Origin of the sequence: Saccharomonospora sp. NPDC046836 (assembly GCF_040645195.1) — a bacterium.
In the GTDB taxonomy this organism is placed as follows: Bacteria; Actinomycetota; Actinomycetes; order Mycobacteriales; family Pseudonocardiaceae; genus Prauserella_A.
In genome coordinates this window covers 1-92,997 of record NZ_JBEYXW010000025.1, presented here as the reverse complement: position 1 = coordinate 92,997, position 92,997 = coordinate 1, and the positions used below count along the sequence as shown (strand labels likewise).

The window sequence follows — 92,997 nt, the reverse complement described above, 5'->3', positions numbered from 1 at the left end:
TGCTCCGCGATATCGCCGATGACGACACCGGCCCCGTCGAACGGGTGGCCGGGGCCGGACAGGCCCCACAGCCGAACCGCCAGCCGGAGCCGCGGCCGGCCTTGATGCGGGTGCTCAGCTCGGGCCAGGAGGTCTTCTCGGACGGGTAGAGGCGGGCCTCGGGGAGTTCGGCGAGGAAGCGGCGCAGGGTGGTGTTGCCGGGGGCGGCGGTGAGGGTGTCGGAGGCGGTGTGAGTGACGGGGAGCAGGTCGTGGGCGCGGGTGAGGGCGAGGACGTTCTTCTCGCTGTACACGTGGTCGAGGAAGGCACCGGCCTCCTCGGGGTGGCCCGCCTGCCGGAACCCGATCATCCAGTCGGTGACGCCGAGGGTGGCCCCGGCGTCCTCGGTCCGCCCGGGGACGGGGACGACGCCGTAGCGCACACCGGAGCGTTCGGCGGCGCGCATCAGCGAGGGGTGGCCGTTGACCATGCCGACCCGCCCCTTGGCGAAGGCGGCGTAGGCGTCGGCACGGTCCAGCTCACCCGGCGGCGTGGGCCCGGTCAGCCCCTCCCCCACCAGCTCCTTCTTCAGCCAGCCGACCGTCTCCACGTTCTTTGGCGAGTCGAGCGTGTACGAGCCGAGGTCGTCGGTGTAGCCAGAGCCGCCCGACAGCAGCCAGTTGAGCGTCTCGGCCTGCGCCTCCTCGGGCCCGAGCGGCAGCGCGTACGGGTAGGGCACGTCCCGCTTCTTCAGCGCCTCGGCGGCGGTACGCACCCCGTCCCAGGTCTTCGGCGGGGTGAGGCCGGCCTCCTCGAAGAGGTCGCGGTTGTAGAAGAGCAGCCGGGTGGAGGCGGCGAACGGCATGCCGTACTGCACCCGCTGGATCTCCCCGGCGCGCGCGAGCGGCGGCAGGAAGTCGGCCTGGGTGCCGATGGAGAGCAGGTCGTCGGCGCGGTGGAGCTCGCCGTCGGCGGCGTACGAGGCGTAGGTGCCGCTGACCGCGAGGTCGGGGGCGTTGCCGGTGGCGACCTGGCGGGCGAGGACCTTGTCGACGGTGCGCCAGGGGTGCACCTCCACGTCGACGGTGGTCCCGGGATGGCCCTTCTCGAAGCTGGCCACGACCCGCTTCCAGTACCCCTTGCTGCTCGTCTTGGCCGAGTCGCCGTACTCGGGGGCGACCAGGCGCAGGGCGACCTCCTCGTCCGCTCCCTCGACGGCGTCGCCCGAACCGCAGCCGCCGACGGTGGCCGCCAGAGCCAGGACGACCGCGAGCACGGTGGCCGTCCGCGCCGCTCCCCGGCCGCGCCGGTCGCCTCGTCCCTCGCCCCGTCCCTCGTGGTGTCGCCGCACGCCGTGCTCCTCGCCCTGATCCGCCGGGTCCGGGGCACTCCCGGACGTCCCGGAAGGTGTACACCGCCGAAGGGCCTGGCCAGGACCACGTCCGGTGGCCGTTGCCCCGGCTTGTCCGGGACTGCTATGCACTTCCGTGCCGAGGTCACATCGACCTTGCACACCGCGTCCACCGCACGTCACGAGGACCGCACGCGGCCTCCTGCGGGTCCGCACAGCAGGACGGGAACCGCAGGAGGGCCGACGTACCGTCAGACCTCGGAGGGCGCCACCGGCCCGCACCGGCCGGAACGCACCACCGGCCCACGGCCGGCCGGAACGTACGAGAGCACAGCCCCGCCGGGGGCGGCCGCACCGGAGCCGCCCGGGCGGACCACCGTGAGGGGTAGCCGCGCATGTCCCGTACCGCAGCAGAGATCACCACCCAGCCCGCCTGCTGGCGCCGCGCCGCCGAGGAGGCGGCCCGCTTCACCGCCGCGCCCCGGCCCGGGGAGCGGATCGCCGTCGTCGGCTGCGGCACCTCGTGGTTCATGGCCCAGTCCTACGCGGCCCTGCGCGAGGGCGCGGGCCAGGGCACCACCGACGCCTTCGCCGCCTCGGAGTTCCCCCGCGCCCGGGCCGTCGGCGCCTACGACCGGGTCGTCGCCCTGACCCGCTCGGGCACCACCACGGAGGTCCTGGAGCTGCTCACCCTGGTCCGCGCGGCCGGCACCGCCACCGTGGCCCTGACCGCCGACCCGGCGACCCCCGTGATGACCGCCGCCGACGAGGTGGCCGTCCTGGACTGGGCCGACGAGGAGTCCGTGGTCCAGACCCGCTTCGCCACCACCGCCCTCGCCTTCCTCCGCGCCACCCTCGGCGACCTGCCCGGCCTCGTCTCCGTCCCCCGCGCCGCCGACGACGCCGAACACGCCGTCACCGAGCCCCTCCCCCGCCCCCTGCTCACCGCCGAGCAGTGGACCTTCCTCGGCCGCGGCTGGGCCTACGGCCTCGCCCAGGAAGCGGCCCTGAAGATGCGCGAGGCCGCAGGCGCCTGGACCGAGTCCTACCCGGCCATGGAGTACCGCCACGGCCCCATCGCCGTCACCGCCCCCGGCCGCGTCACCTGGCTCTTCGGCGAGACCCCGGCCGGCCTCGCCGACGACGTCCACCGGGTCGGCGGCCACTTCGAACACCACCCCACCACCGACCCCCTCGCCGACCTCGTCCGCGCCCAACGCCTCGCGGTCGCCCTCGCGGAGACCCAGGGCCACAACCCGGACCGCCCACGGAACCTGACGCGGAGTGTGGTGCTGGCGTCCGGCGGCGGGCAGGACTGACCCGTACCGCCGGCCCACGCCGACCCTCCCGGCACGCCGCGGCCGCCCGGCACGTGGCAGTGGTACGACCAGGCGCCACTGCCACACCGCCGGAAGGAACCCGCGCGACCAAAGACACCCGGGGCTGCTCCCCGTGCCCTGTTCGTTCCTCCTGCGACCAGCCGTCGCCTGAGGCCATCCTGAACCGGCACGCGAAACCGGACCCGGCCCAGACGACAGCCCGGCCGGCACTCGGGGCCACCCCGCCCCGACGCCCCGTCGCGGCACAGGGAAGCCCAGCCGGGAGCACCTCCACCCGGTGAGCGGGCCGCAGGCGATTTCCTCACTGGACTAGACCTCTCCCGCCCCACCGGTCAGACTGTCCGGGTGAGACATGTGATCGCGCTCGATGTGGGCGGCACGGGAATGAAGGCCGCTCTGGTCGGCCCGGACGGCGAGCTGCTGCACGAGGCGCGCCGTGACACGGGCCGCGACCGGGGCCCGGACGCCGTCGTGGCCTCGATCCTCGACTTCGCCGACGCCCTGCGCGCCCACGGCCTGGCCGAGTTCGGCGAGGAGGCCGCGGCGGCGGGCGTCGCCGTGCCCGGCATCGTGGACACCGAGAAGGGCGTCGCGGTCTACGCGGCCAACCTCGGCTGGTCGGACGTCCCCTTGCGGGACATGCTCACCGCCCGCCTCGGCGGCATCCCGGTCGCCCTGGGCCACGACGTCCGTACCGGCGGCCTCGCCGAAGGCCGCATCGGGGCGGGCCGGGGCGCCGACCGGTTCCTGTTCATGCCGCTGGGCACGGGCATCGCCGGTGCCATCGGCATCAACGGCGTCATCGAGCCGGGCGCCCACGGCTCCGCCGGGGAGATCGGCCACGTCGTGATCCGGCCCGGCGGCATCCCGTGCGGCTGCGCCCGGTGTTAGATGTCAGGCGTCTGTTCGTCTCATCTCTCAGCTCTGCGAGGTTCGCGTGACGGTTCCGCCCTTTCCAGGACAGCCGGGGCCCGGTCAGCCGAATCCCTACGGCCCGCCGCCGTCGGGTCAGCCGGCGTACGGCCAGCAGCCACCGGCGGGACAGCCGAACCCCTTCGCGACGCCGTCGCCCGCCCAGCCGGGCGCCTACGGCCAGCAGCCGCTTCCGCTCGGCCAGCCCGGCCCGTACGGCCAGCAGCCGCCCCCACTCGGCCAGCCCGGCCCGTACGGCCAGCCTGTGCCCTTCGGCGTGCCGCCCAAGAAGAAGAAGCCGCTCGCGCTGCGAATCGGCCTGGCGGTCGTGCTCGCTGTGGCCGTCGGCCTGGTGGCGTTCAGCGTCCTGCGGACGTTCGGGGATGCGGGCTGGGCGGCGCAGCAGGGCGACTGTCTCGATGTCGCCGAGTTCTCCGACAACGCGCGAGACCAACCCACCCAGGTCGACTGCGGTGACGCCAAGGCCACCGTCAAGGTGGCAGTGGTGCTCGACGAGGAGAACGACAGCTGCCCCGACGGTGACTACGACGAGATCTTCTACGAGAACGGCAAGAAGTTCTGCCTGATGCTCAACGTCGTCGAGGGTGACTGCGTTGCCAATGTCACCTCGATGACCGAGGGCTACGAGCACGTGGAGTGTTCGGACCCCAGCGCCGAGATCGCCGTGCTCAAGATCGTCGAAGGGCAGACGGACATCGACACCGCTTGCGGGGACACCGAGGCGTTCGCCGCGCTGCGTTACACCGAGCCCGCCCTCGTCATGTGCCTGACCGAGCCGAAGACCGTGTGAGCAGTGCGGGAGTGCCGGGTTCACGTCCCGTCACTCCCGCAGTCGATGTCAGCTGAGGCGTTCGAGCACCATGGCCATGCCCTGGCCGCCGCCGACGCACATGGTCTCGAGGCCGAACTGCTTGTCGTGGTGCTGCAACGAGTTGATCAGCGTCGAGGTGATCCGGGCACCGGTCATGCCGAACGGGTGGCCCACCGCGATGGCGCCACCGTTGATGTTGAGCCGCTCGATGTCGATGCCGAGGTCGCGGTAGGACGGGATCACCTGCGCGGCGAAGGCCTCATTGATCTCCACGAGATCGATGTCGCCGATCGACATCCCGGCCCTGGCCAACGCCTGGCGGCTTGCCTCGACGGGCCCATATCCCATGATCTCCGGTGACAGCCCGGACACGCCGGTGGAGACGATGCGGGCCAGCGGCGTGATACCGAGCTCGCGGGCCTTCGTGTCACTCATGATCACGAGCGCCGCGGCGCCGTCGTTGAGGGGGCAGCAGTTGCCCGCCGTGACCCGGCCGTCGGGCCGGAAGACCGGCTTGAGCGAGGACACGCCCGCCAAGGTCACGCCGGGACGCGGACCGTCGTCCGTGGACACCACCGTCCCATCGGGACGGGTCACCGGGGTGATGTCCTTGGCCCAGAATCCGTCTGCGATCGCCTTCTCGGTCAGGTTCTGCGAGCGCACACCGAACTCGTCCATCTCCTCGCGCGAGATTCCCTTCAGCCGCGCCAGGTTTTCGGCGGTCTGACCCATCGCGATGTAGACGTCGGGCAGGTTGCCGCTCTGCCGCGGGTCGGTCCAGTCCGCCGCGCCCTGCTCGGCGACCTTCGCGGTGCGGGCCTCCGCGTCGGCGAAGATCGGGTTGTGGGTATCCGGCCAGGAGTCGGAGCTGCCCTTGCCGAACCGCGACACGGTCTCGACGCCGGCCGAGATGAACACATCACCCTCGCCTGCCTTGATCGCGTGCAGCGCCATCCTGGTGGTCTGCAGGCTCGACGAGCAGTAGCGGGCGATCGTGCAGCCGGGGAGGTGGTCGTAGCCGAGCTCCACGGCCACCACACGGCCCAGGTTGAAGCCGGACTCCCCGCCAGGCAGCCCGCAGCCCAGCATCAGATCGTCGATCTCGGTGGGCTCGAGCTGGGGCACCTTGTCGAGTGCGGCACGCACCATCTGCGCGGTCAGGTCATCGGGCCGCAGGTCCACCAGCGATCCCTTGTTCGCCCTGCCGATGGGCGAACGAGCCGCTGAGACGATCACAGCTTCTGGCATGGGGGAAGCTCCTTCAAGTCCGCTCTAAGCGTTCGCTTACCCATATCCTGCACCGGAAAAGCAGTGAGGGCCACCCTGCCTGGAAACACAGGCAGGGTGGCCCTCACCGCACAGCGTGCCTACTACAGCGCGACGATCCGGCCACTGCCGTTCGTCGGGTACTGCGCCGCGGTCACCTCGCCGCCGAGGCCGTCGGTCAGGTAGTCCTGCAGCGCCTGCTGGTAGGTGGTGCCGACCGGGGTCAACGGCAGGTTCGCGAACGGGTACCCGTCGCCGCCACGCGCCGAGAAGTCGTTGGTGGCCACCGAGATCGGCGCTCCGTCCACCACGACACCGTTGGACACGATCACGGTGCCGTCGTCCAGCACCACGTCGCGCACTCGCTCGCCGGGCGTCACGATCGTGCTCGTGCCCTCGGCGACCACCTGCGCGGTGCGGCTGACGTCGTAGGTGAACGACACACCGGACACCTGCATGAAGGCGCCGGCCGCGCTCGGAGCGGCCGCGATACCGCGTTCCAGCAGCTGACGGAACACGTCACGAGGCACGTCCGGAACCACCGAGACGAAGTTGGCGAACGGCGCGACCTCGTAGGTGTTCAGCGCGGTGATGTCGCCGGCAGGAAGCGTGGAGTCGTTCCGGATGCCGCCGCCGTTCTGGATGCCGACCTGCGGCGGCGTCACGCCGTACTCGGCGGCCCGCTGCGTGCCTGCCCAGCGCAGGCTGTCGGCCACCAGGTTGCCGAGGTTGGTCTCGCCGGAGCGCACGGAGTTGCGGACACCGTTCAGCGGCACCTCGGAGGTGGCCACGACGGACTCGGTGAGGCCCTCCAGGTACTCGGCGACCGGCTTCTCGACCTCGGCGCGCACGGTGGGATCACCCGCGACGGCGTCGGAGCCGACACCGGACACCCGCACCGGGCCGGTCTGCTGCTCGTCGACGCTGATCACCTGGCCGCGCCAGTTGAAGTTCAGCACCAGCCTGCCGATGTACTTGTAGTTGCCGGTGGTGGTGACCACGGGCACCGACGCACCCGTCGAGTCCTTGGCGTACAGCGGGAAGCCGCGCTCGGCGACGTCACCGGGGATCAGCCGGTCCTGCGGGTCGGCGAGGATCTCGCCGCCGCCCCCGCCGATCACCGCGTCGACGCCGGACAGCTGCGGCACCAGCGCGAGCTCGTTGTCGATGTCCTGCAGGTGGCTCACGAGGATGACCTTGTTGACTCCGCGCTTGGCGAAGTCACGGGCCAGCCCGTTCGTGATCTTGGCGAGCTCGCCGCTCACGGTCACGTTGCGAGGGCTGGAGATGGCGGGCAGTTCCGGCGTCGTCAGGCCGATGATCCCGATTCGCTGACCGGCGGAGCGGACCACGTCGCTGCGGACGATGGTGCCGTCCTTGGCCTGCGCGCGGAGTGCGGGCTCGCCGGAGACGTCGATGTTGGCGCTGACGAAGGTCAGGGAACCGCCGACACCGTCAACGAACTCGGCGAACACGTCGGGTCCGAAGTCGAACTCGTGGTTGCCGATCGTGCTGACGTCGTAACCGATCTCGTTGACGGCGATCGCGTCGTAGAACGGCGCGCCATCCGCCATGCTCGCGGACAGCTCGGGCCCCGCGAGGTAGTTGTCGCCCGCGGACAGCGTCACCTCACCGCGCTTGGCGGCCTGACCCCGCCGTGGCTTGCCGGTCGTGGCGTCCTTGCGGAGCTCGTCCATGAGGGTCGCGACCCGCGAGGGGCTGCCGTAGGGGTTGGCGCCGCCGTCGAGGATCGGTCCCTCGTCAGTGCTGTTACCGGCGACACCGAGTAGTGCCGACTCCATGTCGTTCGTGAAGAGCACGCTGAGCGTGAAGTTGGGGGACTTGGTTGGGCCTGCGGTCGCCGGTACGGCGCTCGCGGTCAGGACCAGTGCACCGGCGAGTGCGGTGGTAACCACAGCCCGCACGCGGGGTTGCCGGAGGGATCTCAAGGGTGCTCCTCGAATGTTCACTCGAACGTGGACGACGAGAGCTAATCACAGGGGTCCAAATCGGACCATGTGAGCACACCGAGTCGGCGGCGGATGGACCGGCAATGTTTACGCTGATGTCATGAAGTACGCCGAACACGTTATGGACCTTGTGGGCAACACCCCGCTGGTCAAGCTCAACTCCGTCACCAAGGGGCTGCGCCCGCTGGTGCTGGCCAAGGTCGAGTACCTCAACCCGGGCGGGAGCGTGAAGGACCGCATCGCGCTGCGCATGGTGGAGGCAGCCGAGGCCGGCGGGGAGCTCCGTCCAGGGGGCACCATCGTCGAGCCGACCTCGGGCAACACCGGTGTCGGGCTGGCGATGGTCGCCCAGCGCAAGGGGTACAAGTGCGTGTTCGTGTGCCCGGACAAGGTCAGCGAGGACAAGCGCAACGTCCTCAAGGCCTACGGCGCCGAGGTCGTGGTGTGCCCGACCGCCGTGCCGCCCGAGCACCCCGAGTCCTACTACAACGTCTCGGACCGGCTGGCCCGCGAGATCGAGGGCGCCTGGAAACCCAACCAGTACGCCAATGCGCACAACCCGGAAAGCCACTACCACTCGACCGGACCGGAGATCTGGCAGCAGACCGACGGCCGGATCACCCACTTCGTCGCCGGTGTCGGCACCGGCGGGACGATCTCCGGCACCGGGCGTTACCTCAAGGACGCCTCGCAGGGCCGCGTGCGAGTGGTCGGCGCCGACCCCGAGGGTTCGGTGTACTCGGGTGGGACCGGACGGCCGTACCTGGTCGAGGGCGTCGGTGAGGACTTCTGGCCGCAGACCTACGACCGGGACATCGCCGACGAGATCATCGCGGTCTCCGACGCCGACTCCTTCCACACCACGCGCCGCCTCGCCCGCGAGGAGGGGCTGCTGGTCGGTGGCTCGTGCGGGATGGCGGTGGCCGCCGCGTTGCGGCTCGCGAAGCAGTGCGGCCCCGACGACGTCATCGTCGTGCTCCTGCCCGACAGTGGACGCGGCTACCTGGGCAAGGTCTTCAACGACGCCTGGATGTCGTCCTACGGCTTCCTGCCGCCCGACTCCTCGGGCGCGACTGTCGGTGACGTACTGCGCCGCAAGGACGGCACCCTGCCCGACCTCGTGCACACGCATCCGAACGAGACGGTCGCCGAGGCCGTGGCGATCCTGCGCGAGTTCGGCGTCAGCCAGATGCCGGTCGTCAGCGCCGAGCCGCCGGTGATGGCGGCCGAGGTGGTGGGCGCGGTCAACGAGCGTGATCTGCTCGATGCGCTGTTCACCGGCAAGGCGGCGCTGGCCGATCGGCTGGAGCGGCACATGTCGCCGCCGCTGCCGACGATCGGTGCCGGGGAGGCCGTGAGTGCCGCAATGACCGCGCTGACCTCGGCAGACGGTGCCCTGGTGCTCGAAGGTGGCAAGCCAGCCGGCGTGGTTACCAGGCAAGATCTGCTCGCGTTCCTGTCCGGGCACGCGTAGGCGGTCTGTGCACATCGCTGCGACTGGCTGGGGCGTTACGAGCGATCCCCGGTGGCATCCGCTAGCGTGTGCGCGAGCGAAAATCATCAGGTCCGCGTCAAGGGGGTTCAAGACCCACATGAGTGCTCCGCAGCCACCGAACCAGCCCTGGGGTGGCGGGCAGCAGCCGCCCCAGGGCCCTGCTGGTGGCCCTCAAGCGCAGCAAGACAGTCCGTTCGGTTCCTCGGAGCCGACTCAGGTGGTGCAGCCACAGCACCTTGGGGAACAGCAGTTCGGCGATGGCCCGGAACCCACGCAGGTCGTGCAGCCGGGCCAGCCGGGGCAGGCAGACGGGCCGGGCGCTGAGTCGACCCAGCTCGTTCCGCCCGGGTCGCAGCCGCCGCCCGCCATCCCGTACGCGCCCCCGCCGAGCGCGGCCGACAACCCCGCGGCGATGAGCCCGCAGGGCGGCTTCGGTCAGCCGCAGCAGCCTGCTCCCTTCGGCCAGCAGCCGGGTGGGTTCGGGCAGCCGCCGCAGCAGCCCGGCGGTTTCGGCGGTCCGCCGCCGGGGCAGCCCGGTGGGTTCGACCCGCAGGCGCAGGGTGGTTTCGGTGGCCCGCCGCCGGGCCCCTTCGGCGCTCCGCCGCCCGGTTTCGGTGGCGTGCCCGCCGGTGGCGGCGGCAACCCGATGTTCGGCTGGATCGCCGGCGGTGTCGCGGCGCTCGTCAGCCTCATCGGGTTGCTCTTCGCGTTCATCGACATGGGCGACATCAGCGAGTTCGCGGATGTCATGGACTCCGCGCCGGACAGCGTCGATGTCGACGCCATTCTGGCGGAGGCGGGTATCGCCTCGCCCGGCACGCTGATGTTCTACATCATCTTCATCCTGATCGGTGCCGCCGTTGGACTCGCGGGCGGCGTGCTGCTCGCGCTGGCGGGCAGGCTCGGCGCGACCGTCAAGAAGCTCGCGCCCATCGTGCTCGCGGCCGGTGGTGCGGTGCTGCTCGTGTTCGCGATCCTGCTGATCAGCGGCACGACGGTGTCCGATGAGATGGCGTCGCAGATGGGCGGCCAGTCCCTTGGTACGCCCACCCTCTACCTGATCTTCGGCATCCTCGTCGTGGCGATCGGTGTACTCGGCCTGATTCCGGCGACGAAGCAGTACGTCGGTCTCGGTGGTGGGCCCAGCGCCCCGGGTGGCTTCGGTCAGCCCGGTGGGTTCGGCCCGCCGCCCGGTGGCTTCGGCCCGCCGAGCCAGCCGGGTGGGTTCGCCCAGCCGGGGCAACCTGGTGCCTTCGGTCAGCCCGGTGGCCCCAACCCGTCCAGCGGCGGGTTCCCGCAGCCGGGCCAGCCCGGTGGCTTTGGTCAGCCGGGTCAACCGCCGCAGCAGCCGGGCGGCTTCGGCGGTCCGCCGCCGGGCCAGCCTGGTGGGTTCGGTCAGCCCGGTGGTTACGGGCAACCCGGCCAGCCGCCGCAGCAGTGGTGACCAGCTGAGCTGACGTCATGCCCCCGGTCCGCGGACCGGGGGCATGACTGTTTTCGGGCCAGGCATGCCCTGGCTCGCTGATCGCGGGCCCGGCCGTAGGCTGGGGCCATGGTTCACGATCCCGCCAGTCTCGGTTTCGAGACGCGCGCCATCCATGCCGGCCAGGAGCCGGACCCGCGAACCGGCTCGGTCATCGTGCCGATCTATCAGACGTCGACCTATGCGCAGGACGGCGTCGGCGGTACCCGCGACGGCGACTACGAGTACTCGCGCACCGCCAACCCGACGCGCACCGCGCTCGAGCAGGCGCTCGCCGCGCTGGAGGGCGGCCGGCATGCACTCGCGTTCGGCTCGGGGATGGCGGCCACCGATGCCGTGCTGCGTACGATGCTGCGCCCCGGCGACCACCTGGTGCTCGGCAACGACGTCTACGGCGGCACGTTCCGCCTGATCGACAAGGTGCTCGCCCACTGGGGCGTCAGCTACAGCGTCGCGCATCTGTCCAATGTGGATGAAGTCAGGGCGGCGCTGCGGCCGGAGACCAAGCTCGTCTGGTGCGAGTCGCCGACCAACCCGCTGCTCGGTATCGCCGACATCGCCGTGCTCGCCGAGGTCGCCCACGTGGGCGGTGCCCGCCTGGTGGTGGACAACACCTTTGCGACGCCGTACCTGCAGACACCGCTCGAACTCGGTGCGGATGTCGTGGTGCATTCGACGACGAAGTACCTCGGTGGGCACTCCGACGTCGTCGGCGGTGCCGTGGTGACCAACTCCGGTGAGCTGCGCGAGGAGCTGTTCTTCCTGCGTAACTCGGCCGGCGCTGTGCCGGGTGCCTTCGACGCCTGGCTCACCCTGCGAGGGCTGAAGACGCTGGCGGTCCGGATGGAGCGCCACTGCGACAACGCCGAGCGGATCGCGCAGGCGCTACTGGGGCACCCGAAGGTCAGCCGCGTGTACTACCCCGGCCTCGGCGAGCACCCCGGCCACGACGTCGCGGCGAAGCAGATGCGCCGCTTCGGCGGCATGGTCTCGTTCACCCACGCCGAAGGCGAGCAGGCGGCACTCGACATGGCGGCGCGCACGGAGCTGTTCATCCTCGCCGAGTCGCTCGGTGGCGTCGAGTCGCTGATCGAGCACCCCGGCCGCATGACGCACGCCAGCGTTGCCGGTTCGCTGCTGCAGGTTCCCGCCGAGCTGGTGCGGCTGTCGGTGGGCATCGAGGACGCGAGCGACCTGGTGGCGGACCTGACCCGCGCGCTGCGCTGAGTGCAGGTGCGCGCTACTGCTGGTAGTTGCTGCTCGGTCCGGTGCCGCTTGCCGCGGAGGGGTTCTGACCAGTGCCCTTCTGCGGCAGGTGGTTCCCGTCGACGCAGCCGCCGACGAGTTCGATGTGGTTGTCGTGCCTGACGTACTGGCCCGGCTCGACACAGCCGGCCTGGCCGACGGTGTAGACCGCGGCGCCGGTGAGCGCAAGCGCCGACGTGATGCCCGCGAGCAGTGGCAGGACACCGGTGGAGCGTGCGCTCCGCGATGCCGTCCCCCGTGCCATGCTGTCTCCACTCTGTGGTGCCGATACGGGCACCAGACTACCCAATGGTGACGAACGGCATGCACGTAACCGTACGGTGATGTCATTCGAAGGGAACGATCTGCGGCTATGCAACTGGTGAGCCTGGAACGGATCCAGCAGGCGCGCACCCTGCTCGAGGGTGTGGTGCGCAGGACGCCGATGGAGCATGCCCGCGATCTGGAGCGGCTACACGGCGGTCCCGTTCACCTCAAATGCGAGAACCTGCAGCGGACGGGTTCGTTCAAGATTCGCGGTGCCTACACGCGGATTCACGGGCTCAGCGAGGCCGAGCGCGCGCGAGGCGTGGTCGCGGCGAGTGCAGGCAACCATGCGCAGGGTGTTGCTCTGGCCGCCGCACTGCTGGGGATCAAGTCCACTGTGTTCATGCCGGAGCGGGCGCCGCTGCCGAAACTCGCCGCCACCCGTGGGTACGGCGCCGAGGTGCACCTGCACGGTGCGACGCTCGAGGAGGCGCTGGCCGAGGCGATCGCGTTCGCCGAGCGGACGGGGGCGGTGTTCATCCACCCCTTCGATCACGAGGACATCATCGCCGGCCAGGGCACGGTGGGCCTCGAGATCCTGGAACAGGTGCCCGACGTGGCGACCGTGCTGGTGTCGACGGGCGGTGGTGGTCTCGTCGGCGGGGTCGCGAGCGCCATCAAGGCGGTCAAGCCCGGGGTGCAGCTGGTCGGCGTGCAGGCCGAGGCGGCGGCCGCCTTCCCGGCCTCGCTCGCCGCGGGGAAGCCGGTGCGGCTGGCCAGCACACAGACGATGGCCGACGGTATCGCGGTGGGTCAGCCGGGTCCGCTCACGCTCGCCCATGTGTCGTCACTCGTGGATGAGGTGGTGACCGTGAGCGAGGAAGGGCTGTCCCGTGCCGTACTGCTCTGCCTGGAGCGGCGCAAGCTCGTGGTGGAGCCCGCCGGAGCGGCGACGGTGGCGGCGTTGCTGGAGCAGCAGGGGAGGTTCCCCACGCCGATCGTGGCGGTGTTGTCCGGTGGCAACGTCGATCCGCTGCTCCTGATGCAGATCATCCAGCACGGTATGACTGCGGCCGGGCGTTACCTGTACCTGCGGTTGTGCGTGCCCGACCAGCCGGGCTCGCTGGCCGGGGTGCTCACACGGGTGAGTGAACTCGGCGCGAACGTCATCGACATCGAGCATTCGCGGATCGCGGGCAGGCTGGCGATCGGCGAGGTGGAGATCGCACTGAAGTTGGAAACCCGCGGCCCAGCACACTGCGCCGAGGTGGCCGCCGAACTGGAACGCGCCGGCTACACAGTCATGTCGTAACGCCCCCAAGGCCACCATAGTTGCGCCCACCCGTCTCCCACCACCGCCCAAACGGAGACGCTTCGCGTCGCAGTGTTTGACAGCTGCAACCAAGGTGGCCTTGGGGGAGGTCTCTCACAGGTTGCCGCGGCGCGCCTGTTCCCGCTCGATGGCTTCGAAGAGGGCCTTGAAGTTGCCCTTCCCGAAGCCCAGTGAACCGTGCCGCTCGATGAGCTCGTAGAACACCGTGGGCCGGTCGCCGATCGGCTTGGTGAAGATCTGCAGTAGGTAGCCGTCCTCGTCGCGGTCGACGAGAATCCGGTGCTCCTTGAGCGTTTCGATCGGCACGCGCACCTGGCCGATCCGCGCCCGCAGCTCGGGATCGTCGTAGTACGAGTGCGGCGTGTCGAGGAACTCGACGCCCGCGGCGCGCATGGCCGACACCGTGGCGATGATGTCGTTCGTGGCGAGTGCGATGTGCTGGCAGCCGGCGCCGGCGTAGAACTCCAGGTATTCGTCGATCTGCGACTTCTTCTTCGCGATCGCAGGTTCGTTGAGCGGGAACTTCACCCGGTGGTTGCCGTTCGAGACGACCTTGCTCATCAGCGCCGAGTAGTCGGTGGCGATGTCGTCGCCGACGAACTCCGCCATGTTCACGAAGCCCATTACGCGGTGGTACCAGTCGACCCAGTAGTCCATCCTGCCGAGCTCGACGTTGCCAACGCAGTGGTCGATCGCCTGGAACAACCGCTTGGGCGCGCCGTTCTGGCGGTGGACGGTGCTCTCGCGCACCACGTAACCAGGCAGGTACGGGCCGGTGTATGCGGAGCGGTCGACCAGGGTGTGCCGCGTCTCGCCGTAGGTGGCGATGGCGGCGCGCCGCACGCTGCCGTGCTCGTCGGACACGTCGTGCGGCTCATCGAGGATCGTCGCGCCCTGCGCGCGGGCATGCGCAACGCATTTGTCCACATCGGACACTTCGAGTGCCAGGTCGGTCACGCCGTCGCCGTGCCGGCGGTGGTGGTCGAGCAGCGGCGAACCCGGCCGCACCCCGCCGTTGATCACGAACCGGGCGGAGCCGGACTTCAGCACGAACGATTTGTGATCGGCGTTGCCGGTCTCCGGGCCCGAGTAGGCGACGAGCTGCATGCCGAAGGCGTGCTGATAGAACCACGCCGTCTGCGTAGCATTTCCCGCCACGAACACGACCGCGTCCATCGCCTTGACCGGGAAGGGATCGGCCGAGGCGTCGTGGTCGACAAGACCGACCAACTGGCGCAGCTGGTCATAACTTACGTCGTCGAGCGCGGGATTCGTCATGCCCGAAGAATGCGCTGACCAGACATACTGGGCAAGAGACTCCATTTCTGCTGGACAATCTGTCTAGTTAAATGCAGTGTTAGCTGATCAAACTGGGCAATATGCGCAGGAAGGGTTGAGTTATGGCGGGAGACATGCTGGACGCACTCGACGCGCGGCTGTTGCTGCTGCTCACCGACACGCCGCGGCTGGGCGTGCTGGAATGCGCCCGCCGGCTCGGGGTCGCGCGCGGCACCGTGCAGGCGCGGCTCGACAGGCTGGCCGCCAATGGAGTGCTCACCGGATTCCCGCCAGAGCTCGACCTCGCCGCGATGGGGTACGGGCTGACCGCGTTCGCGGTGCTGGAGATCGCGCAGGGCAGGCGCGCGGAGGTGGCTGCCGCGCTGGCGGCGATCGATGAGGTGTGTGAGGTACATGCGACGACCGGTCAGGGTGACCTTTTCGTGCGCATGGTCGCCCGGTCGAACGACGACCTGCAGCACGTGATCGACGAGGTGGTCGGCGTGCCGGGGGTCCGCCGCACCTCCACCTCGATCGCCCTGTCTACCCCGGTCCCACAACGAGTCCGCCCACTACTGGAACGCCTGGCCCGCAGCTAGCCCGCGAGTCCCCCGCTCAGGTGCGCGAGTCTCCCGCTCGGGCCCGCGAGTTGCCCGCTCCAGCCCGCGAGTTGCTCGTTCAGGCGACTTGGCCGAGGTACCGCGCGACCGAGCGCCGCACGATCGCCCCACCGCCGCCCCGAATGACGGCACCCCACCAGGCGCCGTAGATGTCGTCGAAGGCCAACCGTTCCAGCACCTCACCGGCGTGCCGGACGACGGCCGGACGTTCGGGAATGTAGTTCGGGTAGCTGTACATGAAGGCTACGAGCGCGCGGTTGGGCACCACCTGGACGATGTCGCCGCTGAACAGCGCGCCCTTGCCGTCGGCGCCGTCGCGCCAGTGCAGCACGGTGCCGCCGTCGAAGTGCACGCCGAGGTTGACCAGCGTGACGCCGTCGGCGAGCTCATGGGTCTGCCCGCTCCACAACCGGATCCGCTCGTGTGGCCTGCCGATCCACTGCTGGTCCTTCTCGTGCAGGTAGATCGGTACGTCGAAGGCTTCAGCCCACTCGACCATCGTCGTGTAGTAGTGCGGGTGGCTGATCGCGATGGCGGTCAGCCCACCGAGCTCGGTGACCCGGCGGACCAGATCGGCGTCGAGGTAGGGAACGCAGTCCCACAGGATGTTTCCCGACTCGGCGGGAACGAGGAGCGCCCGCTGGCCGATGCCGATCGCGGGCTCCGAACCGATGCCCAGCACACCGGGTCCCTGCTCCTCGATGCGGATGGAGTAGTCGCCGGCGCGCAGCTCGGCGAGACTCGTCCAGCGCTGCCCTGAGGGCGGTACGTACTGGCGCTCGTCCTCACAGATGGGGCAGTCCGGCCTGGCTGCCGAGTACTGCATGGCGCACGTGGCGCAAACGGGAAGATCGGCGGTCATTTCGCCACCATAGGTGTGTATGCGTGCCCAGTGGTGTTCCACGAACAGGGCCCCAGCCGGGCACGCATACCCGTACGGCCTCAGCCGCTGTACGGCACCGCCTTGACAAGCGTCACCTTCTGCGAGTTGCCGTTGGGCAGGCTGTACTCGCGGGTCTCGCCTTCCTTCGCGCCGAGCAGGGCCCTGCCCAGCGGCGAGTCAGGGGAGTAGGTCTCGAGCGGTCCCTCGCCGCCCTCCTCGCGCGTGGCGAGCAGGAAGTTCTCTTCGTCGTCGTCACCGTCGTACCGGACGGTCAGCACCATGCCGGGTTCGGCGATCCCGTCGTCTGCGGGTGCCTCGCCGACCTTCGCGGTGCGCAGCAACTCCTGCAGATGCCGGATGCGGGCCTCCTGCTGGCCCTGTTCCTCGCGGGCGGCGTGGTAGCCACCGTTCTCCTTGAGGTCGCCCTCTTCCCGGCTGTCGTTGATCTTCGCTGCGATGACCGGACGATTCTCGATCAGCTCGTCGAGCTCGTTCTTGAGCCTGTCATAGGCATCCTGGGTCAGCCAGGTCACCTTGCTGCCGCTCACGGTCACCATCTCCTCCTGGGGCCTGCCGAACTTGGGTATACAAGCCGGCCGCCACGTGTGTGTGGCTGGAATAAAGGAAAAACACGGCCCGCCTGGGGCCGTGCCGGTAGACGAGGGTAACACGTTAGGGCCGGTGAGTGCTGCTCACGTCCGCGCGAAGCGGACATTCGGCGCGCTATTCACCCCGTTGGCCGCTAGGCCCTTGACAAGTATTCAGGGACATTATACGAGCAGCCGTACACATCTGCGGTAACGGGCTCGGTGATACTGCGAACCACGGTCGAGAGTCGCTGCGCGCCAGGTGCGATGTATATCTCTTTGCGGCCGCTTTCAGCGCCCGAGATGTCACGCACGCGTACGATGCACACCCCTGGTCGCTGCGCGTCATCGCGCAGAACGTCGATCGTGACCTCCATGGCGTTGCCCGGCTGCTCGGCGAACCCGACCCGTTGCGCCTCGATGGGCGCACTGCCGAAGTTGCTGTACCCGACATAGGCCACGACCCCACCCGCGACCAGCGCCAACGCACCGACGATCCACATCCGCGCCTTACCCGGCCTGCGTGGACTCGGGCGGGCCGAGCCGTAGCGGCCGGCCGGCAGCGGCTTGCGGCCGGTGCCCGCCTGCGGCGCGTACTGTCCGGTGCTCAAACCGGGCCTCCCGATCGGTCTTGTCGGTGCGGTGAGGAAGATGGACCACGTGCTCCGCGTTATGAGTATCCGCGGAGTCCGACTCATCAGGACAACGGGGTCCGCGAGACAGCGTAGGTGGCGAGAGGGGCCTAGTCGGTCATGGTGGGATCTGACGGAGCAACGGTGACCGGGCAAGGCGGGGCACTCCGGCTGATGGCGGTGCACGCCCACCCCGACGACGAGTCGAGCAAGGGTGCCGCGACGATGGCGCGTTACGTGGCCGAGGGCTACGACGTCATGGTCGTCACCTGCACCGGCGGCGAGGCGGGCAGCGTGCTCAACCCGGCGATGGACCGGCCGGAGGTGCACGCCAACATGACCGAGCTGCGCCGGGAGGAGATGGCTCGCGCCGCCAAGATTCTCGGCGTGCAGCATCGCTGGCTCGGTTTCATCGACTCGGGCCTGCCCGAGGGCGAGCCGATGCCGCCGTTGCCGGAGGGATGCTTCGCGACGGTACCGATCGAGCAGCCCACCGAGGCGCTCGTGCGGGTCATCCGCGAGTTCAAACCGCACGTCGTCATCACCTATGACGAGAACGGTGGGTACCCGCACCCCGACCACATCCGCTGCCACGAGATCTCGGTCGCTGCCTACGATGCCGCGCCGGACCCGCAGCGCTGGCCGGATGCCGGCGAGCCATGGCAGCCGCTGAAGCTGTACTACTCGCACGGCTTCTCGCGGGCCAAGATCACCGCGTTCCACGAGGCGCTCGTCGCGCGTGGCCTCGACTCCCCGTACGACGAGTGGCTCGATCGATGGGACCCGGACAAGGCGGATGTCATCGAGCGGGTCACGACGCGGGTCCGTTGCGACGACTACTTCGAGGTCCGTGACGAGGCGCTCAAGGCGCACGCCACCCAGATCGACCCGGAAAGCCGGTGGTTCGCTCTCCCGCTGGACCTTCAGCGGGAGGTGTGGCCGACCGAGGAGTACGAGCTCGTACGCTCGATTGTGGACAGCACGCTTCCGGAGGACGATCTGTTCGCAGGGGTGCGAGAGAAGGTGACCACATGACGCTTCCGGCCTTCGCGGCCGTGCCGATGATGACCGGTGCCGCCTTCCTGGCGCAACAGCCGGGCACCGGTGACAACGGCGGCCAGGGCGAGGACTTCGGCAAGTCCTCCCCGGTCGGCTTCCTGCTCCTGCTGCTCTTCTTCATCGCTGTCGTCTTCCTGATTCGCTCGATGACCAAGCACCTCAAGCGGGTACCGGCGACCTTCGACGAAACCGAGCAGCCAGAGCAGCAGGAGACCTCGGCGGACGACGAGTCCGCGGGCAAGGTCGACGCGACCGCGAGTGAGTCGACGAGGACCGAGCGCACCTGAGCCCGGCGTGCGACCCTGGAGGCATGTCCAACCGTCTGGCGACAGCGACAAGCCCCTACCTGCTGCAGCACGCCGACAACCCGGTGGACTGGTGGCCGTGGTGTGCCGAGGCGCTCGCCGAGGCGAAACGGCGCGACGTGCCCGTTCTGCTCTCGATCGGCTACGCGGCATGCCACTGGTGTCACGTGATGGCGCACGAGTCGTTCGAGCACGACGAGACCGCCTCGCTGATGAACGCCAACTTCGTCAACATCAAGGTGGACCGCGAGGAGCGGCCTGACATCGACGCCGTCTACATGACGGCGACGCAGGCGATGACCGGCCACGGCGGATGGCCGATGACGTGCTTCCTCACCCCGGACGGCGAGCCTTTCCACTGCGGCACCTACTACCCGCCTGTGCCCGGTCACGGGATGCCCTCGTTCACGCAGCTGCTCACCGCTGTGACGCAGGCCTGGGCGGAGCGCCCGGACGAGCTGAAGGACGGCGCGAGCAAGATCGTCAGTCATATCGCGCAGCAGACCGCGCCACTGCGGGAACATGCGGTGGACGAGCAGACGATCAGGGTGGCGGTGTCCACGCTGCGGCACGACATGGACCCGGGGCACGGTGGTTTCGGCGGCGCGCCCAAGTTCCCGCCGTCAATGGTGCTGGAGTTCCTGTTGCGCCATTACGAGCGCACCGGCTCGCCGGAAGCTCTGTCCATTGTGGAGCTTACGGCGGAGGGAATGGCGCGAGGTGGCATCTACGATCAGCTCGCGGGTGGCTTCGCACGGTATTCGGTGGATGCGGCCTGGGTGGTGCCACACTTCGAAAAGATGCTCTACGACAACGCGTTGCTCTTGCGGTGCTACGCGCACCTGGCGCGACGCACGGGATCGGCGCTGGCCGCCCGTGTCGCCGGGGAGACCGCGGACTTCCTGCTGCGGGACCTGCGCACGCCGGAGGGCGGCTTCGCGGCCTCGCTCGACGCCGACACCGACGGTGTCGAGGGGCTGACCTATGTGTGGACGCCGCAGCAACTGACCGAGGTGTTCGGTGCCGAGGAAGGGCAGTGGGCCGCCGAGCTGTTCCAGGTGACGGCGGAGGGCACGTTCGAGCACGGCATGTCGACCTTGCAGCTACCGCGTGACCCTGACGATGAGGCCCGGTGGGCTCGGGTGCGCTCGGCGCTGTTGGCGGCGCGGGCGGAACGCCCGCAGCCCACACGCGATGACAAGGTGATCGCGGCGTGGAACGGGCTCGCCATCACCGCGCTCGCCGAGGCCGGCGTCGCGCTGGAGTGCCCGGAGTGGGTCGAGGCAGCCGTGGCGGCGGCGAACCTGTTGCTGGACAAGCACTTCATCGAGGGCAGGTTGCGCCGTAGCTCGCGCGGCGGCGTGGTGGGCGAGGCGGCAGGCGTACTCGAGGATTACGCCTGCCTTGCCGACGGGCTGCTCGCGCTGCACCAGGCGACCGGCGAGCCGGCATGGCTGGCGGAAGCCGGCGCGCTCCTCGACGTCGCTCTCGAACGGTTCGCCGCTGAAGCCCCCGGAGCTTTCCACGACACCGCCGATGATGCCGAGGCGTTGGTGCACAGGCCATCGGACCCCACCGACAACGCGACCCCGGCGGGTGCCTCCGCGCTGGCGAGCGCACTGCTGACGGCGTCGGCGCTGGCCGGCCACGAACAGGCGAGCAGGTACCGCTCAGCGTGCGAACAAGCTGTGCGCCGCGCCGGCGCGCTCGCAGCGCAGGCGCCTCGGTTCGCCGGCAACTGGTTGACCGTAGCCGAGGCGCTGCTGGCAGGTCCGGTACAGGTCGCCGTGGTCGGGCAGGACGCGGCGGCTCGTGCGGAGCTGCTGGTGGAGGCGGCGCGGCAGGTGCACGGCGGCGGCGTCGTACTAGGCGGGCCGCCCGAGGCCAAAGGGGTTCCGTTGCTGGCGGACCGCCCGCTGGTCGATGATGCTCCGGCCGCCTATGTCTGCCGTGGTTACGTGTGTGAGCGCCCGGTCACGACGGTGGACGACCTCGCACTGGTGCTGGCCGCGGACTGACTTTCCGCCCTTGGTGAACACCCCATATCGCATTGGTCTTTCGGCGTACCTTCTGTAGTGATGTAATCGTGTAATCAAGCCGAGGAGGCACCGATGCGACAAGGATGGCGCGGTCGGGGCGGTTGGCAGCAGGCCGAGGTTCCCGATACAAGCGACGCGGCGGCCTGGTTCAGTGGGCGGCTGCCCGAGGACTGGTTCGCCGGGGAGCCCGAGATCACGGTCGACCGCGAGGAGATCATCGTCGTCGGCGAGTTGCCACCGTTGACCGCCGAATACTCTGACGACGCCGCCAAGGCGGCCGCGGAGTCGGGCCGGATCAGCCGCTTCCGCGAGGACACCAGGGACAACCGCATCGAGATCGCGCGGCAGGCCGAGCACCGGTACCGCCGCAAGGTCGCGTGGGGAGCGCGGATCGGTGATACGCGCGAGCTGTTCACCACGATCTCGGTACCCGTGATGACCAGGCTGCGGCAGCCGGAACGGCGCGTACTCGACACGCTGGTGGACGCAGGCGTGGCCCGCTCGCGCTCGGAAGCCCTTGCCTGGGCGGTGAAACTGGTAGGCGAGCACGCGGACTCGTGGCTAGCCGAACTGCGCACGGCGATGTCTACAGTGGACGACCTGCGGGCGCAAGGCCCCAACCTGGCCTGACGTTGAGCCGCGTGGACAGGTGACGGAGTTGATCGCCTCGCCGAAGAGCGCTCAGGCGTACATGACCAGCCAGATCGCGATGTAGTGCGAGATCGCGGGATCTTGATGACTGGCGCTTTCGTATCAAGAGGTCCTCTGAGCTGTGAGTTTGATGCTCGACAGTTCTCGGGGCTCTCGCTGCTGTCTGACGTGTTACGGCCTGCTGTTTTGCCATCGTTTTGCGGGGAAAAGCGTTGAGATGATCTTGTCTCGAACCGGGAGTGATCTCCTCGTAATGACGGTTTCTTACTGACCAGTATCGACCAGGCAGACTGCCCTCGCGTGCCACGGTGATCCGCCACAGGATGTATGCTTTGTTCGGAACAAACCGAACACGCAGAGCTTCATTCGAGAGGGTAGCCATGGTCACCAAACCGCTGGTCGTCGCGATCACTGGGGCCAACTCGGGTATCGGACTACGCGCCGCCGAACGGCTTGCCGTCGAGGGACACCAGGTCTATGCGATCTGTCGGTCGCCTGACAGGGGCCAAGCCGCTCTAGCCCGCATCAACAGCCGCGCTCGGACACCGGCACGGCTCGTGCTCGCCGACCTGAGCGAGGCCGCTTCGATCGAGTCGGCCGTGACCTGCATCCGCGGCGAAACGGACCACCTTGACGTCCTGATTAACAACGCCGCCGTGTTCGACCAGACGGTGCGTACCCCCCAGTTCACCTCCGCCGGGCACGAGCTGTTCTGGGCCACCAACCACCTGGGGCCGTTCCAGGTCACGGCCGGGCTAAGTCACCTGCTTGCGAGCGCGCCACGGCCCAGGCTCATCTCTGTGGCCAGCAAAGGCTTGGTCTCCATGCCGCGGATCAAGATCCGTTTCGACGCACTTGACAGTGCGAGCTGGTACAGCGCGACCAAGGCCTACTACCACGCCAAACTCGCCCAGATCATGATGAGCTACCACCTTGCGTTACGTGCCATCGGAAAACTCGACGTCGCCTGCATCCGGGTACCTGCCGTCCGGTTGGATGCCGACCGCGTCGACGCGCTGCCCCGATTGCTGCGCCTGGTGTACGCCCCGAAGAACCGGCTGGCGGCACCACCCGAGCGGCTGGCCGACACCTATGTCTCCATCGCCACAAGGGAGACCACCTGGACCGAACACGTGACCGCGGCAGGCGACCCGCGCGTCGAACTCCGAGGCATCTACGTTGACGAGAATGAACACCCCGTTACCGCGCCGGCGTTCGCCTACGACGCGCAAGCCCGCGCGCGCCTGTGGGGCCTCTCACAACAAGCCACCGGCAATCCGGATTGGCCCTGGTGAACGACGATGAACACCATGGCCGCCCGGCAACAGTTCATCGAAGACGCCGGGATGTTCTTCGAGCGGCTCGGCCTGAGTCGGACCTCGGGTCGAGTGCTCGGCTGGCTGCTCATCAGCCCGGATGGCTCAGCCGACGCGCCCGACCTCTGCACCGAACTCGCCACCGCCAAGAGCAGCATGAGCGTGGCATTACGGCAACTGGACGCCGCCGGACTGATCGAGCGCTACCGGCTGCCTCGCCAACGCCGGGAGCGCTACAGGCTGACTGACGACGTCTTCGGCCGCGCCTTCCGCGCCAAAATGGCCGAACTCGACGCTTTCAACGACTTGGTGAATCAGGCGCTGCGCGTGGTCGGCAACGACGTCGCGCCCCGAGAACGACTTCGAGTTATGTCCGAGATGTACGGATTCATGGCACGCGAGTTCCCTAAACTGCTGGACCGCTGGGACCAGGAGAAACGGGCCCGATTGTCGCCCGGTCCCTAGCAAAACGCACTGCTGGACACCTGCGCGCGGCGCTGGGGGGATCGATCCCACACGGAGTCATCCGGCAGGTCACGGACGCGACTTTGCGCCAAGGTTGGTGGCCCAACCATGACCAGCTCATCTACGGCGGCGACCACCTCCCGGTCTGGGACAGCGATCCTTTGTGGACCTCGACACCCGGAAACTGCTGACCGAGTGGGGTGAGGCAGTGGAGGCGGTCGACCGACCCGCGCACGTGGTGGCCTTTGGGCGGCAGGTCCACTCCAAAGGCATCCTCGGAGGCTCCGAGGAAGCCGGGCGTTGCACCGGTGTTCGTCGACAGTGAAGAGTCGATCAAGGCGCTGTCCTGCTACCTCGGGCACTCCGACCCCGGCTTCTCGCTGCGGGTCATAAACACCTGCTGCCGAGTAGCCACGAGTGGACATGGAGCGCGGTCGACGCGTTCTTCGAGCGGGCTCGCGACGTGCAGGAAGGGCCAGGCTGTGACCAAGCAGTATGACGGCCTGGGCAAGATTCAGAAAAGGTAAACGCCTGCTAGGCGTACATGACCAGCCAGATTGCGATGTAGTGCGAGATCGCGGCCAGCACCGTGCACGCGTGGAAGAACTCGTGGTACCCGAAGGTGCGGGGCCAGAAGTCCGGCCAGCGGGTGGCGTAGAAGATCGAGCCCACCGTGTAGAAGAAGCCGCCGACGAGCAGCAGCACCAGCGCCGCGACCCCGCCCGTGTTCGCCAGCTCGGGCAGGACGAAGACGGCCACCCAGCCGAGAGCGATGTAGATCGGCACGCCCAGCCAGCGTGGTGCCTGCGGCCAGAGCATCTTCAGCGCGACGCCGGCTAGCGCGCCGGTCCACACGACCGCGAGCACGATGTAGCCCGTGGGCTGCGTCATCGCGAGCAGGGTGAACGGCGTGTAGGTGCCCGCGATGAACAGGAAGATCATCGAGTGGTCCGCACGTTTCATCCACGCGTAGGCACGCGGGCTCCAGATACGGCGGTGGTAGAGGGCGCTGACGCCGAAGACGCCGAGCACGGTAGCGCCGTACACCGACGTCGCGGACGCCGCGACGCCGGAGACCGTCGAGGCGGCCAGCGCGATCAGGGTGGCGCCGGCCGCGATCGCGCCGAAGAAGCTCCAGAAATGGATGTGCCCCCGCAGCCGGGGACGGTTGAGCGCGGCTGACGGGTCGTGGCGGTTCTCGGTCCCAAGGCTCACGGAAGCCAGGTTACGGAACCGTAGGTTTGCTCGCATCCGTCAGCCGGGGAGCGCTGCGAACATCACGTCGCCCCACGGCGTACGCTGCTCTGACGTGAGTCTTCGCTCGTTCCTCTCCGACGTCGTCTACAGCGTCTACGCCTGGCGCCTGATCCAGCAGGCAGGCGGGCGGCATCCACGTCACATCGGGGTGATCCTCGACGGTAACCGGCGCTGGGCCCGCGAAGCGGGGTTCACCGACGTCAACGGCGGGCACCGAGTGGGGGCCAAGAAGATCGCCGACTTCCTCGGTTGGTGCCGCGAAGCCGAGGTCGAGGTGGTCACCCTCTGGCTACTGTCAACGGAGAACCTTCGCAGCCGGTCCAACGACGAGGTCGCGGCACTGCTGGAGATCATTCCGGATGTCGTCGACGAGCTCGCCCGGCCGGGTAACCCATGGCGGCTGTCCATTGTCGGTGCGCTCGACATGCTGCCGACCGACGTCGCCGCCCGCCTCACCGCCGCTACGCAGCGTACTGCCGGCCGTCATGGCATGGTCGTCAATGTGGCCGTTGGCTACGGCGGCAGGCAGGAGATCGCCGACGCGGTCCGCAAGCTGCTGAAACAGCAGGCCGACGAGGGGACCACAATCCATGAGCTGGCCAAGATCCTGGACGTGGATCATATTTCGGAGCATTTGTACACGTCGGGCCAGCCCGATCCGGACCTGATTATTCGCACTTCCGGTGAGCAGCGCTTGTCCGGTTTTCTGCTGTGGCAATCGGCGCATTCCGAATTCTGGTTCACCGAAGCCTACTGGCCGGCATTTCGCCGGGTCGACTTCCTGCGCGCGCTCCGCGACTACGCCGTCCGGCACCGCCGCTACGGCGCCTGACCCCGAACACGACTGTGGCCCGCGAGCAGTGCTCGCGGGCCACAGTCATACGCTGTCGTGCGATCAGTCGCCAGTCGGGCTGAGGATCAGCGCCGGGGTGCGAGCAATACCCGCGTAGGCGCCCGCGACCAGCGAGGCGGCGCCGTAGCCGAGAGCCGCACCACCCTCGATGAACGTGTAGTACGCGTCGGAGAACGTGATGCCGTCGACGGCCGACACGGGGGCCTCGGAGGCAGCAGGGGCAGCGAACGCGGTGCCGCCGACCATCAGCAACGCCGCAGTGGTGGCGGTCACAAAACCAGCCTTCTTCAGCACTTCGCACACACTCCTAGTTCGAATTTCGAAGCTGGACTCACCGCATACACCGGGTGCGTCCGGGGAAGAATTTACGTCACCCGGCCTAGTTCCGTTACTCCATTTACACCATTGTGTGAGTTCCACCTGTGGGTGAACCACTCGTTGGCATGGGAAATCTGAAGTCTGACTTGCGGGGGAATTCGCCTTGCTATAGAGCGGAGCGTGTTCGTCATGCGTGAGGAAAACGGTGCACGTTATGGTGAAACACCAGTCTTACGAGCTGTTTACCGGGCATGAAGGCGCTACCGAGAGTAGTCTTTCGCGGCATTGTGTGACGGGCCACCGACGGTGAGATGACGAATCGGCGAATCACCTGGCTGGCTGCCTGCATCACGTCGCTCACGCAGGTAGCTTCCGAAGTGACGGTCCGCGAACCGATGTGGATCGTCGCGGGAGGCCCTGGTCGTGGCAGTGCTGAAGTGGACGGCGAAGCCGTTCGGGAACGCACGAGGGGGCCGGCACCGGGCCCTCATGGCCGCATGAGCTGACGCCTCGGCGTCAGGGAGAGCGACCAGCCAGGGCAGTGCCCGGCCCAGCGAGTGCGGGCGTGGTGTCAACGCCCACGAGGGAGATGCCGTCGTGACTGCGCAGCGTTTGCCCCGGAAGGCCTCCGGCCACTCAACGACCAGTGCTTTCGGCACTGAGGGATTCTCCGGTTCACCCGGTTCACAGCGCCGCACCTACGTGCTCGACACGTCCGTGCTGCTGTCCGATCCCTGGGCGATCACCAGGTTCGCCGAGCATTCGGTGGTCCTGCCGCTCGTCGTCATCAGTGAGCTGGAAGCAAAACGGCACCACCCGGAACTCGGCTGGTTCGCGAGAGAGGCTCTTCGCCTGCTCGACGATCTGCGGCGTGCGCATGGCCGCCTCGACGCCCCCGTGCCGATCGGTGACGAGGGCGGAACCGTGCACGTCGAGCTCAACCATTCGGACCCGACAGTGCTGCCGCCAGGGTTCCGCACCGACTCCAATGATCACCGGATCCTCGCCTGTGCCCTCAACCTGGCCACCGAGCTCACGGCGGTGACGCTGGTGACCAAGGACATCCCGCTCCGGGTGAAGGCCGGCGCGGTGGGTCTGGACGCCGACGAGTACCGGGCGCAGGACGTGACACCGTCCGGCTGGACCGGCACGGCGGACCTGGACGTGCCCCAGGAAGCCATCGATGCGCTGTTCTCCGAGAACGTGGTCGACCTGGGTGACTACGGTGTTCCCGAGGCCGCCGAGCTGCCGTGCCACACCGGGTTGCGCCTGCTCGCCGGCACCACAAGCGCACTCGCCAGGGTCACACCCGACAAGCAGGTGCGGCTCGTGCGGGGTGACCGGGAGGCCTTCGGCCTGCACGGGCGTTCCGCCGAGCAGCGGGTCGCACTCGACCTGCTGCTCGATCCCGACATCGGGATCGTGTCACTGGGCGGCAGGGCCGGCACTGGCAAGTCCGCGCTCGCCCTGTGCGCAGGCCTCGAATCGGTGATGGAACGGCGCCTGCACCGCAAGGTCGTTGTCTTCCGCCCGGTGTACGCGGTCGGTGGCCAGGACCTCGGCTACCTGCCCGGCTCCGAGAGCGAGAAGATGCAGCCATGGGCGCAGGCCGTGTTCGACACCCTCGGTGCGCTGGTCAGCCAGGAGGTGCTCGACGAGGTCTTCGACCGCGGCATGCTCGAGGTCATGCCCCTGACGCACATCCGTGGCCGCTCGCTGCACGACGCCTTCGTCATCGTGGACGAGGCGCAGTCGCTCGAGCGCAACGTGCTGCTGACGGTGTTGTCCCGGCTCGGCACCGCGTCGCGGGTCGTGCTGACCCATGACGTGGCGCAGCGGGACAACCTGCGGGTCGGCAGGCATGACGGCGTCTCGGCGGTGATCGAGAAGCTCAAGGGGCACCCGCTGTTCGCGCACGTGACGCTCACGCGTTCCGAGCGCTCGCCGATCGCGGCACTGGTCACCGAGATGCTGGAGCACCACGGCTGAGCGAGTCGCCGGGGGCCGTCACCAGCCGGCAGGCAGGGGGCGGCCCTCGGCGAAGCCGGCGGCCGACTGCACACCGAGCACCGCCCGCTCATGGAACTCCGCAAGGCTGCTCGCACCCGCGTAGGTGCACGCCGAGCGCACGCCCGCGGTGATCGAGTCGAGCAGGTCCTCCACACCGGGACGGGCCGGGTCGAGCGCCATGCGCGAGGAGGAGATGCCCTCCTCGAACAGTGCCTTACGAGCGCGCTCGTACCCGTTGTCGGTACGTGTCCTGGCGCCGACGGCCCGCTTGGACGCCATGCCGAAGGACTCCTTGTACGGCCTGCCGTGCTCGTCGTAACGCAGGTCGCCGGGTGATTCGTGGGTGCCGGCGAACCACGAGCCGACCATCGCCGCCGACGCGCCGGCCGCCAGCGCGAGCGCGACGTCCCGCGGGTGCCGGACACCGCCGTCGGCCCAGACATGCTTGCCGAGTGCACGCGCGGCCTCGGCGCAGTCGAGTACCGCCGAGAACTGCGGACGGCCGACGCCGGTCATCATCCGCGTCGTGCACATGGCGCCAGGGCCGACACCGACCTTCACCACATCGGCACCGGCCTCGATGAGGTCGCGGGTACCCGCCGCCGTCACCACGTTGCCCGCCACGACCGGCACCCCCGGCGACACCGACCGCACGGCCTTGAGCGCGGTCAGCATCTTCTCCTGGTGCCCGTGTGCGGTGTCGACGACCAGCACGTCGACGCCCGCGGCCAGCACGGCCTCCGCCTTGGCCGCGACGTCACCGTTCACCCCGATGGCCGCGGCCACCCGCAGCCTGCCCTGCGCGTCGGTGGCCGGGCGGTAGATGCCCGCCCTCAGCGCGCCGACCTGCGTCAGCACGCCCGCGAGCCGGCCATTGCCGTCGATCCCCAGCGCCAGCCGCCCGCCGTGGTCGTGCAGCTGCTCGAACACCTGGCGTGGCGGCGTGTCCAGCGGGCAGGTGAGCACGGCGTTGTCGACCACCTCGCCGAGCCGGGCGAACCGGTCCACGCCGCTGCAGGCGACCTCGTCGACGATTCCGACCGGGCGGCCATCGACGTCGACCACCACCACGGCGCCGTGCGCGCGCTTGCCGACCAGGTTGAGCGCGTCGGCGACGGCGTCACCGGGGGTGAGCACGAGCGGGGTGTCCCACACCGTGTGCCGTTGCTTGACCCAGGTGGTGATGTCTGCGACGGCGGCCGGGTCGACGTCCTGGGGCAACACGACGAGCCCGCCGCGGCGGGCCACGGTCTCCGCCATCCGCCTGCCCGCGACGGCGGTCATGTTGGCGACGACGACCGGAATGGTGGTACCGGTGCCGTCCACGGTCGACAGGTCGACGTCGAAGCGCGACTCGACCGCTGAACGGTTCGGGAGCAGGAAGACGTCGTCGTAGGTCAGGTCGTGAGCGGGCCGGTGGCCATCCAGAAACTGCACGAGACCTCAGCCTACGTGCTCAGTGCCTGCAACGCCGAGCAGGCCGGAGACCTCAGGGCTTTTCCCAGCCCTGCGAGCCCGCCTTCTCGGCGCCGATCGTCGTGTGCTCCCCATGGCCGGTGTGCACGACGGTCTCGGCGGGCAGCGCGAAGAGCCGCTCGGTGATGGAGCCCACGATCGTCGGGTAGTCCGAGTACGAGCGGCCGGTGGCGCCGGGACCGCCGTGGAACAGCGTGTCGCCGGTGAACACCACGCCCAGGTCGGGGGCGTAGAGGCAGACCGCGCCCGGCGCGTGGCCAGGGGTGTGCATGACCTGCAGGTCCGTGCCGGCGACCGTGAGCCTCTGGCCGTCGGCCAGCTCCCGGTCAGGGGTCCGGTCGGGGTGGGTCAGGCCCCACAGCACGCGGTCGTCGGGGTGCAGCAGGATCGGCGCGCCGGTCAGCCGGGCCAGCTCGGGGGCCGCGTTGACGTGGTCGTTGTGCGCATGTGTGCACACAATCGCCTTGACCGTGCGCCCGCCGACCGCCTCGGCGATCCGGGTCGCGTCGTGCGCCGCGTCGATGACGATCACCTCGGAGTCGTCGCCGACGATCCAGACGTTGTTGTCGACGTCCCAGCTACCGCCGTCCAGCTGGAACACCCCGGAGGTCACCACGTTCTGCACAGTCGCTGCCATAACTGGAAACCCTAGCCGTTCACGGGGCGCAACATGGCGCGCACCGCGTCGATGCTGTCGGCATCAGCCGGCTCCTTGTCCGGGCGGTAGCGCAGCACACGTGCGAACCGCAATGCCACACCACCGGGGTAGCGCGGGCTGGTCTGCACGCCGTCGAGCTCGATCTCGACGACGAGCTCCGGCCGCACATATACCGTCCAGTCGTCACGGCGGGTCGCGAGCTGCGGCAGGTGCTCGGTCTGCCAGGCCAGCAGTGTGTCGGTCAGACCCTTGAACGTCTTGCCGACCATGATCGGCGGCCCGCCGTCCGGATCGCGTGCGCCGAGGTGCAGGTTCGACAGGAAGCCGGTGCGCCTGCCGTGCCCCCATTCGGCCGCGAGCACCACCAGGTCGAGCGTGTGCGCGGGTTTCACCTTCAGCCATGACCGGCCCCGCCGTCCCGCCGCGTAGGGCGAGTCGAGGTCCTTGATCATTACGCCTTCGTGCCCGGCGGCGAGTGAGCCGGCCAGCAGTGCGGCGGGGTCGGCCGGCTCGCTCTCGCCGGGGATCATGTGCTCGCCCGCGACCTCGCGTAGCGCGGCGTTGCGCTCCCGCAGCGGGGCATCGAGCAGGTCGGTGCCGTTCAGATGCAGGCAGTCGAAGAAGTACGGCCGCAGCAGCAGCGCCCGCACCTGCTCCTCGCGGGTGCTGCCGAAGCGCGACATGGTCTCCTGGAAGGGCCGCGGCCTGCCGTCGTCAGTGAGCGCGAGCGTTTCCCCGTCGAGCACGACCGACTCACACGGCAGCGAGCGCACCAGCTGCGCCAGCTCACCGACGTGCGCGGTGATCTCACGCAATGTCCTTGTGTAGACACGGATATCGTCGCCGTCGCGATGCACCTGAATCCGTGCACCGTCCAACTTGTACTCGACGACCACCGAACCGAGCTCGGCCAGTGCGTCGTCGAGCGTCTCGGCGGGCGAGGCCAGCATGGGCCGGACGGGCCTGCCCAGTTCGAGCCGGAACTCCGCGAGCGCCGAGCTGCCGCCCACCATTGCCGCTCCTGCTGTCTCGGGCAACCTGCCGGACAGCATGAACGCGCGACGGACCACCTCGCCGGGCACATCGGCGGCGGTCGCGATCGCGTCCACCATCACGCCTTCCAGCGCCCCGTGCCGCAGCTCGCCGGTGAGCAGGCGGAACAGGAAATCCTGTTCGGCCTCGGTCGCTTTCGCGAACAGCGCGCCGAGCACCGCTGCGCGGCGCTTCGCGGACCCGCTGCCACTGACCGCCGCGACTTCGCTCAGCACGGCGTCGACGGCGGCGACCGTGACTGTCGGGACCGGTGCGGGTGTGGTGCGGAGGTCGGCGAGCGTTCGCCAGCCGGTGCCGATCCGTCCCTGCCGGGGCTGACCGGTCAGGAACCCGACCGCGGGTGCCAGTTCCTCGCGCGGAGCCGCGGTCAGCAGCTCGGCCAGTGTCGCGATCTTGGCCTTGCGGGACCGGGTGGCCGCGAGCGCCGCGGACGCCCGGACGACGTCGTCGAGCAACATGTCGACATCATCTCGCCAGGCACCGACATTTCGCCCGGTGAGCGCAGCACGAGCCACACCCCGCCGCCGCAGACGGCGAGCCCCAGCAGGCCGTAGGCGCTGAGCTCCTCGCCGAACATCAGGTGGGCGAGCAACATCGTGGTGGGCGGCGTCAGGTACAGCAACGTCGAGGTCCGGGTCAGTGAGCCGCGCCGTACGAGACCCCAGTAGGAGCCGTAGCCGCCGATCGTGGAGAGCACCACGACCCAGGCGACGGCGAGCCAGAACTGACCGTCCGTCGGCACGGTGAGGGTGCCTGTCGCCGCGGCGACCCCGGTGAACAACACCGCGCTCACCGAGCACTGGATCAGCAGCGAGTCGGCCAGCGGCAGTGCGGTGGGCATGCGGCGGTCGGTGAACGTCGCGGCAACCAGGCCGCCCATCGCGAGAAACGGCAGTGCGTACGCAACAGCCGGCGCGGCCTCCGGCGTCGTGAGGTCCGCGCCGACGACGAGTGCCACGCCGCCCAGCCCGAGCAGCAGGCCGAACCACTGCCGGCCGCGGGTGCGTTCGCCGAGCAGCGGGCCGGCCAGTACGGCTACGACGATCGGCTGCAGTGCGGTGACGAGGGCCGCGGTCCCGGCGGGGACCCCGTATTCGGCGGACCACACCACGCCGGACAGGTACACGCCCTGGGAGAGCAGGCCGATGAACGCGTGCAGGGCGATATCGCGGACGGAGATCCGGCGCCTGCGCCGCATCGCCCACCAGACTCCGAACAGCACAGCCACGACCACGAACCGCCACGTCAAGAGGGTCGCCGCAGGAGCGACAGCGGTACCGAGGACGGCGCCGATGAAGCCAGAGCTCCACATCAGAACGAAACCTGCTGCCAGCCAGGCGTCTGTCGGGATAGGACGCATGCAACCCTCCTGAGTATACCGACCGGTGTGGTTACTAGACGTACTAAACCGATCGGTATACCGTCAAGGTGTGACGGAAGGACTGACGCTGACCCCGGCTGCTGAGCGGGTGCTCGAGGTGGCCGGACGACTGTTCTACGACAACGGAATTCACGCTGTCGGTGTCGAGTCGATCGCGAGTGAGGCCGGGGTAACGAAGAAGACGTTGTACGACCGGTTCGGTTCGAAGGACGTGCTGATTGGTCAGTACCTCCGCCGCCGGGACGAGCGCTGGCGGGAGCATCTGCTAAGCGTGGTCGAGCAGCGAGGCCGGATCACGCCGGCGCGGCGGGTGCTGCTGGTGTTCGACGCGCTGGAGGAGTGGATCGCGACGGAGAACCCGCGCGGTTGCGCCTTCCTCAACGCTCAGGCCGAGCTGCCCGATGCCTCGCATCCCGGTCGCGAGGTGATCCGTGAGCAGAAGCAGTGGCTGCTCGAGTACCTGCGCACCCTCGCCAGAGAGGCGGGTGTTCGCAACCCGCGCAAGCTCGCGACCTCACTCCTCGTGCTGTTGGAGGGTGCCACCGTGACCGCGTCACTCGGCATCGTTCCTGGCGCCATCGGCAACGCCAAGGACGTCGCCAAGCAGCTCATCGAGACGAGCTAGCAGGCTGCTCCCCGGTATCGCTGAGCGCTCTCGTGAGGTCGTCGCGGGCGCGGAAGACGCGCGAGCGGATGGGTGCCGACCGCGCACCCGCACACCTCGGCGGCCTCGGCATGGGATCTTCCCGACCTGACTGAGCGTGCCCTCGCCGGGTTCCGGCCATCCCGGCGTGCGCGGCGACGGATGTGGCTCCGCGTGGCGGTCGCGGTGGCCGGGCTGTGCCAGCTCGGTGTGGTACTCGGCCAGTTCCTCGCCGTCAAGCCGGCGCATGCGACCGGTCACCTGCTGCACGAGACGGCGGCGTTCAACCTGGCTGTCGGCGTGGCGTTGCTGTGGGCCGCAGCGCGCCCCGGCCGGGCGCGCAGCCAGTTGCCGGTGCTGGTCACCGTGTCGGTCTTCCTGGTGCTCCTGTCGGTACTCGACGTGGTGTGGGCCCACGTCAGCTGGGCCAGGCTCGGCACTCATCTGCCGTTGCTGGCGGGTGCGCTGCTCACCGTCCTGCTCGGCAGGATCGACCACGGTGCCCCGACGCCGGGCCGCCGTGCCGAGCGCACGGGCCCGCTGGTTCGCGCGCGATGAGCCGGAGGCGGAGCGTGCCGAGCAGAGCGCGCCTTCGCGTGAGCAGTACCTGCCGCCTGCGGCTCGAAGGGCGGCGCGAACCGGCGGTTCAGCGGCCCCCGCGGGCCATCCGCAGGACGTCGAGGGCCTCGTCGAGCTGCTCCTCGGTGAGCTTGCCGCTGGCGACATGGCCACGTTCGATGACGACCTCGCGGATCGTCTTCAGTTCCTTGAGTGCCTGCTTCGCCACCGCCGCGGCCTCCTCGTAGCCGAGGTAGGCGTTCAGCGGTGTCACGATCGAGGGCGAGCCCTCGGCATAGGCGCGGGTGCGCTCGGTGTTCACGGTCAGCCCGGCGAAGACCGTGTCCGCCAGCAGCCGGGACACCGCCGCCAGCAGCCGCGCGGACTCCAGCACGTTGCGTGCGATCACCGGGAGGTTGACGTTGAGCTGGAAGTTGCCCTGCGCGCCCGCGAACGCCACCGCCGCATCGTTGCCGATTACCTGGGCCACCACCTGCAGCGTCGCTTCCGGGATGACCGGGTTGACCTTGCCCGGCATGATCGACGAACCCGGCTGCAGGTCCGGCAGCGCGAGCTCGGCCAGCCCGGTCCGCGGGCCGGAGCCCAGCCAGCGCAGGTCGTTGGCGATCTTGTTCAGCGACACCGCGACCGTGCGCAGGTTGCCGGACGTCTCCACCACGCTGTCCTGCGCGGCCTGCGCCTCGAAGTGGTCCCGCGCCTCCGACAGCGGCAGGCCCGTCGCCGCCGCCAGCTCGGCGGCCACTGCGGAGCCGAACCCCACGGGCGCGTTCAGGCCGGAGCCGACGGCAGTGCCGCCGATGGCCAGCTCTCCGAGCCGGGGCAGGCCGCTGCGCAGCCGCTCGATGCCGAAACGCACCTGCGCAGCCCAGGCGCCCGCCTCCTGGCCGAGCGTGATGGGCACCGCGTCCATCAGGTGTGTCCGGCCGGACTTGACGACGTCCCGCCAGTCGGCTGCCCGCGTTTCGATCACGGTCGCCAGGTGCTCCAGAGCCGGGATGACGTCGGTGAGCACCGCCTCGGTCGCGGCGACGCGGATCGTGGTCGGGAACGTGTCGTTGGACGACTGCGAGGCGTTGACGTGGTCGTTCGGGTGAATGTCCCGGCCGAGTGCCCGCGTGGCGAGCGTGGCGATCACCTCGTTGGCGTTCATGTTGGACGAGGTACCCGAGCCGGTCTGGAACACATCGATCGGGAAGTGCTCGTCGTATTTGCCATCGGCGACGTCGTCGGCAGCAGCGGCGATCGCCGCCGCGACGTCGGCGTCCAGCACGCCGAGCCGGGCGTTCACCCTGGCGGCGGCGGCTTTGAGCAGGCCGAGCGCGCGGATCTGCGTGCGCTCGAGACCGCGGCCGGAGATCGGGAAGTTCTCGACGGCACGCTGCGTCTGCGCGCGGTAAAGGGCGTTGGCGGGGACTTTCACCTCGCCCATCGTGTCGTGCTCGATCCGGTATTCCTGTTCAGCCATGACGCCAGTTTGGCGCAGCAAGATCCCGCCCGCCCGGTGTCGTTGGGCACTAAGATCGCACTCGGAGACTGCCACCCACCACTGGCGGAAGGGCGGTGGGCCAATGGGCTCGCCAACGGAGTTGTCCGTCGACGTCCTCATCGTCGGCGCCGGACCTACCGGGCTGTTCGCCGCGTACTACGCGGGTTTCCGCGGCCTGTCGATGGCGATCGTGGATTCGTTGCCGGAGGCAGGCGGCCAGGTCACCGCCATGTACCCGGAGAAGATGATCTATGACGTCGGTGGTTTTCCCGCCGTGCGCGGCCGGGACCTGATCAAGGGACTGGTCGAGCAGGCCGGCCAGTGGAACCCCAGCTACCTGCTCGGGCGCAAGGCGGAGACGCTGACCAGCACGGACTCCGGCTTGACGATGACACTCGACGGCGGCGAGGTGGTGCATGCCGGCGCGGTACTCGTCACCGCGGGGATCGGCGAGTTCACCCCGCGTCCGCTGCCGGCCGGCGATGGCTGGCTCGGCCGTGGCCTCGTGCATTTCGTGCCCGCGCTCGACGTACATGCCGGCCAGGACGTGGTCGTGGTCGGCGGCGGCGACTCCGCGTTCGACTGGGTGCTGGCTCTGCAGCCGATCGCGTCGAGCGTGGCACTCGTGCACCGCAGGGCGAAGTTCCGCGCGGCCGAGTCGATCGTGCGCCAGGCCAGTGAAGGTGGCGCGCGCATCATCACCGATGCCGAGGTCACCGCGTTACGCAGCGGCGACGACGACCGGCTGGCCGAGGTCGAGCTGCAGCTCAAGGGAGGCGAGCAGGTGGTGCTGCCCGCGCAGGCCGTTGTGGCGGCCCTCGGGTTCACGGCCGACCTCGGGCCCATCGAGAACTGGGGCCTCGAGATCGACCACCGGGCCATCGCGGTTGACTCCACCATGGCGACCGCGCGGGATCGGGTCTACGCCGCGGGCGATGTCGCCGCGTATCCAGGCAAGGTGAAGCTGATCGCCACCGGGTTCGGTGAGGCCGCGACAGCGATCAACAACATCGCTGTCGCGCTCGATCCGAAGGCGCACCTCTTCCCAGGCCACTCCAGCAACGCCGAGTGACCCGCTAAGCCGGCGACGCCTCTACGTGTTCGTTGATCCAGTCCGTGTACGCGACCGCGGAGGTGTAGATCGTTGGTCCCGTCGCGCAGGTCGTGTCCTGGTTCCCCGGCCGGCTGGTGATGCCCAGCAGGCGCCAGCGGCCGTCGACCGGTGTGATCTGCGGTCCGCCCGAATCGCCGTAGCAGGCGCCCTGGTTCCCACCCGGATTGTTCGTGCACAGCTCCACCGAGGGGTTGAACGCCGCTGTGCACCTGGCCGCGGCCAGGATCGTGGTCTGCAGCTGTCGGAGCATGACAGGTGCGGTGCCACAGCCCGGCGTCGGGCAGGTCTGCCCCCAGCCGAGTAGCCGGGTTTGAGTGCCGACGGACGTCTCCGTGCCCAGCTCGATCGGTGTCGCGTCCACAGGCGTGGAAAGCCGCACGAGCGCGATGTCAGCGCCCGCGGCAGCCGGGTTGTAGTCGGGGTGCACGATGAACTGGGCCGGCCGTACGACCTCCCCACCCTGCGTGCGGTCGCTGCTGCCGATCCGCGCGGTGAGTGTGTTCGTTGCGCGCCCCTGCACGCAGTGCGCTGCGGTGACGATCCAGGTCGGCGCGATCAGCGAGCCACCGCACAGGTGCTGACCCGAGGGGGTCAGCTGCAACGACGCCATGAACGGATAGTCCTCGTCGGCGCCGGTGCCTCCAATGATGAACCGTTGTGCCGCGAATGCGGGCTGTATCCCCAGAGCGAGCAGCAGGAGCGCAATGGGGACCGCCGCGATGCGGCTCCACATCGCGCGTCTCATGGGATCGGTGGAATGACGTCGTCGTCTGCGGCACCGTCGAAGTCGACGGAGGAGTACGCGCGCAGCTTGGTCAGCCGGTGGTAGCCGTCGATCATCCGGACAGTGCCGGACTTCGAGCGCATCACGATCGACTGGGTGGTCGCGCCCCCTGCCCGGTAGTGCGCGCCCCGCAGCAGATCGCCATCGGTGACCCCGGTGGCGCAGAAGAACACGTTGTCGCCACGCACCAGGTCGTCCGTCATCAGCACCTGGTCGAGGTCGTGCCCGGCGGCCTGCGCCTTCTCGCGCTCGACGTCGTCCTTCGGCCACAGCCTGCCCTGCAGCTCCCCGCCGAGGCACTTCATCGCGCAGGCGGCGATGATCCCCTCGGGGGTGCCGCCGATGCCCAGCAGCATGTCCACGCCGGTGGTGGGGCGAGCCGCCGCGATCGCTCCCGCGACGTCGCCGTCACTGATGAACCGGATACGGGCTCCCGCCTCCCGGACCTCCTTGACGAGGTTCTCGTGCCGGGGCCGGTCGAGGATGCACACGGTGACGTCGGAAACACCACTGTTCTTCGCCTTGGCGACCCGGCGGATGTTCTCCGAGACGGGCGCGGCCAGGTCCACGGCACCGGCGGCCTCGGGGCCCACGGCGAGCTTCTCCATGTAGAACACCGCGGACGGGTCGAACATCGCGCCACGCTCGGTCACGGCGAGCACGGCCAGCGCGTTCGGCATGCCCTTGGACATCAGCGTCGTGCCGTCGATCGGGTCGACCGCGACGTCGCAGTCCGGCCCGTCGCCGTTGCCGACCTTCTCGCCGTTGTACAGCATGGGCGCTTCGTCCTTCTCGCCCTCGCCGATCACGACGACACCACGCATCGAGACCGTCCCGATGAGCTGGCGCATGGCGTCGACGGCTGCGCCGTCGCCGCCGTTCTTGTCACCCCGGCCGACCCACCGGCCCGCAGCCATGGCGGCGGCCTCGGTGACCCGGACGAGCTCCATCGCGAGGTTGCGATCCGGTGCCTCAGCCCGTCTCGGAGAGCTGGAGAACTTGCTGGCGGCGTTCATGAGTGCCTCCCAGGTGCGGTGTCGACGCGGCGTCAACCTGTATTACGGTCCGTGGAAGCAACCGCCCCCACAATTGTCGCGGACGTCACTCCGAGTCGCTGTTGGTGTTACGGCCCGCAGCATTCCCGGCGTTCTCGTCATCCCGCGCGTTCTCTACCGTAGCCAGCGCAGCCTCGATTCGCTCGCGTGCGCCCTCGAGATGTTTTTCGCACAACCGCGCGAGCTGTTCGCCTTTCTCCCACAGCGCAAGTGATTCCTCGAGGGACAAACCCCCCGCCTCGAGGCCGCGGACGACCTCGATGAGCTGGTCACGCGCTTGTTCGTAGCCGAGTCCGGCCAGCTCGCCGTCTGGTTCACTCACGGTGTTCGTCTCACGCTCTCCGAGTTTCGCGGGGCACTGCGGGTGCTGCTCTGCGCGCACATTACCGCGCTGGCCATGGCGTGGTCGTAGCCGACGAACGCACGGGCGAACTCACCGCCGTCACCGTCTGCGATCGCGTCCTCCAAACTGGTCTGTGCGCTGGCCACGCGGCGGCGATGCACCGAGCCCTCCGCGAACCACCAGTGGCTCCCCGCGTAGAGCGAGGTCGCCTCGGCGAGCCGGCGCAGGCGCGGGCTCAGCTCCCAGCGGCCAGCCGAATCGCACCCGGCGAGCAACGCCGTCCAGCACTGCGCGGCCGCCGTCTCGGCCTCGGCGGCGCGATGTCGCACGACCGTTGCCCTCGTGCGGGCCTCACCGGTTGTGCCGGCACAGGCGCGGACAGCAGCGTCGGTGGTCAAGGGAAGGAACGCGCAGTGGTTCATGCCGTTATTCCTCTGGTGCGCGGGTGGTCGCTCTGATCGCGCCGTCGGCCACCCGAACACGCAGCGGGCTGCCCTCGGCAACTTCAGAGACCGAGCGGAGCACCCGGAGGTTGCCTGCCTCGTCCCAGAACTGCACGACCGCGTACCCGCGCTCGAGCGTTGCCGACGGACCGAGCGCGCTCAGCCGCGCACGTGCCGAGGCGAGTGCGCTCTGCTCGTGCGACAGCGTGGTGAGGATCGCGCGTCTTGCTCGTTCGGTGTGCAGCTGAATGTCCGCGGCACGCTGCTCGATCGGCCCCAGCGGGTCGGCCAGCGACGGCCGGCTACGCAGCTGGTCCAGCAGTCGGCACTGGGTGTCGACCCAGCCGTGCAGCGCCCGGCGGGCGCGGTCACGCAGCTGGTGCACGCGTGCCGTTTCCTCGCGCACGTCCGGAACCACCCGCTTGCCGGCGTCCGTCGGCGTCGAGCAGCGCAGGTCGGCGACGTGGTCGAGCAGCGGGGAGTCCGGCTCGTGCCCGATGGCGCTCACCACGGGCGTGCCCGCCGCGGCGACGGCGCGGCACAGCGTCTCGTCGGAGAACGGCAGGAGGTCTTCCACACTGCCGCCGCCGCGCGCGATGACGATGACGTCGACGTCCGGATTGGCATCCAATGTAGACAGTGCGCGCATGATCTGCGGGACGGCGTTCACGCCCTGCACCGCGGTGTTGACGACGTGGAACTTCACCGCTGGCCAGCGTGCCTGTGCGTTCACCAGCACGTCGTGCTCGGCAGCTGAGGCACGGCCGGTGATCAGGCCCACCCCCTTGGGCAGGAACGGCAGCCTGCGCTTGCGTTCCAGGGCGAACAGCCCTTCCGCGGCGAGCAACCGGCGCAGCCGCTCGACCCGTGCGAGCAGCTCCCCGATGCCGACCGCGCGGATCTCGTTGGCGCGCAGGCTGAGCGTGCCACGGCCGAGGAAGAAGGTCGGCTTGGCATGGATGACGACGCTAGCGCCATCGCGCAGCGGCGGATCGATGTCGCGCAGAAGCCGCATCGGAGAGGTCACCGACATCGAGACGTCAGCAGCCGGATCGCGCAGGGTGAGAAACGCCGTCTGGGTTCCCGGCCGCGCGGAGATCTGGGTGACCTGGCCCTCGACCCACACCGCGCCGAGGCGGTGGATCCAGTCGGCGATCTTGCGTGCGACCGTGCGGACCGGCCAGGGATGCTCGGCGCTGGATGCCTGGCTCGACGGTCGGGTGGCCGGTTCGGTCCCGCTGCTCACCGTTCGGTCAAGTCCTCGGCGTCGTTTTCGTCGAGGGTGGCTCGCACGTTGCCGATACGGCGGGTCAGCATGCCGGTGAAGGACGGCCGGTTGGCGTGCTCACGCTCGTAGGCGAGCAGCTCCTCGAGCTGGGACAGGGACAGACGGCGCAGGCGTGCGCGCAGCTGGGGGAGGGTGAGGTCGTCGTAGTCGGTGAGGCCGCCAGGCGCGCTGGTCGGCGCGCCGGGGCTGTCGAACTCGCCGTCGGTGTGGTCCTCGGCGAGTGCCCGCTCCTCGGCCACCCACGGGTCGTCGAAGGCGGCGCTCTCGCGCCTGCCGTTCGGGGCCGGGTCACCGGGAGCCGGCTCGACCTCCTCGTCGAAGGTCGCCCAGCTCGGCCGCTCCTCGACAGGGCGCAGGGTGGACAGCGCGTCGTCTCCCTTGATGGCCAGCTCCGTGACGTGCTGCTGGACCCGCATCGAGGCCTGCAGGACCTGGCTGGCGACCGTCACCGGCAGCTCGGTCAGATGCTTGGGGAGTTCGCGAACCCGCTCGGCGGTCGTCACGGCGATCCCTGCGGCTAGCCGTAGCGGGAACGGGAGGTGCTTCATGCCCCTAAGCCTGCCGCACAGAATCGATCCTGCCCAGCCAAACGAGTTGATGCGTGTCGGGCAGTCCATGAAGTCCTCTCGCGTCCTGCGATACCCGCCAGCCCGTACCCTGTTGGCATGAGTGCAGCGAGTCCCGGAACAGAGCCTGCCACCAGCGTAGCGATCGAGGGGCGCGGTGGCGCCCACGAGAGCGGTGGCAAGCGCGTGCTGCTGGCGAAGCCGCGTGGGTACTGCGCCGGGGTCGACCGTGCCGTGATCACGGTCGAGAAGGCACTGGAGCTCCACGGCCCGCCGGTCTACGTGCGCAAGGAGATCGTGCACAACCGTCATGTTGTCGACACGCTGCGCGAGCGAGGGGTCATCTTCGTCGACGAGACCTCCGAGGTGCCCGAAGGTGCCCTCGTGGTGTTCTCCGCCCACGGTGTTTCGCCGGCCGTGCGTGCCGAGGCCGAGGAACGCAACCTGCGCACCATCGACGCCACCTGCCCGCTGGTGACGAAGGTGCACAAGGAGGTCAACCGGTTCGCGCGCGACGACTACGACATCATGCTGATCGGGCACGCCGGGCACGAGGAGGTCGAGGGCACCTCCGGCGAGGCACCCGAGCACGTGCAGCTGGTGGACACCCCGGAGGACGTCGAGACGGTCCAGGTCCGCGACCCTGCCAAGGTCGTGTGGCTGTCGCAGACCACGCTGAGCGTGGACGAGACGATGGAGCGCGTCGAGCAGCTTCGGGAACGTTTCCCGGAGATCTCCGACCCGCCCAGTGACGACATCTGCTACGCCACCTCGAACCGGCAGGTGGCGGTGAAGGCCATGGCCGCCGAGTGTGACCTCGTGCTGGTCGTCGGCTCGGGGAACTCCTCGAACTCGCAGCGGCTCGTCGAGGTCGCGCTGCAGGCGGGTGCCCGTGATGCCCACCTGGTCGACTTCGCCCGCGAGGTCGACGAAACCTGGCTGGACGGTGTGGAGACCGTCGGCGTGACCAGCGGCGCCTCCGTGCCGGACATTCTGGTGATGGAACTGCTGGAATGGCTTGCCGATCGTGGCTGGGGCGAGGTCCAGGAGGTCACGACCGCCAACGAGAAGATCTCCTTCGCGCTGCCGAGGGAACTGCGCTCCGGGGCGGGCGCGGCACGCAGCAGCGTGCGCTAGGGAGTTGCTCGACTGGGTCGCCAGGGCCCAGCAACCGCAACCAGGGCCACCCCGGGTTCAGCAAGTCAAGGGGCCCGCCCGGCCTGGGCCCAATGCGGTCTCTCATGCAGGCATGGCGGCCGCACTGCGCCGACGACGTCGGGGTAATGCGGGGTTGCTCCCGGAGGCGCGGGGCCGCACGTATCGACGGCGGCGTGGCCGGACCGCGATTGCGGGGTCGAACGTGGTCCCTTTCATGCAGGCAGGGTCGCGCTTACGCCAACAACGTCGCCGTGGCCGGGGCGATCGGCGAGGCGGTGTTGTGCGCACGGGATCGCGGGTACGAGGCCGCGCGTGTTGATGGTGTAGCCGGGCGGGGTCTCAGCTGGGGCTGTCGTCCCACGGCCTGCCGCGCCGCGGCGGACGTGGTCCCTGGTCGGGACGCGGCATGCCCGGCCTGCCGGGGGGCGGTTCCTCGCCCGGGGGTGGCGTTCGGCGGGGGCGTTTCGGCCCCGGGATCGAGTCCGGCCAGTCCCGGACGCGGCGGCGCCGGTCGTCGTCGGGTCCCGGTCCGCCCGGCGACCGGGGTTGGCGGCCTGCCTGCTCGCGAGGAGGGTTGCCGCCGGACTGTCCCGCGTCGCGGTCGGCCGGTCGTTCCCGTCCGCGGCGTGGTGGCTCGTCCGGACGCTGTCGCCGCCCCGACCCCTCGCGTCCCGCACCTGAAACAGGCGTACCTGGTCCGGCGGCGCTGGAGCTCCGGCGTGCCGGGTCGCCTCGGCCCTCGGGCGGGCGGGCCTTCGCCGGTCGTTCTTGCCGTGTCTCGTTGGCCGCTGGCGCGCCTTTGCCCTTGCCGGTGGAACGCTCCCCGGCGCGGGGCTGGTCCTCCGTGCGAGTGCCCTTGGCCCGGACCTTCCCCTGCGCGTCCGGGTCCCGTTCGCGGTACATCCGGAAGATCCCGAAGGCAACGGTCAGGCCGGTGGTGATCGCCATGAACGGGAATGCGTTGATGAGCGGCGTTCCGATGGCGAGAGCCCTGCTGAGCATGTCGCTGCTGGCCGGCAGCCCGGAGCCGATCAACACCACGGCCGGGACCGTGACAGCCAGGATCAGTGGCGGCTGCACCATCGGGCCGAACAGGTTGCGCCTGCGGACCGCGCCGACAGCCGCGACCGAGCCGACCAGGTAAATGCCCTGGAAAAGCACCCCCAGCGCGTCCGACACCTGGTAGTCCACGATGGCGCCCAGCGCTGCCAGTCCGAAGGCGAGCAGTACCGCTCCCCACCATGGCACACCGCGCCGGGCACCGAGGACGGCGCGCTCATCCCAAGGGATCAGCGCCTCATCAGCTTCGGCGTCAGGATCGCTCCGGCGATCGCGTGTGGCGGTCACGAGGCAACACCGTATCCCGTTTACCCCAGAATCTCGCTACCACTCCTCAACGTCCGGATACGCAATACCCGTCAGCGTGAGATCCGGCACAGCGGACCCCTGCGGCACGTACTGGTTTGTACCAGTGGAATGTCAACTTGCTGCCAGTTCGTCCCCCTTTCTGACCGCGGGCACCGGGGCCGGGCTGGCAGCGGCCTCGGTGAGCGGGGCCACGCTCGCGCGGAAGCTCTCCAGCGCTTCCAGCTCCCGCCGCCGGGCCGACAGGAACCGTTGCAGGTGAGTGCTGGAGAGGTTGAGGGCGTCCACCGCGTTGCCGGCCGACCGGTGTGCCGAGGCGGCGTGGGCACGCACCCGTTCCACGTCCTCGACCAGCGTGCGTTCCGTCGCCGCGAACATGGCCGCCGAGGCCACGACGGCGAACCCTGTTGGTCCGCACAGGAACACCCGCCGGTCCAGCAGCCAACGCAGGAGCTCCGGATCGGTGTCCAGTGCCGCCACGACGGCGGCGTCGGACGGTACGAACATCACTGTTCCGTAGATCGCGTCGGCCCAGCGCTGATATCCCTTCGCCGCGAGTTCGGCAGCACGCGACCGCAGGTTGCGGACATGGACCCGCAGCGCGTCGAGCCGTTCCCCGGGGTCGTCGGTTTCCACGGCCTCGGCCCAGCAGGCCATGCTCGCCTTCGCATCGACTGGCACGGTGCGGTCGCCGCCGACCCGCAGCACCATGTCCGGTTTCGCGCCGCCACCTCCTGCCAGGTCCGTCTGCAGGGTGAAGTGGAGGCCCTCGCGCAGCCCCAGTGCCCGAGCCGTTTCGGCGAGCACCTGCTCGCCCAGCTCACCGCGACCGCTGATCGACGCGAAGGCCACTTCGTACCTGCGCAGCGCTGCCTGTTGCTCGTCCACCCGTGCCCGCTCGGCGTCGACCTGTCGCGCGGCGGCGTCGGCTCTGCGCATGCCGTCCTGGTACAGCCGCCAGAGCAGCGCGACCGCTCCCGCCAGCAGCAACGCAACCACCACGGCTGCTGTGGCGAGCACTGTCGAACCCACGGGTACCTTCCCCTCTCGCTGTGTCACCGGTCGCATGCATCATGGCGTACTCCACCGACAAAAAGACCCATCGCGGCTATCGAACACACGTTCGAGTGAAGTCAGGGCCGGTCCCGGTATGCGGTGCCCAATGGAGCATGGTGGGCGGCAAGGTGATCCTCGAACGTGATCGTGCCCACCGCGTCTTCGGCGGCGAGATGCCCATCGGCTCGGTAGGCGCGGAAAGTGTTGCCTGGTAAGCGAATCGGCAGCACTGGACGTTGGCGTGCTGTCGCGCGGAGGAATATCCGGGCGAGTTCGCCGGCGTGCTGGACACGCGGTCCCCCGATGTCCGGCACGCGGCCGGCCGGTTCACCGGTGGTTATGTCGGCGAGCCGATCGGCCACCTCGCCGGAGTCGATCGGCTGGAGCCGGATGTCGGGTACCGGCATCACCGGTAGCCGCACCAGCCTGGCGAAGATGGCACGCAGCATGTCGTGAAACTGGGTGGCCCGCAGGATGGTGTAGGGCAGGCCGGATCGCTCGATCAGCTGCTCCGCCGCCAGTTTCCCCTGGTAGTAACCCAAGGGCACGCGGTCGACGCCGACAATGGAGATGTACACCAGGTGCGGCCGACCGGTGCGCCGGGCCGCGTCCACCACGGTGCGGGCGAGCTGGGTTTCGGCCTGCCTGCCGAACCCGGTCGCGCAATGGACGACCACGTCGGCTCCCGCGAGCGCATCCCGCACGCCCTGCCCGGTCCGCAGGTCCGCCACGGCCCAGTCCCGGCTGCCCGCCGGCCGGGGACGGCGGCTGATCACCCGCGCCTCGGCCCCCTGGGTGGCCAGCCGCTCGACCACGAGGGCCCCGAGTAGACCGGTACCTCCGGTCACCGCGATTCGACTACTCACTATTCGCTCCTTCCGGTTCGTCTCTCCTCAGGACCCGGCGAGACCTCCAGAATGTGACAGACCGCCGACCTGCCGCCCCGGAAACCGGAGCTTGGCCGGATTCACCACGATCCGCAGCACGCGGATCCGCTCGCCCACGCTCTCCAGTACCGAGCAGTCGGTAGGCCAGGCCGAACGGTCGAGGACGCCGCTCCTCGAAGGCGAGGAGGTTTCGACGGACATGCTTGCAGGTATGCGGCGAACCTGGAGCATTCGAACACACGTTCGGGTGACACGCCGGTCCATGGTCCACTGTTCTGTCGGTGGACCGCCCTAGCTTTGATCACGTGCGATTGCTGCATACCTCGGACTGGCACGTGGGACGGACGTTCCACGACGCCGACCTGCTTGCTGAACAGGAGGCGGTGCTCGACCATCTCGCCGACCTGGTGGTGAAAGAAGCGGTCGACGTCGTGCTCGTGGCCGGTGACGTCTATGACCGCGCGGTGCCATCCGCGGAGGCGGTACGGGTCGCGACCGCGGCTATGGGGCGCCTTCGTGAGGCGGGCGCGCAGCTGGTCATCACGCCCGGCAACCACGACTCGGCGGCACGGCTCGGTGCGTTCGCGGACTTCGCGTCGGCGGGCGGCCTGCACTTGCGGACGACGATCGCGAGCTTGCACGAACCCGTGCTGATCGACGACGAGCACGGACCCGTCGCGCTGTACGGCATCCCTTATCTGGAACCGGAACCCGCGAGGGTCGCGCTCGGGGTGCCGGGAGCGCGCGGCCACACCGGGGTGCTCACCGAGGCGATGCGCCGTATCCGTGACGACCTCGCCGGCAGGTCGCGCGGGACGCGGTCGGTGGTCCTCGCACATGCCTTCGTCACCGGTGGGGTCGGCTGCGATTCCGAGCGCACGATCTCCGTCGGCGGCGTCGAGCAGGTACCGGGCTCGGTGTTCGACGGTGTGGACTACGTCGCGCTCGGCCATCTGCACGGTGCGCAGACCCTTGCCGAGCACCTGCGCTACTCCGGCAGCCCGCTCGCGTACTCGTTCTCCGAGGCCTCCCAACGTAAATCGGTCTGGCTCGTCGATCTGGACGCGCACGGCCTGGCGGGGGTCGAACGGCGGGAACTGCCCGTTCCGCGTCGACTGGCGACCATGACGGGTGTGCTGGCCGACCTGCTGGAAGCCCCGGAGTACACCGCGCTCACCGACTGTTTCGTCTCCGCGACCCTGACCGACCGTGTCCGGCCGCTGGAGGCCATGCGCAAGCTACGTGAGCGGTTCCCCCATGCCGTGCACGTGGACTGGGAGCCCGCGGGGGGTGGTGCGACGGTGCTGCGCTACGCCGAAGCCGTGCGCGGCCGTACGGACACCGAGATCGCGCGTACCTTCCTCGACGACTGCCGGGGTGCGCCACCGAACGAACGCGAGAACGCCCTGCTGGTCGGGGCGCTGGAGACGGCAGGCAAGCACGATCCGGAGCAGGACGGTGATGCGCGGTGAGACTGCACCGGCTGGAGGTCGCCGCGTTCGGGCCGTACGCGGGTCGCGAGGTCGTGGACTTCGACGCCCTCGGCGCGGACGGGCTGTTCCTGCTGCACGGCGACACAGGGGCGGGGAAGACGACCCTGCTCGACGCGGTCGCCTTCGCGCTCTTCGGCACCGTGCCCGGCGCTCGCGGGCAGGTGAAGCGCTTGCGCTGTGACCTCGCCGCCGAGGACACGGTCACCGAGGTGGTGCTGGAGCTCAGCGTGCAGGGGCATCGTCTGCGGCTCGTGCGCAGCCCCGAGTACCAGCGGCCGAAACGCCGTGGCGACGGCTACACCACCCAGCAGGCCAAGGCGTCGCTGACCTGGGTCGGTGAGGTGCCGCACGGCTTGCCCGTCGAGGGGGTGACCCGCATCGACGAGGTCGCCCGCACGGTGCAACGGCTGCTCGGTATGAGTGCGGAACAGTTCTTCCAGGTGGTGCTGCTGCCGCAGGGGGAGTTCGCGCGTTTCCTGCGTGCCGACACCACCGAACGGGAGCAGCTGCTCGAGCGTCTCTTCGGCACTCAGCGCTTCGCGGAGGTCGAGCGGTGGTTCCGCGAGTTGCGTACACAGCGGGGCCGGGAACTCGACCAGCGGCGCCATGCCGTGCGGGAATGGGTTGCCCGGCTGGCGCAGGCCGCGGGGGAGGAGCCACCCGAGGACGCGGGCCAGGACTGGGCGAGCGGCCTGCGGCGCCGCGCGGCCGCCGTGGCCGAGGCCACCGAGCGGGAGGCCGGCGAGGCCGGTGCAGTGCGGGACCGTGCCGACGTGTTGCTACACGAGCGCAGGGTCGCCGCCGAGCGCGTGCGCCGGGTGCGCGCCGCGCTCGCCAGCCTCGCGGCGCTGGAACGGCAGTCGGCCGAACGAGCCGAGTGGGCCGATGAGCTCGACAGGGCACGGCGCGCCGGTACCGTCACCGGTCTCGCCATCGAGGCGGACCGCCAGCACACGCGGTTCGAACATGCTGAGGCTGCCGAGGTCACTGCCAGGGAAGCGCTGCTGGTCACGGGGTTCGCCGAACCGGACGCCAACGGTACGGTGCTGCGGGAACGGGCGGGTGCACTGCGCGAGGAAGCCGGGACGCTGGCGGGCCTCGTCGCCGAAGCCGAACAGCAGCGCCGCGATCTGGACCGCGTCCGTGACCTCGCCGAGACGGCGACGTATGCCGCCGCGCAGGCGACAGCCCTCAGCGAGAAGCTGGAGGGGCTGCCTGAGCGGATCAAGGAGCTACGGGTGCGGCGGGACCGCGCCGCCGAAGCCGAGGTGAAGCTCGACGGTCTGCGCACCAGGGAAGCCGAGCTGGCCGCGGCGCACACCGATGCCGCGTGGATTCCCGAACTCGAGAGCGCGGCTGCGCGCGCGCTCGACGTCGAGCGCGCCGCGACCGATGCTCACCAAGCCGCCCGGGCAACGCTGCTCGACATGCGGGACCGGCGCCTCGCCGGCATGGCTGCCGAGCTCGCAGCGGGGCTGCACCCCGGCCAGCCGTGCCCCGTGTGCGGGGCCGGCGAGCACCCGGCACCCGCCACCGACGCCGCGGCGATCGGCGAGGCCGACGAGCGGGGTGCGGCAGAGCGGGAACGCGTTGCCGAGCAGCGACGGCACACAGCCGTAGCCGCCCGGCACGAGGCCGAGCAGGCGCTCGCTGCCGTGCGGGAGCGGGTTCGCGGGCAGACCGCCGAAGAGCTGTCGGGTCAGCTGACGCAGGTACGCACCGAACTGACCCGGTTACGCGACCTCGCGGCGGGCAGGACACGGCTCGACGCGTCGGTGCGGGCGGCCGAAGGTGAGCAGGAGGCGCTGTCGGCCGAACGCGCCGCGGCAGAGCGCGCGGTCGGCACGGCGGAAGCGCAACAGCACGCGCTGGCCGAGCAGATCGAGCAGCGGCAGCAGCGCCTCGATGCCGCACGCGGTGAGTTCGCCGATGTCACCAGCCGCCGTGCGCATCTGGTGACCACGGTGGATGCGCTGAACGGCCTGGCCGATGCGAGAACGGCCGTCGCGGCCGCATTCGAACGCCTGGGCGAGCAGCGCGCCGCCGTGCAGGCGGCCGCTGAGCGTGCCGGCTTCGACTCGGTCGCCACCGCACGGGCCGCCGCCAGGCCGGATGCCCGGATGGTCGAACTCGAGCGCGCGCTCGCCGAAGCCGAGGCCGCCGGGGCGGCGGCGAGCGCGGTGCTGACGGAACCGGAACTCGCCGGTGTCGAGCCCGATGAGCCGGTCGACGTCGAGCCGGCCCAGCGCGCCGCGCAGGAGTCTCGTGTCAGGGCGGAGGCCGCTGTCGCCGCCCAACGCGCGGCTACGCAACGCGTGCGGGAACTCGACACGCTCGCCGCGCGCTTCGGCTCGGCGCTGGCCGAGCTGGCTCCTGCCCAGGAGGAGTTCGCCGAGCTGGACGCGCTCACCGACGTGGTCAACGGGCGTGGGCAGAACGCACGGCGGATGTCGCTGCGCTCCTATGTCCTCGCGGCCAGGCTCGAGGAGGTCGCCGTCGCCGCGACAGCGCGGCTGCGGACGATGAGCCAGGGCCGCTACTCCTTCGTGCACTCTGATGCCGCGGGCTCGCGCGGCACGCGCGGAGGCCTCGGTCTCGACGTGCTCGACGACTACTCGGGGACCGTGCGACCGGCGAAGACGTTGTCCGGTGGGGAGTCGTTCCTGGCCTCGCTGTCGCTTGCGCTCGGCCTCGCCGACGTGGTTGCCGCGGAGACCGGTGGCGCGCTACTCGACACGCTCTTCGTCGACGAGGGTTTCGGCACCCTCGACGCCGAGACGCTCGACGTGGTCATGAACGTGCTCGACGAGCTGCGCGCGGGCGGCAGGGTCGTCGGCCTCGTGTCCCACGTCGAGGAGCTGCGCCACCGCATCCCGACCCGGTTGCGGGTGCGCAAGGCACGGACCGGGTCGAGATTGCAGCTGGAGGGGGTGATGCCCGCCGCCTGACGGATTTCAGTGCAGACCCGCCTCGTGATCGAGCAGCCACTGCTTGACCGGCAGGCCCCAGCGGAACCCGCCGAGCGCGCCACCGACGCGCAGCACGCGATGGCACGGTACGAACAGAGCGGCGGCGTTGCGCGCGCAGGCGGATGCGGCAGCACGGATCGCAGGGGGACGGCCGGCGAGTGCCGCGAAGTCGCGGTAGGTCACCTGCTTGCCCGCGGGCACCGTGCGCAGGACGTCCCAGGCGTGCTGCAGGAACGCGCCGGAGCGCTGGCGCACCGGGATGAGGTCGATCGCGTCGAACTCCCCCGCGTGGTAACGGTGTACCGCGATGGTCACCTCGCCGAGGTCGCGTACCTTCCGCAAACCGGTGGGCCGCAGAGCCGTGGAGACGACCGCGGTCAGCTCCGCCGGGTCGGCGGTCCAGCCCGAGGCGAGCACGGCACCGTCGTCCGCGACGATCGCGGTGAACGGTCCTGCCGGAGTGTCTACTGTGGACCATTGGGCGTTGCTCATGAGTTTCCTCCCGTTGTGGTGGCGGCGTTCGCTCGCCAGAGATACATGCCGGCATAGGAACGCCACGGGCGCCATGCCTGTGCGCGTTCCGTCAGGCCGTTCGACGTGTCGTCCAGGCCGAGGGCTGCAGCACCCTTGCGCAGGGCCAGGTCGCCGTCGAGCAGCACATCCGGCTGGCCGAGTACGCGCATGAGCACGTAATCGGCGGTCCAGGGACCGATGCCGGGCGCGCCGAGCAGTTCGGCGCGCAGCTCGGGGCCGTCGCGTCCGACGTGAACGTCGAGGTCGCCCACTGCCAGTGCGGCGGCGACCTCGCGCATCGCGTCGATGCGCCGCTGGGGTCCGCGGAGCACCTCGCCGCCGTGCTCTGCGACCGCGGCCGCCGTGGGGAACAGCAGTCGCGGCTCGCCGTCGGCGGCTGGCACCGGTTCGCCCAGCTCAGCCGCGAGCCGGCCCGCGGCCGTGCGGGCAGCAGGCACGGACACCTGCTGCCCCAGCATGGCGCGCAGCACGAGTTCGGCTCCATCGACGGCGCCGGGAACCCGGATGCCCGGCGTGGCAGCCACCAGTGGCGCCAACGCCCGATCCCGACCGAGGACCTGCCTCACGGCGTGTGGATCCGCGTCGAGGTCGAGCAGCCTGCGGATGCGAGCGACGGCGTTGCCGAGGTCGCGGACATCGGTCAGGCGCAGCTCGCACTCGACGTGGGCGCCGGCTGGTGTGAGCCGCACGAGCGCGCTGCCGTGGGGCAGGCGCAGGGTGCGCCGGTAACCACCGGCTGTGTCCTCCACGCCGGGCACCGCTCGGTCTGCGAGGAACGTGAGCAGCCCCGCGGCGTCGAACGGTTCGCGGAACGGCAGCCGCAGTGTCAGTCGTGCCCCGGCAGTCGGCGGCTCGTCCTGCGAGCTGACGGGCTTACGCCTGCTGTTGGCGGCGGCCCGCAGCTGGGACGGCGTCGCGGCGAACACCTCCTGGATGGTGGTGTTGAACTGGCGCACGCTGGCGAATCCGGCGGCGAACGCGACATCGGTGAGGGGGAGTTCGGACAGCTCGATGAGCAGCCGGGCCGAATGTGCTCGATGGGCGCGTGCCAGCGCGAGCGGTCCCGCGCCGAGTTCGGCGGTGAGCACGCGGCCGAGCTGGCGCTCCGAGTAACCGAGCCGCCGGGCCAGCCCTGGCACGCCCTCCCGCTCCACCGTGCCGTCGGCGATCAGCCGCATGGCTCGTGCGGCGAGGTCCGCGCGCACGTTCCACTCGGGCGAGCCGGGAACGGCATCGGGCAGGCAACGCCGGCATGCGCGGTAGCCGTGTGACTGCGCGGCTGCCGATGTGGGGAAGAACTCCACGTTGCGTGCCTTCGGGGTCATCGCGGGGCAGGACGGCCGGCAGTAGATTCCGGTCGTCCTGACAGCCACGATGAACTGGCCGTCGAAGCGCGCGTCTCGCGACATCACCGCGCGGTAGCAGCGCTCGGTGTCCTGCCAGACGCGCTGGTTCGGCGTCGTTGCGGGTGTGGCGAGCTGTGTCATGGCATCGATACTGCCACCTGGTCAGGGGCTCGACTGGCGGAAATCAGACATTGCGGCCGCGGTGGCGGCAGGGCCGCGGAGGTCTGCGGCGGCGACCCGTAAACTGGGAGCCCGTGAGCCTTACCCTCGGCATCGTCGGGCTGCCCAACGTCGGCAAGTCCACCCTGTTCAACGCGCTGACGCGCAACGACGTGCTCGCCGCGAACTACCCGTTCGCGACGATCGAGCCCAACGTCGGCGTCGTCCCACTGCCTGACCGGCGCCTTGACAAGCTGGCCGAGGTGTTCGGCTCCGCGAAGACTGTGCCCGCCACGGTGTCCTTTGTGGACATCGCCGGCATCGTGAAGGGTGCATCCGAGGGCGCAGGGCTCGGCAACAAGTTCCTCGCCAACATCCGTGAGGCCAACGCGATCTGTCAGGTGATCCGGGTGTTCGACGACCCGGACGTCGTCCACGTCGACGGCACGGTCGATCCCCTCTCCGACATCGAGACGATCAATACCGAGCTGATCCTCGCCGACCTGCAGACGCTGGAGAAGGCGCTGCCGCGGCTGGAGAAGGAAGCGCGTACCAAGAAGGAGGCGCGGCCCGCGTTCGAGAACGCGCAACGGGCCAAGGAGATCCTGGACTCCGGGCGCACCCTGTTCACCGCGCAGAACGAGGTCGACCTGCCGGGGCTGCGCGAGCTGAGCCTGCTCACCGGGAAGCCCTTCCTGTACGTGTTCAACGCTGATGAGACCGTGCTGGCCGACCAGACCAGGCGGAAGGAGCTGGCCAAGCTCGTCGCCCCTGGTGACGCGGTGTTCCTCGACGCCAAGGTGGAGGCCGAGCTGCTCGAACTGGACGACGAGGAGGCAGTGCGCGAACTGCTGGAGTCGGTCGGCCAGGACGAGCCGGGCCTGTATGCGCTCGCTCGCGCCGGTTTCCACACGCTTGGCCTGCAGACCTACCTCACAGCGGGTCCCAAGGAGGCGCGCGCGTGGACGGTCCCGCAGGGGGCCACGGCGCCCCAGGCGGCAGGCGTCATCCACACCGACTTCGAGCGCGGCTTCATCAAGGCGGAGGTCGTCTCCTTCGATGACCTCGTCGAAGCGGGTTCCATGGCGGCGGCCAAGGCGGCTGGCAAGGTCCGCATGGAGGGCAAGGACTACGTGATGGCCGACGGCGACGTGGTCGAGTTCCGAAGCGGATTAACCTCTGGCGGCAAGAAGTAGGAGGTCGCCGGATGGCTGACGTCACCTTTCTGAGTCAGGCTGAGCCCGTCGACGAGTACGGGCGTGCACTTTACGCAGTGTCGCGATCAGTGCTGAGGGCTCATTTCGACGAGTTGTCGCATGCGGACCTCGAAGACCTTAACTGTGACCGGGTGGACGTTACCTTCCGACAGCTTTGCAAGGTTGCTCGCCTGCACCGTGACAAGGGAGCACGCGGAGATGGTTTTGAGTGGGCTGTGCACGAAGCGATTGTCGGTGGTGAGCCTCGAGTTGTCGATCTCGTCAGCGATGCGCTCAGGAAGGTAAGTCCTAAGTCTTTTGCAGATCTGGACTTGCCGACTTCCCTGATGTTCGGTCACGAGCGTGCACGGCACCTTGGATTCACTGATGCGGTCGTTAGTAATGCGAGTGGTGACGCGGTTTTGCTGCCTGATGGGTCAGGTCGACCTTTCGCATTTGACTCCTGGATACCGATTGCGGCTCGCGGTGTCGCTGGCGAGCCGTACCTTCGAGAGCGGATCAAGAAGGTGTGGAAGACTGACTTGTTCCTAAGTAGTTCCAGTAAGACAAGGTTTGCCGCCGCAACTATCAAGAGCAACTGGCATCACCTCGAAGACGGCAAGGGGCTCCGAGTGGCGATCGTTCCCCAGGCGGTAGATCTCCAGCCGGGGTATCAGAGGTGGAAGTCTCTCCATCTTGTCGCGCTGCCAGATCCGGATGGCTTCATGGGCTTGTTTAACGATGCATATGAGGCAGTCGCCGAGGCAATTTTGACGGTGGGCAGGCACGACCGCGCACCGTATTACTACAAGCCGAGCGCTAAGGCGCAAAAAATCCAGAAGCAGCTGGAGAAGTTCGAGAAGGTCAAGGTCATCGACATCCTGGACGCCCTAAACGATGCTGCGCAGCAAAACCTAATCGCTGTTGATAAGAAGCTCATGTCCGTGGAAGCACCTGCGTGGCTCAGCATCAACGAAAAACGGACGCCTGTCGTCGCCCCGAGACCGTCGTTCGTGAAGCTGGACTGACGCTGCGGATGCCCAGCGTCCACGGTTTCGACACCACGTGGTGGAATTCCGCTTCAACGTCTGATGCAGGCCCTGTCGGTCAGGCGATCAATACCCCTCCGGATTCACCAGTGGGGTGTCGCAGCGGTCCACAACGTTCGCAAGCAAAACCTGGGCAGATGCGAACTGCTAAACCGTGTGTGCGGCTGGCGTTGTTGGCCCCGCGTGCCAGTCGCCGGCAGGCGATCGGATGACCACTGAGCTGAGCAAGCTTCAGGTTGGTGGGGTGCATCGTTGGATGTTGCGCACGACGCTCCAACGTAGGTTGCGGGTCGGCTAGCAACTTCCAAGTTGGTGGGGTGCATCGTTGGATGTTGCGCACGACGCTCCAACGTAGGTTGCGGGTCGGCTAGCAACTTCCAAGTTGGTGAGGTGAACCGTTGGATGTTGCGCACACGGGCTAGCCGACGATCTGGTAAATCTCTTCGGCAAGCCAGAAGGCCCGACCACCCCGCCCAATGCTACCAATTTTCCTAAGAAGCCCTTTTTCTTCTATTGAAGTGATCAGATTCCTTGCGCCCTGATTTGTGACGCCTAATGCGGTTTCGACCCGCTTGACTGTAACGAAGGGGTTCGAAAATAGAAGATCGACAACTTCTGCTGCTCGACTCTTAGTGCCTGCAAATGTCAAGCGATATGACTCTCGAAGCTCAACTAGCCTACCTCCACGTTCTTCGGCGTCGGTCGCTTGGCGATATACGGCGGTCAGGAAGAACTGGAGCCATTCCTGGATTTCCCCCCGCTCTCGGACGGCCTGCAGTCGACTGTAGTACTCTTGTCGGTTGTCCTCCATGTACGCGCTGACGTACAAAAGCGGTAATTCAAGTACCTTCTTCTCCATTAGAAGAAGTGTTATGAGAAGTCGGCCGATTCGACCGTTTCCGTCTAGGAATGGGTGAATCGTCTCGAACTGGTAGTGCATCAGCGCGCACCTGATCAGTACGGGAAGCTTGTTCTCTTCGTGGACGAAGTTCTCCCAGTCTCTTAGTCGATCTCCGAGCAACTCTGGCAACGGCGGCACGAAGATTGCGGTGTCAGGTGAATCGGTGGGTGATCCAATCCATACTGGGCTGGTCCGCAGTTCGCCCGGTCGTTTTTCTCGGCCGCGGACGCCGGAGAGCAGTACGGCATGAACCTGCCGTATCAAGCGGGTGGATATCGGCAAAGATTCTAGGAGCTTAATGCCTTCATTTAGCGCTTTCTGGTAGTTGAAAATCTCAGCAATGTCGTCGCTCGCGGTGGGCTCTACTGCCGCTTCAGCCTGAAGCACGTCCGACAAAGAGGCTTCCGTTCCTTCAATCCTCGAGCTCGCTACCGCCTCGCGCCGTTGATAGGGTTGGACCAGAATCCCGGGGTTGCTCAACAGTCGACCTACCCCAGAAAGTCGCCCCAGGGCTGTGTCAGCCTGCGACAGTGCCAGGACAGTGTCGAGAGTCAGGTCGAGGTGGCGCTGTCGAGGCGCCACTCTGGACAACTTCGCGAGTCTCGCCGTCGCCGAGCCCGCAACGTAGGTGCAGGCACCACGGCTGCTCAGCGTCCCGTTCTCGCCGCAGCCGGCGTTCGGCCTGCTCACCGAGCGAATGACCGAGTTCTGGCCTGCCGAGCATTCGATCTACGCCCCGACAACGCGGATGTCGTTGTCGAACCACGGGTCGGCGGACGCTGGTTCGAACGCGGCGTCGATGGCACCGAATGCAACTGAAGCCGGGTGACGCTGTGGGAGCCGCCCACCCGCCTGGTGCTGTTGTGGCAGATCGGCGCGGACTGGCGTTTCCGTCCGTGGCAGCCTGTCTGCGGTCATGGTCAGTACCTGTATGAAAGAACTGACGACATTCCACGCTTGCTCGAGCGCGCCTACGACGTCACGGCGGCGACGATCGGTGCATCCCGCCGGAGCGCTACTCTGCCGCGAGCCCGTGTTCCGGGTGGAGGGCGAGGTGGTCGACTTCACCGCACTCGGTGAGCGCAGCCACGCCGATCTGAGTGCCGACTTCACGGCCGCCGCGCGACGGGCATTGGCGGCCTTCGCGGCCCCGGGTGCCCTGGAGCGTGAGTTCCCGTTCGCGTTCGGCCCCGCGCCGGGCCTGCTGATCGCGCAGATCAGCCTGTCCGAGACGCTTGCGCACGGCTGGGACCTGGCGCGTGGTGCTGGCGTGCCCTACCGGCCCGACGACCGCGTTGTGGACGCGGTCGCGCGCTGGCACGCTGCGGGCAGCGCCGAGGACCGGCAACGGTCCGGCATGTTCGGACCACCGGTTGTAGGCGCGGCCGACGCCTCGCCGTTCGAGAAGCTGCTGGCGCTGCTCGGCCGCGAAGCTTAGCCAGCCGCGGCGAGCAGGATGACGAACAGCAGAGTGACCGCCGTCGCGAATGCGGTCACCGTGGCCTGCTGGCCGGGGGTCAGAACGGGGGCGCGGTTCATGGGTGTGCTCCCCAGAAGGCTCGTGGTCGGTGAGTCACCCTTGACAGCGCCCTGACCGCGCTCGCCGTTAGCCGCCGCGGCCGCATGTGTCATAGATCACAAGTCGGAGCGGCGCTGCCTGGTTCTCGCGGTGTAAAACAGCACCCCGCCCGCCACGGCGATGATCATCGCGAACGCAATCCCACCGACGACGAATGCCTGGGTGATGGCGCTCCCCGGTACCGCGGCCGCCTGCTGGGTGTCGTGCGTTGCCGCGGCGACCGGCAGTACCCCACCACCCAGCGCCATCAGGACCAGCAAGCCGAGCGCCGACAGTAGGCGCAGCCGGCGACGGGAATGCGAATCGGCTCGCGATCCGTTGCGGGCAAAGCTGAAACGGCTCATCGCGCACTCCCTTCCCCATGCTGGCTACCCGGGGAACGCGCGATGACACCACCGAGGTTTCGCGGCCGGCGCACATCACAGAGCCTCGATCACCCCGTCGATCTCGCTCGCCAGCGAGACATCCCGCTCGGTGATCCCACCCTCCGAATGCGTAGTAAGCCGGAAAGTCAGCGTGCGCCAACGGATGTCGATGTCGGGATGGTGGTTGGCGCTCTCCGCGATCTCGGCGACCCGGTTGACCACCTGGATCGCCTGCGGGAAGCTCGCCAGCTCCGCATCGCGCTCAATCGCGTCGCCCGCGCGCCGCCATTGGGACAGGTGACCGAGTGCCTCGTCGATGCGCTCGTCGCTCAGTAGCTCTGCCATGCGTCCATGGTCGTACCGCGGCGGGTACGCTGCACGTTTGCCACGGGAGTCCGGCACACGCCGGGCTGAGAGGTGGGCGTGAGCCCACGACCGTTCGCACCTGATCCGGATCATGCCGGCGCAGGGAGGCAGCTGCTCTCCTTGCTGGCGAGGACGCCGGTCACGACTAGGAGGGTGGATGAGATTCCTTCGCACTGCGGCAGTGGTGTCCGTCGCTGGTGTACTGACCGCGAGCTGCACGGTGCTCAGCGGGGACGGCGGCGAACCTGAGGGCCCGACCACCGTCACCCTGGTGACGCACGACTCGTGGGCGGCGCCGCAGGAGGTCCTGGACGCGTTCGAACGCCAGTCCGGCATCCGCATCCGCGTGCTCAAGGAGGGCGATGCGGGGGAGCTGACCAACAAGCTGGTCCTCACCAAGGCCAACCCCATCGCCGATGTCGCCTACGGTGTCGACTCCACGTTCGCCTCCCGCGCACTGGCGGAGGAGGTGTTCGAGCCGTATACCAGCCCCGAGGCCAACCGCGGCCCCCAGCGTTACTCCATCGACCCGCAGCACAGGCTCTCCGCCGTCGACGTCGGCGACGTGTGCGTGAACATCGACACCGGCTGGTTCACCGACAACGATGTGCCGGAGCCGAAGACCTTCGACGATCTCGCCGACCCGCGCTACCGCGGTCTGCTGGTGGTGCCCAACCCCGCGACGTCCTCGCCGGGGCTGGCCTTCCTGCTCGCGACGGTCGCCCGCTACGGCGAGCAGGGCTGGCGTGACTATTGGTCCCGGCTCGAGGGCAACGACGTTCAGGTCGTCAGCGGCTGGACGGAGGCCTACACACAGGAGTTCTCCGGCTCGTCCGGTAACGGACCGAAACCGATGGTGTTGTCCTACGCATCCTCGCCAGCCGCGGAGATCGGCGAGGACGGGCAGCCGCGTACCAAGGCACTTCTCGACACGTGTTACCGGCAGGTCGAGTACGCCGGTGTGCTGGCAGGCACCCGCCAGGCCGACAACGCCGGCAAGGTCGTCGACTTCCTGCTCTCCCAGCAGTTCCAGTCGACCGTCGCCGAGAACATGTACGTCTACCCGGCGCGCGAGGGCGTGGCGTTGCCGTCCGGCTGGGCGCAGGCCGCGCCGCTGCCACAGAACCCGGCTTCGCTGCCTAGTGAACAGGTGCAGGCGGGGCGGGAGCAGTGGATCGAACAGTGGCGCGGGCTGCTGGAGGGGTAGCGGGGCTCGCGGGAGCGACGGCACTCGCCGTCCTCCCGATCGGGTTTCTCGCCGTCTTCTTCGCCTGGCCCGTGGTGGCGATCCTGCGGCTCGGCCTCGCGGACGGCGAGGTGGCCACCACGCTGTTCGAGGCGCAGACCTGGCAGCTCGCCCGGTTCACGGTCGCGCAGGCGGCCGCCTCGACCGTGGTCGCGGTCGTCGCCGGCCTGCCGGTGGCCTATCTGCTGGCCCGGGTGCGGCTGCGCGGTGTCGGGGCCGTGCGCACGTTCATCCTCGTACCGTTCGTGCTGCCGACCGTCGTGGTCGGCCTGGCGTTCCGCGCGCTGTGGCCGGAGGGCGGCGTGTTCACGATCGTGTTGGCCAATGCCTTCTTCAACGTCGCCGTCGTGGCACGCACCGTAGGCGGGCTGTGGGCGCATCTGGACCGGCGCGCGGAGGACGCCGCACGGTCACTCGGCGCCTCGCCGTGGCAGGCGTTCCGCACGGTCACGTTGCCCGCCATCGCACCGGCCGTCGCGTCGTCGGCGGCTGTGGCGTTCCTGTTCTGCGCGACGAGCTTCGGCGTCGTGCTCATGCTCGGCGGCTCGCGCTACCGCACGCTGGAGACCGAGATCTACCTGCGCACGGTGAACCTGCTCGACCTGTCCGGCGCGGCGGCCCTTTCGCTGGTACAGCTCGGCGCTGTGCTCGCGGCCCTGCTGATCGGCGCGGCGGCTCGCCGTCGAAAGGAGACGGCGGCGCGGCTGCGGGCAGCGGCGGACACGGCGCGCCGCCCCGAGGGGCGCGAGTGGTGGGTCGTCGCCGCCGGGTTCGCGGTGCTCGGGCTACTGGTCACGCCGATCATCGCGTTGCTGCTGCGCTCGGTGTCCACACGCGACGGTTGGAGTCTCGAAGGGTACCGGGCGCTTTCCGGTGTCGGCGAGTACGGCGCCCTCAACGTGACCGGTTGGGACGCGGCGATGAACTCGCTGCGCACGGCATCGGACGCGACGCTGCTCGCCATGATCGTCGGCGTGCTCGCCGCCGTCGCGCTGGTGGCCCTGCGCCGCTCACCGGAGCGCGGTGCGCGGGCGGCCGGCGAGGCAATGGACACCGCGCTGATGCTCCCGCTCGGGGTGTCGGCGGTGACCGTGGGCTTCGGGTACCTGCTCACACTCGGCGAGCTGCCGTGGGATCTGCGGACCTCACCGCTGTTGGTGCCGTTCGCGCAGGCGCTGGTCATCGTCCCGCTGGTCATTCGCATAGTGCTGCCGGTGTTGCGTTCGGTGGACCAGCGGCTGCGGCAGGCCGCGGCGACGCTGGGCGCGAGCCCGGCGCGCGTGTGGCGGGAGATCGACCTGCCGCTGGCCCTGCGCTCGCTGGCGGCCGCGGCCGCATTCGGTTACGTGGTGGCGCTGGGTGAGTTCGGTGCGACGAGCTTCCTGGCTCGCCCTGATGCGCCGACGCTGCCCGTGGCGATCAACGCGCTGGTGAGCAGGCCGGGAGAGCTCAACAGCCAGATGGCCTACGCGGCCTGCGCGCTGCTGATGCTGGTGACGGCGCTCGTGGCCGCGGTGATCGACCGCCTGCGGGCCCCGCAGGCGCAGGTAGGGGAGTTCTGATGCTGATAGTGGACGGGCTGACCACGCGGTACGGATCGTTCACGGCGGTGCGTGACGTGCGGCTGGAGATCGCCGACGGCGAGGTGGTCGCCCTGCTCGGCCCGTCCGGTTCCGGTAAGTCGACGCTGTTGCGTTCCATCGCCGGGCTCGAGCCGGCGGCGACGGGGCCGGTGCGCTGGGATGGTGTGGATCTCGCGCCGGTGCCGGTGCACCGGCGTGGCTTCGGGCTGGTGTTCCAGGACGGTCAGCTGTTTCCGCATCGTGACGTCGCCGCCAACATCGCGTTCGGTCTGCGGATGCGTCGTGTGCCGAAGGCCGAGCAGGCCCAGCGGGTGGGTGAGTTGCTGGAGCTCGTCGGTTTGTCCGGGTACGACCGCCGCAAGGTCACCGAGCTGTCCGGTGGTGAGGCGCAGCGGGTCGCGCTCGCCCGCGCGCTTGCCCCGCGGCCCCGGTTGCTGCTGCTGGACGAGCCGCTGTCCGGGCTCGACGCCGAGCTGCGCGAGCAGCTGGCCCTCGAACTCGCCGATGTGCTGCGGCAGGCCAAGATCAGCACGTTGCTCGTCACGCATGATCAGGAGGAAGCGGTCACACTCGCGGACCGGATTGCGGTGCTGGATGCCGGAGAGATCCAGCAGGCCGGCACCGTGCTCGATGTCTGGCGGCGGCCGGTCGACGAGCGGGTGGCCCGGTTCCTCGGGGTGACTACGGTGCTGGCCGGTGAGGCATCCGGCGGGCTGGTGACCTCGGTGCTCGGTACGGTCCCGGTGCCGTGGGCGACTGACGGCGCTGTGTCGCTCGGACTGCGGCCGAACGCGGTGCGGGTCGCCGATGCCGGGGTGGCGGCGGAGGTGCTTGGCCGGGTGCACCGGCGCGAGCACGTGCGGCTGGCGGTCCGGCCGGAGCGCGGACCTGCCCGCGTTGACGCCGTCGCGCCCATGGCCGCCGCCCTGCAACCGGGCGACCGGGTACACCTCGCCCTCGACCCGGATGGGATCGCGCTCATCGGCAGCGACTGAGCGGGCAACTCGCGTGTCTGAGCGGGCAACTCGCGTGTCTGAGCGGGGGACTCGCGTGCGGGAGCGGGGGACTCGCGAGTGGTTAGGGCTTCGGCTTTGCTGGGGGGACCGTTTGTGCCCACTCAGCCCAGTCGGCGAGCGCGTCGTAGAGCCGGACCGCCGCTTCGATGGTGACGCGCATTGCCCGCGTCTGCGGGCTGTCGCCGAAATCGCCGCGATCCTTCGCGGCGGCGGAGCCGCGGTACAGCTCCGCCTTCTCCCGGTAGAACCGCGCCTCCTTGTCCAGGTGCGCCTTGAGTTCCTGCGGTTCCATCAGCCAGAAGAACAATGAACGCAGTAGCGGGTCGAGCCGCATGGTGTGGTCGACCTCGACGTCGACGAGCCAGCGGCGTAGCTCGGTCATCCCCGCGTCGGTGATGCGGTACTCCTTGCGGCGCCGCGGCCCCTCGGCCTCGGCCTCGATGAGGCCCTCGGCGGCCAGCCGGGTCAGCTCGCTGTAGATCTGCGGATGCTTCGCGGGCCAGATCGAGCCGAGCGTTTCCTCGAATCGGCGCGTGAGGTCGTAGCCGCTTCCGGGTTCGCCGGCGAGCAGCCCGAGCAACCCATGACGCAACGACATCCACTCACCCTCTCCTGAGCTCCCGCCGGCTGGAGCGTACCTGTGCCCGGGTCCCGCTTGACACCCAGTGTAAGTACTAATAGACATGTAAGAACAAACATGTTGAGTCGATCATGTTGGAGTTGTCATGTCTGACCGGGGTTTCACCAAGGCTGTTCTGATCACTGGGGCGGGCGGAGGAATCGGAGTGCGCACCGTCGCGGCGTTCGCCGAGCGGGGGTACCGCGTCTACGCTGGCGTGCGCAGCACCGCGGGCATCCCGCAGCTCGACCGCACGGGCGTCACGCAAGTGGAGCTCGACGTGACCGATCCGGCGACCATTCGCCGCGCACTCGAATCGATCGCTGCCGAGCGAGGTTCCGCCGGGCTGCAGGTGCTGGTCAACAACGCGGGCGTGATCGTGCAGGGACCGCTCGAACTCGTACCCGACGAGGAGCTGCACCGCCAGTTCGACATCAACGTCTACGGCCCGCAGCGCGTACTCAAGGCCGCTCTTCCGTTGCTGCGCAACGGACACGGCCGGGTGATCAACATCAGCGCTGCCACCGCGCAGCTGGCGATGCCCTACCTGGGGCCGATCTCGGCGAGCAAGGCGGCACTGGAGTCCCTGTCGCACGCCGCACGCGTCGAGCTCGCACCGTGGGGCATTCCGGTCGTGATCGTCGAACCCGGTGCGGCCGAAACCCCGATCTTCGCCAAAGCCGAAGCGGAGGCGCGCAAGGCGCTCGCGCTGGCCGATCCGAGTCGGGTCGCGCTCTACCGCAACCAGCTCGCCGCGGTCGAGGGCGCAATGGCCAAACAGAAGCCGGGTCCGGTCGACAGGGTGGTCAAGGCGATTCTGCGGGCTGCGGAGGCTCGCGCGCCAAAGGCCTGCTACGTCGCGAGCCGGGACGCCCGACTGCTCCGTGTGCTTTCGCGACTGCCACTGCGGATGCGTGATCGGCTACTGGCCGGCTCGCTCGGCCTGGCCAAGGTGGAGCCCGCCGTCGGAGCGCCGCGATGAGCGCCGTCGTCCTCGCCGGCGCGACCTCCGGGCTGGGCAGGCAGGCCGCGCTGCAGCTCGCGAAGGACGGACACGAGCTGACGTTCATCGGCCGCAACCGTGAACGTGGCGAACGGCTCGCGCGTGAGACCGGTGGCCGGTTCATCCGGGCTGATCTGTCCACACTGGAGGGTGTCGAGCACGTCGCCGCCACCGTCTCGCAGGTGGACGTGCTGATCAACAACGCGGGCGTGATGACGCGTCGCCGTGAGGTGACGGCCGAAGGGTTCGAGCTGAACCTCGCGGTCCACCACCTCGCACCCTTCTCACTGACCAGCCGGTTGCTGCCGTTGCTGCGGCGGGGCGAAGGCCGCGTCGTGAACGTCAACTCCGAAGGACACCGTGCGCCGATGCGGGGCAGTGGGCCCGTGCTCATCAACTTCGACGACCTGCAGAGCGAGCGGTCCTTCGATCCGTTCCTCACCTACAGCCGTACCAAGCTCGCCAACCTGTTGTTCACCTACGAGCTGCACCGCCGCCATCCGGAGCTGACGGTGGCAGCTGTCCATCCCGGTGTCGTGCGGACCGATCTCGGCCGCCAGTTCCCGCGCGCGCTCGTGGCGTTGTTCCACATCACGGCACTGTCGGCGCGGCAGGGTGCCGCGCCCGTGGTCGAGCTCGCCACGTCGCCGGACATCGCCAACGGCGCCTACTACAGCCGCTTCACCAACACACGGAGCTCGCCCGCCTCCTACGACGTGGGAACCGCGCGACGGCTGTGGGAGGTCACAGAGGAACTCCGTGGTCCGTTCGCCGTCACCGGCCAGCTGAGGGGACCGTCATGACCGGCAAGTAGTTGTCTCGCCGCAGCGCGTTGGAGGCCACCGTAGCGAGCACGGCCGGTATCGCGACTGTGTCCACTGTAGACGCTGGGAGTGTCGAGGCGCCCGGGGTGGCTGGCGGGGCTGCACGACGACAACCACCACCAGTACCACCCCGACGTAGCCAAGATCGGCAATCTTCGGCCGTGAGCTCAGCCGTCCTTCGTGCTGAGCCGTGCGTAGGCAAGGGAAAGTGCGATCGCGATGTAGCAGACAGCCCGCACCGCACCCTCGCCCAGTGCCCCGGTCGGCATCGGATCGCGCAGTACGTCCACCAACGACGTCCATGAGCTGTTCAGCAGGTAGGGATGCAGCCAGGACAGCGCGTCGAGTGCCTGCAGGACGGAGAACACGATCACGCCGCCCAGCACGGATGCCAGCACGACCATCGGATGCTCTGTCCACGCGGAGATGGCCAGCGCGACCGCGCCGACAGCCCAGAGCTGCAGGGCCACCCAGCCCACCGCGATGGCCACCTTCACCAGTGCGCCCGGTAGCGACAGGGTCGTCCCGGACAGAGTGACCAGCGCACTGGACCCGTTGATCACCAACCCGGTGAGTACACCGGTCAGCGCCATCACCACCGCGGCCGTGACCGTGAACGTCGCGACGCCGGCGGCCTTGACGAACAGCATCCGCCCGCGGCTGACCGGTGCGAGCAGCCAGCCGCGCAGCGTGCCGTGTGCTGCCTCGCCGGCGAGCGCATCGGCACCGGACATCGCCGCGCTCAGCGGCAGCAGCAGGCTCAGCGCCATGAACAGCGTCGCGATCGGCAGCACGAGCGCGTTGCCTGCCACCCCGCTGGCGAGCAGTGGCCCGTCCCCGCCGTTGTTGCCGGGTGGTCCTGGCGAGTCGACCAGCGTCAGCGCGATACCGACGATCACCGGGATCACAGCCAGCACGCCGAGCACAGCCAGGGTGCGCGGCCTGCGGAAGATCCAGCGCAGCTCGGCGCGGAACAGCCGGGCCAGCGATGCGTGCGACCGCCGCGCCTGCGTGAGGTCGCCAAGGGCCGTCGTCGTCACCTCGGTCATGAGCCGGCCTCCTGGGTGAGCCTGGCGAAGAGATCCTCCAGCCCGGTCCGGGCGCGGCGGGCCTCCTGCACACCGGTCCCGCCGTGCACCAGCATGGCGATCACGTCCTGTGCGGTAGTGCCCGTGAGGTCGACACGCACACCATCCGGTGTCAACCGCGCGGGGATCCGCTTCTCCCGCAAGGTATCCATGGCGGTGGTTCCGTCCTGTGTGGACACAAGAAGTGCTGGCGAGCCGGATTCGAGCAGCTCGGCGAGCTCTCCCTGGGCCACTACAGTCCCCTCATTGAGCACCGCGACGTGGGTACAGGTCGCCTCGACCTCCGCGAGCAGGTGCGAGGACACCAGTACGGTGACGCCCGCGCCGTGCAGGTCGGCGATGATCGAGCGCACCTCCCTGGTGCCTGCGGGGTCGAGACCGTTGGTCGGCTCGTCGAGCACGACCATGCGCCGCGGTACCAGCAGAGCCCCGGCCAGGCCGAGTCGCTGCTTCATGCCGAGCGAGTAGCCGCGGTATCGGCGGTTCGCCGCGCTGGTGAGACCGACCCGTTCGAGCGCCTCGCCGACGGAACGGCGAATGTCCGATGTGGCCAGTCGCGGTTCGGCGGCTGCCATGCGCTGTAGGTTGTCCCGGCCGGAGAGGAACGGGTGGAACCCTGGCGACTCCACGAGAGCGCCGACGTCCGGCAGCGCATGCCCGGCCTCGCCCGGCATCGCGTGCCCGAGCAGCTCCACCGCACCGGCCGTGGGCCGGACCAGCCCGAGGAGCATCCGGATCGTCGTGGTCTTGCCGGAGCCGTTCGGGCCGAGCATCCCCAGCACGGCCCCCTCGGGGACGTCGAGGTCGACGTGGTCGACCGCGACTGTGTTGCCGTAGGTCTTGCGCAGGCCACGCGTGTGCGCGGCCAGCGCCGGTGCGGGTGTGGACGCCCCCGAGGGGGCGTCCACACCTGTCGCTGCCGTGGTGCTCACTTGCCTTCCAATGCCTGTGTCAGTACCTGCTCGGGCACGGCGCCGAAGGCCACGCGGCCGTCAGAGGTGACGAGTGCGGTGCCCACCTTGGTGTCGATCACGTAGCCGGAGCCGAACGCGCCGCTCACCGGCCTGCCCATCTGCTGGAGCAGGGCCTCGACGTTGACGTTGTCCCCCTCGCCGCCCGAAGGCGCTCCGGCGGGCATACGCCCGACGAACACGGTATCCCAGCCATCGCCGACGATCGAGCTCTCGGCGTCAGTAGGCGGCTGCTCGTGGGTGCCCGGCTTCGTCTGGTTTTCGGTGACCCTCGCGCCCTGTGGCGGGGTGAACTGGAACAGGTCCGCGGGCTGCGCGGCGAAGTCGATCCGGGTGAAGCCGATCTGCAGTGCCGGCTCCGTGGTGCCGTTGGTGTGCACGGACATCCGCAGCGGCACCCGCGTCTCGGAGTCGACCGCGATCCGCACCTCCCGCAGCAGAGTGCGTTCGGTCGGCTTGGGCGTCAGCACCAGCTCGTACGCCGGGCGGTCGGCGACCCTGGCCGTGCCGTCGACGGTCACGGTGCTGCTCTGCTGGATGTAGTCGAGCAGCTGGGTGGCGGCCGAGGCCGGGTCGGCCAGTTGCCCGTTCTCCGGCAGCTGGTGCCGTTCGGCGGCGGGCAGGGTCATCTTCGTCGCGCTGTTGTCGGTCGAGTTGTACGTCCACACGGTCGTGCCGTTGTGCACGACCGTCAGCTCGCTGTTGCTTTCCTGCACAGCGAACCTGCTGGCGTTGTTGCCGTCGTAGTACACGCGTGCGGACTCGGAACCCAGCACCGGCATACCAGGCACGCTCGGCAGGCCGAGCGAGTTGTCGATCGCGACGTCACCGGACAGCGCCGGCACATCGGCTTCGAGCACGGACTTGACGAGCGCCTCCGCACTGACCGGCGGCAACTGCGGTGCTTCGCCCGCGCCGGCCGGTACGGCGAGGACCGCCAGGCCGGCCGCGCCTATTGCGGTGCCGGCGACGGCCACAGCCACTGCTCGCTTCTTCGGATTCACTGCCCCTCCTTGGTCAACTCGAGTTTGCGCCCTTGAGCCTGCGCCCTGGGCACTGAGATCAGCCTGAGATGCTGAGAAGCGGCTGAGAGCCCGCGCGCGGCACGCCGGGAAAAGGCATCCTGAGAATCGTGAAACCACGAGTACTGGTCGTCGACGACGAGCCCGGCGTGCGCAAGGCGCTCCAGCGCGGGCTCACCGCGGAAGGAATGGACGTCGTCACCGCGGCCGACGGCCCGAGCGCGTTGCGGCTGGCGCAGACCGGCGCCTTCGACGTGCTGCTGCTCGACATCATGCTCCCGGGGCTCTCCGGTTACCGGGTCCTGCAGCAACTGCGGGGCCAGGGCGTGCACACGCCGGTGCTGCTCATCTCGGCCAAGGACGGCGAGATCGACCAGGCCGACGGACTGGATCTCGGCGCCGACGGCTACCTCGTGAAGCCCTTCTCGTTCGTCGTGCTCGTGGCCCAGGTACGCGCGGTGTTGCGGCGCGCGGCCACGCAGGGCGTGCGTGGGCCGGTACGGATCGGTGGCCTGACCGTCGACCGGGCTGCGCGGGAGGTCCGCTGGCACGACGATCCGGTGGCGCTGAGTCCGCGTGAGTTCGCCCTGCTGGAGGTGCTCGTCGGTCGCGCGGGCACGGTGGTGACCAAGGATGAGCTGCTGCGCGCGGTGTGGGGTGACGAGCAGGCGGCGACCCGCAACGTCGTCGAGGTGTACGTCGGCTACGTGCGGCGCAAGCTGGACGCGGTCGGCGCCGGTGCCTTCGTCCGCACCGTACGCGGGCATGGCTATGTGGCCTCCGACCCGGAGCTCGACCAGGTGACCGCCGGGTGATTCTTGCGCCTCGCCGCTGGTGGCTGCGGCGGAGCCTGCGGTTCCGGATCACACTCATCGCCACCACGATCACGCTCGGGCTGCTGTTCGGGCTCGCGTTGCTCGCCGGGAGGGCGCTCGGGCCGCTGCTGGTGAACTCGACGGACGCCGAGCTGCAGACCGTGCTCGCGGCGCAGGGCGCTCGTGTCGAGGCAGGCACGGTGCCGGTGGCGCCGGACGGCGTCGAGGTACGTGTGCTCGACACCGCCGGCGGGCCGGTGGACGGTGACCCGCGACCGGCGTTCGACGCGCAGGACGTCCGCGCGCTCAAGGCGGGCCTGCCGGTGAGTACCGAGTCCCGCGGCGACGTCACCACGAAGGCCCGCTGGCTGGGCTCGGTGGTGACGGCGCCGGACGGTAGCCAGCGGCTGGTCGCCGTCGGCGCCCCGATGGTGGGGTCGAGGGCCGCGATCGCGAACGGCTCCCGCTGGCTGCTGCTCGTCGCGATCGTGGGTGCGCTCGTCGCGACACTCGCCACTTGGCTCGGCGTGCGCTCGGCCCTGCGGCCGGTCGGCCGGATGCGCCGTTCGGTCCGCGCGCTCCCGCCGGGCGGGCGGCTGCCGCTGCCGGAGTCCCATGACGAGCTGCGGGCACTGGCCGTTGACTTCAACACGCTGCTCGCGCGGTACGAGGAGGTCGGCAAGCGGCTGAGGCGGTTCACCGGTGACGCCGCACACGAGCTGCGTTCACCGGTCGCGTCGATCCGGGTGCAGGCCGAGGTCGCGGTGGCCAATCCCGACGCCGACCTCGCCAACGAGACCCTCGCCGACATCCTCGCCGAGGCGGAGCGGCTGTCGGCACTGCTCGACGGGCTCCTCGCGCTGGCCCGCTCGGATGCGGGCGAGGTGCCCCCAGCGGAGCCGGTCGAGCTGGTCACCGAGGTGCGTGACGCGGTATCGCGCCTGCCGTCCGGGTCGCCACCGGTGCGGGTCAGCGCGGTGGTGCCGCAGGCGTGGGCGCTGGCCACGCATGCCGAGGTCGAGCTGGTGCTGAACAACCTCCTGCGCAACGCCTGCCGCTATGCCGAGGCGCAGATCGTGGTGTCGGTGCTCGCGTCCCGTTCCCGGGTGCGAGTGGTCGTCGACGACGACGGGCCCGGGGTGCCTGTGCAACACCGGGAGCGTGTGTTCGACCGCTTCTACAGGGTTTCCGACGATCGAGCGCGGATCTCCGGCGGCACCGGCCTCGGGCTGGCGATGGTGGCCGAGGCGGTGCGCAGGCGTGACGGCCGGATCACCGTGGGGGAGTCGCTGGACGGTGGTGCGCGGTTCCAGGTGAGCTGGCACAGGCACCCTGGGTAACGTTGCCCTCTCGTGGAAGCCGTTGCGCCTGTTGTCATCGTCGGTACGGCCATCGTCAGGGGCGGCCTGCTGCTCGCGCAGCAGCGCGCGTACCCGGCGCAGGACGCCGGGCTGTGGGAGTTGCCCGGCGGCAGGGTCGAGCCCGGCGAGTCGGACGCGGACGCGGTGCGCCGCGAATGCGCTGAGGAGCTCGGCGTGCGGGTGGCGGTCGGCGAGCGTGTCGGTGCCGACGTGCCGTTGCCGGGCGGCAAGGTGCTGCGGGTGTACGCCGCCACGTTCGCGGACGGCTCACCCGAGCCGCATGCGGTGGAGCACCGGGCACTGCGCTGGGTCGCGGCCCCGGAGCTCGCCGCCGTGGAGTGGTTGCCTGCCGACGTGGTTCTCGTGCCGGCGCTGGCGGAGTTGCTACGCGGGTACAGCGGCGGGGTGACAGGCTTACCGTGAATACATGTACGTCGTGCTGTTGACCTACACCGCGCCCCTGCAGGAGATCGACTACGTGCTGCCGGACCACACGGACTGGCTCGCGCGGCAGTTCGAGCACAATCACCTGCTGGCGTCGGGACGCCGGGACATGCACCTCGGCGAGGTGATGATCGCCAGGCCGATGCCCCGGCTCAAGCTGGACGCCTTCCTAGCCGCGGATCCGCTGGTGCTGAACCACCTGGCCCATTACGAGGTGGTGGAGTTCACGGCGACCCGGACCAGCCATGAGCTACGCCTGCTCAACGAGGCGATGCCGCACTGACCTGCGTCACTCACGTGGCGCGGGGGAGGTCGGCTTTGGCCTTCTTCAGCGCGAGCACTGGGCACTTCCGGCAGCGCGGGCTGGATTTGCAGCACTTCTTCTTGAGTTTGCCCGATTTGATCAGCTTGCGGACGGTGGCCCGAGGATCCGCGGCGGCACGGTGTTTCTTGCCCACAGGTCACGCTCCACGCTGACTCGACTGCTGAGCCAAGGTTAGGTGAGCCTACCCTTGATCGAGGTGTGGCGCTAGACACAATCCAGGCGCAGGTACTCTGGAGGAGACCACGGTCGGCCGCAGAGCCGCTGGTCGCCCCCGTTCTCTTCCCACAGGAGCCGACGCGTGCCTGCAATCACCGCCGAGAAGGTCAGGACCGACCTCCGCAACATTGCCATCGTGGCACACGTGGACCACGGCAAGACGACCCTGGTCGACGCGATGCTCCGGCAGTCCGGCGCCTTCGCCGAACGGTCGGAACCAGTGGACCGGGTCATGGACTCCGGTGAGCTGGAGCGGGAGAAGGGCATCACGATCCTCGCCAAGAACACCGCGATCCGTCGGCAGACGCCCGACGGCCCGGTGACGATCAACGTGATCGACACCCCCGGGCACGCGGACTTCGGCGGCGAGGTCGAGCGCGGCCTTTCCATGGTCGACGGGGTGGTGCTGCTGGTCGACGCCAGCGAGGGCCCGCTGCCGCAGACCCGGTTCGTGCTGCGTAAGACCCTGCAGGCGGGGCTGCCCGTCGTGCTCGTCGTGAACAAGGTCGACCGCGCCGACGCTCGCATCGCCGAGGTCGTCGAGGAGACGCACGACCTGCTGCTCGACCTGGCTGGGGACATCGACGACGTCGACCTCGACGCGGTGCTCGACCTGCCGGTGGTCTACGCCGCGGCGCGCGACGGCAGGGCGAGCCTGGAGCGCCCCGCTGACGGCACGGTGCCCGACAACGAGAACCTGGACCCCCTGTTCGACGTGCTGCTCGGCCACATTCCGCCGCCCACCGCCGATCCGGACGCCCCGCTGCGCGGGCTGGTCACCAACCTCGACGCGTCGAGCTTCCTCGGCCGTATCGCACTGATCCGCATCCACGCCGGGCGGCTGCGCAAGGGCCAGAGCGTCGCGTGGCTGCGCGAGGACGGTTCGGTGCAGTCGGTGCGGATCTCCGAGCTGCTAATCACCGAGGCCCTGACCCGCGTGCCGGCGCAGGAGGCCAGCGCGGGTGACCTGGTCGCGATCGCGGGCATCCCGGACATCACCATCGGTGACACGCTCGCCGACCCCGAGGACCCCGAGGCGCTGCCGCGCATCACGGTCGACGAGCCGGCCATCTCGATGACGATCGGTGTCAACACCTCACCGCTGGCGGGGCGCGGCGGTGGCGACAAGCTCACCGCGCGGGTTGTCAAGGCCCGCCTCGACGCCGAGCTGATCGGCAACGTGAGCATTCGCGTCCTGCCCACCGAGCGGCCCGACAGCTGGGAGGTTCAGGGCCGTGGGGAGCTGGCGCTGGCCATCCTGGTCGAGCAGATGCGCCGGGAGGGCTTCGAGCTGACCGTCGGCAAGCCGCAGGTGGTCACGCGGATGATCGACGGCAAGCTGCACGAGCCGTTCGAACGCCTCTACGTCGACGCGCCGGAGGAGCACCTCGGTGCCATCACGCAGCTGCTCGCGTCCCGCAAGGGCCGCATGGAGCAGATGGACGGGCACGGTACGGGACGGATCAAGCTGGAGTACGTGCTCCCCGCACGTGGGCTGATCGGGTTCCGTACCGACTTCCTCACCGAGACCCGCGGCACCGGCATCGCCAACCACAACTTCGAGGGCTATTTCCCGTGGGCCGGCGAGATCCGCACCCGGCACTCCGGCTCGCTGGTCGCCGACCGGTCGGGCCCGATCACCAGCTACGCGATGCTGCAGCTGGCCGACCGCGGCACGTTCTTCGTCGAGCCGGGCGCCGAGGCCTACGAGGGCATGGTCGTCGGTGAGAACCCGCGGGCGGAGGACCTGGACGTCAACATCACCAAGGAGAAGAAGCTCACCAACATGCGCTCCTCGACCGGTGACGAGCTCGAGCGCCTCGCACGCCCGCGCAAGCTGGGCCTGGAGGAGGCGCTGGAGTTCTGTGCGGTCGACGAATGCGTCGAGGTGGCACCGAACGTGGTGCGGGTCCGCAAGGTCACGCTCGACGTCTCGCAGCGAGCCAAGGAGCGTTCACGCGCGAAGAGCCGCGACAAGAACGCGTGACGCGTCAGTCCTGTCGTGGTGTGCCTCGTTGTTTGGCTTCGGGGTAGAGGTGGCAGCCGGTGGTGATGCCGAATCCGGTTCGTTTGCTGGAGCCGAACTGTAGTTGTGCGCCGTAGTGGTCGGTGAGCCAGTAGTCCTGGTTGTCGTCGATTTGCAGGGTGATGTTGGTGAAGCCGAATTCTTTGCCGACCGGGGTGACGATTGTTTTGGCTTTGTCCCAGCTGTCTGCGGGGAGTGGTGCGTCGACCAGCCAGGTGGGGAGCACGGTGTGTGTCGCGTCCCAGGCATCGACTTCGCCGAAGGCCCGGCACCCTCCAACGTCACGGTGCCGTCTTCGCGCCAGGGTGGTAGGTCGAACTCGTTGCTGAGGCGTTGTTTGAGTTCTTGGTTGAACGTTTCGTAGCGGTGGACGGCGTCGTCGATGGTCGGTCTTTGCATGAGCGTGTCGAATTGTTGCTGCACGGTCATGGTTTCCGCTCCCCCCTCCCTGCCGAAGTACCGGTCGGCGTCGTTCCCGGTGCACGCTGTGAGCAGGACGAGCGCTGCGGCAACCGCGGCGAGACCGCGCTGTGCTTCAAATCCCGTCACGATCCCCCTCCGTGCTCGACTGATAACCATAAGGAGCCGAGTGGCCGCTGCGCAGCTCGTTCACGCAGGTCAGGTAGAACTACTTGGGAACCAACCGGCGCAACAGTGCGTCACCCAAGTGGCGGTACCTGATCCGGTATCCGGGTTTGACGTGTGGTCTGGCAATCTCGTGATCAGTCAGCGAGAGAGCAGGTTCGGCAGGTAGGAGGGGGCTGCGGGGTGCGCGCGACGGGTAGGGGAGCAAGGATGCGTCCGCTGGCGTTCGTGTTCGCGATGGTGGCCGTCGTGCTCGCCGCGTGCACCAACACCCCGCCGGTGCCGACGGTGAGCACACCCGCGGCGCAGACCACGACGACGACGATCGCGACTCCGTCGCAGATCGTCGTCAGCCTCGACGACATCTCCGGCGGGTACAACCCGCACAACCTCGCCGACCTCTCGACCGTCACCTCGGCGCTGGCACAGATGCTGCTGCCGTCGGTGTTCCGCCCCGCCGACGACGGCAGCCTGAAGCTCGACGAGAACCTCATGGTCTCGGCGGAGGTCACCTCGCAGGAGCCGTTCACGGTGTCCTACGAGATCCGGCCCGACGCGTCGTGGTCGGACGGTGCGCCCATCGCGGTGGAGGACTTCGCCTACCTCGCCGACGCGATGAAGGCGGAGCCGGGGGTGGCGGACGCCGCCGGCTACCGGCTCATCTCCGGTATTCAGCCAGGAGCCGGTGGCAAGCGGCTCGACGTTACCTTCAGCAAGCCGTACTCGGGCTGGCAGACGCTGTTCGACAACCTCTTGCCCGCGCACCTGCTCAAGGACGCGCCGGGCGGCTGGCAGGGGGCGCTGACCGACAGCTTCCCCGCCTACGGTGGCCCGTTCTCGATCAAGACGCTGGACAAGGAGCGCGGCGAGATCATCCTCGAGCGCAACGAGCGGTACTGGGAGAAGCCGGCCGCTGTGGACCGGATCGTGCTGCGCAGCTCCGACCAGCCGGGCATGGTGGCGGCGCTGCGAAGCGGCAACGACCAGTTCGCGCTCACGAGCACCGACGCGGACGGCCTCCAGCTGTTCTCCGACCTCGGCCGCGACGTTCAGCTGCACACCGTGGCACGTACCTACCTCGCCGAAGCGCTGCTGCGGCCTGTCGGCGTGCTGGCCGACGATCAGGTGCGCGCCGGCGTCGCCGCGCTGCTCGACCGGGAGAAGCTCATCGAGGCCGGTACCCGCGGCGGTGCCTCGGCGAGCCTGCGCGCAAATGCCCAGGTGCTACCGCCCTCCGCCAGGGACTACCAGCCGACGATTCCCGATGCCGGCTCGCCGCGGACACCGCAGCCACGCAAGGCCGAGCAGCTGCTGACCGCGGCGGGGTACGAGCGCGAAGGGGAAACCTGGACGAGGGAGGGCGAGCCCCTGTCGATCGTGGTGGCAGCGCCCGGGCAGCGGGAGCCCTACGCGAGCGTGGCCGAGGAACTGGCGCGGCAGCTCAGCGAGGCCGGTATCAAGGTCACCACGCTCAATCCGCCCGCGCGCGAGCTGTTCAACACCCAGCTGGCCACGCCCGTGAACCCGCAGCCGCCGCAGAGCGAGCAGCCTGAGGCGCAGAACGGTACGACGAACGTGGACATCGCGGTGGTGCCGCAGTCGATCAGCAACGACCCGGCGTCCACACTGGCCTCGAACTTCGGCTGCCCGGCAGGCTGGGACGCCGAGCCGGGGGCTCAGACCACGCCACAGGTCCCGGTCACCACGACCGCCTGGTGCGACCGGGTCCTCCAGGCAACGGTCGAGACGGTGCTGACCGGTGAGGAGCCACTGGCGGAGCACCTGCCGTCGGTGGAGAGCGCGCTGTGGCAGAGCCAGGTGGCGATCCCGCTGTTCCAGCTCGCCGACACGATCGCGATCGGCCCCACCGTGTCCGGTGTGACGCCTGGCCCGGCGATGTCCGGCCCGTTCTCCTCGGCCGTCAACTGGACCCGCGCCCCCCGCTAGGCCACCGCCGCTTAAGACACCCAAGGCCACCTCGGGGGGACTGGCTCAGCAGTTGGGCGGTTTCGGATGTTCTTCGGGGCTGGTCAGGTAGTCAGGCACGATCGTCGAGGTAGAGGCCGCAGGCACAGTTACAAGGCAAACGCGCCGCGGTGGCCGTTGAGGCGGCCGCAGGCGGTGAGTGCCAGCACGCCGTGTCCGGCGACGCGCGTGTCGGGGCCGAGGGTGGTGAGGCCGACCGAGGTACGCCCTGCGATGAGGGTGGCGTAGCGCTGGTCGCGTGGGTCGGGCACCTCGATGCCTGCTTCGGCGAAACACGCCAGGACCCAGTCATGCCACTCGGCGTCGTCCTTGCGGAATTCGTCATCGTCGTCGTAGAGGTCGCTGTCCGGCGAATGGATGATGAACGTCCGCGCGACGTCGGGTGGCGCGTACTTGTCGATCACGTCGTACATTCCCCCTGGCGTGGGTTCGTGCAGACCGGACTCGGCGGGTAGCGGCTCACCCACCTCAACCTCACCAACCGAGAAGTCGTGGTGGTAGTAGCGGACCAGCGTGCCGTTGTCCGCGAGGCACCAGGCGGTCCAGTCATCACCGTCGTGCGCGGCGTACCAGTACACGGCGGAACGCAGCCGGCGGCTCAGTTCCACGCAGCGTCGCTGCCGGGCTTCGTGCTTGTTCTCGAAGCCCGCGTCTGCCTCGTCGCCGGGCTGTTCGGCTCGGTGTTCGGTGAGTTCGTCGTCGTGGACCGGGGCCCCGACCACCAGCGTCCACCCATCCAGCACCGGCGTCACGAACATCTGGGCGCACCACACGTGGTCGTGGTTCCCCACCGCACGGCTCCACCGGCGGTACGTGTTGCCCTGCGCCTGGGTGAAGCCGGCGCGCATCGTGATCGGCACCGGGGCGGAGAGGCCGAACGCGTCCAGTACCGCCTGACGATCGCTGGTGGGCACCGCGAACCACTCCCCGACGGGCACGACCGGCTCCGGTACCTCGGACGTCTGCTTGACAGCGATGAGCCGGGCCAGCGCCTGGCGATCGGCGGGGTCGATCTCGTCCCACCCAAACTCGGCGAGTGCGGTCAACGCGCCCCGGCGTTCCGGCAACGACGACCGCCGTACCTCCCGCAGCAACGACAGGACATCACGGCCGAACGCGGCCAACGCGCTGACCACCGTGAGCGACACCTTCGAGTTCGGGTCGGCCAGCAGCGTGGTCAGCACCCGCGCCCAGGGCAGCAACGGCTCGGCACCCTCGTACCCGAGTACGAAAGCAGCGAGGTGCCGCTCGTCGGGATCCGGTGACCGCAGTTCTACTATTGTCCGCCGCACCTGCTCGGTCACCTCGTCGAACCCGAGCAGCGCGCCGGCCCGCACCGCGGCATCGCTGTCGCCGAACGCGACGATCCTGACGAGCTCTGCATACGCTGCCGCACCAGCCTGACGTAACACCGCCTCCGCTGCTGGCCACTCCGCGCGACGCTCCGCGTCGAGCAACACGTCCGCAGCACCCCGCACCATCATGAAATCCACGCCCTACACACTACGAACGTGGCCACGGTGGGTGTAGCTCGGTTGTCCGGGTACTGCCGCCAAAGACACCCAAGGCCACCTTGGTCGCATTCAACGCAACTAAGGTGGCCTTGGGTGTGTTCAACGCAACCAAGGTGGCCTTGGGGGACCAAACCTCAGAGCAGTTGGGCGGTTTCGGCGTAGTGGCACGCCGAGGGGTGGCCCTGGCCGCGGTCGAGGAGATCCGGTACCTGGTCGACGCACAGCTTGCGCTGGCTGTCGGTGAGTTCGGCCGCGAACTTGGGGCAGCGCGTGCGGAACCGGCAGCCGCTCGGCGGGTTGGCCGGGCTCGGCACGTCACCGGTGATGACGATCCGCTCGCGGGTGCGTTCCTTGCGCGGATCGGGCACCGGGATCGCCGAGATCAGCGCCTGCGTGTACGGGTGCGTGGGGTTGTTGAAGAGCTCCTCCGCGGGAGCGGTTTCCACGATCTTGCCGAGGTACATCACGGCGATCCGGTCGGCGACATGCCGCACGACCGAAAGGTCGTGTGACACGAACAGGTACGACAACCCGAGCTCCGCCTGCAGGTCCTTCAGCAGGTTCAGCACACCAGCCTGGATGGAGACGTCCAATGCGGACACCGGCTCGTCGAGTACCAGCACCTTCGGCTCCAGCGCGAGTGCGCGGGCGATCCCGATGCGCTGCCGCTGCCCGCCGGAGAACTCGTGCGGGAAGCGGTTTCCGTGCTCGGGCCGCAGGCCGACGGTCCGCAGCAGCTCCCGCACACGCTCCCGGCCACCGTTGTCGTAGAGCCCGTGGATCCGCAGTGGCTCCGCGACGATCTCGTTCACCGGAACACGCGGGTCCAGTGACGCGTACGGGTCCTGGAACACGATCTGCAGGCTGCGCCGCAGGTGCCGCATCTCCTTGCCCGGCAGCTTGTTCAGGTCCTGGCCGTTGAACAGCACCTCACCCGCGGTGGCCGAATGCAGGTTCAGCACCACCCGCGCGGTGGTCGACTTCCCGCAGCCGGACTCACCGACCAGCCCGAGTGTCTCGTTTGGATAGAGGTCGAACGACACACCGCACACGGCATGCACGTCGCCGACCTTCCGGCGCAGGATTCCGCCGCCGTACACAGGGAAGTGCTTGACGATGTCGCGAGCCGACAGCACAGGTGTGCGGCTGATCGTCTGCTGTGGAGCGAGCGACGTCTCCGTCATTCGCGTGCCTCTCCTTCGGTCACAGCCGCCGGGATCGGGTCGTCCGACGCCGGGCGGAACAGGTCACGGGGCTCGTGGCCCTCGACCCGGTAGCTGAAATGGCAGGCCGCGAGGTGTTGGGAGTCCGGTCCCGGTTCCAGCGGCGGCTCCTCGGCATCGCAGATGTCCGCGGCGAGCGGGCAGCGAGGGCTGAACGGGCACCCGGGCGGCATGTTGACCACCGACGGCGGCGACCCGCCGATCGGGGTGAGCCGTTCGGTCTTGACGTCCAGCCGGGGCAGGCTGCCCAGCAGGCCGAGCGTGTACGGCATACGCGGTTCGTAGAACACCTCGTCCGCCGTGCCCGACTCGACGATCTTGCCCGCGTACATGACCTGTACCCGGTCGGCCTGGCCCGCGATGACGCCGAGGTCGTGGGTGATCAGGATCATCGCGGCGCCGGTCTCGTCCTGCGCCGTCTTCAGCGCCTCGAGGATCTGCGCCTGCACGGTGACGTCCAGCGCGGTCGTCGGCTCGTCGGCGATGATCACGTCGGGCTGGTTGGCCATCGCGATGGCGATCACGACCCGCTGGCGCATACCACCGGAGAGCTCGTGCGGGTAGGCCTTCGCCCGCTGCTGCGGGTTGGGGATGTGCACGGTCTCCAGCAGCTCCACGGCGCGCTTGTGCGCCGCCTGCTTGGTGATGTCGTTGTGCGCGAGGATGGTCTCTGTGATCTGGTCGCCCACGGTGTAGACCGGGTTCAACGAGGTCATCGGGTCCTGGAACACCATGGAGATGCCCTGGCCGCGGACCCTGGACAGCTCCCGGTCGGTCGCGCCGAGCAGCTCCGTGCCCTGGAACCGGACCGAGCCGCTGACCCGGGCCGACCTGGGCAGCAGGCCCATCACAGCCAGCGAGGTCACCGACTTGCCGGAACCCGACTCGCCGACGATCCCGAGCACCTCACCGCGGCGCAGCTGGTAGCTGACGCCGCGGACGGCCTGCACGAGGCCCTCGTCGGTCGGGAACTGCACGGTCAGGTCCTCCACCTCGAGGACGGTGTCGGCCGTCGTCGAGGTGGGGTCTGTGGCGGTCATGCGCGTACCTTCGTCTGCTGTGGGTCGAACGCGTCACGCAGTCCGTCCCCGATGAAGTTGATCGTCAGCGCGATCAGGATGATGAACAGGCCGGGGAAGTAGAACAACCACGGCCGTGTCGACACCGCGGTCTGGTTGCTGCTGACCAGCAGGCCCAGCGAGGTGTCCGGTGGCTGGACGCCGAAGCCGAGGAACGACAGTGACGTCTCGATCAGGATCGCGACGGCCACCAGCACGGTGGCGTTGACGATGATCGAGCCGAGTGCGTTGGGCACCAGGTGGCGGAAGATGATCCGCGCATCGCTGGCACCGAGAGCTCTGGCGGCCTCGATGAACTCCTTCTCCCGCAGCGACAACACCACACCGCGGGCGACACGGGAGACGTAGGCCCAGTACAGGCCACCGATGACGACGGCGATCAGCCACCAGCTGCCGCTGGTGTTGTGACCGAGCACCGCCGCCACCGCCAGCAGCGGCAGCGTCAGCACCAGGTCGGCGATGCGCATGAGGACGGTGTCGATCCAGCCTCGGTAGTACCCGGCCACCGCACCCCAGATGGTGCCGACGGTCGTGGCGAACAGGGCCACCAGTACGGCGATGCCGATCGAGATCTGCGTGCCGCGCAGCACCTGCGCGAAGCTGTCGTGCCCGATGGCGTCGGTGCCGAACGGGTGGTCCCACGACGGCGGCTGCGAGTTGTCGCCGGTCAGATCGGAGACGTCGTACTTCCACAGCCACCCGCCGACGAAGGCGAGCAGGATGATCGCGATGAGCACGATGAGGCTGCCGACCGCGAGCTTGTGCTGCAGGAACCGCCGGATGACCAGCTGTGCTTGGCTGCGCTCTGCGACGGTGAACTCGCGCTCGACGGGGGCCGGCCTGGCGGCGACGCCGGTCTCGGTCGCGGAAGCGGTGTCGCTGATGTTCTCAGGCATAGCGGATCCTCGGGTCGAGCACGCCGTAGAGCAGGTCGGCGATGAGGTTGAGCACGATGATGACCGTTGCCGAGATCACCAGCCACGCCATGATCGCGTAGACGTCGTCCTTCTGGATGGCGTCCAAGAGGAAGGTCCCGGCACCCTGCCACTGGAACACGCGTTCGGTCACGACGGCGCCGGAGATGATGGAGCCGAGGTCGAGTGCGGTCACGGTGGTCAGCGGGATCAGCGCGGTGCGCAGTGCGTGTCGGCGCATCACCTGGCCACGGCGCAGGCCCTTCGCGCGGGCCAGCCGAACGTAGTCGCTGTTGAGCACCTCGAGCATCGCGGCGCGCTGGAACCGGCTCCAGGCGGCGAACGACAGCAGCGCCAGCGAGATCGTCGGCAGGATCATATGGCCGAGGGTGTCGAGCACTCTGTCCCACGCACCACCTGCCACGTACACCGAGTTGGCGCCGATGGTGTAGAGCACCTGGTCGCCGACGGCGTTGTTGAAGCTGATGCCCGCTTCCTTCAGCAGGATGGCGAACCAGAAGGTGGGCATCGCGAGGAAGAGGAAGCCGAGGAAGGTGAATGTGTAGTCGATGCCGGAGTACTGCTTCACGGCGCTGATGACGCCGGCGAGGATCGCCAGGATCACAGCGATGATCATGGCCAATGCGATCAGGCGCAGCGTGATCAGGTAACGGCTGACGACCTCGGAGCTGATGTCCATCGTGGACTGGACGGACGGCCCGAAGTCACCGCGGACGATGCCGGTGAGCCAGTTCCAGTAGCGCTCGAGCAGCGGCTGGTCGAGGTGGAGCCGGGCCCGCTCGGCCTCGATGGCTTGCGGCGGCGGTGGTGGGTTACGGGCGATGAGCTGGTTGAGTGGGTTACCCGCCAGCGACGCCATCATGAAGACGACGAACGACGCGGCAACCAGGATCGGCACCGAAATCAGCAGTCGGCGCAAAGCGTAGGCGAGCATGGAGGTCTTCCTGCTGTGAACGGATCAGCGAGCGGCGAAGCCGCTCGTGGCGGTACCGCCGATCAGTTTCTGCCGGTGGCCGGGCGACAGCGATGGTCATCGCCCCCGTCTCCTCGATCATCGGCAACCAACTAGCTACGAGGGTACGTTGTGAACAACTGCCCAACGGGGGAGGTCGCGACGAAGCGACCTCCCCCACTGGATGGTTCGAACCAGTGAATCAAACCGTTGGCCGACGTCAGCCGGCCCGCAGGCCCCACTGGGCGATGTTGTACGTCGGCCCGTCCAGCGTCGAGTTGTTCCGCACGTTGGCGATGTTGTCGTACGCGGCGATGAACGTCGGCTTCTGGTACAGCGGCAGGACGTAGGCGTCCTCGGCCATGATCTTGTTGGCCTCGTTGACCTTGGCGAACGCGGCCGTACGGTCGGTCTCGGCGGCGGCCTCGTTCAGCAGGCTGTCGACCTCGGGGTTGCTGTAGTTACCGAAGTTGTTGCCCTGACCGCTGGTCCAGTTCTGCACCGCGTTCGCGAACGGGTACGGCGAGGCGACCCAGGCGAACAGCATGATGTCGTACTCGCCGCTGTCGAGCGTGCCACCGAGGTCGTCGGTCGGCGACACGTTGATGGTGACGCCGAGCTCCTTGGCGGCCTGCGCGAACAGCTCACTGGAGTCCTGGCGGATCTGGTTGCCCGTGGTGTAGCGGATGCTCAGCTCCGGCACCGCCTGGCCGTCCGGGTCGCGCAGCTGCTCACCCTCGAGCGTGTAGCCGGCGTCTGTCAGGATCTGCTTGGCCTTGTCGACGTCACCGGCGCCCTGGCCGGTGGCCGTGATGACGTCCTCGTAGCCCTCCTGGCCCGGCATGAAGTTGTTGCTGTTGAGCGGTTCGACCTTGTCGGTGAACTGGCCGACGGTGCCGTTGATCAGCGCCTGCCGGTCGACCGCGGTGAACAGCGCCTGGCGAAGGGCCTTGTTCTTCAGCGCCGGGGTGTCCAGGTTGAAGTCGAAGTGCTCCCAGGTCAGGCCGAGGCCGACGAAGGAGGACACGCCGGAAATGTTGCGCACCTGGTTCACGAGGTCCACCTGCGGCTGCGGGTAGATGACCTGCACCTCGTTGTTCTGCAGGGCTGTCGGCTCCTGAGTGGCGTCGGTGATGATCCGGAAGATCACCCGGTCCAGTTTCGGCTTCTCGCCCCACCAGCGCTCGTTCGGCACCAGGGTCAGCGACTGGTTGTTCACGAAGCGCTCGATCTTGTACGGGCCGCCCGAGAAGGTGGGCATGTTGGCGCCGAACCAGTCGAAAGCGGACTTCAGGCCCTCGGGGGTGTCGAGGTCACCGTGCTCGGCGGCGATGTGCGCGGGGTAGATCGGCTGGCCCGACTCCCACAGCTGCGCCCAGTCGGTGAAGGGCGTCTCGTAGGTCACCGTCACGGTCTTGCCGTTGTCGGAACCTTCCACCGTGCTGACCTGGTCGTAGCCGGCAGTGGTGGCAACTGCGCAGTCGGAGCAGTCCCTACCGTTCTGGGTCTTCCAGATGTAGATGAAGTCGTCGGCGGAGATCGGCGTGCCGTCGGACCACACCGCTTCCGGCTTGATCGTGTACACGATCGTCTGCGGGTCGGTGCTGGTCTGCTCCGCGGACTCGATGACGTCCGTGTTCTCCGTGAACTTGAGGTCGGGCTGGCTGTAGAAGGTAGAGGGCAGGACACCCTTGAGCGCCATACCGGTCTCGAAGACGTTGCCCTCGGTCGAGTTGAGGTTCCAGTTGGCGATGTTCTTCTCCAGCGCCATGGTGATCTCGCCGCCGTCCTGCAGCTGGTCGGCGGCAAGCGTGTTGCACTGGTTCGGGTTCGCGTCGCACTCGGCGAACATCTGCCCGGTCTGGGCACCGCCGTCGCCGTCGCCTCCACCATCGCCGCCGCCGCTGCACGCGGACAGGACGAGAGCCGCCCCTGCGGCGAGCGCGGCGAACCTTGCCACGCCTGACTTACTTCTCAACATTGACTCTCCTTGCTGGACGCCATCGGGGTTCGAGGCGCTCTCTCCCCTTCGCAGTGAGCCGTCGAGGTGATCGACGGTGCTCGCCGTAAGCGTGCACGCTAAGCACAGTTACGGCGAGCGTGCCGCTTCGGACAGCGATCGTGATGCAACAGTGATTACCGAGCTTTAGCCCGATCGAGTGAATGGGAGCATACCCCCAGGGGGAGTATCGTCACTGCCGGGTTCTGCACGTGCTGCCTACCCATCACCTCGACGCGGCGCTATGCATAACGCCGGGGAGAATAACCGACCTGTCTCGCCATATGGACTTCCCGAAGCAACTGAATGCCAATTGGTGACCTTTTGGCAGCCGATCGGTGAACCCGCTTACGCCGTTAGGATGAGCGCGGCCCAGCACGTGGGGAGTCCGTCAACCGCAGGTACAACCGCCTTTCGCGGTGGCCGGATGCCTCTGTTGTGGCGCCGTTAGGCTGGGCGGCGTGAGGTTGCTGCTCGTGCATGCGCACCCCGACGACGAGAGCATCACCACCGGAGGCACCATCGCCCGCTATGCAGCCGCGGGAGCCGAGGTGATCGTGGTGACCTGCACGTTGGGTGAGGAGGGGGAGATCATCCCCCGAGGTTTGGACCAACTCGGTGCCTGGGCGGCTGATCAGCTCGGCGGGTACCGCGCTGGTGAGCTCGCCGCGGCGGGCTCCGCGCTCGGCTGGAGTGGGCACCGCTACCTCGGCGGCATCGGTCGCTGGCGCGACTCGGGGATGGCGGGCACACCCGCGGCGGAGCATCCCCGCGCCTTCGTCAGGGGTTCGGCCGAGGAGCAGACAGATCAGCTGGTGGCAGTGCTGGACGAGCTGCGGCCGGAGGTTGTGGTGACCTACGACGCGGCAGGCGGCTACGGTCACCCCGATCACATCAGGGTCCACGAGATCACCATGGCGGCCACCGAACGTGCCGAGTCCGTCGTGCGCGTGTTCCATACCGTGTCCTCCGCGGCCGCGACCGCCAAGGGGCTCGCGGAACTGCGTGCGGCCGGTGACGGCGTACGCTTCCGGGTCCCCGCCGACGGTGAGCTGCCTGTCACTGCCGACGAACAGATCACTACAACGATCGACGTCGGCGACCACCTCGATCGCAAGTTCGCCGCGCTGCGCGCGCACGTCACACAGGTCAGCGTTGCCGAGCCGTGCTTCGCGTTGTCCAACGGCATCGCCCAGCCGGTGCCGGTTGCCGAGTACTACGTTCTCGCCCGTGGCCCCGCAGCGGGGGCCGCGACCGATCTGTTCGGCGGGCTCGACTCGTGACCAGGCCGCAGCGACAGATCAACTGGGTGGTGCTCACGGTGCTCACCATCGACGCCGTGCTGTTGGCGATCCTCGAACTGTTCTTCCTCCCGTTACGGCTCGACGGCGTGCTGCTGCCGAGGGCAGGCGATGTGCCCCTGCCGCTGTCGGTGTTACTGGCGATGATCACCACGCCATTACTCGTCGCGAAAGCCGCGAGCCTTGGTGATCGCAGGCTCGGCATCATCCCGCTGGCCGCGTGGGTCCTGACCCTGCTCGTGGTCGGCGTGCAGGGGCCGGGTGGCGATGTGGTCCTGCGGGCGGACTGGCGGGCGCTCGCGCTGCTGGCCGGTGGTCTGCTGCCGGCCGCGCTGGTGGCAGGCGGCAAGCTCGCCCGTCCCGGGAAGGCAGGGAGGTAGCGGGTGGCCGAGGCAATCTCCGACAAGCAGGTCGTCGCGGTGCTGCGGCCCTTCGTGCGGGCCGCGGGGCCCATGGTCGACGCCTTGCGCGAGGCGGATCCCTTCGGGCTGATCGCCGCTCCCGAGCAGACCGCCGTCGAGCCGACGTTGCGGAAGAAGCTGATCGACGGCCTGCGGTCGGTGAAGGTGCCCGGCACCAACGGCTGGGCGGCGATGGACGTCAGCGAGCGCACGAGCTGGTGGATCAACCGGGTAGGCCGGGTCACGTCCTTGCTCACCGCCGTGCCGGGACTCGGCGGAGCGCTGGCCGACACGTTGCCCGTCCAGGACACCCTCGGCACGGCGTCACAGGGGTTGCTGCTCTGCGCGATCGCCGGTGAGCACGGCGTGACCGATGTCGGCGAGCGGGTCCAACTGCTGGGCTGGGTGCTGTTCGAGCGGGAGATCGATCCGGAGCTGGCCGTGGGCAAGTACGCCGGGTATGACCGCGCGGCGGAGGACGCCGAGACCGAGAAGCTCACCGAGGAGCTCACCGACTCCGCCGGGAAACGGAGCAAGATCACGGTGAGGACCGTCGCGCGCACGCTCTGGCGGCTCGGTCGTTCCCTGCTCGCGGTGACCGACGAGCTGGAGAAGCGGCCGAGCGGCCGCTTCTATCACGCTGCGCTCGGGATGTTGCCGGTCGTCGGCATGCTCGGCGACTACCTCGGCGAGCGTTCCGGGCTCAAGCGGGTCGCCAAGCGCGCCGACGAGTGGTTCGCCCGCGACGTCAGTACCGCCAGAACATGAACACGACCTGCCCGGCATTGGCCAGCGTTTCGCTCCCGCCGACGGCGCCGTAGAGCGCGTCCGTCAGGTCCCACAGCAGCCGTCCGAAGCCCGGCACGGCGAAGATCAGTGCGAACAGGACCAGTGGTGCCCACGGCCGCGCCTTGGCGCCGAACTCGCGAGCCTGCGGCGAGAGGTAGGGCTCGATCGCGCCGAAGCCGTCGAGGCCGGGCACCGGCAGGATGTTGATCACGAAGGCGAGGATCTGCAACGCCGCCAGGTAGGAGAGCCCGATCGCCAACCCGAACGGCATCTGCACCAGCCCGACCACGACGGTCAGCACGATGCCGATCGCGAGGTTGCTCAGCGGGCCGGCCAGCGACACCCAGGACGACACCGAGCGCGACCGCAGTGCCCAGCGGTTGATCCACACGGCCCCACCGGGCAGGGGAATGCCGCCGATGGCCAGGATGATCAACGGCAGCACGATCGACAGGACAGGGTCGGTGTAGCGCCGGATGTCCAGGGAGAGGTAGCCCTTATTGGCGACCTCGTAGTCGCCACCCTTGTAGGCCACGATCGCGTGCCCGAACTCGTGCAGCGTGAGCGACAGCGCCCAGCCGCCGAGTACGAGCACGAACACGCCGAGGGTGCCCAGTGCGTCACGGCCGCCGACGGTGGTGATCGGAGGCACGAACGCCGCGAGCGCGCCTCCCGCGATGGTGATCAGGAGGAGAAGGTAGAAGAGCGGGCTGGGGCGTACCACTGAACGTTGCACGCTTCCAGTCTGTCCTATCCGCGCGCGAGATCCGCGTGGTGTCGCCGATGCGAGGTCAGATCCGCATGAGATCTTTCCGGCGTGTCCGCTTGCGCGAGGGGGCGGAAGTATCCCCCAAAGTTGCGACTCCGCTTGACCTGGCCGCACTACACAGGTGTAATCACATTGATGTCATTCGCTGTCTGTAAGGGGGGCAGCGGTGGCAGTAAACACCGCCAGCCTGGGAGTGCGTGAGAGCGAGGAGGCGGACGTGCGGTTGAACACTAACGGAAAGGAATGGGGGCACGTCATGGATTGGGGAGGGCACCCGGGGGAGGAACTGGGCGTTCTCACCGACCTGTTCGATGCCCCTGAGGAGCAGGACTGGCAGGAGCGTGCCCTGTGCGCGCAGACGGATCCGGAGGCCTTCTTTCCGGAGAAGGGCGGCTCCACACGGGAGGCCAAGCGGATCTGCCAGGGTTGCGAGGTCAAGGACGACTGCCTGGAGTACGCGCTCGCGCACGATGAGCGCTTCGGCATCTGGGGCGGCCTGTCCGAAAGGGAGCGGCGCAAACTCAAGAAGCGTGTTGTGTAAAGCGACCGAGCGCTGACAGCGGTCGCGTTACACAGCGGATCCGGGGCACGTCGTAGGGTGGGCGCACTTGCCCGTCCTTGACACGTCTGTACAACACGGAGAGGTCCTTGCCCCGGACGCCCATGCCTCCCACGGTGCACACGGCACCGGTCCTGGCGATTCTGGTGTGCCACAACGGGGAAGACTGGTTGCCGCTGACGCTGTCGGCGTTGCGGCGCAGCACCATTCGGCCCCGGCACATCCTCGCGGTCGACACGGGATCCACCGACCGCACACCTGAGCTGCTGGCCGAAGCTGCCCGGCAGGATGGCCTTGCGGGCCCGCCGGTGCTCGACGGTGTCCTCACGTTGGCGGAGGACACCGGCTTCGCCGCGGCGGTCGGCGCTGCGCTCGCGAAGGCGGGTGAGCGCTGGGGTGATCCGGGGCAGTGGTTGTGGGTGCTGCATGACGACAGCGCGCCGGAGCCGGACTGCTTGGACATTCTGCTGCGCGCAGCAGAAACGGCGCCCTCTGCGGCAGTGCTCGGACCACTGGCCGTGGACTGGACCGATCTACGGCTGATCGTCGAGGCCGGGCTGTCCACGGATGCGTCCGGGCACCGGCAGGCCGCTGTCCCACGCCGGCTCGGCTCCGGGGGCTCGCCGGAGCAGAGCACGGAAGTCCTTGCCGTGCCGAGCGCGGGCGCGCTGATCCGCAGCGACACGTGGGCGGAACTCGGTGGCTTCGATCCGCAGATCCCGCTGCTGCGTGAGGACATCGACTTCGGCTGGCGGGTGAACGCCGCGGGTGGCGTCGTGCTGTGCGTCCCGCGGGCGCGGTTGCGGCATGTCCGCGCTGCCGCCACGGGGCAGCGGGCGGCTGCCGCGGTGCCCGTTGGCGTCGATGCCGCGGATCGTGTGCATGGGTTGCGCACGTTCCTGGTCAACTGCTCGACTGTCTCCTTTGTACTCGGCCTGCCCCGGCTCGTCGTGCTCTGTGTGCTGCGTGGGATCGCTTTCGCCTTGCTGCGTAACGGAGTTCGAGCGCGCGCGGAGTTCGGCGCCGCCAGTTACCTTCTCGGCGGCGTGGCCGGCCTGCGAGCCGCGCGGGCAACGCGGCGGCGCGGTTCGGTGCGCGGGTTGCTGACGAGCCGGTTCGCGAGGTTGCGTAACGCATTGCGTGGCGGCGTCGTGCACCTGGTCCGCAACCGGGTCGCCAGCGAAGCCGCGCTGGGCAGGCTGCCCGACACCGCTGCCGATGAGGCGACCGCCTGGATTCCGCCGGAGGTCAGGGATTCACGGCCGGTGCCGGTTGGTCCGGACGCGCTCCCCGCGGGCGCGTTGCGGGCGCTGCGCTCCCGCACGACTGGTTTGCGTCGCCCCGCCGATGTTGTCGCGGTGCCACTTCCCGAACAACAGGACCCGGCCGCTGAACCGGGCACCACCGGAAGGGACAGTGCACCGGGCCCCGCCCGGCCGTCGCCCGGCGTGCGCCGGAACCCCAGTGAGCGCGAGCTCGTCTTCGTCGAGGTGAACCGGCAACGCATCCTCGCGGCGACGCTGTTCGCTCCGCCCGTGGTGCTGTTCGTCGTCCTCACCGCGCTGGCGCTGGTGCTCAACGGCTCCCGGCTCGGCGCCGACCTCGCAGGCGGTGCGCTGCTGCCGGTTGGCGACCTCGGCGAGGTGTGGTCGACCTACCTCGGCACCTGGCATGCGTTCGGCGGCGGGACGGCGAGCGCGGCGCCACCGGCACTGGGCCTGCTGGGGTTGCTCGGCGCGCCGCTGGCTCCGCTCGGCGGGCCCGCCGCACTGGTCGCGGTGTTGCTGATCGGGGACATCCCGCTCGCGGCGCTCGTCGCCTACGCCGCCACCCGGCGGCTGCGGGTGGACCGCTGGGTGCGGGCCGGTGCCGCGGTGGTCTACGCGTTGCTGCCGGCGGCCACCGCATCGGTGGCGCAGGGCCGCGTCGACGTGGTCGTCGTCCACATCCTGCTGCCCGCACTCATCGCAGGCGTCGTCGCGGTACTCACCAGCACCGGTGCCCGCTGGCTCAGCGTCAGCGTGCTGACCGCGCTGACCCTCGCGGTGGTGGGTGCGTTCTCACCGCTCACACACGGGTTGGCGCTGCTCGGTCTCGTGATCGGTTTCGTCCTGCTGCCGCCACCAGCACAACGCCCTGCCCGTGGCATCCCCGCCGTCGCCATCGTGGTGCTGTTGCCGCTTGGGCTGCTGCTGCCGTGGCTGCCGACGCTGTTCACCCATCCCGGGCTACTGCTGCACGGCATGGGCAGTGCACCCAGTGCCGCGGCGACGGGTGCCGGCCTCGCGGGCCTGCACCCCGGCGGTCCGGGTGGCATCGCGTTCGGGCTCGTCGTCGTGGTGGTCGCGCTGGCTGCCCTGGTGCTCCGGCCGACTCCGCGTGTGCTGCCAGGCGTGGTGGTGCTGGTGCTCGGCGTCGTGGGGGTGGTGGTGACGCAACTGGTGTGTGTCGCACCGCCGTCCGGTGCCGCCCCCGTTGCCGCGTTCGCGGGCGCACCGTTACTGATCGCCGGGGCCGGGCTGGTCATCGTCGTGTTCGGTACGTGCCTGCCCGGACAGCGTGCGGTGCCCCGCGTCCTGGTCCGCGCGAGCGCCGCCGGCGCCGCGGCGCTCCTGCTGGCACTCGCCGTGGGCGGAGTGGTCGCCGGGCGTTCCGGCCCGCTGCAGGCAGGCAGCTGGCGGCTCGCCTCCTCGCTGACCGAGGAGCTCGCGGCGAGCGGCCGCAGCGTGCTCGTACTGGCGGAGCCGGGTGAACCGCCGCGGCAGGTCGGTGGGCGACTGCCGAGCTACGGCGATGACGCACTCGTGCCGGTGCCAGGCACGGCCGACCGGCTCGCCGGGTTGCAGCGGGACCTGCTCGCGGGCTCTGCTGACGCGGTGACCTCCGCTGCGGCGGCGGGGGTGCTCTTCGTCGTGCTCCCGCCCGGTACGGACGGTGCCCCGCTCCAGCAGGCGGCACGTGACCTCCTCACCGGGGCGCCGCCCACCAGCGACGGTCGTCAGGTCCTGCGCCTCACGCCCGCCTCCGGCCAGGTCACGCTGGTATCGCCGGAGCAGGCCCGGCGCGCCGTCAGCGGTGCGTCACCACACGGCGAGCTCATGACGGGGACGGCCACCGCGCCGGTCGACGCGCAGCTGCCGGAGGTACGCGTCCGGGTCTCCGACGGCCCCGCTGGCAGGCTGCTCGTCCTCGCCGCCGAACACGAGGCCGGCTGGCGCGCCACGGTCAACGGCAGTCAGGTGCCGATCGTCCCCGCCTGGGGGCACCAGGTCGCGGTCGCCGTGCCGCCCCGACAGTCCGAGGTCGTCGTCGAATACGCGTCCGATCTGCACAACCTGCTGCTGCTGGGCCAGGTCGCCGCCCTGTTGTTCACGGCGCTCACCGCGATCCCGGGCAGGCGGAGTACTACTCGCCCTCGATGATGTCCGGCTCGACGCCGAGGTAGCTCGCGATCTGCTCGACCAGCACGTCGTGCACCAGCTCGGCGAGCTCGTCCGGGTTCTTGGCACGCGCCTCGAGCGGGCGGCGGTACAGCACGATGCGGGCCCGCGTCGGCAGCCCTGCGCGATCGACCCCGGCGGGCACCAGCCGCGACAGCGGTACCACGCCGTCGTGCAGCACGCCCTCGGCCTGGGCAGGCGGCAGCTCCTCGCGTACCTCGGGCACATCGTCGACCGCCACGTCGAGCTTCGTCAGCTCGGTCCGCCAGCGCGCCTCGATCGGCTCCAGCGCGTCGAGTACGAGTGCGTCGAACTTCTCGGCACGGCTCGCCGCTGCGGGCAGGGTCGCGGGGTACAGCGGACCGCGTAGCCCACGCCCGTGCCGGTCCCGGCGCATCCGCCGCCGATATCGCGAACTCCGAGCCATTGCCACGTGGGGAAGCGTACGCGGTCCGTCGGCGGAATCACCGGTGTGTCATCGGCGTGCCAGCCTGGCCACCGGCTATCGTGATCAACCGTGCCGAGCGTACGGAAGTGTTCGCGGACGGGCTGCCTCGAGCCCGCAGTCGCCACGCTGACCTACGCTTACAGCGACTCCACCGCGGTAGTGGGCCCGCTCGCGACGGCGTCGGAGCCTCATTCCTACGACCTGTGCGAAGCGCATGCCTTGCGGCTCACGGTCCCGCGCGGCTGGGAGGTCGTCCGGCACGAGGGCGAGTTCGCCTCCCCCGAACCCTCCGGCGACGAGCTGACCGCACTGGCCGAGGCCGTGCGGGAGGCAGGCCGATCCGATCCGCCCGTTCCGCCGGAACAGCCCGAGGGCACCTCGGGACGGCGCGGCCACCTGCGCGTGCTTCCCGGCCGCGCCTAGTACTGTCTTTCCGCGTCAGCGGTGGTCGGTAGGCTTCGAGCCAGCCAGCATCGTCACGATCGGGGAGAAGGCGTGTCAGACCTGTCAGGCATTGTCAAGGCCTATGACATCCGCGGTGTGGTCGGTGAGCAGCTCACCACCGACCTGGCCCGCGACTTCGGTGCCGCCTTCGCGCTGCTGATCAAGCCGGACTCACCCTCCGTGGTCATCGGTCACGACATGCGCGACTCGTCCCCGTCGCTGGCCGCGGCGTTCGCCGAGGGTGTCACCTCGCAGGGCCTCGACGTCGTGTCGATCGGCCTGGCCAGCACCGACCAGCTGTACTTCGCCTCCGGCAGGCTCAACATGCCGGGCGCGATGTTCACCGCGAGCCACAATCCGGCCAAGTACAACGGCATCAAGCTGTGCCGCGCCGGTGCCGCCCCCGTGGGGCAGGACTCCGGCCTCGCCGAGCTCCGCGACACCGTGGAGCAGGGCGTTCCCGAGTTCGCCGGGCAGCAGGGCACGGTCACCGAGCGCGATGTCCTCGCCGACTACGCGGCGTACCTGCGTACGCTCGTGGATCTCTCGGGCATCCGCCCGCTGACGGTCGTGGTCGATGCGGGCAACGGCATGGGCGGCCACACGGTGCCCAGCGTCTTCGCGGGCCTCCCGGTGCAGATCGTGCCGATGTACTTCGAGCTCGACGGCACGTTCCCCAACCACGAGGCCAACCCACTCGACCCGCGGAACCTGGTCGACCTGCAGGCCAAGGTGCGCGAGGTCGGCGCCGACGCGGGGCTCGCCTTCGACGGCGACGCCGACCGGTGCTTCGTCGTGGACGAGAACGGTGACCCGGTGCCGCCGAGCGCGATCACCGCACTGGTCGCCGTGCGGGAGTTGGCGAAGGATCCCGGCGGCACGATCATCCACAACCTGATCACCTCGAAGGCCGTGCCGGAGATCGTCACCGAGCACGGCGGCAAACCGGTACGCACGCGCGTTGGGCACTCCTTCATCAAGGCGACGATGGCCGAGACCGGTGCGATCTTCGGCGGCGAGCACTCGGCGCACTACTACTTCCGCGACTTCTGGCGTGCCGACACCGGCATGCTCGCCGCGCTGCACGTGCTGGCGGCCCTCGGCACGCAGGACACCCCGTTGTCGGAGCTGACGAGGGACTACAACCGGTACGCGGCGTCCGGTGAGATCAACTCCACGGTGGACGACCAGGTGGCGCGCCAGCTCGCGGTGAAGGACGCGTTCGCGGGCCGCGCCGGCGTCACGATCGACGAGCTGGACGGGCTCACCGTCGACCTCGGCGAGAAGGGCTGGTTCAACTTGCGGCCGTCCAACACCGAGCCGCTGCTCCGGCTCAACGTGGAAGCCCCCGACGAGACCGCGGTGAGGGCACTCACCGACGAGGTGCTGGCGATCGTCCGCGGGTGACGCGGCGGTCGTACTCGCACGCACAGGCGCGGCGAAAGATGGTAGATAGGACAAATGGCCGTCACCCTTGATGCGCAGTTGCTGGAGATCCTCGCGTGTCCGTCCCCGGACCACGCGCCGCTGACACCTGGCGCGCCCGGCGACCCGGCGGCCGATGCTCTCACGTGCACGTCCTGCGGGCGGGTCTTCCCGGTCCGGGACGGCATCCCGGTGCTCCTGCTCGACGAGGCGATCACTCCGGGGTCCGGGGAGGACGCCGAGCGAGTGTCCCGTGACGAACCCACTTCCGATGGTGCTTGACGACAGTCTCCTCGACGATCCCGTCCGGTTGAGCGAGGCCGATGCCGGTGGCCTGCTGCGCTCGGCCGCGATGGCGGGCGCCCAGGCGCGCGCGACGATCGAGGCCGCAGCGGAGCTGGAACTGACCGACCGGCTCGACATCGGGCGCCCGCGCGCCATCGTGCTGGTCGTCCGGCCGGGCGTCAGCAGGAGCTCGGCGCTGTTGCTCAACGCCTTGCTCGCACCGTCGTGTCCGGTGCCCGTCGTGATCACCGAGGTCGTACCGAGCTGGATCGGCGCACTCGACGTCGTGTTCGCGCACACAGACGACCCCGACGACGCCGACCTGGCGGTCTCGCTCGAACGCGCCGCCCGCTACGGCGCGACGATCGTGGTCTCCGCGCCGCCCGACGGCCCCGTCGCGTCCGCCGTCGCCGGCCGTGGCCTGCTCCTCGCGCCCAGGGTGCGCGTTCCGCCGCAGCTGGCTTTCGCGCGTGCGTTCACGGCCGGGTTGCTGACGGCCAACACCCTCGGTCTACTCGTCGCCGATGTCGAGGGTCTCGCCGACCGGCTCGACAGCGAGGCCGAGCGCTGCCACCTTGGCCACGAATCGTTCATCAACCCGGCCAAGGCCCTCGCGTTGCGTGTCGCCGGGCGCACGCCGCTGCTGTGGGGCCTTGACCAGGTCGCCGCAGCGGCCGGCAACCACGCGGCCTACGCGCTGGCCGCCCATGCGGCGGTGGTCAGTGACGCCGTGGACTACCGGCAGGCACTCGCGCGGCCGGCGCTGCACCACGCGGCTGCCCGCGCCGGGGACGAGCGGAACCTCTTCGCCGATCCGGACGATCCGCCTGCCGACGGGCTGCCACCGCGCGTCTTCCTGCTCGCCGTCCGTACCGGGCCGGCCGCCGACGGTGCGCGGTACCGGGCCCACGAGGCGCTTCCTGGAGCCGACGTGCTGGCACCCGCCGAGGAGATCACCTCCGACGATGCCGGAGTTGCGGCTGTGCTTGCATTGCGGTTCGAGCTCGCGGCGGTCTACCTGGGGCTCGCGGCTGGAACCATTGGGGGAGCTGGCCGGGTCACGCCCGCGACGGCGTGACGCCAGCGAAGAGGAGAATGGCCGGTGCCGACACGGCCGGCGAGGAGTGGAGTTGACAGTGGAACTGCTGCGCAACGCCGTACGGCCATATGCGTGGGGGTCCAGGACGACGATTGCGGGGTTGTTGGGTCGTCCGGTGCCGTCGCCGCATCCGGAGGCGGAGTTGTGGATGGGGGCGCATCCGGGGG

General features: G+C 69.1%; 91 protein-coding genes, 1 pseudogene and 1 riboswitch. Of the genes and pseudogenes, 47 read left to right on the top strand and 45 right to left on the bottom strand.

All coding sequences use genetic code 11. From position 1 onward, the window contains the following. The coding region (locus ABZ863_RS25135; RefSeq protein ID WP_358540076.1) for an extracellular solute-binding protein at positions 1-1,330 on the bottom strand (1,330 nt) is incomplete at its 3' end. 395 nt (positions 1,331-1,725) lie between these two features. Between ABZ863_RS25135 and ABZ863_RS25130 the strand changes: the two genes are divergently transcribed. The 3 genes from ABZ863_RS25130 (at position 1,726) to ABZ863_RS25120 (ending at position 4,393) form a co-directional block, all read left to right on the top strand. Next, the gene (locus tag ABZ863_RS25130; RefSeq protein WP_358220253.1) at positions 1,726-2,649 is read left to right on the top strand and encodes an SIS domain-containing protein; all 924 of its coding nucleotides are present in this window, start codon (positions 1,726-1,728) and stop codon (positions 2,647-2,649) included. Between the two features lie 366 nt (positions 2,650-3,015). Further along, entirely contained in the window at positions 3,016-3,561 is a 546-nt protein-coding gene (locus tag ABZ863_RS25125) for an ROK family protein (protein ID WP_358540073.1), read from the top strand. A gap of 46 nt (positions 3,562-3,607) precedes the next feature. After that, entirely contained in the window at positions 3,608-4,393 is a 786-nt protein-coding gene (locus tag ABZ863_RS25120) for a hypothetical protein (RefSeq protein ID WP_358540070.1), read from the top strand. A gap of 48 nt (positions 4,394-4,441) precedes the next feature. Here ABZ863_RS25120 and ABZ863_RS25115 read toward each other — a convergent pair whose 3' ends face one another. Together ABZ863_RS25115 and ABZ863_RS25110 are read right to left on the bottom strand one after the other, a co-directional pair. Then, complete coding sequence (locus tag ABZ863_RS25115; protein WP_358540067.1) at positions 4,442-5,662, bottom strand: acetyl-CoA C-acetyltransferase; 1,221 nt, start codon at positions 5,660-5,662, stop codon at positions 4,442-4,444. 122 nt (positions 5,663-5,784) lie between these two features. Further along, positions 5,785-7,596 (bottom strand): 5'-nucleotidase C-terminal domain-containing protein, encoded by a 1,812-nt coding sequence (locus ABZ863_RS25110; protein ID WP_358540064.1) that lies wholly within the window; start codon positions 7,594-7,596, stop codon positions 5,785-5,787. A gap of 154 nt (positions 7,597-7,750) precedes the next feature. Between ABZ863_RS25110 and ABZ863_RS25105 the strand changes: the two genes are divergently transcribed. From ABZ863_RS25105 to ABZ863_RS25095, 3 genes are all read left to right on the top strand, one after another. Then, positions 7,751-9,124, top strand: coding sequence for a cystathionine beta-synthase (locus tag ABZ863_RS25105; protein WP_358540061.1), 1,374 nt, complete (start codon positions 7,751-7,753; stop codon positions 9,122-9,124). A gap of 118 nt (positions 9,125-9,242) precedes the next feature. Then, on the top strand, positions 9,243-10,589 hold the full coding sequence (locus ABZ863_RS25100) for a DUF4064 domain-containing protein (protein WP_358540058.1): 1,347 nt from the start codon (positions 9,243-9,245) through the stop codon (positions 10,587-10,589). 108 nt (positions 10,590-10,697) lie between these two features. Next, on the top strand, positions 10,698-11,855 hold the full coding sequence (locus ABZ863_RS25095; RefSeq protein ID WP_358540055.1) for a cystathionine gamma-synthase: 1,158 nt from the start codon (positions 10,698-10,700) through the stop codon (positions 11,853-11,855). 13 nt (positions 11,856-11,868) lie between these two features. Here the strand turns inward: ABZ863_RS25095 and ABZ863_RS25090 are convergent, their stop codons facing one another. Beyond that, positions 11,869-12,138, bottom strand: coding sequence for a hypothetical protein (locus ABZ863_RS25090; RefSeq protein ID WP_358540052.1), 270 nt, complete (start codon positions 12,136-12,138; stop codon positions 11,869-11,871). A 108-nt stretch (positions 12,139-12,246) separates the two neighbouring features. On the opposite strand from ABZ863_RS25090, the gene ilvA reads away from it, so the two are divergent. Then, positions 12,247-13,452 carry a threonine ammonia-lyase gene (gene ilvA / locus ABZ863_RS25085; RefSeq protein ID WP_358540049.1) on the top strand — a complete coding sequence of 402 codons (1,206 nt, stop codon included), beginning with the start codon at positions 12,247-12,249 and terminating at the stop codon, positions 13,450-13,452. 114 nt (positions 13,453-13,566) lie between these two features. On the opposite strand, the gene hppD is transcribed toward ilvA, so the two are convergent. Continuing rightward, complete coding sequence (hppD, locus tag ABZ863_RS25080) at positions 13,567-14,751, bottom strand: 4-hydroxyphenylpyruvate dioxygenase (RefSeq protein WP_358540046.1); 1,185 nt, start codon at positions 14,749-14,751, stop codon at positions 13,567-13,569. Between the two features lie 122 nt (positions 14,752-14,873). On the opposite strand from hppD, the gene ABZ863_RS25075 reads away from it, so the two are divergent. Then, positions 14,874-15,350, top strand: coding sequence for an Lrp/AsnC ligand binding domain-containing protein (locus tag ABZ863_RS25075; RefSeq protein ID WP_358540043.1), 477 nt, complete (start codon positions 14,874-14,876; stop codon positions 15,348-15,350). Positions 15,351-15,429: 79 nt separating this feature from the next. Here the strand turns inward: ABZ863_RS25075 and ABZ863_RS25070 are convergent, their stop codons facing one another. The 3 genes from ABZ863_RS25070 to ABZ863_RS25060 form a co-directional block, all read right to left on the bottom strand. Further along, the gene (locus ABZ863_RS25070; protein ID WP_358540040.1) at positions 15,430-16,233 is read right to left on the bottom strand and encodes an MBL fold metallo-hydrolase; all 804 of its coding nucleotides are present in this window, start codon (positions 16,231-16,233) and stop codon (positions 15,430-15,432) included. Between the two features lie 80 nt (positions 16,234-16,313). Continuing rightward, positions 16,314-16,808 (bottom strand): transcription elongation factor GreA, encoded by a 495-nt coding sequence (gene greA / locus ABZ863_RS25065; protein ID WP_358540097.1) that lies wholly within the window; start codon positions 16,806-16,808, stop codon positions 16,314-16,316. 188 nt (positions 16,809-16,996) lie between these two features. Next, positions 16,997-17,452, bottom strand: a complete 456-nt coding sequence (locus tag ABZ863_RS25060; protein ID WP_358540037.1) for a DUF4307 domain-containing protein — start codon at positions 17,450-17,452, stop codon at positions 16,997-16,999. Positions 17,453-17,593: 141 nt separating this feature from the next. On the opposite strand from ABZ863_RS25060, the gene mca reads away from it, so the two are divergent. The 7 genes and pseudogenes from mca to ABZ863_RS25025 form a co-directional block, all read left to right on the top strand. After that, positions 17,594-18,508, top strand: coding sequence for a mycothiol conjugate amidase Mca (gene mca / locus ABZ863_RS25055; protein ID WP_358540034.1), 915 nt, complete (start codon positions 17,594-17,596; stop codon positions 18,506-18,508). Continuing rightward, entirely contained in the window at positions 18,505-18,819 is a 315-nt protein-coding gene (locus ABZ863_RS25050; RefSeq protein WP_358540031.1) for a hypothetical protein, read from the top strand. Before mca ends, ABZ863_RS25050 begins: the two co-directional genes overlap by 4 nt. Positions 18,820-18,842: 23 nt before the next feature. Continuing rightward, positions 18,843-20,855, top strand: a complete 2,013-nt coding sequence (locus tag ABZ863_RS25045) for a thioredoxin domain-containing protein (protein ID WP_358540029.1) — start codon at positions 18,843-18,845, stop codon at positions 20,853-20,855. A 93-nt stretch (positions 20,856-20,948) separates the two neighbouring features. Then, entirely contained in the window at positions 20,949-21,506 is a 558-nt protein-coding gene (locus ABZ863_RS25040; RefSeq protein WP_358540026.1) for a hypothetical protein, read from the top strand. Between the two features lie 329 nt (positions 21,507-21,835). Then, positions 21,836-22,822, top strand: coding sequence for an SDR family NAD(P)-dependent oxidoreductase (locus tag ABZ863_RS25035; protein ID WP_358540023.1), 987 nt, complete (start codon positions 21,836-21,838; stop codon positions 22,820-22,822). 6 nt (positions 22,823-22,828) lie between these two features. Then, positions 22,829-23,308: a MarR family transcriptional regulator gene (locus ABZ863_RS25030; RefSeq protein ID WP_358540020.1), complete on the top strand. Its 480-nt coding sequence runs from the start codon at positions 22,829-22,831 to the stop codon at positions 23,306-23,308. 2 nt (positions 23,309-23,310) lie between these two features. Further along, a pseudogene (locus ABZ863_RS25025) lies at positions 23,311-23,609 on the top strand (replication initiator protein); the annotation flags it as partial. Between the two features lie 233 nt (positions 23,610-23,842). On the opposite strand, the gene ABZ863_RS25020 reads toward ABZ863_RS25025, so the two are convergent. Continuing rightward, the gene (locus tag ABZ863_RS25020; RefSeq protein WP_358540017.1) at positions 23,843-24,523 is read right to left on the bottom strand and encodes a hemolysin III family protein; all 681 of its coding nucleotides are present in this window, start codon (positions 24,521-24,523) and stop codon (positions 23,843-23,845) included. 94 nt (positions 24,524-24,617) lie between these two features. Here ABZ863_RS25020 and ABZ863_RS25015 point away from each other — a divergent pair, with 94 nt between their 5' ends. Beyond that, positions 24,618-25,397 (top strand): isoprenyl transferase, encoded by a 780-nt coding sequence (locus ABZ863_RS25015; protein WP_358540014.1) that lies wholly within the window; start codon positions 24,618-24,620, stop codon positions 25,395-25,397. Between the two features lie 63 nt (positions 25,398-25,460). Here ABZ863_RS25015 and ABZ863_RS25010 read toward each other — a convergent pair whose 3' ends face one another. Then, positions 25,461-25,691 (bottom strand): hypothetical protein, encoded by a 231-nt coding sequence (locus tag ABZ863_RS25010; RefSeq protein ID WP_358540011.1) that lies wholly within the window; start codon positions 25,689-25,691, stop codon positions 25,461-25,463. Between the two features lie 642 nt (positions 25,692-26,333). On the opposite strand from ABZ863_RS25010, the gene ABZ863_RS25005 reads away from it, so the two are divergent. After that, positions 26,334-27,725 (top strand): PhoH family protein, encoded by a 1,392-nt coding sequence (locus ABZ863_RS25005; RefSeq protein ID WP_358540007.1) that lies wholly within the window; start codon positions 26,334-26,336, stop codon positions 27,723-27,725. An 18-nt stretch (positions 27,726-27,743) separates the two neighbouring features. On the opposite strand, the gene ABZ863_RS25000 is transcribed toward ABZ863_RS25005, so the two are convergent. The 4 genes from ABZ863_RS25000 to ABZ863_RS24985 are packed head-to-tail and all read right to left on the bottom strand — an operon-like array spanning position 27,744 to position 32,293. Further along, positions 27,744-29,183 (bottom strand): GuaB1 family IMP dehydrogenase-related protein, encoded by a 1,440-nt coding sequence (locus tag ABZ863_RS25000; RefSeq protein WP_358540004.1) that lies wholly within the window; start codon positions 29,181-29,183, stop codon positions 27,744-27,746. Between the two features lie 52 nt (positions 29,184-29,235). Continuing rightward, positions 29,236-29,859, bottom strand: a complete 624-nt coding sequence (locus tag ABZ863_RS24995) for an MBL fold metallo-hydrolase (RefSeq protein ID WP_358540001.1) — start codon at positions 29,857-29,859, stop codon at positions 29,236-29,238. Between the two features lie 11 nt (positions 29,860-29,870). Further along, the gene (locus ABZ863_RS24990) at positions 29,871-31,391 is read right to left on the bottom strand and encodes an ATP-dependent DNA ligase (protein WP_358539998.1); all 1,521 of its coding nucleotides are present in this window, start codon (positions 31,389-31,391) and stop codon (positions 29,871-29,873) included. Further along, positions 31,301-32,293: a DMT family transporter gene (locus tag ABZ863_RS24985; RefSeq protein ID WP_358539995.1), complete on the bottom strand. Its 993-nt coding sequence runs from the start codon at positions 32,291-32,293 to the stop codon at positions 31,301-31,303. The genes ABZ863_RS24990 and ABZ863_RS24985 overlap by 91 nt, the downstream gene beginning before the upstream one ends. Positions 32,294-32,363: 70 nt before the next feature. Here ABZ863_RS24985 and ABZ863_RS24980 point away from each other — a divergent pair, with 70 nt between their 5' ends. Both ABZ863_RS24980 and ABZ863_RS24975 read left to right on the top strand, forming a co-directional pair. Next, positions 32,364-32,939 (top strand): TetR/AcrR family transcriptional regulator, encoded by a 576-nt coding sequence (locus tag ABZ863_RS24980; RefSeq protein WP_358539992.1) that lies wholly within the window; start codon positions 32,364-32,366, stop codon positions 32,937-32,939. 72 nt (positions 32,940-33,011) lie between these two features. Next, the gene (locus tag ABZ863_RS24975) at positions 33,012-33,515 is read left to right on the top strand and encodes a hypothetical protein (protein WP_358539989.1); all 504 of its coding nucleotides are present in this window, start codon (positions 33,012-33,014) and stop codon (positions 33,513-33,515) included. An 88-nt stretch (positions 33,516-33,603) separates the two neighbouring features. Here the strand turns inward: ABZ863_RS24975 and ABZ863_RS24970 are convergent, their stop codons facing one another. After that, positions 33,604-35,001 (bottom strand): class II fumarate hydratase, encoded by a 1,398-nt coding sequence (locus ABZ863_RS24970; protein ID WP_358539986.1) that lies wholly within the window; start codon positions 34,999-35,001, stop codon positions 33,604-33,606. A gap of 103 nt (positions 35,002-35,104) precedes the next feature. On the opposite strand from ABZ863_RS24970, the gene ABZ863_RS24965 reads away from it, so the two are divergent. Then, positions 35,105-36,094 carry an NAD(P)/FAD-dependent oxidoreductase gene (locus tag ABZ863_RS24965; protein WP_358539983.1) on the top strand — a complete coding sequence of 330 codons (990 nt, stop codon included), beginning with the start codon at positions 35,105-35,107 and terminating at the stop codon, positions 36,092-36,094. A gap of 4 nt (positions 36,095-36,098) precedes the next feature. Here ABZ863_RS24965 and ABZ863_RS24960 read toward each other — a convergent pair whose 3' ends face one another. The 6 genes from ABZ863_RS24960 to ABZ863_RS24935 all read right to left on the bottom strand — a co-directional run bounded on the left by ABZ863_RS24960 (position 36,099) and on the right by ABZ863_RS24935 (position 40,597). Beyond that, entirely contained in the window at positions 36,099-36,881 is a 783-nt protein-coding gene (locus tag ABZ863_RS24960) for a serine protease (RefSeq protein ID WP_358539980.1), read from the bottom strand. Continuing rightward, positions 36,878-37,936 carry a class II fructose-bisphosphatase gene (gene glpX, locus ABZ863_RS24955; protein WP_358539977.1) on the bottom strand — a complete coding sequence of 353 codons (1,059 nt, stop codon included), beginning with the start codon at positions 37,934-37,936 and terminating at the stop codon, positions 36,878-36,880. The genes ABZ863_RS24960 and glpX overlap by 4 nt, the downstream gene beginning before the upstream one ends. An 85-nt stretch (positions 37,937-38,021) precedes the next feature. Beyond that, positions 38,022-38,297 carry an exodeoxyribonuclease VII small subunit gene (locus tag ABZ863_RS24950; RefSeq protein ID WP_358539974.1) on the bottom strand — a complete coding sequence of 92 codons (276 nt, stop codon included), beginning with the start codon at positions 38,295-38,297 and terminating at the stop codon, positions 38,022-38,024. Next, positions 38,294-38,740: a hypothetical protein gene (locus ABZ863_RS24945; RefSeq protein ID WP_358539971.1), complete on the bottom strand. Its 447-nt coding sequence runs from the start codon at positions 38,738-38,740 to the stop codon at positions 38,294-38,296. Before ABZ863_RS24945 ends, ABZ863_RS24950 begins: the two co-directional genes overlap by 4 nt. 4 nt (positions 38,741-38,744) lie before the next feature. Then, positions 38,745-40,007: an exodeoxyribonuclease VII large subunit gene (gene xseA / locus ABZ863_RS24940; protein WP_358539968.1), complete on the bottom strand. Its 1,263-nt coding sequence runs from the start codon at positions 40,005-40,007 to the stop codon at positions 38,745-38,747. Further along, the gene (locus ABZ863_RS24935; protein WP_358539965.1) at positions 40,004-40,597 is read right to left on the bottom strand and encodes a lipid droplet-associated protein; all 594 of its coding nucleotides are present in this window, start codon (positions 40,595-40,597) and stop codon (positions 40,004-40,006) included. Before ABZ863_RS24935 ends, xseA begins: the two co-directional genes overlap by 4 nt. Before the next feature lie 117 nt (positions 40,598-40,714). On the opposite strand from ABZ863_RS24935, the gene ABZ863_RS24930 reads away from it, so the two are divergent. After that, on the top strand, positions 40,715-41,752 hold the full coding sequence (locus ABZ863_RS24930) for a 4-hydroxy-3-methylbut-2-enyl diphosphate reductase (protein WP_358539962.1): 1,038 nt from the start codon (positions 40,715-40,717) through the stop codon (positions 41,750-41,752). A gap of 360 nt (positions 41,753-42,112) precedes the next feature. Here the strand turns inward: ABZ863_RS24930 and ABZ863_RS24925 are convergent, their stop codons facing one another. The 4 genes from ABZ863_RS24925 to ABZ863_RS24910 form a co-directional block, all read right to left on the bottom strand. Then, positions 42,113-43,120: a DUF6542 domain-containing protein gene (locus tag ABZ863_RS24925; RefSeq protein WP_358539959.1), complete on the bottom strand. Its 1,008-nt coding sequence runs from the start codon at positions 43,118-43,120 to the stop codon at positions 42,113-42,115. A 132-nt stretch (positions 43,121-43,252) separates the two neighbouring features. After that, the gene (locus ABZ863_RS24920) at positions 43,253-44,170 is read right to left on the bottom strand and encodes a DNA recombination protein RmuC (protein WP_358539956.1); all 918 of its coding nucleotides are present in this window, start codon (positions 44,168-44,170) and stop codon (positions 43,253-43,255) included. Positions 44,171-44,271: 101 nt separating this feature from the next. Next, entirely contained in the window at positions 44,272-45,060 is a 789-nt protein-coding gene (locus ABZ863_RS24915) for an NAD(P)H-binding protein (RefSeq protein ID WP_358539953.1), read from the bottom strand. 27 nt (positions 45,061-45,087) lie between these two features. Next, on the bottom strand, positions 45,088-45,282 hold the full coding sequence (locus tag ABZ863_RS24910) for a hypothetical protein (protein ID WP_358539950.1): 195 nt from the start codon (positions 45,280-45,282) through the stop codon (positions 45,088-45,090). A gap of 104 nt (positions 45,283-45,386) precedes the next feature. Between ABZ863_RS24910 and ABZ863_RS24905 the strand changes: the two genes are divergently transcribed. Next, on the top strand, positions 45,387-46,553 hold the full coding sequence (locus ABZ863_RS24905) for an exonuclease SbcCD subunit D (RefSeq protein WP_358539947.1): 1,167 nt from the start codon (positions 45,387-45,389) through the stop codon (positions 46,551-46,553). Then, complete coding sequence (locus ABZ863_RS24900; RefSeq protein ID WP_358539944.1) at positions 46,550-49,522, top strand: SMC family ATPase; 2,973 nt, start codon at positions 46,550-46,552, stop codon at positions 49,520-49,522. The genes ABZ863_RS24905 and ABZ863_RS24900 overlap by 4 nt, the downstream gene beginning before the upstream one ends. A gap of 6 nt (positions 49,523-49,528) precedes the next feature. On the opposite strand, the gene ABZ863_RS24895 is transcribed toward ABZ863_RS24900, so the two are convergent. Further along, positions 49,529-50,035, bottom strand: coding sequence for a methylated-DNA--[protein]-cysteine S-methyltransferase (locus ABZ863_RS24895; protein ID WP_358539941.1), 507 nt, complete (start codon positions 50,033-50,035; stop codon positions 49,529-49,531). Further along, positions 50,032-51,564 carry an AlkA N-terminal domain-containing protein gene (locus ABZ863_RS24890; protein ID WP_358539938.1) on the bottom strand — a complete coding sequence of 511 codons (1,533 nt, stop codon included), beginning with the start codon at positions 51,562-51,564 and terminating at the stop codon, positions 50,032-50,034. Before ABZ863_RS24890 ends, ABZ863_RS24895 begins: the two co-directional genes overlap by 4 nt. A 113-nt stretch (positions 51,565-51,677) precedes the next feature. Between ABZ863_RS24890 and ychF the strand changes: the two genes are divergently transcribed. Beyond that, entirely contained in the window at positions 51,678-52,778 is a 1,101-nt protein-coding gene (gene ychF / locus ABZ863_RS24885; protein ID WP_358539935.1) for a redox-regulated ATPase YchF, read from the top strand. 11 nt (positions 52,779-52,789) lie between these two features. Then, positions 52,790-53,806: a hypothetical protein gene (locus ABZ863_RS24880; RefSeq protein WP_358539932.1), complete on the top strand. Its 1,017-nt coding sequence runs from the start codon at positions 52,790-52,792 to the stop codon at positions 53,804-53,806. Between the two features lie 439 nt (positions 53,807-54,245). On the opposite strand, the gene ABZ863_RS24875 is transcribed toward ABZ863_RS24880, so the two are convergent. Both ABZ863_RS24875 and ABZ863_RS24870 read right to left on the bottom strand, forming a co-directional pair. Next, positions 54,246-55,418: a Fic family protein gene (locus tag ABZ863_RS24875; protein WP_358539929.1), complete on the bottom strand. Its 1,173-nt coding sequence runs from the start codon at positions 55,416-55,418 to the stop codon at positions 54,246-54,248. Between the two features lie 39 nt (positions 55,419-55,457). Next, positions 55,458-55,646 carry a hypothetical protein gene (locus ABZ863_RS24870; protein ID WP_358539926.1) on the bottom strand — a complete coding sequence of 63 codons (189 nt, stop codon included), beginning with the start codon at positions 55,644-55,646 and terminating at the stop codon, positions 55,458-55,460. Positions 55,647-55,761: 115 nt separating this feature from the next. Here ABZ863_RS24870 and ABZ863_RS24865 point away from each other — a divergent pair, with 115 nt between their 5' ends. Beyond that, on the top strand, positions 55,762-56,166 hold the full coding sequence (locus ABZ863_RS24865; RefSeq protein ID WP_358539923.1) for a TIGR03086 family metal-binding protein: 405 nt from the start codon (positions 55,762-55,764) through the stop codon (positions 56,164-56,166). A 197-nt stretch (positions 56,167-56,363) separates the two neighbouring features. Here ABZ863_RS24865 and ABZ863_RS24860 read toward each other — a convergent pair whose 3' ends face one another. Together ABZ863_RS24860 and ABZ863_RS24855 are read right to left on the bottom strand one after the other, a co-directional pair. Continuing rightward, positions 56,364-56,651, bottom strand: coding sequence for a hypothetical protein (locus ABZ863_RS24860; protein WP_358539920.1), 288 nt, complete (start codon positions 56,649-56,651; stop codon positions 56,364-56,366). A gap of 75 nt (positions 56,652-56,726) precedes the next feature. Continuing rightward, positions 56,727-57,017 (bottom strand): 4a-hydroxytetrahydrobiopterin dehydratase, encoded by a 291-nt coding sequence (locus tag ABZ863_RS24855; RefSeq protein ID WP_358539917.1) that lies wholly within the window; start codon positions 57,015-57,017, stop codon positions 56,727-56,729. Between the two features lie 32 nt (positions 57,018-57,049). Next, positions 57,050-57,161: riboswitch (TPP riboswitch) on the top strand. Positions 57,162-57,195: 34 nt separating this feature from the next. Here ABZ863_RS24855 and ABZ863_RS24850 point away from each other — a divergent pair. From ABZ863_RS24850 to ABZ863_RS24840, 3 genes are read left to right on the top strand one after another with little or no spacing between them, the layout of a single operon-like run. Beyond that, entirely contained in the window at positions 57,196-58,245 is a 1,050-nt protein-coding gene (locus ABZ863_RS24850) for a thiamine ABC transporter substrate-binding protein (protein ID WP_358539914.1), read from the top strand. After that, positions 58,221-59,846 carry an ABC transporter permease subunit gene (locus ABZ863_RS24845; RefSeq protein ID WP_358539911.1) on the top strand — a complete coding sequence of 542 codons (1,626 nt, stop codon included), beginning with the start codon at positions 58,221-58,223 and terminating at the stop codon, positions 59,844-59,846. Before ABZ863_RS24850 ends, ABZ863_RS24845 begins: the two co-directional genes overlap by 25 nt. Continuing rightward, a complete protein-coding gene (locus tag ABZ863_RS24840; RefSeq protein ID WP_358539908.1) occupies positions 59,846-60,862 on the top strand; it encodes an ABC transporter ATP-binding protein in 1,017 nt (338 codons plus the stop codon). The genes ABZ863_RS24845 and ABZ863_RS24840 overlap by 1 nt, the downstream gene beginning before the upstream one ends. 82 nt (positions 60,863-60,944) lie before the next feature. Here the strand turns inward: ABZ863_RS24840 and ABZ863_RS24835 are convergent, their stop codons facing one another. Then, the gene (locus ABZ863_RS24835; RefSeq protein WP_358539905.1) at positions 60,945-61,481 is read right to left on the bottom strand and encodes a PadR family transcriptional regulator; all 537 of its coding nucleotides are present in this window, start codon (positions 61,479-61,481) and stop codon (positions 60,945-60,947) included. 127 nt (positions 61,482-61,608) lie between these two features. On the opposite strand from ABZ863_RS24835, the gene ABZ863_RS24830 reads away from it, so the two are divergent. Continuing rightward, on the top strand, positions 61,609-62,484 hold the full coding sequence (locus ABZ863_RS24830) for an SDR family NAD(P)-dependent oxidoreductase (RefSeq protein WP_358539903.1): 876 nt from the start codon (positions 61,609-61,611) through the stop codon (positions 62,482-62,484). Continuing rightward, positions 62,481-63,308 (top strand): SDR family NAD(P)-dependent oxidoreductase, encoded by an 828-nt coding sequence (locus ABZ863_RS24825; RefSeq protein WP_358539900.1) that lies wholly within the window; start codon positions 62,481-62,483, stop codon positions 63,306-63,308. The genes ABZ863_RS24830 and ABZ863_RS24825 overlap by 4 nt, the downstream gene beginning before the upstream one ends. A 188-nt stretch (positions 63,309-63,496) precedes the next feature. Here ABZ863_RS24825 and ABZ863_RS24820 read toward each other — a convergent pair whose 3' ends face one another. Genes ABZ863_RS24820 through ABZ863_RS24810 form a run of 3 tightly spaced genes read right to left on the bottom strand, consistent with a single transcriptional unit; the run spans position 63,497 to position 66,392 of the window. Continuing rightward, positions 63,497-64,378: an ABC transporter permease subunit gene (locus ABZ863_RS24820; RefSeq protein ID WP_358539897.1), complete on the bottom strand. Its 882-nt coding sequence runs from the start codon at positions 64,376-64,378 to the stop codon at positions 63,497-63,499. Next, a complete protein-coding gene (locus ABZ863_RS24815; protein ID WP_358539894.1) occupies positions 64,375-65,349 on the bottom strand; it encodes an ABC transporter ATP-binding protein in 975 nt (324 codons plus the stop codon). The genes ABZ863_RS24820 and ABZ863_RS24815 overlap by 4 nt, the downstream gene beginning before the upstream one ends. Continuing rightward, positions 65,346-66,392 carry an outer membrane lipoprotein carrier protein LolA gene (locus ABZ863_RS24810; RefSeq protein ID WP_358539891.1) on the bottom strand — a complete coding sequence of 349 codons (1,047 nt, stop codon included), beginning with the start codon at positions 66,390-66,392 and terminating at the stop codon, positions 65,346-65,348. The genes ABZ863_RS24815 and ABZ863_RS24810 overlap by 4 nt, the downstream gene beginning before the upstream one ends. A gap of 128 nt (positions 66,393-66,520) precedes the next feature. On the opposite strand from ABZ863_RS24810, the gene ABZ863_RS24805 reads away from it, so the two are divergent. The 4 genes from ABZ863_RS24805 to ABZ863_RS24790 are packed head-to-tail and all read left to right on the top strand — an operon-like array spanning position 66,521 to position 69,313. Continuing rightward, a complete protein-coding gene (locus tag ABZ863_RS24805) occupies positions 66,521-67,225 on the top strand; it encodes a response regulator transcription factor (protein WP_358539888.1) in 705 nt (234 codons plus the stop codon). After that, positions 67,222-68,565, top strand: coding sequence for a HAMP domain-containing sensor histidine kinase (locus tag ABZ863_RS24800; RefSeq protein ID WP_358539885.1), 1,344 nt, complete (start codon positions 67,222-67,224; stop codon positions 68,563-68,565). The genes ABZ863_RS24805 and ABZ863_RS24800 overlap by 4 nt, the downstream gene beginning before the upstream one ends. Before the next feature lie 12 nt (positions 68,566-68,577). Further along, the gene (locus tag ABZ863_RS24795) at positions 68,578-69,009 is read left to right on the top strand and encodes an NUDIX domain-containing protein (RefSeq protein WP_358539882.1); all 432 of its coding nucleotides are present in this window, start codon (positions 68,578-68,580) and stop codon (positions 69,007-69,009) included. A 4-nt stretch (positions 69,010-69,013) separates the two neighbouring features. Beyond that, positions 69,014-69,313 carry a YciI family protein gene (locus ABZ863_RS24790; protein ID WP_358539879.1) on the top strand — a complete coding sequence of 100 codons (300 nt, stop codon included), beginning with the start codon at positions 69,014-69,016 and terminating at the stop codon, positions 69,311-69,313. Positions 69,314-69,323: 10 nt separating this feature from the next. Here ABZ863_RS24790 and ABZ863_RS24785 read toward each other — a convergent pair whose 3' ends face one another. Next, positions 69,324-69,488 (bottom strand): hypothetical protein, encoded by a 165-nt coding sequence (locus tag ABZ863_RS24785; protein ID WP_358539877.1) that lies wholly within the window; start codon positions 69,486-69,488, stop codon positions 69,324-69,326. Between the two features lie 165 nt (positions 69,489-69,653). On the opposite strand from ABZ863_RS24785, the gene typA reads away from it, so the two are divergent. Beyond that, positions 69,654-71,558, top strand: coding sequence for a translational GTPase TypA (typA, locus tag ABZ863_RS24780; protein WP_358539874.1), 1,905 nt, complete (start codon positions 69,654-69,656; stop codon positions 71,556-71,558). 4 nt (positions 71,559-71,562) lie between these two features. Here the strand turns inward: typA and ABZ863_RS24775 are convergent, their stop codons facing one another. Beyond that, complete coding sequence (locus ABZ863_RS24775) at positions 71,563-72,081, bottom strand: LppA family lipoprotein (protein ID WP_358539872.1); 519 nt, start codon at positions 72,079-72,081, stop codon at positions 71,563-71,565. 311 nt (positions 72,082-72,392) lie between these two features. On the opposite strand from ABZ863_RS24775, the gene ABZ863_RS24770 reads away from it, so the two are divergent. After that, positions 72,393-74,129 (top strand): ABC transporter family substrate-binding protein, encoded by a 1,737-nt coding sequence (locus ABZ863_RS24770; protein ID WP_358539870.1) that lies wholly within the window; start codon positions 72,393-72,395, stop codon positions 74,127-74,129. 128 nt (positions 74,130-74,257) lie between these two features. On the opposite strand, the gene ABZ863_RS24765 is transcribed toward ABZ863_RS24770, so the two are convergent. The 6 genes from ABZ863_RS24765 to ABZ863_RS24740 all read right to left on the bottom strand — a co-directional run bounded on the left by ABZ863_RS24765 (position 74,258) and on the right by ABZ863_RS24740 (position 81,852). After that, entirely contained in the window at positions 74,258-75,652 is a 1,395-nt protein-coding gene (locus ABZ863_RS24765) for a HEAT repeat domain-containing protein (RefSeq protein WP_358540094.1), read from the bottom strand. A gap of 164 nt (positions 75,653-75,816) precedes the next feature. Beyond that, entirely contained in the window at positions 75,817-76,866 is a 1,050-nt protein-coding gene (locus tag ABZ863_RS24760; RefSeq protein WP_358539868.1) for an oligopeptide/dipeptide ABC transporter ATP-binding protein, read from the bottom strand. Further along, a complete protein-coding gene (locus ABZ863_RS24755) occupies positions 76,863-77,945 on the bottom strand; it encodes an ABC transporter ATP-binding protein (RefSeq protein ID WP_358539866.1) in 1,083 nt (360 codons plus the stop codon). The genes ABZ863_RS24760 and ABZ863_RS24755 overlap by 4 nt, the downstream gene beginning before the upstream one ends. Further along, positions 77,942-78,880 (bottom strand): ABC transporter permease, encoded by a 939-nt coding sequence (locus ABZ863_RS24750; protein WP_358539864.1) that lies wholly within the window; start codon positions 78,878-78,880, stop codon positions 77,942-77,944. Before ABZ863_RS24750 ends, ABZ863_RS24755 begins: the two co-directional genes overlap by 4 nt. Beyond that, positions 78,873-79,853: an ABC transporter permease gene (locus ABZ863_RS24745; protein WP_358539861.1), complete on the bottom strand. Its 981-nt coding sequence runs from the start codon at positions 79,851-79,853 to the stop codon at positions 78,873-78,875. Before ABZ863_RS24745 ends, ABZ863_RS24750 begins: the two co-directional genes overlap by 8 nt. Before the next feature lie 238 nt (positions 79,854-80,091). Continuing rightward, the gene (locus ABZ863_RS24740) at positions 80,092-81,852 is read right to left on the bottom strand and encodes an ABC transporter family substrate-binding protein (protein WP_358539858.1); all 1,761 of its coding nucleotides are present in this window, start codon (positions 81,850-81,852) and stop codon (positions 80,092-80,094) included. Between the two features lie 485 nt (positions 81,853-82,337). Here ABZ863_RS24740 and mshB point away from each other — a divergent pair, with 485 nt between their 5' ends. From mshB to ABZ863_RS24725, 3 genes are read left to right on the top strand one after another with little or no spacing between them, the layout of a single operon-like run. Continuing rightward, positions 82,338-83,153: an N-acetyl-1-D-myo-inositol-2-amino-2-deoxy-alpha-D-glucopyranoside deacetylase gene (gene mshB, locus ABZ863_RS24735; RefSeq protein WP_358540091.1), complete on the top strand. Its 816-nt coding sequence runs from the start codon at positions 82,338-82,340 to the stop codon at positions 83,151-83,153. Beyond that, positions 83,150-83,551, top strand: a complete 402-nt coding sequence (locus ABZ863_RS24730; protein ID WP_358539856.1) for a hypothetical protein — start codon at positions 83,150-83,152, stop codon at positions 83,549-83,551. The genes mshB and ABZ863_RS24730 overlap by 4 nt, the downstream gene beginning before the upstream one ends. 3 nt (positions 83,552-83,554) lie before the next feature. Further along, a complete protein-coding gene (locus tag ABZ863_RS24725; RefSeq protein ID WP_358539853.1) occupies positions 83,555-84,340 on the top strand; it encodes a hypothetical protein in 786 nt (261 codons plus the stop codon). Here the strand turns inward: ABZ863_RS24725 and ABZ863_RS24720 are convergent. Continuing rightward, positions 84,321-85,097: a site-2 protease family protein gene (locus ABZ863_RS24720; protein WP_358539851.1), complete on the bottom strand. Its 777-nt coding sequence runs from the start codon at positions 85,095-85,097 to the stop codon at positions 84,321-84,323. The genes ABZ863_RS24725 and ABZ863_RS24720 overlap by 20 nt on opposite strands. Positions 85,098-85,347: 250 nt before the next feature. Here ABZ863_RS24720 and ABZ863_RS24715 point away from each other — a divergent pair, with 250 nt between their 5' ends. Beyond that, the gene (locus ABZ863_RS24715) at positions 85,348-85,671 is read left to right on the top strand and encodes a WhiB family transcriptional regulator (RefSeq protein WP_358539848.1); all 324 of its coding nucleotides are present in this window, start codon (positions 85,348-85,350) and stop codon (positions 85,669-85,671) included. A 122-nt stretch (positions 85,672-85,793) separates the two neighbouring features. Then, positions 85,794-89,111 carry a glycosyltransferase family 2 protein gene (locus tag ABZ863_RS24710; RefSeq protein WP_358540088.1) on the top strand — a complete coding sequence of 1,106 codons (3,318 nt, stop codon included), beginning with the start codon at positions 85,794-85,796 and terminating at the stop codon, positions 89,109-89,111. On the opposite strand, the gene ABZ863_RS24705 is transcribed toward ABZ863_RS24710, so the two are convergent. Beyond that, positions 89,095-89,556: a metallopeptidase family protein gene (locus ABZ863_RS24705; RefSeq protein WP_358540085.1), complete on the bottom strand. Its 462-nt coding sequence runs from the start codon at positions 89,554-89,556 to the stop codon at positions 89,095-89,097. The genes ABZ863_RS24710 and ABZ863_RS24705 overlap by 17 nt on opposite strands. A gap of 90 nt (positions 89,557-89,646) precedes the next feature. On the opposite strand from ABZ863_RS24705, the gene ABZ863_RS24700 reads away from it, so the two are divergent. The 5 genes from ABZ863_RS24700 to ABZ863_RS24680 form a co-directional block, all read left to right on the top strand. After that, complete coding sequence (locus ABZ863_RS24700) at positions 89,647-90,000, top strand: DUF3499 domain-containing protein (RefSeq protein WP_358539845.1); 354 nt, start codon at positions 89,647-89,649, stop codon at positions 89,998-90,000. A 72-nt stretch (positions 90,001-90,072) separates the two neighbouring features. Beyond that, the gene (locus ABZ863_RS24695) at positions 90,073-91,428 is read left to right on the top strand and encodes a phosphomannomutase/phosphoglucomutase (RefSeq protein WP_358539842.1); all 1,356 of its coding nucleotides are present in this window, start codon (positions 90,073-90,075) and stop codon (positions 91,426-91,428) included. Positions 91,429-91,482: 54 nt separating this feature from the next. Next, positions 91,483-91,728, top strand: a complete 246-nt coding sequence (locus ABZ863_RS24690) for a Trm112 family protein (protein WP_358539840.1) — start codon at positions 91,483-91,485, stop codon at positions 91,726-91,728. Beyond that, positions 91,718-92,809 (top strand): hypothetical protein, encoded by a 1,092-nt coding sequence (locus ABZ863_RS24685; RefSeq protein WP_358540082.1) that lies wholly within the window; start codon positions 91,718-91,720, stop codon positions 92,807-92,809. The genes ABZ863_RS24690 and ABZ863_RS24685 overlap by 11 nt, the downstream gene beginning before the upstream one ends. 52 nt (positions 92,810-92,861) lie before the next feature. Beyond that, a partial coding sequence (locus tag ABZ863_RS24680; RefSeq protein ID WP_358540079.1) for a type I phosphomannose isomerase catalytic subunit occupies positions 92,862-92,997 on the top strand: 136 nt, incomplete at its 3' end.

What these genes read in the sequence shown, in the direction of transcription:
- ABZ863_RS24880 (WP_358539932.1), top strand. Translation starts at nt 52,790, where the DNA reads ATGGCTGACGTCACCTTTCTGAGTCAGGCTGAGCCCGTCGACGAGTAC.
- ABZ863_RS24820 (WP_358539897.1), bottom strand. Translation starts at nt 64,378, where the DNA reads ATGACCGAGGTGACGACGACGGCCCTTGGCGACCTCACGCAGGCGCGG.
- ABZ863_RS24860 (WP_358539920.1), bottom strand. Translation starts at nt 56,651, where the DNA reads ATGAGCCGTTTCAGCTTTGCCCGCAACGGATCGCGAGCCGATTCGCAT.
- ABZ863_RS24870 (WP_358539926.1), bottom strand. Translation starts at nt 55,646, where the DNA reads ATGACCGCAGACAGGCTGCCACGGACGGAAACGCCAGTCCGCGCCGAT.
- hppD (WP_358540046.1), bottom strand. Translation starts at nt 14,751, where the DNA reads ATGACGAATCCCGCGCTCGACGACGTAAGTTATGACCAGCTGCGCCAG.
- ABZ863_RS25130 (WP_358220253.1), top strand. Translation starts at nt 1,726, where the DNA reads ATGTCCCGTACCGCAGCAGAGATCACCACCCAGCCCGCCTGCTGGCGC.
- ABZ863_RS24830 (WP_358539903.1), top strand. Translation starts at nt 61,609, where the DNA reads ATGTCTGACCGGGGTTTCACCAAGGCTGTTCTGATCACTGGGGCGGGC.
- ABZ863_RS24895 (WP_358539941.1), bottom strand. Translation starts at nt 50,035, where the DNA reads ATGAGCAACGCCCAATGGTCCACAGTAGACACTCCGGCAGGACCGTTC.
- ABZ863_RS24985 (WP_358539995.1), bottom strand. Translation starts at nt 32,293, where the DNA reads ATGCGTCCTATCCCGACAGACGCCTGGCTGGCAGCAGGTTTCGTTCTG.
- ABZ863_RS24990 (WP_358539998.1), bottom strand. Translation starts at nt 31,391, where the DNA reads ATGTTGCTCGACGACGTCGTCCGGGCGTCCGCGGCGCTCGCGGCCACC.
- ilvA (WP_358540049.1), top strand. Translation starts at nt 12,247, where the DNA reads ATGCAACTGGTGAGCCTGGAACGGATCCAGCAGGCGCGCACCCTGCTC.
- ABZ863_RS25045 (WP_358540029.1), top strand. Translation starts at nt 18,843, where the DNA reads ATGTCCAACCGTCTGGCGACAGCGACAAGCCCCTACCTGCTGCAGCAC.
- ABZ863_RS24850 (WP_358539914.1), top strand. Translation starts at nt 57,196, where the DNA reads ATGAGATTCCTTCGCACTGCGGCAGTGGTGTCCGTCGCTGGTGTACTG.
- ABZ863_RS24770 (WP_358539870.1), top strand. Translation starts at nt 72,393, where the DNA reads ATGCGTCCGCTGGCGTTCGTGTTCGCGATGGTGGCCGTCGTGCTCGCC.
- ABZ863_RS24890 (WP_358539938.1), bottom strand. Translation starts at nt 51,564, where the DNA reads ATGACACAGCTCGCCACACCCGCAACGACGCCGAACCAGCGCGTCTGG.
- ABZ863_RS24855 (WP_358539917.1), bottom strand. Translation starts at nt 57,017, where the DNA reads ATGGCAGAGCTACTGAGCGACGAGCGCATCGACGAGGCACTCGGTCAC.
- ABZ863_RS25090 (WP_358540052.1), bottom strand. Translation starts at nt 12,138, where the DNA reads ATGGCACGGGGGACGGCATCGCGGAGCGCACGCTCCACCGGTGTCCTG.
- ABZ863_RS24970 (WP_358539986.1), bottom strand. Translation starts at nt 35,001, where the DNA reads ATGGCTGAACAGGAATACCGGATCGAGCACGACACGATGGGCGAGGTG.
- ABZ863_RS24825 (WP_358539900.1), top strand. Translation starts at nt 62,481, where the DNA reads ATGAGCGCCGTCGTCCTCGCCGGCGCGACCTCCGGGCTGGGCAGGCAG.
- ABZ863_RS24790 (WP_358539879.1), top strand. Translation starts at nt 69,014, where the DNA reads ATGTACGTCGTGCTGTTGACCTACACCGCGCCCCTGCAGGAGATCGAC.
- ABZ863_RS25105 (WP_358540061.1), top strand. Translation starts at nt 7,751, where the DNA reads ATGAAGTACGCCGAACACGTTATGGACCTTGTGGGCAACACCCCGCTG.
- ABZ863_RS24765 (WP_358540094.1), bottom strand. Translation starts at nt 75,652, where the DNA reads ATGATGGTGCGGGGTGCTGCGGACGTGTTGCTCGACGCGGAGCGTCGC.
- ABZ863_RS24705 (WP_358540085.1), bottom strand. Translation starts at nt 89,556, where the DNA reads ATGGCTCGGAGTTCGCGATATCGGCGGCGGATGCGCCGGGACCGGCAC.
- ABZ863_RS25030 (WP_358540020.1), top strand. Translation starts at nt 22,829, where the DNA reads ATGAACACCATGGCCGCCCGGCAACAGTTCATCGAAGACGCCGGGATG.
- ABZ863_RS24710 (WP_358540088.1), top strand. Translation starts at nt 85,794, where the DNA reads ATGCCTCCCACGGTGCACACGGCACCGGTCCTGGCGATTCTGGTGTGC.
- ABZ863_RS24945 (WP_358539971.1), bottom strand. Translation starts at nt 38,740, where the DNA reads ATGAACCACTGCGCGTTCCTTCCCTTGACCACCGACGCTGCTGTCCGC.
- ABZ863_RS24910 (WP_358539950.1), bottom strand. Translation starts at nt 45,282, where the DNA reads ATGTCCGTCGAAACCTCCTCGCCTTCGAGGAGCGGCGTCCTCGACCGT.
- ABZ863_RS24935 (WP_358539965.1), bottom strand. Translation starts at nt 40,597, where the DNA reads ATGAAGCACCTCCCGTTCCCGCTACGGCTAGCCGCAGGGATCGCCGTG.
- ABZ863_RS24685 (WP_358540082.1), top strand. Translation starts at nt 91,718, where the DNA reads ATGGTGCTTGACGACAGTCTCCTCGACGATCCCGTCCGGTTGAGCGAG.
- ABZ863_RS24995 (WP_358540001.1), bottom strand. Translation starts at nt 29,859, where the DNA reads ATGGCAGCGACTGTGCAGAACGTGGTGACCTCCGGGGTGTTCCAGCTG.
- ABZ863_RS25075 (WP_358540043.1), top strand. Translation starts at nt 14,874, where the DNA reads ATGGCGGGAGACATGCTGGACGCACTCGACGCGCGGCTGTTGCTGCTG.
- ABZ863_RS24965 (WP_358539983.1), top strand. Translation starts at nt 35,105, where the DNA reads ATGGGCTCGCCAACGGAGTTGTCCGTCGACGTCCTCATCGTCGGCGCC.
- mca (WP_358540034.1), top strand. Translation starts at nt 17,594, where the DNA reads ATGGTGGGATCTGACGGAGCAACGGTGACCGGGCAAGGCGGGGCACTC.
- ABZ863_RS24760 (WP_358539868.1), bottom strand. Translation starts at nt 76,866, where the DNA reads ATGACGGAGACGTCGCTCGCTCCACAGCAGACGATCAGCCGCACACCT.
- ABZ863_RS25070 (WP_358540040.1), bottom strand. Translation starts at nt 16,233, where the DNA reads ATGACCGCCGATCTTCCCGTTTGCGCCACGTGCGCCATGCAGTACTCG.
- ABZ863_RS25040 (WP_358540026.1), top strand. Translation starts at nt 20,949, where the DNA reads ATGCGACAAGGATGGCGCGGTCGGGGCGGTTGGCAGCAGGCCGAGGTT.
- ABZ863_RS24690 (WP_358539840.1), top strand. Translation starts at nt 91,483, where the DNA reads ATGGCCGTCACCCTTGATGCGCAGTTGCTGGAGATCCTCGCGTGTCCG.
- ABZ863_RS24750 (WP_358539864.1), bottom strand. Translation starts at nt 78,880, where the DNA reads ATGCCTGAGAACATCAGCGACACCGCTTCCGCGACCGAGACCGGCGTC.
- ABZ863_RS25050 (WP_358540031.1), top strand. Translation starts at nt 18,505, where the DNA reads ATGACGCTTCCGGCCTTCGCGGCCGTGCCGATGATGACCGGTGCCGCC.
- ABZ863_RS25115 (WP_358540067.1), bottom strand. Translation starts at nt 5,662, where the DNA reads ATGCCAGAAGCTGTGATCGTCTCAGCGGCTCGTTCGCCCATCGGCAGG.
- ABZ863_RS24835 (WP_358539905.1), bottom strand. Translation starts at nt 61,481, where the DNA reads ATGTCGTTGCGTCATGGGTTGCTCGGGCTGCTCGCCGGCGAACCCGGA.
- ABZ863_RS25100 (WP_358540058.1), top strand. Translation starts at nt 9,243, where the DNA reads ATGAGTGCTCCGCAGCCACCGAACCAGCCCTGGGGTGGCGGGCAGCAG.
- ABZ863_RS24755 (WP_358539866.1), bottom strand. Translation starts at nt 77,945, where the DNA reads ATGACCGCCACAGACCCCACCTCGACGACGGCCGACACCGTCCTCGAG.
- ABZ863_RS24930 (WP_358539962.1), top strand. Translation starts at nt 40,715, where the DNA reads ATGAGTGCAGCGAGTCCCGGAACAGAGCCTGCCACCAGCGTAGCGATC.
- ABZ863_RS24740 (WP_358539858.1), bottom strand. Translation starts at nt 81,852, where the DNA reads ATGTTGAGAAGTAAGTCAGGCGTGGCAAGGTTCGCCGCGCTCGCCGCA.
- ABZ863_RS24745 (WP_358539861.1), bottom strand. Translation starts at nt 79,853, where the DNA reads ATGCTCGCCTACGCTTTGCGCCGACTGCTGATTTCGGTGCCGATCCTG.
- glpX (WP_358539977.1), bottom strand. Translation starts at nt 37,936, where the DNA reads ATGAACGCCGCCAGCAAGTTCTCCAGCTCTCCGAGACGGGCTGAGGCA.
- ABZ863_RS24840 (WP_358539908.1), top strand. Translation starts at nt 59,846, where the DNA reads ATGCTGATAGTGGACGGGCTGACCACGCGGTACGGATCGTTCACGGCG.
- ABZ863_RS24960 (WP_358539980.1), bottom strand. Translation starts at nt 36,881, where the DNA reads ATGAGACGCGCGATGTGGAGCCGCATCGCGGCGGTCCCCATTGCGCTC.
- ABZ863_RS25095 (WP_358540055.1), top strand. Translation starts at nt 10,698, where the DNA reads ATGGTTCACGATCCCGCCAGTCTCGGTTTCGAGACGCGCGCCATCCAT.